This window comes from Vibrio paucivorans (assembly GCF_054053395.1).
Map to the genome: position 1 here is coordinate 574,181 of NZ_CM133230.1, position 115,343 is coordinate 689,523.

96 protein-coding genes, 4 tRNA genes, 3 rRNA genes, 1 pseudogene and 1 other annotated feature (2 of these 105 running past the window's edge) are annotated in these 115,343 nt (G+C 45.0%); of the genes and pseudogenes, 74 read left to right on the forward strand and 30 right to left on the reverse strand.

Annotated features, from left to right (window positions below; genetic code table 11):
* A protein-coding gene (locus tag ACXABW_RS02780) for a putative bifunctional diguanylate cyclase/phosphodiesterase (protein ID WP_252030772.1) crosses the window boundary here: on the reverse strand, positions 1 to 549 show its beginning. Its footprint begins 1,512 nt before the window's first position; 549 of the gene's 2,061 nt are visible here — the first part of the coding sequence; the start codon lies at positions 547 to 549; its stop codon lies beyond the left edge, outside the window.
* Positions 550 to 770: 221 nt separating this feature from the next.
* Between ACXABW_RS02780 and prfC the strand changes: the two genes are divergently transcribed.
* Positions 771 to 2,357, forward strand: coding sequence for a peptide chain release factor 3 (gene prfC, locus ACXABW_RS02785; protein WP_457523893.1), 1,587 nt, complete (start codon positions 771 to 773; stop codon positions 2,355 to 2,357).
* Positions 2,358 to 2,422: 65 nt separating this feature from the next.
* On the opposite strand, the gene ACXABW_RS02790 is transcribed toward prfC, so the two are convergent.
* The 3 genes from ACXABW_RS02790 to ACXABW_RS02800 all read right to left on the reverse strand — a co-directional run bounded on the left by ACXABW_RS02790 (position 2,423) and on the right by ACXABW_RS02800 (position 6,220).
* Positions 2,423 to 3,952 (reverse strand): methyl-accepting chemotaxis protein, encoded by a 1,530-nt coding sequence (locus tag ACXABW_RS02790; protein WP_457523895.1) that lies wholly within the window; start codon positions 3,950 to 3,952, stop codon positions 2,423 to 2,425.
* Between the two features lie 220 nt (positions 3,953 to 4,172).
* Positions 4,173 to 5,411 carry an ATP-dependent RNA helicase SrmB gene (gene srmB / locus ACXABW_RS02795; protein WP_457523897.1) on the reverse strand — a complete coding sequence of 413 codons (1,239 nt, stop codon included), beginning with the start codon at positions 5,409 to 5,411 and terminating at the stop codon, positions 4,173 to 4,175.
* A gap of 89 nt (positions 5,412 to 5,500) precedes the next feature.
* Complete coding sequence (locus ACXABW_RS02800; RefSeq protein ID WP_265688060.1) at positions 5,501 to 6,220, reverse strand: tRNA1(Val) (adenine(37)-N6)-methyltransferase; 720 nt, start codon at positions 6,218 to 6,220, stop codon at positions 5,501 to 5,503.
* Positions 6,221 to 6,525: 305 nt separating this feature from the next.
* On the opposite strand from ACXABW_RS02800, the gene brnQ reads away from it, so the two are divergent.
* The 6 genes from brnQ to ACXABW_RS02830 all read left to right on the forward strand — a co-directional run bounded on the left by brnQ (position 6,526) and on the right by ACXABW_RS02830 (position 12,996).
* Positions 6,526 to 7,839, forward strand: a complete 1,314-nt coding sequence (brnQ, locus tag ACXABW_RS02805) for a branched-chain amino acid transport system II carrier protein (protein WP_457523899.1) — start codon at positions 6,526 to 6,528, stop codon at positions 7,837 to 7,839.
* Positions 7,840 to 7,988: 149 nt separating this feature from the next.
* A protein-coding gene (gene prfB / locus ACXABW_RS02810) for a peptide chain release factor 2 (protein ID WP_457523901.1) occupies positions 7,989 to 9,087 on the forward strand; the annotation gives its coding sequence in 2 pieces (ribosomal slippage) (positions 7,989 to 8,063 and positions 8,065 to 9,087; 1,098 coding nt in all).
* Positions 9,088 to 9,138: 51 nt separating this feature from the next.
* On the forward strand, positions 9,139 to 10,656 hold the full coding sequence (gene lysS, locus ACXABW_RS02815; protein ID WP_252029589.1) for a lysine--tRNA ligase: 1,518 nt from the start codon (positions 9,139 to 9,141) through the stop codon (positions 10,654 to 10,656).
* Between the two features lie 261 nt (positions 10,657 to 10,917).
* Positions 10,918 to 12,252 carry a cyclic-di-GMP-binding transcriptional regulator VpsR gene (gene vpsR / locus ACXABW_RS02820; RefSeq protein ID WP_457523903.1) on the forward strand — a complete coding sequence of 445 codons (1,335 nt, stop codon included), beginning with the start codon at positions 10,918 to 10,920 and terminating at the stop codon, positions 12,250 to 12,252.
* A 264-nt stretch (positions 12,253 to 12,516) separates the two neighbouring features.
* A complete protein-coding gene (locus ACXABW_RS02825) occupies positions 12,517 to 12,639 on the forward strand; it encodes a hypothetical protein (protein ID WP_457523905.1) in 123 nt (40 codons plus the stop codon).
* A gap of 105 nt (positions 12,640 to 12,744) precedes the next feature.
* On the forward strand, positions 12,745 to 12,996 hold the full coding sequence (locus tag ACXABW_RS02830; RefSeq protein ID WP_252029594.1) for a DUF1127 domain-containing protein: 252 nt from the start codon (positions 12,745 to 12,747) through the stop codon (positions 12,994 to 12,996).
* 44 nt (positions 12,997 to 13,040) lie between these two features.
* Here ACXABW_RS02830 and ACXABW_RS02835 read toward each other — a convergent pair whose 3' ends face one another.
* Complete coding sequence (locus ACXABW_RS02835) at positions 13,041 to 14,075, reverse strand: NADP(H)-dependent aldo-keto reductase (protein ID WP_457523907.1); 1,035 nt, start codon at positions 14,073 to 14,075, stop codon at positions 13,041 to 13,043.
* A 115-nt stretch (positions 14,076 to 14,190) separates the two neighbouring features.
* On the opposite strand from ACXABW_RS02835, the gene ACXABW_RS02840 reads away from it, so the two are divergent.
* A complete protein-coding gene (locus ACXABW_RS02840; RefSeq protein ID WP_252029596.1) occupies positions 14,191 to 14,502 on the forward strand; it encodes a DUF6482 family protein in 312 nt (103 codons plus the stop codon).
* Here the strand turns inward: ACXABW_RS02840 and mutH are convergent.
* On the reverse strand, positions 14,499 to 15,164 hold the full coding sequence (gene mutH, locus ACXABW_RS02845; RefSeq protein WP_457523909.1) for a DNA mismatch repair endonuclease MutH: 666 nt from the start codon (positions 15,162 to 15,164) through the stop codon (positions 14,499 to 14,501). The two genes, ACXABW_RS02840 and mutH, sit on opposite strands and share 4 nt — an antisense overlap.
* Before the next feature lie 670 nt (positions 15,165 to 15,834).
* Between mutH and rppH the strand changes: the two genes are divergently transcribed.
* The 5 genes from rppH (at position 15,835) to ACXABW_RS02870 (ending at position 21,147) form a co-directional block, all read left to right on the forward strand.
* Complete coding sequence (rppH, locus tag ACXABW_RS02850) at positions 15,835 to 16,359, forward strand: RNA pyrophosphohydrolase (RefSeq protein ID WP_457523911.1); 525 nt, start codon at positions 15,835 to 15,837, stop codon at positions 16,357 to 16,359.
* A gap of 2 nt (positions 16,360 to 16,361) precedes the next feature.
* The gene (gene ptsP / locus ACXABW_RS02855) at positions 16,362 to 18,608 is read left to right on the forward strand and encodes a phosphoenolpyruvate--protein phosphotransferase (RefSeq protein WP_252029600.1); all 2,247 of its coding nucleotides are present in this window, start codon (positions 16,362 to 16,364) and stop codon (positions 18,606 to 18,608) included.
* 74 nt (positions 18,609 to 18,682) lie between these two features.
* Positions 18,683 to 19,420: a sulfite exporter TauE/SafE family protein gene (locus ACXABW_RS02860; RefSeq protein WP_457524935.1), complete on the forward strand. Its 738-nt coding sequence runs from the start codon at positions 18,683 to 18,685 to the stop codon at positions 19,418 to 19,420.
* A gap of 44 nt (positions 19,421 to 19,464) precedes the next feature.
* Positions 19,465 to 20,286, forward strand: a complete 822-nt coding sequence (gene lgt / locus ACXABW_RS02865) for a prolipoprotein diacylglyceryl transferase (protein WP_252029604.1) — start codon at positions 19,465 to 19,467, stop codon at positions 20,284 to 20,286.
* A gap of 9 nt (positions 20,287 to 20,295) precedes the next feature.
* Positions 20,296 to 21,147, forward strand: a complete 852-nt coding sequence (locus tag ACXABW_RS02870) for a thymidylate synthase (RefSeq protein WP_457523913.1) — start codon at positions 20,296 to 20,298, stop codon at positions 21,145 to 21,147.
* A gap of 451 nt (positions 21,148 to 21,598) precedes the next feature.
* Here ACXABW_RS02870 and ACXABW_RS02875 read toward each other — a convergent pair whose 3' ends face one another.
* A complete protein-coding gene (locus tag ACXABW_RS02875) occupies positions 21,599 to 22,744 on the reverse strand; it encodes a Na/Pi symporter (protein ID WP_457523915.1) in 1,146 nt (381 codons plus the stop codon).
* 409 nt (positions 22,745 to 23,153) lie between these two features.
* Here ACXABW_RS02875 and nhaR point away from each other — a divergent pair, with 409 nt between their 5' ends.
* Complete coding sequence (nhaR, locus tag ACXABW_RS02880; RefSeq protein ID WP_457523917.1) at positions 23,154 to 24,044, forward strand: transcriptional activator NhaR; 891 nt, start codon at positions 23,154 to 23,156, stop codon at positions 24,042 to 24,044.
* A gap of 128 nt (positions 24,045 to 24,172) precedes the next feature.
* Positions 24,173 to 24,481: an ArsR/SmtB family transcription factor gene (locus ACXABW_RS02885; RefSeq protein WP_252029609.1), complete on the forward strand. Its 309-nt coding sequence runs from the start codon at positions 24,173 to 24,175 to the stop codon at positions 24,479 to 24,481.
* A gap of 86 nt (positions 24,482 to 24,567) precedes the next feature.
* Here the strand turns inward: ACXABW_RS02885 and rpsT are convergent, their stop codons facing one another.
* On the reverse strand, positions 24,568 to 24,828 hold the full coding sequence (gene rpsT, locus ACXABW_RS02890; protein WP_047045621.1) for a 30S ribosomal protein S20: 261 nt from the start codon (positions 24,826 to 24,828) through the stop codon (positions 24,568 to 24,570).
* Between the two features lie 260 nt (positions 24,829 to 25,088).
* On the opposite strand from rpsT, the gene murJ reads away from it, so the two are divergent.
* The 6 genes from murJ (at position 25,089) to ispH (ending at position 32,947) form a co-directional block, all read left to right on the forward strand.
* A complete protein-coding gene (gene murJ, locus ACXABW_RS02895) occupies positions 25,089 to 26,651 on the forward strand; it encodes a murein biosynthesis integral membrane protein MurJ (RefSeq protein ID WP_286036661.1) in 1,563 nt (520 codons plus the stop codon).
* A 71-nt stretch (positions 26,652 to 26,722) separates the two neighbouring features.
* Entirely contained in the window at positions 26,723 to 27,667 is a 945-nt protein-coding gene (gene ribF, locus ACXABW_RS02900; RefSeq protein WP_457523920.1) for a bifunctional riboflavin kinase/FAD synthetase, read from the forward strand.
* A gap of 55 nt (positions 27,668 to 27,722) precedes the next feature.
* Entirely contained in the window at positions 27,723 to 30,551 is a 2,829-nt protein-coding gene (ileS, locus tag ACXABW_RS02905) for an isoleucine--tRNA ligase (protein WP_457523921.1), read from the forward strand.
* Positions 30,552 to 30,652: 101 nt separating this feature from the next.
* Complete coding sequence (gene lspA, locus ACXABW_RS02910) at positions 30,653 to 31,156, forward strand: signal peptidase II (protein WP_252029615.1); 504 nt, start codon at positions 30,653 to 30,655, stop codon at positions 31,154 to 31,156.
* Positions 31,157 to 31,529: 373 nt separating this feature from the next.
* Positions 31,530 to 31,961 carry an FKBP-type peptidyl-prolyl cis-trans isomerase gene (fkpB, locus tag ACXABW_RS02915; RefSeq protein ID WP_457523923.1) on the forward strand — a complete coding sequence of 144 codons (432 nt, stop codon included), beginning with the start codon at positions 31,530 to 31,532 and terminating at the stop codon, positions 31,959 to 31,961.
* Between the two features lie 23 nt (positions 31,962 to 31,984).
* Positions 31,985 to 32,947, forward strand: a complete 963-nt coding sequence (ispH, locus tag ACXABW_RS02920) for a 4-hydroxy-3-methylbut-2-enyl diphosphate reductase (RefSeq protein ID WP_457523924.1) — start codon at positions 31,985 to 31,987, stop codon at positions 32,945 to 32,947.
* Between the two features lie 184 nt (positions 32,948 to 33,131).
* Here ispH and ACXABW_RS02925 read toward each other — a convergent pair whose 3' ends face one another.
* Positions 33,132 to 34,616 (reverse strand): carbon starvation CstA family protein, encoded by a 1,485-nt coding sequence (locus tag ACXABW_RS02925; protein ID WP_457523926.1) that lies wholly within the window; start codon positions 34,614 to 34,616, stop codon positions 33,132 to 33,134.
* 574 nt (positions 34,617 to 35,190) lie between these two features.
* Between ACXABW_RS02925 and ACXABW_RS02930 the strand changes: the two genes are divergently transcribed.
* Positions 35,191 to 35,535 carry a DUF2799 domain-containing protein gene (locus ACXABW_RS02930; protein ID WP_265688411.1) on the forward strand — a complete coding sequence of 115 codons (345 nt, stop codon included), beginning with the start codon at positions 35,191 to 35,193 and terminating at the stop codon, positions 35,533 to 35,535.
* Positions 35,536 to 35,601: 66 nt separating this feature from the next.
* Here ACXABW_RS02930 and murQ read toward each other — a convergent pair whose 3' ends face one another.
* Together murQ and ACXABW_RS02940 are read right to left on the reverse strand one after the other, a co-directional pair.
* Positions 35,602 to 36,531: an N-acetylmuramic acid 6-phosphate etherase gene (murQ, locus tag ACXABW_RS02935; RefSeq protein ID WP_457523927.1), complete on the reverse strand. Its 930-nt coding sequence runs from the start codon at positions 36,529 to 36,531 to the stop codon at positions 35,602 to 35,604.
* Positions 36,532 to 36,586: 55 nt separating this feature from the next.
* Positions 36,587 to 37,732, reverse strand: a complete 1,146-nt coding sequence (locus ACXABW_RS02940) for an anhydro-N-acetylmuramic acid kinase (RefSeq protein WP_457524937.1) — start codon at positions 37,730 to 37,732, stop codon at positions 36,587 to 36,589.
* A gap of 97 nt (positions 37,733 to 37,829) precedes the next feature.
* On the opposite strand from ACXABW_RS02940, the gene nagZ reads away from it, so the two are divergent.
* Positions 37,830 to 38,819: a beta-N-acetylhexosaminidase gene (nagZ, locus tag ACXABW_RS02945; RefSeq protein ID WP_457523929.1), complete on the forward strand. Its 990-nt coding sequence runs from the start codon at positions 37,830 to 37,832 to the stop codon at positions 38,817 to 38,819.
* Positions 38,820 to 38,866: 47 nt separating this feature from the next.
* Here the strand turns inward: nagZ and btsR are convergent, their stop codons facing one another.
* Both btsR and ACXABW_RS02955 read right to left on the reverse strand, forming a co-directional pair.
* Positions 38,867 to 39,586, reverse strand: coding sequence for a two-component system response regulator BtsR (gene btsR, locus ACXABW_RS02950; RefSeq protein WP_252029627.1), 720 nt, complete (start codon positions 39,584 to 39,586; stop codon positions 38,867 to 38,869).
* Positions 39,587 to 39,595: 9 nt separating this feature from the next.
* On the reverse strand, positions 39,596 to 41,281 hold the full coding sequence (locus ACXABW_RS02955) for a sensor histidine kinase (RefSeq protein ID WP_252029629.1): 1,686 nt from the start codon (positions 41,279 to 41,281) through the stop codon (positions 39,596 to 39,598).
* Positions 41,282 to 41,546: 265 nt separating this feature from the next.
* Here ACXABW_RS02955 and ACXABW_RS02960 point away from each other — a divergent pair, with 265 nt between their 5' ends.
* Both ACXABW_RS02960 and tyrA read left to right on the forward strand, forming a co-directional pair.
* Entirely contained in the window at positions 41,547 to 42,620 is a 1,074-nt protein-coding gene (locus tag ACXABW_RS02960) for a 3-deoxy-7-phosphoheptulonate synthase (protein ID WP_252029630.1), read from the forward strand.
* A 13-nt stretch (positions 42,621 to 42,633) separates the two neighbouring features.
* Positions 42,634 to 43,761: a bifunctional chorismate mutase/prephenate dehydrogenase gene (tyrA, locus tag ACXABW_RS02965; protein WP_457523930.1), complete on the forward strand. Its 1,128-nt coding sequence runs from the start codon at positions 42,634 to 42,636 to the stop codon at positions 43,759 to 43,761.
* Positions 43,762 to 43,826: 65 nt separating this feature from the next.
* On the opposite strand, the gene ACXABW_RS02970 is transcribed toward tyrA, so the two are convergent.
* From ACXABW_RS02970 to ettA, 3 genes are all read right to left on the reverse strand, one after another.
* A complete protein-coding gene (locus ACXABW_RS02970) occupies positions 43,827 to 44,843 on the reverse strand; it encodes a M23 family metallopeptidase (RefSeq protein ID WP_457523931.1) in 1,017 nt (338 codons plus the stop codon).
* A 10-nt stretch (positions 44,844 to 44,853) separates the two neighbouring features.
* Positions 44,854 to 45,228: a PilZ domain-containing protein gene (locus tag ACXABW_RS02975; protein ID WP_252030775.1), complete on the reverse strand. Its 375-nt coding sequence runs from the start codon at positions 45,226 to 45,228 to the stop codon at positions 44,854 to 44,856.
* A gap of 200 nt (positions 45,229 to 45,428) precedes the next feature.
* Positions 45,429 to 47,096, reverse strand: coding sequence for an energy-dependent translational throttle protein EttA (gene ettA, locus ACXABW_RS02980; protein WP_457523932.1), 1,668 nt, complete (start codon positions 47,094 to 47,096; stop codon positions 45,429 to 45,431).
* A gap of 260 nt (positions 47,097 to 47,356) precedes the next feature.
* On the opposite strand from ettA, the gene sltY reads away from it, so the two are divergent.
* Positions 47,357 to 49,306, forward strand: a complete 1,950-nt coding sequence (gene sltY / locus ACXABW_RS02985) for a murein transglycosylase (protein ID WP_457523934.1) — start codon at positions 47,357 to 47,359, stop codon at positions 49,304 to 49,306.
* 58 nt (positions 49,307 to 49,364) lie between these two features.
* Complete coding sequence (gene trpR, locus ACXABW_RS02990) at positions 49,365 to 49,664, forward strand: trp operon repressor (protein WP_252029639.1); 300 nt, start codon at positions 49,365 to 49,367, stop codon at positions 49,662 to 49,664.
* Between the two features lie 383 nt (positions 49,665 to 50,047).
* On the opposite strand, the gene yjjX is transcribed toward trpR, so the two are convergent.
* The 7 genes and pseudogenes from yjjX to ACXABW_RS03025 all read right to left on the reverse strand — a co-directional run bounded on the left by yjjX (position 50,048) and on the right by ACXABW_RS03025 (position 58,463).
* Positions 50,048 to 50,578 (reverse strand): inosine/xanthosine triphosphatase, encoded by a 531-nt coding sequence (gene yjjX / locus ACXABW_RS02995; RefSeq protein ID WP_265688419.1) that lies wholly within the window; start codon positions 50,576 to 50,578, stop codon positions 50,048 to 50,050.
* Entirely contained in the window at positions 50,544 to 52,904 is a 2,361-nt protein-coding gene (locus tag ACXABW_RS03000) for an EAL domain-containing protein (protein ID WP_457523936.1), read from the reverse strand. The genes yjjX and ACXABW_RS03000 overlap by 35 nt, the downstream gene beginning before the upstream one ends.
* On the reverse strand, positions 52,888 to 53,934 hold the full coding sequence (locus ACXABW_RS03005; RefSeq protein ID WP_457523938.1) for a polyamine ABC transporter substrate-binding protein: 1,047 nt from the start codon (positions 53,932 to 53,934) through the stop codon (positions 52,888 to 52,890). The genes ACXABW_RS03000 and ACXABW_RS03005 overlap by 17 nt, the downstream gene beginning before the upstream one ends.
* Positions 53,935 to 54,090: 156 nt before the next feature.
* Positions 54,091 to 55,269 (reverse strand): prephenate dehydratase, encoded by a 1,179-nt coding sequence (gene pheA, locus ACXABW_RS03010; RefSeq protein ID WP_252029644.1) that lies wholly within the window; start codon positions 55,267 to 55,269, stop codon positions 54,091 to 54,093.
* Between the two features lie 12 nt (positions 55,270 to 55,281).
* Positions 55,282 to 55,404: a sequence feature (Phe leader region), on the reverse strand.
* 104 nt (positions 55,405 to 55,508) lie between these two features.
* Positions 55,509 to 55,835, reverse strand: a complete 327-nt coding sequence (gene hpf, locus ACXABW_RS03015; RefSeq protein ID WP_252029645.1) for a ribosome hibernation-promoting factor, HPF/YfiA family — start codon at positions 55,833 to 55,835, stop codon at positions 55,509 to 55,511.
* 435 nt (positions 55,836 to 56,270) lie between these two features.
* Positions 56,271 to 57,596: pseudogene (locus ACXABW_RS03020) on the reverse strand (transporter substrate-binding domain-containing protein); the annotation flags it as partial.
* 141 nt (positions 57,597 to 57,737) lie between these two features.
* Complete coding sequence (locus ACXABW_RS03025; RefSeq protein ID WP_252029646.1) at positions 57,738 to 58,463, reverse strand: outer membrane protein assembly factor BamD; 726 nt, start codon at positions 58,461 to 58,463, stop codon at positions 57,738 to 57,740.
* A 130-nt stretch (positions 58,464 to 58,593) separates the two neighbouring features.
* On the opposite strand from ACXABW_RS03025, the gene rluD reads away from it, so the two are divergent.
* The 10 genes from rluD to ACXABW_RS03075 all read left to right on the forward strand — a co-directional run bounded on the left by rluD (position 58,594) and on the right by ACXABW_RS03075 (position 68,928).
* On the forward strand, positions 58,594 to 59,568 hold the full coding sequence (rluD, locus tag ACXABW_RS03030) for a 23S rRNA pseudouridine(1911/1915/1917) synthase RluD (protein WP_252029647.1): 975 nt from the start codon (positions 58,594 to 58,596) through the stop codon (positions 59,566 to 59,568).
* Complete coding sequence (gene pgeF, locus ACXABW_RS03035; protein ID WP_457523941.1) at positions 59,568 to 60,305, forward strand: peptidoglycan editing factor PgeF; 738 nt, start codon at positions 59,568 to 59,570, stop codon at positions 60,303 to 60,305. The genes rluD and pgeF overlap by 1 nt, the downstream gene beginning before the upstream one ends.
* A 121-nt stretch (positions 60,306 to 60,426) precedes the next feature.
* Positions 60,427 to 63,000 carry an ATP-dependent chaperone ClpB gene (gene clpB / locus ACXABW_RS03040; RefSeq protein WP_457523943.1) on the forward strand — a complete coding sequence of 858 codons (2,574 nt, stop codon included), beginning with the start codon at positions 60,427 to 60,429 and terminating at the stop codon, positions 62,998 to 63,000.
* Positions 63,001 to 63,485: 485 nt separating this feature from the next.
* Positions 63,486 to 65,038 (forward strand): 16S ribosomal RNA (locus ACXABW_RS03045).
* Between the two features lie 68 nt (positions 65,039 to 65,106).
* A tRNA-Ile gene (locus ACXABW_RS03050) sits at positions 65,107 to 65,183 on the forward strand.
* 43 nt (positions 65,184 to 65,226) lie between these two features.
* Positions 65,227 to 65,302: transfer RNA gene (locus ACXABW_RS03055), tRNA-Ala, on the forward strand.
* A gap of 299 nt (positions 65,303 to 65,601) precedes the next feature.
* A 23S ribosomal RNA gene (locus ACXABW_RS03060) occupies positions 65,602 to 68,491 on the forward strand.
* A gap of 90 nt (positions 68,492 to 68,581) precedes the next feature.
* Positions 68,582 to 68,697: ribosomal RNA gene (gene rrf, locus ACXABW_RS03065) — 5S ribosomal RNA — on the forward strand.
* Together the 16S, 23S and 5S rRNA genes with 4 tRNA genes alongside form the textbook arrangement of a ribosomal RNA operon.
* Before the next feature lie 41 nt (positions 68,698 to 68,738).
* A tRNA-Asp gene (locus ACXABW_RS03070) sits at positions 68,739 to 68,815 on the forward strand.
* A 36-nt stretch (positions 68,816 to 68,851) separates the two neighbouring features.
* A tRNA-Trp gene (locus ACXABW_RS03075) sits at positions 68,852 to 68,928 on the forward strand.
* A gap of 673 nt (positions 68,929 to 69,601) precedes the next feature.
* On the opposite strand, the gene suhB is transcribed toward ACXABW_RS03075, so the two are convergent.
* Positions 69,602 to 70,405: an inositol-1-monophosphatase gene (gene suhB, locus ACXABW_RS03080; protein WP_252029650.1), complete on the reverse strand. Its 804-nt coding sequence runs from the start codon at positions 70,403 to 70,405 to the stop codon at positions 69,602 to 69,604.
* A gap of 177 nt (positions 70,406 to 70,582) precedes the next feature.
* On the opposite strand from suhB, the gene trmJ reads away from it, so the two are divergent.
* The 20 genes from trmJ to ACXABW_RS03180 all read left to right on the forward strand — a co-directional run bounded on the left by trmJ (position 70,583) and on the right by ACXABW_RS03180 (position 89,073).
* Positions 70,583 to 71,314, forward strand: a complete 732-nt coding sequence (gene trmJ, locus ACXABW_RS03085; RefSeq protein WP_457523944.1) for a tRNA (cytosine(32)/uridine(32)-2'-O)-methyltransferase TrmJ — start codon at positions 70,583 to 70,585, stop codon at positions 71,312 to 71,314.
* Positions 71,315 to 71,427: 113 nt separating this feature from the next.
* Complete coding sequence (iscR, locus tag ACXABW_RS03090) at positions 71,428 to 71,931, forward strand: Fe-S cluster assembly transcriptional regulator IscR (protein ID WP_252029652.1); 504 nt, start codon at positions 71,428 to 71,430, stop codon at positions 71,929 to 71,931.
* Positions 71,932 to 71,960: 29 nt separating this feature from the next.
* On the forward strand, positions 71,961 to 73,175 hold the full coding sequence (locus ACXABW_RS03095; protein ID WP_265688256.1) for an IscS subfamily cysteine desulfurase: 1,215 nt from the start codon (positions 71,961 to 71,963) through the stop codon (positions 73,173 to 73,175).
* A gap of 55 nt (positions 73,176 to 73,230) precedes the next feature.
* Complete coding sequence (gene iscU, locus ACXABW_RS03100) at positions 73,231 to 73,614, forward strand: Fe-S cluster assembly scaffold IscU (RefSeq protein ID WP_252029654.1); 384 nt, start codon at positions 73,231 to 73,233, stop codon at positions 73,612 to 73,614.
* A 69-nt stretch (positions 73,615 to 73,683) separates the two neighbouring features.
* Complete coding sequence (gene iscA / locus ACXABW_RS03105; protein ID WP_252029655.1) at positions 73,684 to 74,007, forward strand: iron-sulfur cluster assembly protein IscA; 324 nt, start codon at positions 73,684 to 73,686, stop codon at positions 74,005 to 74,007.
* A 64-nt stretch (positions 74,008 to 74,071) separates the two neighbouring features.
* The gene (hscB, locus tag ACXABW_RS03110) at positions 74,072 to 74,587 is read left to right on the forward strand and encodes a co-chaperone HscB (protein ID WP_457523947.1); all 516 of its coding nucleotides are present in this window, start codon (positions 74,072 to 74,074) and stop codon (positions 74,585 to 74,587) included.
* A 22-nt stretch (positions 74,588 to 74,609) separates the two neighbouring features.
* Positions 74,610 to 76,463, forward strand: coding sequence for a Fe-S protein assembly chaperone HscA (gene hscA / locus ACXABW_RS03115; RefSeq protein ID WP_457523949.1), 1,854 nt, complete (start codon positions 74,610 to 74,612; stop codon positions 76,461 to 76,463).
* Positions 76,464 to 76,474: 11 nt separating this feature from the next.
* Positions 76,475 to 76,813: an ISC system 2Fe-2S type ferredoxin gene (gene fdx / locus ACXABW_RS03120; protein WP_004747803.1), complete on the forward strand. Its 339-nt coding sequence runs from the start codon at positions 76,475 to 76,477 to the stop codon at positions 76,811 to 76,813.
* Positions 76,814 to 76,849: 36 nt separating this feature from the next.
* Positions 76,850 to 77,044: a Fe-S cluster assembly protein IscX gene (gene iscX / locus ACXABW_RS03125; RefSeq protein ID WP_265688253.1), complete on the forward strand. Its 195-nt coding sequence runs from the start codon at positions 76,850 to 76,852 to the stop codon at positions 77,042 to 77,044.
* A gap of 165 nt (positions 77,045 to 77,209) precedes the next feature.
* Entirely contained in the window at positions 77,210 to 78,505 is a 1,296-nt protein-coding gene (gene pepB / locus ACXABW_RS03130) for an aminopeptidase PepB (protein ID WP_252029659.1), read from the forward strand.
* 62 nt (positions 78,506 to 78,567) lie between these two features.
* The gene (gene ndk, locus ACXABW_RS03135) at positions 78,568 to 78,993 is read left to right on the forward strand and encodes a nucleoside-diphosphate kinase (protein ID WP_265688252.1); all 426 of its coding nucleotides are present in this window, start codon (positions 78,568 to 78,570) and stop codon (positions 78,991 to 78,993) included.
* A gap of 219 nt (positions 78,994 to 79,212) precedes the next feature.
* Positions 79,213 to 80,334: a bifunctional tRNA (adenosine(37)-C2)-methyltransferase TrmG/ribosomal RNA large subunit methyltransferase RlmN gene (locus ACXABW_RS03140; RefSeq protein ID WP_252029661.1), complete on the forward strand. Its 1,122-nt coding sequence runs from the start codon at positions 79,213 to 79,215 to the stop codon at positions 80,332 to 80,334.
* Between the two features lie 353 nt (positions 80,335 to 80,687).
* The gene (gene rodZ, locus ACXABW_RS03145) at positions 80,688 to 81,665 is read left to right on the forward strand and encodes a cytoskeleton protein RodZ (protein ID WP_252029662.1); all 978 of its coding nucleotides are present in this window, start codon (positions 80,688 to 80,690) and stop codon (positions 81,663 to 81,665) included.
* Between the two features lie 9 nt (positions 81,666 to 81,674).
* Complete coding sequence (gene ispG / locus ACXABW_RS03150) at positions 81,675 to 82,799, forward strand: flavodoxin-dependent (E)-4-hydroxy-3-methylbut-2-enyl-diphosphate synthase (RefSeq protein WP_252029663.1); 1,125 nt, start codon at positions 81,675 to 81,677, stop codon at positions 82,797 to 82,799.
* Positions 82,800 to 82,824: 25 nt separating this feature from the next.
* Complete coding sequence (gene hisS / locus ACXABW_RS03155; protein ID WP_252029664.1) at positions 82,825 to 84,093, forward strand: histidine--tRNA ligase; 1,269 nt, start codon at positions 82,825 to 82,827, stop codon at positions 84,091 to 84,093.
* A gap of 48 nt (positions 84,094 to 84,141) precedes the next feature.
* Positions 84,142 to 84,756, forward strand: a complete 615-nt coding sequence (locus ACXABW_RS03160) for a YfgM family protein (protein WP_265688249.1) — start codon at positions 84,142 to 84,144, stop codon at positions 84,754 to 84,756.
* 15 nt (positions 84,757 to 84,771) lie between these two features.
* A complete protein-coding gene (gene bamB, locus ACXABW_RS03165) occupies positions 84,772 to 85,932 on the forward strand; it encodes an outer membrane protein assembly factor BamB (RefSeq protein WP_457523953.1) in 1,161 nt (386 codons plus the stop codon).
* Positions 85,933 to 86,100: 168 nt separating this feature from the next.
* Positions 86,101 to 87,588 (forward strand): ribosome biogenesis GTPase Der, encoded by a 1,488-nt coding sequence (gene der / locus ACXABW_RS03170; protein WP_252029667.1) that lies wholly within the window; start codon positions 86,101 to 86,103, stop codon positions 87,586 to 87,588.
* A gap of 62 nt (positions 87,589 to 87,650) precedes the next feature.
* Positions 87,651 to 88,520, forward strand: a complete 870-nt coding sequence (locus ACXABW_RS03175) for an alanyl-tRNA editing protein (protein WP_457523955.1) — start codon at positions 87,651 to 87,653, stop codon at positions 88,518 to 88,520.
* 319 nt (positions 88,521 to 88,839) lie between these two features.
* Entirely contained in the window at positions 88,840 to 89,073 is a 234-nt protein-coding gene (locus ACXABW_RS03180) for a zinc ribbon domain-containing protein (RefSeq protein WP_457523957.1), read from the forward strand.
* Positions 89,074 to 89,099: 26 nt separating this feature from the next.
* On the opposite strand, the gene xseA is transcribed toward ACXABW_RS03180, so the two are convergent.
* Complete coding sequence (xseA, locus tag ACXABW_RS03185) at positions 89,100 to 90,431, reverse strand: exodeoxyribonuclease VII large subunit (RefSeq protein ID WP_457523959.1); 1,332 nt, start codon at positions 90,429 to 90,431, stop codon at positions 89,100 to 89,102.
* Between the two features lie 233 nt (positions 90,432 to 90,664).
* On the opposite strand from xseA, the gene guaB reads away from it, so the two are divergent.
* The 4 genes from guaB (at position 90,665) to ACXABW_RS03205 (ending at position 96,874) form a co-directional block, all read left to right on the forward strand.
* Positions 90,665 to 92,128, forward strand: a complete 1,464-nt coding sequence (gene guaB, locus ACXABW_RS03190; protein ID WP_252029671.1) for an IMP dehydrogenase — start codon at positions 90,665 to 90,667, stop codon at positions 92,126 to 92,128.
* A 209-nt stretch (positions 92,129 to 92,337) separates the two neighbouring features.
* The gene (gene guaA, locus ACXABW_RS03195; protein WP_457523960.1) at positions 92,338 to 93,891 is read left to right on the forward strand and encodes a glutamine-hydrolyzing GMP synthase; all 1,554 of its coding nucleotides are present in this window, start codon (positions 92,338 to 92,340) and stop codon (positions 93,889 to 93,891) included.
* 310 nt (positions 93,892 to 94,201) lie between these two features.
* Complete coding sequence (locus ACXABW_RS03200; RefSeq protein ID WP_457523961.1) at positions 94,202 to 95,890, forward strand: chitinase; 1,689 nt, start codon at positions 94,202 to 94,204, stop codon at positions 95,888 to 95,890.
* A gap of 384 nt (positions 95,891 to 96,274) precedes the next feature.
* Positions 96,275 to 96,874, forward strand: coding sequence for an acetate uptake transporter (locus tag ACXABW_RS03205; RefSeq protein WP_252029674.1), 600 nt, complete (start codon positions 96,275 to 96,277; stop codon positions 96,872 to 96,874).
* A gap of 139 nt (positions 96,875 to 97,013) precedes the next feature.
* Here the strand turns inward: ACXABW_RS03205 and ACXABW_RS03210 are convergent, their stop codons facing one another.
* The gene (locus ACXABW_RS03210) at positions 97,014 to 98,561 is read right to left on the reverse strand and encodes an alanine/glycine:cation symporter family protein (protein WP_265688426.1); all 1,548 of its coding nucleotides are present in this window, start codon (positions 98,559 to 98,561) and stop codon (positions 97,014 to 97,016) included.
* Between the two features lie 313 nt (positions 98,562 to 98,874).
* Positions 98,875 to 100,146, reverse strand: coding sequence for a D-amino acid dehydrogenase (locus ACXABW_RS03215; protein ID WP_457523962.1), 1,272 nt, complete (start codon positions 100,144 to 100,146; stop codon positions 98,875 to 98,877).
* 109 nt (positions 100,147 to 100,255) lie between these two features.
* Between ACXABW_RS03215 and ACXABW_RS03220 the strand changes: the two genes are divergently transcribed.
* The 9 genes from ACXABW_RS03220 (at position 100,256) to ACXABW_RS03260 (ending at position 108,387) form a co-directional block, all read left to right on the forward strand.
* The gene (locus ACXABW_RS03220; protein WP_252029677.1) at positions 100,256 to 101,170 is read left to right on the forward strand and encodes a LysR substrate-binding domain-containing protein; all 915 of its coding nucleotides are present in this window, start codon (positions 100,256 to 100,258) and stop codon (positions 101,168 to 101,170) included.
* A gap of 114 nt (positions 101,171 to 101,284) precedes the next feature.
* Positions 101,285 to 102,262, forward strand: coding sequence for an ion channel (locus ACXABW_RS03225; protein ID WP_252029678.1), 978 nt, complete (start codon positions 101,285 to 101,287; stop codon positions 102,260 to 102,262).
* A 233-nt stretch (positions 102,263 to 102,495) separates the two neighbouring features.
* Positions 102,496 to 103,080: a DedA family protein gene (locus tag ACXABW_RS03230; RefSeq protein ID WP_265688430.1), complete on the forward strand. Its 585-nt coding sequence runs from the start codon at positions 102,496 to 102,498 to the stop codon at positions 103,078 to 103,080.
* Positions 103,077 to 104,189, forward strand: coding sequence for a D-alanine--D-alanine ligase (locus tag ACXABW_RS03235; protein ID WP_457523964.1), 1,113 nt, complete (start codon positions 103,077 to 103,079; stop codon positions 104,187 to 104,189). The genes ACXABW_RS03230 and ACXABW_RS03235 overlap by 4 nt, the downstream gene beginning before the upstream one ends.
* A 145-nt stretch (positions 104,190 to 104,334) precedes the next feature.
* On the forward strand, positions 104,335 to 104,838 hold the full coding sequence (locus ACXABW_RS03240; protein ID WP_457524939.1) for a hypothetical protein: 504 nt from the start codon (positions 104,335 to 104,337) through the stop codon (positions 104,836 to 104,838).
* Between the two features lies 1 nt (position 104,839).
* On the forward strand, positions 104,840 to 105,649 hold the full coding sequence (locus tag ACXABW_RS03245) for an NRDE family protein (protein ID WP_457523966.1): 810 nt from the start codon (positions 104,840 to 104,842) through the stop codon (positions 105,647 to 105,649).
* Positions 105,650 to 105,705: 56 nt separating this feature from the next.
* Positions 105,706 to 106,158 carry a YHS domain-containing (seleno)protein gene (locus ACXABW_RS03250; RefSeq protein WP_457524941.1) on the forward strand — a complete coding sequence of 151 codons (453 nt, stop codon included), beginning with the start codon at positions 105,706 to 105,708 and terminating at the stop codon, positions 106,156 to 106,158.
* A 10-nt stretch (positions 106,159 to 106,168) separates the two neighbouring features.
* Positions 106,169 to 106,621 carry a hypothetical protein gene (locus ACXABW_RS03255; RefSeq protein ID WP_252029683.1) on the forward strand — a complete coding sequence of 151 codons (453 nt, stop codon included), beginning with the start codon at positions 106,169 to 106,171 and terminating at the stop codon, positions 106,619 to 106,621.
* A 2-nt stretch (positions 106,622 to 106,623) separates the two neighbouring features.
* Complete coding sequence (locus ACXABW_RS03260) at positions 106,624 to 108,387, forward strand: lysophospholipid acyltransferase family protein (RefSeq protein WP_457523967.1); 1,764 nt, start codon at positions 106,624 to 106,626, stop codon at positions 108,385 to 108,387.
* Positions 108,388 to 108,464: 77 nt separating this feature from the next.
* On the opposite strand, the gene ACXABW_RS03265 is transcribed toward ACXABW_RS03260, so the two are convergent.
* Positions 108,465 to 109,004 carry a nuclease-related domain-containing protein gene (locus ACXABW_RS03265; protein WP_457523969.1) on the reverse strand — a complete coding sequence of 180 codons (540 nt, stop codon included), beginning with the start codon at positions 109,002 to 109,004 and terminating at the stop codon, positions 108,465 to 108,467.
* A gap of 94 nt (positions 109,005 to 109,098) precedes the next feature.
* Positions 109,099 to 110,376, reverse strand: coding sequence for a hemolysin family protein (locus ACXABW_RS03270; RefSeq protein WP_457523970.1), 1,278 nt, complete (start codon positions 110,374 to 110,376; stop codon positions 109,099 to 109,101).
* Between the two features lie 291 nt (positions 110,377 to 110,667).
* Here ACXABW_RS03270 and ACXABW_RS03275 point away from each other — a divergent pair, with 291 nt between their 5' ends.
* Positions 110,668 to 111,897, forward strand: a complete 1,230-nt coding sequence (locus tag ACXABW_RS03275) for a MalY/PatB family protein (protein ID WP_457523971.1) — start codon at positions 110,668 to 110,670, stop codon at positions 111,895 to 111,897.
* Positions 111,898 to 111,952: 55 nt separating this feature from the next.
* Here the strand turns inward: ACXABW_RS03275 and ACXABW_RS03280 are convergent, their stop codons facing one another.
* On the reverse strand, positions 111,953 to 112,711 hold the full coding sequence (locus ACXABW_RS03280) for a 1-acylglycerol-3-phosphate O-acyltransferase (protein ID WP_457523972.1): 759 nt from the start codon (positions 112,709 to 112,711) through the stop codon (positions 111,953 to 111,955).
* A 154-nt stretch (positions 112,712 to 112,865) separates the two neighbouring features.
* On the opposite strand from ACXABW_RS03280, the gene ACXABW_RS03285 reads away from it, so the two are divergent.
* The 3 genes from ACXABW_RS03285 to ACXABW_RS03295 form a co-directional block, all read left to right on the forward strand.
* Positions 112,866 to 113,576, forward strand: coding sequence for a DUF429 domain-containing protein (locus tag ACXABW_RS03285; RefSeq protein WP_457523974.1), 711 nt, complete (start codon positions 112,866 to 112,868; stop codon positions 113,574 to 113,576).
* 182 nt (positions 113,577 to 113,758) lie between these two features.
* Complete coding sequence (locus ACXABW_RS03290) at positions 113,759 to 114,478, forward strand: M15 family metallopeptidase (protein ID WP_457524942.1); 720 nt, start codon at positions 113,759 to 113,761, stop codon at positions 114,476 to 114,478.
* 153 nt (positions 114,479 to 114,631) lie between these two features.
* On the forward strand, positions 114,632 to 115,343 hold the 5' portion of the coding sequence (locus ACXABW_RS03295) for a succinylglutamate desuccinylase/aspartoacylase family protein (RefSeq protein WP_457523976.1). The gene runs 287 nt beyond the window's last position; 712 of the gene's 999 nt are visible here — the first part of the coding sequence; the start codon lies at positions 114,632 to 114,634; its stop codon lies beyond the right edge, outside the window.

Consider the following 115,343-nt stretch of genomic DNA (forward strand, 5'->3'; position numbering starts at 1 on the left):
GTAGTAGAAGAAAGCCAATAAGATGGTGGTCAGCAGGATGTTACGGAACAGGTCGAACAGAATAACGCGAGTCGTTTTGGTCAGAAAATCTTGTGCGATGTTATTACCATTAACCGAGAAGCTGAGCAGGCCGACGACGACATTGGAGTTGGGTTGGTGAAGCTCTGCTTGATACACAGGCGCAGACGGTGTGAGGTAATTAGACAATACTTGAATGAAAGAGCCCTTAGAATCGATCACTCGTTCTTGTTGAGTCAGAGTGTCGCCAAAGTCATCAATGATCTCGACCTTATAAATGGCGGTGTCCATCATTAAGCTAGACGCCACTTGTTCAGCTAATAGGTGATTAAGGTGGTAAGCCGCTTGGCTCGCGTTCGAGTAGTTTTGTAATAACTTGAATTGGTAGTGCTCTTCAATGCGATCTTGTTCTTGATGGAGGTCTAGCAGAATATGGTAAAAACTAAAGCAGAGACCCAGTATCACGGATACTAGGAATACTGTTTTAGCTTGTCTAAATGCGAGAGAGTTTATCTTTTTCGGTCTTTGCATAGTCAGTTTTAGTTCCATCTACTCTCTTAGTTATAGTCCATATTTATTGATATTTTAATTACAAAGCGTTTTATCCTGCCTTTATACCGGATAGCGCTGCTGGCTCAGTTGCTCAAAAGGCAAATATAGGGGAGAATACCGCGCAAAATTGAATCGAATCGCCAGTCGTGACAAATCGTTTTTGTCGACACCTTAACTGGCAACAAGAGAAGACCATTTCCATGTCAAATACATTTACTGGTGAAGTTTCTAAACGTAGAACCTTCGCAATCATTTCGCACCCGGATGCGGGTAAAACCACCATTACTGAAAAAGTATTGTTATTCGGACGCGCTATTCAATCTGCGGGTACCGTAAAAGGTCGTGGTTCTAGCCAGCACGCTAAATCTGACTGGATGGAAATGGAAAAAGAACGTGGTATCTCGGTTACAACCTCGGTGATGCAGTTCCCGTTCAATGATTGCTTGGTGAACCTGTTGGATACTCCGGGACACGAAGACTTCTCGGAAGATACCTACCGTACACTTACCGCTGTTGACTCATGCCTTATGGTAATCGATGCGGCAAAAGGTGTCGAAGACCGTACGCGTAAATTGATGGAAGTAACACGTTTACGTGACACTCCGATTGTAACGTTCATGAACAAACTTGACCGTGATATCCGTGATCCGATGGAATTGATGGATGAAGTGGAAAGTGAGCTAAACATTGCTTGTGCTCCAGTATCATGGCCGATTGGTTGTGGTAAAGAGTTTAAAGGTGTTTACCACATTCACCGTGATGAAACGATTCTCTACACAACAGGTCAAGGCCACACGATTCAAGAAGAGCAAATCATCAAAGGTCTAGATAACCCTGAGCTAGACGCAGCAGTTGGTGAAGAACTGGCTGAGCAGTTACGCGAAGAGCTAGAACTGGTTCTTGGTGCTTCACATGAATTCGACCAAGAGCTATTCCTACAAGGTGAACTGACGCCGGTATTCTTCGGTACTGCACTAGGTAACTTTGGTGTTGACCACATGCTTGATGGCTTAACAGACTGGGCTCCTGCACCTCAACCACGTAAAGCGAATGAGCGTGAAGTTGAAGCGACAGAAGAAAAGTTCTCTGGCTTCGTGTTTAAGATCCAAGCCAACATGGACCCTAAACACCGTGACCGTATCGCTTTTATGCGTATTGTATCGGGAACCTACAAACAAGGTATGAAGATGAACCATGTTCGTCTTGGTAAGCAGATCAATATCTCTGATGCCGTAACCTTTATGGCGGGTGATCGCTCTCGTGCTGAAAACGCTTATGCCGGTGACATTATCGGTTTGCATAACCACGGTACAATCCAGATCGGTGACACCTTTACTCAAGGTGAGTCGCTGAAGTTCGCTGGTATTCCAAACTTTGCACCTGAACTATTCCGTCGTATTCGCCTGCGTGATCCTCTTAAACAGAAGCAGCTTCTGAAAGGTCTGGTTCAGTTATCTGAAGAAGGTGCGGTTCAGGTGTTCCGCCCTCTACAAAACAACGATCTGATCGTTGGTGCGGTTGGTGTGCTTCAGTTTGATGTGGTCGTCGCTCGCCTTAAATCCGAGTACAACGTAGAAGCTATCTATGAAAGCGTAAACGTTGCAACTGCTCGTTGGGTAGAATGCGATGATGAGAAGAAACTAGAAGAGTTTAAGCGTAAGAACCAAGCCAATTTAGCGTTGGATGGTGGTGATAACTTATCTTACGTTGCGCCAACAATGGTAAACTTGAACCTAGCGCAAGAGCGTTTCCCTGACGTTCAGTTCCGAGCGACTCGCGAACACTAATATTTTGAATAAATAGCCCCACCCTAATGATTATTGGGGTGGGGCTTTTTTATGTCCAGTGTTTACTACACGGTTCGATTACCAAAAGAATAGGAAATCCCATTCAAGTTCTCTGCTGATTTCAGCAAACTGTCTGCTAGCTGAGAGACAGTTTCAACTTGAGTGAGATTGGCATTGGATACATCGCTGATCCTTTGGATATTAGCGCTGATTTCTCGCGACACAATACTTTGTTCTTCAGCTGCGGTGGAGTTTTGAATTGCAATATCTGAGATTTCAGTCAGAGCACTCGCCATGAAGCGCACTTTTTGTTCCGACACTTGAGTATCTTCCACACAGTTTTGGCTGACTTTTTCGTTCTCATTCATCCGTGTTTCAAGCTTCCTCAACGTGTTTTGTATACTCACAATCGAGTTTTGAATATGCTCGGTGGCTTGGCCTGTTCGGGTACTAAGCGTTCTGACTTCATCGGCGACAACAGCAAACCCTCGGCCATATTCTCCAGCACGCGCTGCTTCAATTGCGGCATTAAGTGCCAGCAAATTGGTTTGCTCTGATATTGCTTGGATCTCTGTCATGATGCTATTCACTTGCTCAGCTTCAGCGACTAGCTCCGAAGCAATATTGGCGGATTGCTTTACTTCACTGGCCATGCTGTCGACTTGATTACGAGTAACCTCGATGGATTCAATCGCCTGAGTGCATTCCTCACTGGCTTGATTGACTTTATCTGAAGTGAGGACGCTATTTGCAGCGATGTCGCTGATCGTGTTGGTCATTTCTTCAATGGCGACAGAAACAGCAGATATCTCTGCAAACTCATGGTCAATGTTACGTTTTGCTTCACTCGATGCCTCACTCAGTTCATTGGCATTGTTACTGATTGTTTTACTGCTATCGATCAGGCGCCCAAGGATAGTTCTGACTCTTCCTTGCTCAATTTTTAAGTGAAACTCAGAGCTTCTATCCGACTCTTGGCAAAAAATTAGACGTGATAAACTGTCATATTGAAGCGCTAAACCGGATTCCCATTTGCGATGCTGGAACAACTGTTGGTAAAAAAGGGTGCACATCGCAATCGGTGGCAAGAGTGTAAAAAAGGGCGATAAAGTAAAAGCGAGGTAAGTGCTTGCTATGCTAGCTGCACCAACAGCCAATAACTTATGAGGGAAAAAGCGATTGATCGTAGTATCACATTTATTAGTATCAACAAGTTTCTTATAAGCGTGAATCGCTCTGTGCTTGTAAGAGTCGTTGAGCCTTACCCGCACAGATTGGTAGCCTATGACTTGTTGCCCTTGGTAAATAGGGCATACAAAAGCATCAACCCAGTAGTATCGCCCATCTTTAGTGATGTTTTTCACCGCACCACGCCAAACCTGCCCCTGCTTTAAGTGACGCCACATATCGGCAAACGCGAGTTTGGGCATCTCTGGGTGGCGGACAATATTGTGGTGTTGATTAACCAGTTCTTCGAGGCTATAACCGGCTACCTCACAAAACGCTTGGTTGGCATAAGTGATGCGGCCATCTTTATCAGTGGTGGATATGAGTTCAGCCCCATGAGATGCTGTGTAATATGAATGGATATTCATGTGCTACATCACGTTATTGATGTTCACGGTTGTCACGGGCTGTGCTGGTTATGGGCTTTCTGAACAGAACTAAAAATTGATAAAAGAGTTTATTTAATAAACTCAATTGGATAGAAAGGCTGTTACGGCGATGGATGGGGAAGCTGCGTTGAGCTATTTAGATGGATTCTAGATGCAAAAAGGGCTGGCGCGAAACGCCAGCCCTTTCCATTTTTAGCTGTTACTTTTTCTTCTTCGCTGTTTTCTTTTTACCTTTAACAGCTGTTTTTTTCTTATCGTCTTTCTTCTTGTTCTTTTTCTTAAACACGGGTTTCTTGTGTTTAGGACGAAGCTCTTTGATAAAGCGTTCTTTGATGTCTTCTTTAGTATAACGAGCAACACGATCTAGCATAGGTTGATCGTGCGCTTCTACGAGAGATAGGGCGTTACCTTTTTTACCAGCGCGAGCTGTACGGCCAATACGGTGCAGGTAAACATCAGCCGTGCGTGGCATATCAAAGTTAATCACGTGGCTAACATCAGGTAAGTCGATACCACGAGCAGCGACATCCGTTGCCAGTAAGACGTTGACACTACCATCACGGAATCGTGCAATCGCGTTGTTACGGCGGTCTTGCGGCATTTCGCCTTGAATCCATGCACAAGGGATTTGAGCTTTTTCAAGCTCTACGCGCAAATCGGCCAAACGCTCACGCGTCTTGAGGAAGATGATAGAGCGCTCTGCTTGCTCCGTGATGATGACTTTCAATAGAGCTAACTTGTGCTCCATGTCGTCTGCACGGTGATACCACTGTGTGATTTTTTTACGCTCGCGGCGTGAAGGTTCAGCATCAATTTCAGCCGGCTCTTTTAAAAGATCAGCAGTGAAACCTTCAACGCCACGACCTTCTAATGTTGCAGAGAATAGTAGAGTTTGCTTACGCCAACGACACTCAGCCGATAAACGGTCAACCGTTGGGCCAAAGCCCATGTCTAGCATGCGATCCGCTTCATCTAAGATCAGCCATTCAATTGCGCGGCAATCAAATCGTTCTGCTTCGATGTATTCCATTAAACGGCCAGGTGTTGCAACCACGATATCTTGGGTTGTCGCCAGGATATCTGCGTGCTCTTGGTACTGAACACCACCGGTAATGGTGAAAATATTAAGCTTAGTGTTTTTTGCTAGTGCACGTGCTTGGTCTGCTATCTGCATTGCTAATTCACGCGTTGGAGTTAGGATCAACACGCGAGCAGGGCCTGCTTTCTTACGTGGAAAGTCTTGCAAATATTGCAGGGCAGGGATAACAAACGCAGCGGTTTTGCCTGTCCCTGTCGGTGCAGAAGCAAGAATGTCTTTCCCGTCCAGTGCTTGTGGGATTGCTTCTGCTTGGATTTGGGTTGGGCGATCAAAGCCCATCTCTTCTATGGCTTCAAGAAGATTTTGGTCAAGTTCAAGGTCAGCAAAAGTTCTGATCACAGTGGTTCTCCACAAGCCTGTAGGCATTTAAGGGCAAAATTAAGGTCGCACATTATAGAGCGTTCGGTGATAAGGATCACATGTTATTTCTACATCTTTAAATAAAAGTCTTTGGTAAGAGAAATAAACTCGTCGCTATAACCTTGCGGGGTATGAATCGTTAGCTCGCTTACGTTGCATTCGATGGGGTGTAAGCTCAGCTCAAATAGTAATCGATGTGCGGCTTTTTTTATAGATGGCTTTACTATGCATTTTCGGCTGATGTACCAGCCTGATTGTTCGGCGAACTGAAGCATTTGCTCTCCCTCAAAGGTGGGTAAAATAAAGCTCGCTCGGCCGTTAGGCTGCAGTAATGTTTGGCAACGCTTGAGTAAATCATGGTGGTTCAATGTATCTGTATGTCTGGCGGTGGCTCGAGCCTTACTCTCTGCTTGCTCGCCGCTATTAAAGTACGGGGGGTTACAGATAATGTGTGAGAAAGTACGCTCAAATCTATGACTAAGTACGTCTGTATGCAGCACTTCGATATTGTGTCGCCACGGTGATTGCTCGGCATTCTGCTTTGCGGCTTGGTAGGCATTTTGTTCTATATCTACGGCAACAACCGACAGCCTTGGATTACGCTGCAAACACATCAGGGATAGCAATCCCGTTCCTGTGCCTATATCAAGTAACGTTTCAGCACCATCAATTCCACTCCAAGCGCCGAGCAGGACGCCATCGGTACTGACTGGCATTCCAGATTGCCCGCCATGAACTGAAAATTGTTTAAATTTGAAGTCTTTAGTCGTGTTTTTCGATTCTTTCATGATTATTTGTTAATCAACTTATTTATAGTGCCTGTCACTAATTTTTACGTGGTTTTTAGATTAATGTTCTAATTTGTTTATGAGATGTATCCATTTTGTTTGGTTATAAATTCTGGCCTTTATATAAATACCAGTGCTATTCACTGCTTTATATTCCTCATCCTGAATTTATATGGTGTTTTTTCCTTAATGGTTGCGAATTGTTAATGATTTCGTCATCATCCGCTCGAGTTTACATGCTAATTGCACAAATTTTGCAAACTAGCGCACACAACATTTTTAAAAAATTATTATAAGGGTTAGCTGTGAAGCAGACTTTAAAATTAACAGACATTATCGCAGTAGGCTTTATGCTATTTGCGTTTTTCTTAGGGGCGGGCAACATTATTTTCCCACCTCTAGCAGGGCAGCTGGCTGGTGAAAGCCTGATTCCAGCGATGACAGGTTTCTTGTTAACAGCAGTAGGTCTTCCTCTTATTACTATTGTTGCTATTGCTGTAGCAGGTGGTTCATGGGAACACTTAACTAAAGATCTGCCTAAGCGTGCAGCGATGATCATGGCCGTATTGATCTTCATTATCATAGGCCCTGCGTTTGCTGCGCCTCGTACCGGGTTGGTTGCTTACGAAATGGCAGTTAAGCCATTTTTCGTTGATGCGGCGCAATCCCATTTAACGATTTTCTCAATTGCATTCTTTGCTATCGCGATGTTCTTTGCTTGGTCACAAGGTAAGTTGATTGATGTGATCGGTAAAGTTCTGACCCCAGTTCTATTTGTAGGTCTAATTGTATTGGCCTTGGCCGTTTTTGTTGATCCACAAGGGGAAGTGTTAGCAGCGCACGGTGAATACTTAACACACCCATTGCAAAAAGGTTTCCTAGAAGGTTACAACACCATGGATACCTTTGGTTCATTGATGTTTGGTGTATTGATTGTGGATGCATTGCGTAAAAAAGGCATCACTGAACAAAGTGCTACGTCGAAGTATCTCATTGCTGCTGGCTGTATTGCGGCGGCAGGCCTGACTTTTGTTTACGTATCTCTTTTCTACTTGGGCGCAACGAGTGCATCTGTTGCTGCTGGTGCTGACAATGGTGGTGTTGTACTGAGCTTGTACGTGCAGTCACTGTTTGGCCCATATGGTCAAATTGTGTTGTCGGTGATTGTGTTGCTTGCGTGTTTGACGACTGCAATTGGCCTGATCTCAGCGTGTTCTGATTACTTCTGTTCATTGACTCCGCTTTCTTACAAGCAATGGGTTGTGATCAACGGTATTGCGTGTGCGACGGTTGCTAATGTTGGCCTATCTCAGTTAATTGCATTATCGGTTCCTGTGCTGTTTGCTCTGTACCCAGTTGCGATTGCATTGGTTGCACTGACCTTTATTCGCTCTAAATTACCGAACCCTCAGGCAGCGTACCGAGTGGTGATTTTAGTTGCACTAATGTTTGCGTTAATTGATGCGGCTAAAGTCGCGGGTATCGATGTATCTGCTTTCAACATGTTGCCCCTATTTGAAGTTGGAATGGGGTGGTTATTACCAACGGCAGCAGCGATGATTTGTATGTGCTTTATAGGCAGCCGTCAAAATGAAGAGCTAACTGAAGAAACGGTTTAACTTTTCTCGTTTATCGCAGATGACAAAAAGGCTGGTGGAAACACCAGCCTTTTTTCATTTCCCGATTTGAGCCTATTTTTTTCTGTATCTTCGTCACAATTTTGAGTAGAATTCTGCGGTTAAATTCTATTCATAAATGTTGAGCAAACATGTTTGAAATCAATCCTATTAAAAACCGTCTGCAGGATGTGTCTGAGCGCACAAATATCCTGAGGGGGTATCTTTGACTATGACGCTAAGAAAGAGCGTCTAGAAGAAGTCAACGCAGAACTAGAACAGCCAGATGTATGGAATGAACCTGAACGTGCACAAGCACTGGGTAAAGAACGTGCATCTCTGGAAGCGGTAGTAGAAACCATCGACTTACTTGACCAAGGTGTTGAAGATGTAGATGGCTTACTAGAGCTGGCTGTAGAAGAAGAAGACCAAGAGACTTTTGATGAAATTGAACCAGAACTCGCTGAGCTAGAAGCAAAGCTTGAGAAGCTGGAATTCCGTCGTATGTTCTCGGGTGATCACGATGCTTCAGATTGCTATATCGACCTACAATCAGGTTCTGGTGGTACAGAAGCACAAGATTGGACTTCAATGATGCTGCGCATGTACTTGCGTTGGGCTGAAGCGAAAGGCTTTAAGACCGAAGTAATTGAAGTATCTGAGGGTGAGGTGGCTGGCTTGAAGGGCGCAACAGTGCGTATCTCTGGCGAGTATGCTTACGGTTGGCTACGCACGGAAACGGGTGTACACCGCTTAGTTCGTAAGTCTCCATTTGACTCAAGCGGTCGTCGTCATACTTCGTTTGCATCTGCGTTTATCTACCCAGAGATTGATGACAACATTGATATCGACATTAACCCGTCCGACCTGCGTATTGACGTATACCGTGCATCTGGTGCAGGTGGTCAGCACGTAAACACCACGGAATCGGCGGTTCGTATTACTCACGTTCCAACCAACACAGTGGTTCAATGTCAGAATGACCGTTCTCAGCATAAGAACAAAGACCAAGCGATGAAGCAGCTTCGTGCAAAACTGTTTGAATTAGAGATTCAAAAACAGAATGCAGAGAAGCAAGCCAATGAAGATGCGAAATCTGACATCGGTTGGGGTAGCCAAATCCGCTCTTACGTACTTGATGACTCGCGCATTAAAGACCTACGTACTGGCGTAGAAAACCGCAATACTCAAGCGGTTCTTGATGGCGACCTAGACAAATTTATCGAAGCTAGCCTGAAATCAGGTCTGTAAGCTTTTCACCGAAAAAACACTCGTTACTAACGAAAACAGGATACATCGAAAATGACTGATGCTGTTCAAAACGAAAACGCACAAGAAGAGAATAAGCTAATTGCTGAGCGCCGCGCTAAACTGGATCATATCCGTAAGAGCTGCAAAGCAAACGGCCACCCAAATGACTTCCGTCGTGAGCACCTAGCAGGCGACCTTCAAGCGGAATTCGGTGAAAAGACGAAGGAAGAGCTAGAAGAGCTAAACCACGTTGTTGCAATCGCTGGCCGTGTAATGGCTAAGCGTGGTCCATTCCTAGCTATTCAAGAAACATCTGGCCGTATCCAAGCATATGCAGCGAAAGATGTTCAAAAAGAGCTGAAAGAGAAATACCAAGGCCTAGATATCGGTGACATCATCGGTGTTAAAGGTGCACTTCACAAGTCAGGTAAAGGTGACCTTTACGTGAACATGGAGTCTTACGAGCTGCTAACTAAAGCACTTCGTCCGCTTCCAGAGAAGTTCCACGGTCTGACTGACCAAGAGATGCGTTACCGTCAGCGTTACGTTGACCTAATCGTGAACCAAGATTCACGTGAAGCGTTCATCATCCGTTCTAAGCTTGTATCGGCAATCCGTAACTTCATGAGCTCAAAAGGCTATCTAGAAGTGGAAACGCCAATGATGCACGTGATTCCAGGTGGTGCAACGGCTCGTCCATTCATTACTCACCACAATGCACTAGACATCGACATGTACCTACGTGTTGCACCTGAGCTTTACCTTAAGCGTCTAGTAGTGGGTGGTTTTGACCGTGTATTCGAGATCAACCGTAACTTCCGTAACGAAGGCCTATCGCCACGTCACAACCCAGAATTCACAATGATGGAATTCTACCAAGCGTACTCTGACTACAAAGATCTAATGGATCTAACAGAAGAGATGCTAAGTACAGTAGCAATGGATGTTCTTGGTTCAACATCTATGCCTTATGGTGATGAGACTGTAGAGTTTGGTGGTAAGTACGCGCGTCTAAGCATGTTCGATGCTATCAAGCAGTACAACCCTGATCACGCTGAAATTCAAGCTCTAACAGAAGCAGATCTACAAGATCGTGAGAAGATGGTAGCAATCGCGAAGTCTGTACACGTTGAAGTTGAGTCTTTCTGGACATGTGGTCAGCTTCTTGAAGAGATCTTTGGTGAAACAGCTGAGCCTCAGCTAATTCAACCAACTTTCATCACTGGTTACCCAGCAGACATCTCTCCTCTAGCTCGCCGTAGCGATGACAACCCGTTCTTCACAGACCGTTTTGAGTTCTTTATCGGTGGTCGTGAAGTTGCAAACGGCTTCTCAGAGCTTAACGATGCACAAGACCAAGACGAGCGTTTCAAAGCGCAAGTTAATGCTAAAGATGCAGGCGATGATGAAGCAATGTACTACGATGCAGACTACATCACAGCACTTGAGCACGGCTTACCGCCAACAGCAGGTCAAGGTATCGGTATCGACCGCCTAGCAATGCTGTTTACTAACACGCACACAATCCGTGACGTGATTCTGTTCCCGGCAATGCGTCCTCAACAGTAATCTTCAGTCATTGAATTTAAGGAAGCCACCTATATTTAGGTGGCTTTTTTATTTGAACGTACGCAAAACTGAATACTTCGATTTATTACATTTACGTTGTGAATCCTGATCGACTTATTGACTAGAAATATTAGTAATGGCTAACTAGTCTTAAATTTGAGACAGATTATCTGTCCAAGTCTCGATAATGTAACGCTCAGCGGTATGTGCGAAACATTGCACTGCATATAGATAAGATTTGTCAGTATAAGGAACATATAAATGGGCACTCAATTCCGTATGGATTCTGTCCCTGGTTCACTAGTCGTTGTGGGTGGGACGTACGAACCTTGGCTTTCAGTATTAGAGCAGGTTGGCTGGCGTTGTACCCAATGTGCCGATTTACGTAAAGCAGATGCTCTATTTACTGAAACAGGACCCTGCATTGGTATCGTTGATCTCAGCCATGATGAGTTTAGCTTGAACGGTATCGCCAATTTAGTCAGCAATCACAAGCAAGTGCGCTGGCTTGCTTTTATTCGAGAATCTCAACTGAGCTCGGATACTATTTGCCAGTTCATCGTTAACTTTTGTATTGATTTTTTCACTGCGCCAATACCCGATGCCCAGCTGCTGAGCACGATTGGTCACCAACTCGGCATGCTTAAGCTCGAAAAGAAAGTATGGCCTAACTATGGTGAAAATAACGACATGGGGCTCATTGGTGACTCTATTCCAATGAAACGCCTACGTGACCAAATCAAACGCATCGGGCCTACAGACGTGAGTATTCTTATCTATGGTGAAAGTGGTACTGGCAAAGAAACGGTGGCACGAGCGGTGCACAAAACCTCAGCTCGCGCTCAGAAAGAGTTTATTTCGGTAAATTGCCGAGCGATGTCTGAGCGAAGAATTGAGTGTGACTTGTTTGGGGTTGATCGAGAAGACGATACGCAAGTATCGATGCTCGAAAGAGCTGATGGTGGCACTATCTTGCTTAACGACATTCTCACTTTACCAAAATCGCAGCAGCTCAATTTATTGCGCTTCTTGCAAGAAGGCACGGTTGATACAGTGGATGGACGCAAGGAAGTGGATGTCAGAATCCTTGCGGCCAACTCATCAGATATTGAAAAAGCATTAATTGATGGTGACTTCAACGAGGAGCTATACCACTACATCAACGTGCTACGCATTAACGTGCCAAGTATTAAGGAACGGGCTGGAGATATCTCTGTATTGGCGCGTCACTTCTTGCAGGAATACTCAAAAGAGTTTAATGCGCAAGCACGTAGCTTTACTGAAGAAGCTATCCGTGAACTCACTCGTTACCACTGGCCAGGCAATGTTCGCGAGTTGATGAATCAAATTAAGCGTATTGTACTGATGTCAGACAATGTGATGATTGAAGAACATCAGCTCGATTTGCCTAAACGCAGTGATGGAAGACGCAGCCTTAAAAGTATTCGTGAGCGAAGCGAACGTGACGCCTTGTTGTTAGTATTAGAGTCTCATTCTGGGCAGGTATCGATGGCAGCCAAAGAATTGGGTGTATCACGTGCAACAATGTATCGTTTATTGAACAAGCATAACTTGATCAGCGAACATGCAATGTAACTATTTGAGTATATAGATAAAAAGGCTAAGCACTTAGGAGCTTAGCCTTTTTTGTTTTAATGCAATGTGTTGGTTATTCAATATAACCCAGATGAATATGTTATTTCATTGTGAGAGGTAAGGTTAATTCTAGGTGAAAAAATTGTTTTTTCTTTTTGCGCAAATTAGCGGTTGATTTATAACCTTGATTGCATAGAATTTAACCGTGAGCAACAGCTCCACATTTCAAAATTTACCGGATTAATTATTAGCTAGGAGGCACAAATGCAACATTTAAATGTTACCGCAACTGTTTGTGCTTCTATGGATTGGACCATGTCTGATATGGCCAAGTCTATTCGCGTCACCAGCTTTGGTACCGATCGTAAATCTAGCTCAAAACAATAGTTAATCCGTAACCTTTTAGGCTGCGGAAAATGGCAGCCTAACGGGAATCTATCTACTTCTTCTACCTGTCATTTTCCCCAGTCACATACAAACTGGAGAAATATCATGAGTCATTCTGTATACCTAAAATTAGCAACACTGCTAGTACGTGCTGATCTACGTCGTGAAGAGCGTGAATGGAAACGAAAATTGCGCCGTAGTGCTTACGCAATTCCTTGGGAAAACACCCATCTACTAAAAGACATCGGCTTAGAAAGTGATGGTCGTCCGATTGGAGTAAGTGAACCTGACGCAGTCAAAGCTGAGCGCCGTGTACGTCATCTTCGTCGAGTACTCAGTACGCGAATACTGACGTAGTAAAACGGGCTAGCGGCTGGAGCCGCTAGCCCGTAATCATATTGTTAAGGACAAGGGTTGGAGTAAGTGGTACTAACCTCTTGTAAGTCCTGCATTAGCTCATCTGTTAGCACCACATCTAAACTATCGATATTGGACTTGAGCTGCTCCATCGTCGTAGCACCAATAATATTTGAAGCCACAAAAGGTCTTTGGTTGACAAACGCAAGCGCCATTTGCGCGGGGTCGAGTCCATGCTTATTCGCTACATCTACATAAGCTTGAGTTGCTTTAATTCCTTGTGGAGTAAAGTAACGTGAGAAGCGTTCGAACAGTGAACAGCGAGCACCTTCTGGACGAGCTCCATCCAAGTATTTACCGCTCAAACAACCAAAGGCGAGAGGCGAGTATGCAAGTAACTGAACCCCTTCATAATGACTAATTTCTGATAAGCCGACTTCAAAACTTCGGTTCAACAGATTGTATGGGTTTTGGATAGAAACAATCCGTGGAAGCTCATGTTTTTCAGCTAGTTTCAGTAAGCTCATTACGCCCCAAGGTGTTTCATTGGAAACACCGATGTAACGAATCTTACCGGCGTTTACCAACTCGTTGAGCGCCTCGAGTGTTTCCACTAGTGGGACGTCACCTTGTTCATCTGGATAAGGGTAATTGAGTTGACCGAAGCAGTTGGTTTGACGTTGAGGCCAATGAAGCTGGTACAAGTCGATGTAATCGGTATTCAGTCGCGTCAAGCTATCATCGATTGCTTGATGAATATTACGTCTGTCTAAACTCATGTTATCTCGAATATAAGGCACGTTTCTTGGGCCCGCGACTTTAGTTGCGATAACGACTTTTTCGCGTTTGCCTGACTGTTTTAGCCAGTTTCCAATATAACTTTCTGTTGCACCTTGTGTGTCTTTTTTCGGCGGGACGGGGTACATCTCAGCAGTGTCTATGAAATTCACTCCGCGCTCTACAGCGTAGTCCAACTGATTAAATGCATCGCTTTGTGTATTTTGTTCCCCATAAGTCATGGTACCAAGGCAAATTTTACTGACTTCTAATGTGGAATGAGGCAACTTGTTGTATTGCATTGCACTTCCTTTTATTGGTTGTTTTCAAACCAATATGCCAGCAATAGTGGAATAGGCATAGTCCCCATTCGCAAAAGTTGAGTCTTTGACTAAACTTTTCTAGACGGAGGTGTTTATGCAAAAAAGACAATTAGATAAATGGATTCATGGGGTACATAAAGAAACTTATCAGCCACCGAAAGTTTTTGTGATTGGCTGTTCGGATCTTTCGCAGTATCTCATCGCAGTGGAATACAAGCATAAACTTGAACCGGTCAAGTTGAATGATGAACCGATGCACTTTGGCTCGTTAGAATTAGTCAAAGAGGAGCTCTTAAAGCTAGGAGTAGAAAAGGCGTATCTACGCCTCCATAATGCTTATGATGAGTGTGGCAGCGAAGCGTACCAACCCTATTGTGACATCGAAATGTCATTGGTAACCCACTAAACGAAATGCGATTGTAGGATATTAGCCGTAAATTGCGTTCTTAAGTAGAAGCCACGTGGTAGGGTTTTGATCAACTTACCGCTGGCTCCATAGGCGTCGGTTAATGCTCTGCTGTTTGCCGCTTTAGGGCGCAGTTGCAGCACTTCACCGTGCCTCGCAGTGATCTTTTCTACTTGGCCAAGAACAATCATTTCCATTAATTCTTCCCAGTCCTGTTTTAACTGCTTTTCTTCTTGTTCTGAAGGAGACCAAATTAAGGGTGAACCAACACGTCTATCAGCTAAAGGAATTTCACGTTCCCCTTCCACTGGTACCCACAATACACGCGACAACTTGTTACGTACGTGGCTTTGTTCCCACGTTAAACCATGAACGCCAACGAGTGGGGCAACACAAACAAAGGTTGTTTCTAGCGGTTTGCCGGTGTAACTAATTGGAATACTTTTTAACTCAATGCCAAGTTGTTCGAAGTCTTGCTGAGGCTTGCTGCCCGCAACAGCACCTAAGTGCCATTCGAGTAATTGTCCAACCCAGCCTTTGTCTCTAGTGAGATCTTTAGGCACATCCATTTCGGCTTCTTCAGCCAAATCTAGAAAGCTCACCCCAGCAATTGCTCTCGCGCGTTCGAACAATTCTGATTCTGACTGAGGTTCTGGTTTCATCGGGTCTGTGGCTCTTAGTAAAAAAGTAATTCTAACAAAATGTGAGGAGGTAGCGGTATACCCAATCGTTTTAATTGCTTACATGAGGAGACGGAGGCGCTGATTTGAGATGCTGACTTTATGATCGTTTTGAGTAAAAGATCATCATGCAATCACTTATCCACAGCTTGATCAGAAGTGATGTCTTGTTTAGTTTCTACTGGGTAAAAAAACAGGGGTTTATCGGCGTTAAACTGCTTGAAAATTCTGGTTGTTATCAAATTTGAAACTAAGAGTGTGGATAAAAACCGCTTTGGATGATCTTTGACCGATCTGTGTTTTGGATGTTTTTATTGACGCTCTATGCGGGGTGGGAAAAATTAAATTTAACTAACTTTATGTTTTTAATGGTTAAAATTACTATTTCCTTTCATGTTTGTAGATCGGATTTGTATCAACCTAGGATCTTTGATCTGTTTTCTTCCAATTCTTCACACAGTTATTCACAGAAAAGGTGAATAAATGTGGTCAATGTCTCATTGTGGTGTTGATAAGTGTTAGCTTGGATAAAACTTATCCTTGCGGGCTGTTGTTACCAATAAATCACGTGCTAATCACACTAGTAAGTTTGCTCCTATTGGGGATATGTGGAAAAATCACTGTAATTAAAGATTTTATTTGAGGTTGGCCAGTGATAGATGGCGATGGTTACCGCTTAAATGTGGGAATTGTAATCTGTAACAACCATGGTCAGGTCTTCTGGGCTAAACGATACGGACAACACTCTTGGCAATTTCCTCAAGGGGGAATTGATGAAGGAGAATCTGCCGAGCAAGCGATGTATCGGGAGCTGTATGAAGAGGTTGGTCTTACTAAAAAAGACGTAAAGATCGTAGCAACAAGTCGTCATTGGTTAAGGTACAAATTACCCAAACGATTAGTACGCTGGGATTCAAAACCCGTCTGTATCGGGCAAAAACAGAAATGGTTTCTACTGAAGCTCGATTGTGATGAATCACGAATTAATATGCAGTTAGGTAGTACCCCTGAGTTTGATGGTTGGCGCTGGGTAAGTTATTGGTACCCAGTTAGACAGGTCGTGTCCTTCAAGCGCGATGTTTATCGTCGTGCGATGAAAGAATTTGCGACGATGGCAATGCCGTTTAGAGAACGAAAAATCAAGGGCAAACGCAAACACAAACACCGAAGAGGGTAGACATGCTTTCTCAACTAAGGGAAATAGTTGAACAAGTTTCCAAAGTAGATGACGTATACCAAGCGTTAGAAGTTTTGGTTAAGCATACATGTAGTGCAATGCATACAGAGTGTTGCACTATCTACCTTGCCAATGAAGAAATGCACCGTTTGGAGTTGATGGCGACACAGGGCCTCAAGTTCAAAGGGGACAAAATACACATTCGCTTTAGCGAGGGCTTGGTTGGTTTAGTCAAACGCAGCGCCGAGCCGATCAATGTTGCTGAAGCATCAAAGCATCCTAACTTTAAACTCTTTCCTGAACTTGGTGAGCAGGTTTACCAAAGCTTCTTAGGGACTCCCATCATTCATCGTAAGCAAGTCTTAGGTGTTTTAGTTGTTCAGCAAAAAACGCCACGCTTGTTTGATGAAATGGAAGAGTCATTTTTGGTGACATTAGCGGCACAGTTGGCCGTTATTATTGCTCACGCGCAAACTCAAGGGCATTGGAAGTTATCCAAGAAACAACAAGCGATCAAAGGTATCCCTGCGTCTTCAGGCGTCGCAATTGGTGAATTGTGGTGGGATGACACACAGCCTCAACTGTCTGATGTTTACCCTGCATCTGCTCTTAATGTCGATCAGGAGCAAGAATGGTTGTTGCTTGCGATTGAGGAAGCGTTGAGTGACTTCCGCCGTATGCGTAAGAAGCTTGATCGAGAGATAAACAAAGATGCCTTGGCGATTTTTGACCTCTTTACGCACTTGCTTAACGATCCGATGTTGCGAAAAGATCTTAAAGAGCAAATTCAAAAAGGGGACCGAGCGGATTGGGCGTTGCGACAGGTTGTTGAAACCTATGCGAGCCGATTTGCCAAAATGTCGGACGTCTATTTGCGTGAACGAGCCCATGACATCAAAGAACTCGGTCAGCGACTGCTTTACTTTCTCCACAATACTGAGAACGAACAACAGCAATTAGACAAGCCAGTAATTTTAGTGGTTCGTGAGTTAACGGCATCAATATTAGCTTCGATGCCAAAAGACAAGTTGCTCGCAGTTATTGCACTTGAAGGTGCTGCAAACTCGCATGCAGCGATTTTGTCGAGGGCGTTAGGTATTCCCGCCGTAATGGGGCTCAGTCTGAACCTCAAGGATATCAACGGTAAGCAGGGCATCGTTGATGGTTACAGCGGTAAAGTATTGGTTTCTCCGACCAAGCAAATATTGAAAGAGTATCGTGCGCTGGTCAATGAAGAGCGTGAGCTTGCTTCTATGGTTAGCGAGGGCGCTGATAGGCCAGCAATGACCAAGGATAATCACCGTGTAGAGGTGATGCTCAATGCGGGGTTAAGTGCCGATACCAACATTGCCATTAACCAAGGGGTTGATGGAGTAGGGTTGTACCGAACTGAAATATCATTCCTGCTACAGCACAGGTTCCCTTCAGAAGAAGAGCAAGTTCAACAGTATCAAAGCGTACTCAAGTCTTACCCAAACAAGCGAGTGGTAATGCGTACTCTTGATGTAGGAGGGGATAAAGCTCTGCCTTACTTGCCTATTGAAGAAGACAATCCATTCCTGGGCTGGCGTGGTATCCGTTTTACCTTGGATCATCCTGATATTTTCTTGATGCAGATCCGTGCGATGATGAAAGCAAGCGCGGAACAGCAAAACTTGAGTATCTTGTTGCCAATGATTGCCAGTACTCAGGAATTGGATGATGCGTTATCACTGATAAACCAAGCATACAATGAAGTGTCTCTGCTTGATGAACGCATTAAAATGCCAGAAGTCGGTATTATGGTTGAAGTACCTTCCATGCTGTACTTATTGCCATTGATTGCTGATAAAATTGATTTCGTTTCAGTTGGTAGTAACGACCTTACTCAGTACTTACTTGCTGTGGATCGTAACAATGCTCGAGTAGCGGATGTGTACGAATCCATGCACCCTGCTGTCATAATGGCGTTAAAGCAGATCCATGATACCTGTCAAACCCTCAATCTCCCTGTCTGCGTATGTGGTGAGCTAGCGGGTGATCCTATTGGTAGCTTGCTGCTTGTAGGACTGGGTTATCGAAGCTTAAGTATGAACACGTCTAATGTTGCTAAAGTGAAGTACCTCCTGCGTCACTCTAGCAGTGAAGAACTCGAGATGTTTGCTAACAAAGCTCTGATACAACCATATGGACAAAATATTTATACTATGATGCTGAAACATTTCGAGCAGAAAGGTTTTGCAGGCTTTGTTCGTGCTGGTAAGAAGTAATTAACCGATAGGGAAAAGATGTGGATATTGAGCTGCTGTTGTTATTGCTTGCTCTAGGCTCCGTAGTGGGTGTGATGGCAGGCTTATTAGGCATTGGTGGCGGTCTTATCGTCGTACCTGCATTGCTTTATTTATTACCAAAATCAGGCATCAGTGTAGATATCACAATGCAATTGGCTTTGGCGACATCTTTAGCAACAATTATTGTGACCTCAGGTTCTTCTGCCATTAATCACCTCAAGCTGGGCAATGTCGACATGTTTGTTGTGAAGTGGCTAATGCCTGGCGTCGTCGTAGGTGGATTTGCTGGAACCTATGTTGCCGAGTGGATTCCTTCTCAATATCTCCCTAAAGTGTTTGGTGTGATTGTATTGTGCCTTGCGCTGCAAATGCTTTTGTCTATTAAGTCCCAAGCTCAGAAAGCGATGCCGAGTAATGTGGTGACGTCTCTGTACGGCACTGGAATCGGTGTTATCTCCAGCCTAGCTGGCATTGGTGGTGGTTCACTGTCGGTGCCATTTTTGAGCAAACATGGCGTCGAGATGAGAAAAGCGGTCGGGTCTTCTTCCGTGTGTGGATTTTTCATCGCGATTTCAGGAATGACGGGGTTTATTCTACATGGCTCTAAGGTGGCTGAATTACCTCAATACAGCGTTGGTTATGTTTACTTGCCTGCACTGGCGGCGATTGCTGCCACCTCCATGTTAACGACTCGCGTTGGTGCAAAACTGGCGACTAGCTTGCCGACCAAAGCGCTGAAAAAAATATTTGCTGTATTTTTGATGTTTGTTGCAGGAACTATGTTGCTGTAATGTCATCTCACTCATAGATTTCAATTCAAAAAGAGAACCCTTTTATGTCTCAGGGATTTATCGAATTTCCTAATATTGATCCTGTTTTATTTTCTATCGGCCCACTGTCTGTTCGCTGGTACGGGCTTATGTATCTGGTCGGTTTTGCATTCGCGTTGTGGTTGGCTAACCGCCGAGCTGATAAACCAAACAGTGGCTGGACACGTGAGCAAGTCTCCGATTTGTTGTTTGCCGGTTTCTTAGGTGTCGTTATTGGTGGCCGTGTTGGTTATGTGTTGTTCTACAACTTTGATCTATTCCTAGATGACCCTCTGTACTTGTTCAAAGTGTGGACTGGTGGCATGTCTTTCCACGGTGGTTTGCTTGGTGTGATTACCGCTATGTTCTGGTATGCAAAGAAAAATGGTCGTACTTTCTTTGGTGTTGCCGACTTTATTGCGCCACTCGTGCCGTTCGGTTTAGGCATGGGCCGTTTAGGTAACTTCATGAACAGCGAGCTTTGGGGGCGTGTAACTGATGTTCCGTGGGCAATCGTGTTCCCAAATGGCGGCCCGCTTCCTCGTCATCCATCTCAACTGTATGAAATGGCGCTTGAAGGTATTGTGCTGTTCTTTATCTTGAACTGGTTTATCAAAAAGCCACGCCCTCTTGGTTCTGTATCAGGGTTATTCCTTGCTGGATATGGTACATTCCGCTTCTTAGTAGAATATGTACGTGAACCAGATGCGCATTTAGGCTTGTTCGGCGGGTTTATTTCGATGGGGCAAATCTTGTCATTGCCAATGGTTATTATTGGTGTGCTGATGATGGTTTGGGCATACAAGCGCGGTCACTACAAAGACGAATTACCACAACAAACGAAGTAAGGAATTGGTGTGAAACAGTATTTAGAGCTCTGTCAGCGTATTGTTGATGAAGGTACTTGGATTGAAAATGAACGTACTGGGAAGCGATGCTTAACCGTTATCAATGCTGATCTCACTTACGATGTTGCTAACAATCAATTCCCACTGGTAACAACCAGAAAAAGCTTTTGGAAGGCGGCAGTTGCAGAGCTTCTTGGATACATTCGCGGCTACGATAACGCTGAAGATTTTCGCAAACTAGGTACCAAAACTTGGGATGCGAACTCTAACTTGAACGAAGCATGGCTGAATAACCCTTACCGTAAGGGCGAAGACGATATGGGCCGTGTATATGGTGTACAAGGTCGCGCTTGGGCTAAACCGGATGGTGGTCATATTGATCAGCTGCGCAAGATTGTAGATGACTTGACGCGTGGTGTTGATGACCGTGGTGAAATCCTAAACTTTTACAATCCAGGTGAGTTCCACATGGGGTGCCTACGCCCGTGTATGTACAGCCATCATTTCTCTTTACTTGGTGATACGCTTCACTTGAACAGCACTCAGCGCTCTTGTGATGTGCCTCTTGGCCTCAATTTTAATATGGTTCAAGTATATGTGTTCCTAGCGATTATGGCGCAGATAACAGGTAAGAAGCCGGGAATGGCTTACCACAAAATAGTTAATGCACATATTTACGAAGACCAGCTTGAGCTCATGCGTGATGTTCAGTTGAAGCGTGAGCCACTAAAAGCGCCGACTTTCCATATTAACCCTGAGATTAAGTCTCTTGAAGATTTAGAAACATGGGTGACACTGGATGACTTCTGGGTAGAAGGGTACGAGTGTCATGAAGCGATAAAATATCCGTTCTCAGTCTAGATTGGAACAATGTTGACTAAGCCGCCTAACATGGGCGGCTTTTTTGTAGCCATACTCAATTAACTTCAAGGTAATAGGCTCTGCGAGAATCACTTGGTTTACAGGCACAGCAACCATCGGAAAGCCTACTGGGATTACGTGAGAGTCGCTAATAAAGCATGTAGGCCAAGCAAACTCACTCTGAATTCCGCTCATTGAAGTTGTTTGGGTATGTAGGACATTCGCGACCACCTAGCTCATTGAGCTTAACAAGGTTTAAACAGGACAGACTTTTACTGAATTGCGCTGCGATGTGGCTTACCGATAGGTGAGAAGCTGGGCTGTATCTTCTCATTAGAGGAAAATTAGGGAGCGAACCTAGCAGTGACTAGAGCATTACTGCTGAGTTGTTACAGGCACAAAAAAGCCCCTAACCTAGGTTAGGGGCTTTGTAAGCGATGGTGTCTTTTTATTACGCAGTCAGCGCTAGGATGGAACCTGGCAGTACAACGAATACTGCTAAAAGGTAACCGGCTACAACTACTTTGTTCTTCACGGCCATGTCTGAAATCAAGTCTGCACCTTTCACTGGTAGTTCACGTAGGAACGGAATACCGTAGATGAATACTGTCGCCATGATGTTGAACACTAGGTGTACTAGAGCAATCTGTAGTGCGAATACTGCGAACTCACCTGATACAGCAGTTGCTGCTAGTAGAGCCGTGATACAGGTACCGATGTTAGCGCCTAGAGTGAATGGGTATACATCACGTACCTTCAGAACGCCAGAGCCAACAAGTGGAACCATTAAGCTAGTCGTCGTTGAAGAAGACTGAACGAGCACAGTTACTACTGAGCCTGAGAAGATACCGTGGATTGGGCCACGGCCAATTGCATTCTTCAGGATTTCACGAGCACGGCCAACCATTAGGCTCTTCATTAGCTTACCCATCACAGTGATTGCGATGAATACTGTAGCGATACCTAGAGCGATAAGCATAACACCGCCCATCGTGCTGCCAAAGCTTGCTAGTGGATCTTGAATAGCACTAACCACTGGCTTAGTAATTGGCTTGATAAAGTTCAAACCTTTGATGCTCATATCACCAGTTGCTAGGAATGGAGAAACTAACCAGTGAGAGATCTTATCTAGAATGCCAAACATCATTTCTAGTGGCAGGAAGATTGCTACCGCCAGTAGGTTAAAGAAGTCGTGAATTGTGGCACTTGCGAATGCACGTTTAAACTCTTCTTTACAACGAACGTGACCCAATGAAACTAGCGTGTTAGTTACGGTTGTACCAATGTTGGCACCCATTACCATAGGGATCGCTGTTTCTACTGGAAGACCGCCGGCTACTAAGCCCACGATAATAGAAGTTACTGTACTAGAAGACTGAATCAGAGCAGTGGCTGTTAAGCCGATCATTAGGCCTGCTACAGGGTGTGAAGCAAATTCAAACAATACTTTTGCTTGATCACCAGTAGCCATTTTGAAGCCGCTGCCTACCATCGATACCGCTAGAAGTAGCAGGTACAACATGAATGCCAAGTTAGCCCAGCGCAACCAGCGAGTAGTGCTCGATATCGGCGCCGCTGTAGTAGTAGCTTGGTTCATAATTATTTTCTCCGTGGACCGTTTATGTCTTGTTTATGGTCTGTTGTTGAAACTGAGGCTGATACTAGAACGGAAATATTTCAGTAATATTACAGTTGTGTGTAATAGAATTTTTTTTATCTAGACATGCCAATATATTGTGTTTTTTTTAATTTACACCTAGTTTAATTTGTTGTTTTTAAATGATTTTTCTGGGTGTTCTTGCATTTGCTTTGAGTGTGATAAAAGTCGAAAAAAATACAGAAAAATGAACGCTAAGATGTGAAATATTACACTTGGTTGTCATAAATGAAATTCACTTATCGGTAAAACCTTCAATAAGGGTGTTTTAAGTAGGTTTTGTCGAGTTATTGTTGTCATGCGCTGGTTTTGATATAACCTAGGGCTCTTATCATAGGGAGCGCCTCGTATGTCACATTTAAACTATAACCATCTGTATTATTTTTGGATGGTGTGCAAACAGGGGTCTGTAACAAAGGCAGCCGATGCGCTGTTTCTGACGCCGCAAACGGTGACTGGCCAGATCAAAGCGCTTGAAGACAGAATGGATGGCAAGCTCACTAAGCGTAATGGGCGTAGTGTTGAACCAACAGAACTGGGTCAATTGGTCTTTAAATATGCCGATCGTATGTTTGGACTCGGTTATGAGATGCTCGATATCGTGAACTATAGCCAGCGTTCCAATATTTTGTTTGAGGTCGGGGTTGCGGATGCGTTGTCGAAACGATTAGTGAGCAAGATTCTTATGACCACGGTGCCCGAAGATGACAGCATTCACTTACGTTGTTTTGAATCTACCCACGAAATGCTACTAGAGCAGTTATCACAGCATAAGTTAGATATGATCTTATCGGATTGCCCTGTAGACTCCAGTCAGAGCCCTGGCCTATATAGCAAGAAGCTGGGTGAAAGTAGTATGAGTTTCTTCTGCTCAGGTAACATCGATAACATTCAATTCCCCGCCGTACTAGAACAAAGAAAGCTACTTATTCCTGGCAGCCGAACTGCGATGGGGCGGAAGGTCCTCCAGTGGCTAGATACACAAGGCATTCAACCTAATATTCTAGGCGAGTTTGATGATGTGGCATTGATGAAAGCTTTTGCGCGTTATCATCATGATGCAGTATTTCTTGCTCCTACCTTGTATGTGGAAGAGGTAGGGGATGATTTCCCGCTTCAGTTAGTTGGGAACATTGAAGGTCTGAAAGAAGAGTTCTATGTCATTTTTGCTGAGAGAATGATCCAACATCCAGCAGTGAAAAACGTTTGTGACGCAGATTTTACCAATTTGTTTAAGTGATGACTTTTATTACTGATGGTAAATAGATTACTATCAGCGATGATATTGTTACAGTTTATAAAATACCCTTGAATGCTTGAAGTGTGATAAATCACTTCGATGTGTTGCTGTTCCAAGAGGACCTGCCAATGAACCTACAAGAAATGGAAAAAAACTCGGCAAAAGCAGTCGTGCTTTTGAAAGCGATGGCCAATGAACGTCGTTTGCAAATTTTGTGTTTGTTACACAATCAAGAGCTATCAGTAGGGGAACTCTGTGGCAAATTAGAGTTGAGCCAGTCTGCACTCTCTCAGCATTTAGCATGGCTACGTCGCGATGGTTTGGTGAATACCCGTAAAGAAGCTCAAACGGTTTTTTATACATTGAGCAGCGATGAAGTGAAGGCGATGATTGAACTACTTCATAGCATCTACTGTGAAGATCTTGAACAGGCGTAGAGCCAATGTTGTTTTACGAATGAATACAACAGATATAAAAAAACCGGCAAAAGCCGGTTTTTTTGTTCTCTTGAATCAAGTCTCTATTATAGAGCTTTGATTGCAGCAGAGAAACGAGACTTATGACGAGCTGCTTTATTCTTGTGAATAAGGCCTTTAGTCGCCATGCGGTCTAGTAGTGGTGTAACTGCAGCGAATGCAGCAGTTGCAGCTTCTTTGTCGCCAGCTTCGATAGCAGCGATAGTTTTCTTCATGTAAGTGCGCATCATAGAACGACGGCTAGCATTGTGCTGACGACGTTTCTCAGCTTGGATAGCGCGCTTCTTAGCAGATTTACTGTTTGCCAAGGGTCTAACTCCCAAAAACTTAGTTCGGTGACAATTTAAGGGCGAGGAATATCCCTCATTTGCGCCTCATTGTCAAATGATTTGTGCAAAAACCCATCGAGGCCAAAACTAATTTTGGTATGAAAAGGTTATCGCGGTTAAGATGGCGGGGATTCTAACAGTATTTTTATACCATTGCTAATACTTATCTGCGGTTCCCCTGACATTCCTTGCTTGTCATTGAAGATAATGAAGTTTTGGACATACCAATTGAGGTTCATGTGAGTAAACGTCTCCTAAAGTCGGGCATGATAGTCAGTGCCATGACTTTGATTTCGCGCGTTCTAGGCTTAGTTCGTGATGTTGTCGTCGCCAACTTAATGGGGGCTGGCGCAAGCGCGGATGTCTTCTTTTTTGCTAATAAGATTCCTAACTTCTTACGTCGCTTATTTGCTGAGGGCGCTTTTTCTCAAGCTTTTGTTCCAGTCCTGACGGAGTATCACGCATCTGGCGATATGAATAAAACTCGAGAACTCATTGCGCGCGCTTCGGGAACATTAGGCGTCATTGTTTCTATAGTTACTGTGCTTGGGGTATTAGGGTCTGGCGTAGTGACGGCTTTGTTCGGCTTTGGCTGGTTTCTCGATTGGCTAAAGGGCGGACCATCAGCTGAGAAATTTGAGCTGGCGAGCTTTATGCTCAAAATTACTTTTCCTTATTTATGGTTTATCACCTTTGTCGCATTGTCTGGTGCGATTCTTAATACCATGGGTAAATTTGCAGTTTCCTCTTTTACCCCGGTATTTCTCAATGTGATGATCATTGGGTCAGCTTGGTATATAGCACCAAACCTAGCTCAACCAGAGGTCGGCTTGGCGATTGGTGTCTTTCTTGGTGGCTTGGTTCAGTTCCTATTTCAAATCCCTTTCCTAATTAAAGCAGGTGTGATGGTTAAGCCCAAGTGGGGATGGCGCGACCCTGGAGTCGTGAAAATCCGTACTTTGATGATCCCCGCTCTGTTTGGTGTTTCGGTAAGTCAGATCAACCTGTTATTCGATACGTTTATTGCGAGTTTCCTTCAAACCGGTTCGATAAGTTGGTTGTACTATTCCGACCGTTTATTGGAGTTCCCTTTGGGGCTATTCGGAATTGCGATTGCAACAGTCATATTACCAGCTTTGTCTCGAAAGCATGTTGATGCACAAGGTGAGGGGTTTGCTCATACCATGGATTGGGGGGTAAGAATGGTGACTCTATTGGGTATCCCTGCAATGTTAGGACTTATGGTATTGGCAAAGCCTATGCTGATGGTGTTATTTATGCGTGGTGAGTTTTCTCCGAATGATGTGCATCAAGCATCGCTCTCTTTACTTGCTTACGCGTCAGGTTTACTTAACTTTATGTTAATCAAGGTGTTGGCGCCTGGCTATTACAGCCGACAAGATACTAAAACCCCAGTAAAGTACGGCATCATAGCAATGGCAACCAATATGGTGTTTAACGCCATTTTTGCTTGGTTCTATGGATACGTGGGGCTAGCGATAGCAACGGCATTATCGGCGTTTGTAAATATGGCGCTTCTATATAGAGGGCTACATATCCAAGGTGTATACAAACTTACTAAAACAACGGTGCTATTTGTAAGCAAGTTAATTGTTGCGGGTGGTGCCATGGTAGCGGCTATTTTATGGCAGCTTGAAGATATGTCTGTTTGGTTAACTTGGGGACTTTCTGAACGGATTGGAATGCTAACTTTACTGATTGCTTTAGGAGCGGCTGTTTACCTAGCAATAATATTTACACTGGGTGTTCGTCTAAAAGACCTAAAAGCAGCGACAGAGTAAGGTTGATTAGTATATAATCCGTCGGTTTCACGTATTAGTATCCGAGAAAGATAGGTTTTTAGTATATTCCAATGGAATTGATCCGCGGCATTCACAATATTAAGCCACAACATCAAGGTTGTGTGCTCACCATAGGAAACTTTGATGGCGTCCATCTTGGGCATCAGCAAGTCCTTAAGCAAGTGTCTGAGCAAGCAAGTGTTTTGAACTTGCCTTCTGTTGTGATGACGTTCGAGCCTCAGCCATTAGAGCTGTTTGCGAAAGAGAAAGCGCCAGCTCGATTGACTCGGTTGAGAGACAAGTTTGTTCAATTAGGAAAACTAAACCTTGATCGGTTGTTATGCGTAAACTTTAACGCCTATTTTGCAAACTTATCTGCCGAGGAGTTCATTAGTGACTTGTTGGTGGCTAAGTTGGGTGTTAAGTTTTTAGTCGTTGGTGACGACTTCTGCTTTGGCAAAGGCCGCACTGGTGATTTCTCTATGCTGAAAGAAGCAGGAGAGAAGTACGGATTTGAAGTAGTGAGTACGCAAAGCTTTTGCTTTGAGCAAGCAAGAGTGAGCAGTACCGCTATTCGCCGCTCTCTAGCCAGTGATGATTTAGCTAATACTAAGACTATGCTGGGTAGAAACTACAGCATCAGTGGCCGTGTTTCCCATGGTCGTAAGCTAGGCAGGACCATTGGTTTCCCAACGGCGAATATTCCGCTGAAGCGTTGCGTTTCGCCAGTGTCCGGCGTATATGTTGTTCAAGCATTAGGCTTGGGAGATGAGCCTGTCGGTGGTGTTGCTAATATTGGTCAGAGACCAACAGTAAACGGTGTTCGCCAACAACTCGAAGTGCACTTATTTGACTTTCAAGCCAATTTGTACGGCAAACAGTTAGAAGTGGTACTTTTACATAAGCTCCGAGATGAGCAAAAGTTTGAGTCATTTGATTTACTCAAGCAACAAATAGAATTGGATGCTGAGGCAGCAAGGGTGTGGCTGCAGCAGCGTAAAGTCCAAGCGGTTTAGTTCGCTGCTTGGCATAATGTCTAACTGTCACCCAACACAACGGAATTAAGAATCGATGAGTGAGTATAAAGATACCCTGAACCTTCCTGAAACAGGGTTTCCGATGCGTGGCAATCTGGCAAATCGTGAGCCAGAAATGCTTAAGCGTTGGTATAAAGAAGACCTTTACGGCGCAATCCGTGAAGCGAAGAAAGGCAAAAAATCTTTCGTTCTACATGATGGCCCTCCATATGCGAATGGTGACATTCACATTGGTCACGCACTAAACAAGATTCTTAAAGACATTATTATTAAATCCAAAACACTTTCTGGTTTTGATGCACCGTACATTCCTGGTTGGGACTGTCACGGTCTACCTATTGAACTAATGGTAGAAAAGAAGAAAGGCAAACCAGGCCAAAAAATCTCTGCGGCTGAGTTCCGTGAAGAGTGTCGTAAGTACGCGGCTGGTCAAGTTGAAGGTCAAAAAGAGAGCTTCAAACGTCTAGGTATCATGGGTGAGTGGGACAAGCCTTACCGCACTATGGACTTTGCTACAGAAGCAAACATCATCCGCGCACTTGGTAAGATTGCAGACAACGGCCACCTACTGAAAGGTTTCAAACCTGTTCACTGGTGTACTGATTGTGGCAGCGCGCTTGCTGAAGCGGAAGTAGAGTACAAAGACAAAGTATCTCCTTCTATTGATGTTCGTTTTAAAACAGCAGACGAAGCTGCACTTCTGTCTAAGTTTGATCTAAACGAAGGCCATGAAGGTGAAGGCGACATTTCTATCGTTATCTGGACGACAACACCATGGACACTGCCTGCAAACCGCGCAGTATGTCTACGTGATGATCTAGAGTACGTACTTATCCAAGTAGAAGGCGAAACGAAAGAACGTATCATCGTTGCGTCTGAACTAGCGAAAGATGTCATGGATCGCGCGGGTATCGAGCACTTCCATAACCTTGGTTTTGCTAAAGGTGCCGACCTTGAGCTTTCTCAATTCCAACACCCATTCTACGACTTTACCGTTCCTGCGATCCTTGGCGATCACGTAACAACGGAATCTGGTACTGGTGTTGTTCACACAGCACCTGGCCACGGTCAAGAAGACTTTGCTGTTGGTAATAAGTACAACCTAGAAGTTGCGAACCCAGTAGGTTCTAACGGTGTTTACCTACCTGACACTGAGCTATTTGCCGGTCAGCACGTATTTAAAGCAAATGATGCCGTAGTAGAAACGCTAAAAGAGAAAGGCGCGCTACTACACCACCATGCTTATGAGCACAGCTACCCACATTGTTGGAGACACAAAACGCCAATCATCTTCCGTGCTACACCACAGTGGTTCGTTTCTATGGACCAAGCTGGCCTACGTGCAAAAGCACTAGAGTCAATTAAAGGTGTTGAGTGGATGCCTGAATGGGGTCAAAGCCGCATTGAAGGTATGATTGAAGGTCGCCCTGAGTGGTGTATCTCTCGTCAACGTACTTGGGGTGTGCCAATTGCTCTGTTTGTTCACAAAGAAACTGCCGAGCTTCACCCGAATACGATTGAACTGGTTGAGCAAGTTGCAAAACTAGTAGAAGAAAAAGGCATTCAAGCTTGGTGGGATCTAGAAATCTCTGATCTACTAGGTGAAGAAGCAGATAAGTACGAAAAAGTACTAGATACGCTAGACGTATGGTTTGATTCAGGTGTGACTCACTACTCTGTAGTTGATGCTCGTGAAGAATACAACGGTGCAAGCGCTGACCTATATCTTGAAGGTTCAGACCAACACCGTGGCTGGTTCCAGTCTTCTCTAATTTCATCAATTGCGATGAAAGATGAAGCGCCATACAAGCAAGTACTAACACACGGTTTTGTGGTTGATGGTCACGGCCGTAAAATGTCTAAATCTATCGGTAACGTTGTTGCTCCAAAAGATGTAACGAATAAGCTGGGTGCAGATATTCTACGTCTATGGGTTGCATCTACTGACTACACGGGTGAAGTTGCGGTTTCTGATGAAATCCTAAAACGCTCTGCTGATGCGTACCGTCGTATCCGTAACACGGCGCGTTTTTTCCTAGCGAACCTAAGTGGCTTTAACCCAGCAACAGATATTGTTCCTGCAGAAGAGATGGTTGCTTTAGACCGTTGGGCTGTTGGTCGTGCACTGGCTGCGCAAGAAGAGATTGTTAAAGCTTACGAAGAGTACAACACGCACGGTGTGACTCAGCGTCTAATGCAGTTCTGTTCAATCGAAATGGGTTCATTCTACCTAGATGTAATCAAAGACCGTCAATACACTGCGAAGTTGGGTGGCCACGCTCAACGTAGCTGTCAGACTGCGCTTTACTACATCGTAGAAGCTCTAGTTCGTTGGATGGCACCAATCATGTCGTTCACTGCAGATGAAATCTGGAACGAAATGCCAGGCGAGCGTGAGAAGTTTGTCTTCACCGGTGAGTGGTTCGAAGGTCTATTCGGTCTAGCGGAAGGTGAAGAGCTAAACAACGAGTTCTGGACTGAAATCCAAGCGGTTCGTGGTGGCGTAAACAAACTTCTAGAAGACGCTCGTAAAGAGAAAACCATCGGTGGCTCACTACAAGCGGAAGTGACGCTATACGCTGAAGATGCACTAGCAGCGAAAATTAACAAGCTAGAAGATGAACTGCGTTTCGTTCTTCTAACGTCGGCAGCAACAGTGAAGCCTCTAAGCGAGAAATCTGATGCAGCACAAGCAACTGATGTTGAAGGTCTGTTTGTTGAAGTGAAAGCAACTGAAGCCGAGAAGTGTGACCGTTGTTGGCACCACACACCAGACGTAGGCACGATTTCTGGTCACGAGAAAATCTGTGGTCGCTGTGTATCTAACGTAGATGGTGAAGGCGAAGTTCGTAAATTTGCGTAATTGGCAAAATAGCAACTGAACTTTTTAGCAATTCTATAGCCCCAGTATCTACTGGGGTTATTTTTATCAGCCATTTTTAGGGCTCATTTTTAGGGGATAAGATGTCAAATATTCCATTAAAACAATCAGGTGTACGTTGGCTCTGGCTTGCACTAGTTATCTTCATAGCGGATATCGGTATTAAATTATTCGTGATGGATAACATGGGTTACGGTTGGGCGAATCGCATTGAAGTTCTACCGTTCTTTAATTTTCTTTATGTTCATAACTATGGAGCTGCATTCAGTTTTTTGAGTGATCAGGCTGGCTGGCAACGTTGGTTGTTTACTGGTATCGCGTTTGCTGTGACTGGTATGTTGACTTACTGGATGAGCAAGCTTCCGGCGCAAGAGAAGTGGAATAATATTGCTTACGCCATGATCATTGGTGGTGCAGTTGGTAATGTGTTTGATCGTGTAGTTCACGGTTATGTGGTTGATTACTTAGATTTTTACTGGGGAACCTATCACTGGCCTGCGTTTAACTTAGCTGATATGGCGATAGTCACGGGGGCAGCAATGATCATTCTAGATAGCTTCCGCTCTAAACAAGAAAGCCAAGCCTAAACGATTTAAAGCAAATAACCTTAAGCGCTGTCTGTTGATTCAGGCGGCGCTTTCTAATATAAGAACACAGCAACATTAATAAATACTAGGGTCTGTTGAACTTTCGAGCTGATTTTTGCAGCACTTTGTGGGAGATTTATACAAGGCAGAGGCTTTGATGTGTAGCTAGCCTACATGAGAAGCCGATAACGCAGTAGAAATGAACCACAAAGGCTGCCCGAAGGGTTCGGTTAAAATTGTTTTATGCTTCGTTGAAGACTATTTGCTTAGAATGACTAGGCTACATAGTCTTCGCCTCGCCTAAAACGATTTTATCTCGAACAAAATTTAATCACGAAAGATCAACAGACCCTAATAACAAGGAAGCGGTAACGTGACGACAATAGCCCAAGACTCTGCAGTAACGCTGCATTTCACCATCAAACTTAAAGATGGTTCCGTTGCTGATAGTACTCATAATATGGGTAAGCCAGCGAAATTAGTCATTGGAGACGGTAGCTTGAGTGAGAACTTCGAACAATGCTTATTAGGCTTAAGTTCGGGTGACAACAAGGCCATTGAGCTAAAAGCGGAAGACGCATTTGGTATGCCAAACCCAGACAATGTTCACCACATGGACAGAGCTAAGTTTGTCGGTGATGCTGAAGTGGAAGTTGGCACCATCATGGCTTTTTCTGGTCGAGATGGAATGGAAATCCCAGGTATTATTACTGAAATCGCGGGTGACTCAGTGACGGTAGACTTCAATCATCCTTTAGCAGGGCAAGATGTGACTTTTGAAGTTGAGATTTTGTCAGTAGAATAGCGAACCCATAAAGAACATAAACCATGAGCAATGCAATGAAGATCCTTTTAGCCAACCCACGTGGCTTCTGTGCAGGTGTTGATCGCGCCATCAGTATCGTAGAGCGCGCGTTAGAAATGTATCAACCACCAATCTATGTCAGACATGAAGTGGTTCATAACCGTTTTGTTGTCGAAGGGCTAAAACAGCGTGGTGCGATTTTTGTTGAAGAGTTAAGTGAAGTTCCTGATGACAATATCGTGATTTTCTCTGCTCATGGTGTTTCGCAAGCGGTTCGTAAAGAAGCGAAAGAGCGAGAACTTACAGTATTTGACGCTACTTGCCCATTGGTAACCAAAGTCCATATGGAAGTGGCACGAGCAAGCCGTAAGCACATGGAAGTAGTCCTGATCGGTCACGCAGGCCACCCTGAAGTCGAAGGTACTATGGGGCAATATGCGAGTGAGCAAGGCGGGATGTACTTGGTGGAAACGCCTGCAGATGTTGAGTTGCTGAAGGCCAAAGTAAAAGATCCTTCACACTTACATTATGTTAGCCAAACGACGCTTTCAGTGGATGAAACTGCGGATGTGATTGATGAACTGCGCCGAGTTTTCCCTGATATCCAAGGCCCTCGTAAAGATGACATTTGCTACGCGACACAGAATCGCCAAGATGCGGTACGTGAGTTAGCCAGTGACGTGGATGTAGTTGTGGTAGTTGGGTCCAAAAACTCTTCTAACTCCACTCGCTTGAAAGAGCTGGCAGAAAAACTAGGTACGCCTAGTTATCTGACGGACTGCCCAGAAGACATCAAGCCGGAATGGTTTGAAGGCAAAGTAAATGTGGGTGTGACAGCTGGCGCATCTGCACCGGAAGAATTAGTCGATCAGATACTGGGCCGCATTCAAGAGCTTGGTGCAACTTCTGTTGAAAACGTTGTTGGCCGAGAGGAAAACATGTTCTTCGAAGTACCTAAAGAGTTGCAGGTTAAGCAAGTCGACTAACGATATCAATTCGCGCAAAAGCCCACTAATTGGTGGGCTTTTTGACATCACCGAAAAATACACGGTGCAGAGTATGCGTTAGGTGCGAAACGCTCGGTTATGTTTGTCTGCTCTTCGTTTTATATGAAATAAAAAAGCCAGTCTATTCAGACTGGCTTTTTATTAGCAAGCAAAGATGTATTGATTAAGCAGTTTCAGTCACTGCTTTTGGTTGCTCTTCATCATCAAGGTCTAGTTCGCCTTTTCCTTTAGAGTGCTTAATTACCAGAGCAGTTACGCCTAAAGTGAAGATGATGCCAGCAATAGTTGAAATGTTCATCGGCAGACCGAAGCCTAGAGTACTGTTGTTTAGGATAAAGGTGACAACAACAGTAGTCATAAACATTGCTGGAACGGTAGTAATCCAGTGTAGCTTGTCGTGACGTAGTAGGTACGCAGACGCTGTCCATAACATCATCACTGCTGTTGTTTGGTTAGCGAAGCCGAAGTAGCGCCAGATAACACCGAAGTCTACTTGAGTTAGGATGCCACCAATAACAAACAGTGGGATTGCCATCATTAAGCGGTTACGCAGTGTTTTCTGTTCCATGTTGAAGTATTCAGCAAGGATTAGACGGCTAGAGCGGAATGCTGTATCACCAGAAGTGATTGGTAGAATAACCACACCTAGGAAAGCAATGATGCCACCAAATACACCTAGAAGACCAAATGATGAGCTGTATACGACATTACCTGGACCGCCGTTAGATACTGCTTCTTGTAGTAGTTCAATTGAGCCGAAGAAAGACAGTGCAATAGCACACCAGATAAGAGCGATAACGCCTTCACCAATCATTGCTCCGTAGAATACAAAGCGGCCATTCTTCTCGTTTTCCATACAACGCGCCATCAGAGGTGACTGAGTCGCATGGAAACCAGAGATAGCACCACAAGCGATTGTGATGAATAGCGCAGGCCATAGCGGCAGGTCGTTCGGGTTCATATTAGTGAACATGTCGCTCATTTGGTAGTTACCCATCACTGAGTGCTCGCTAGAGAATGCTACAGCAGTGATTAGGCCAACCGACATAAAGATAAGCAGTGCGCCGAATAGTGGGTAGAAGCGACCAATGATCTTATCAACCGGAACGATAGTCGCGATGATGTAGTAACCAAAGATGATAGCAACCATAGTACCCATTGTTACTGTCATATCAGTTTGGTCGTTGATAAGGTTAGTGATCATGCCAGCTGGCGCACTTACGAATACCACACCTACAAGTAGCAATAGGACAATGGCAAAAATGTTCATAAAGTGTTTAGCGCCTTTGCCTAAGTAACGTCCTGTAATGGTCGGTACAGATGCACCACCGTTGCGAACAGATAACATGCCTGAGAAGTAGTCGTGAACTGCACCTGCGAAAATACAACCGATAACGATCCACAGCATTGCTGCAGGGCCGTATAGAGCACCCATGATTGGACCGAAGATTGGACCAACACCTGCGATGTTGAGTAGTTGTACTAGGTAGACTTTTTTAGTCGACATTGGAACGTAATCAACACCATCCGCTTTGGTATGCGCTGGTGTTTGACGTTTTTCGTTGATGCCAAATACTTTTTCGACAAAAGCGCCGTAAATAAAGTATCCGCCAATTAAGGCCGCGACACAGGTGAGGAACCACATCATAGCAATTATCCTTTGGGTAAATTCTTATAAGCTCAGGGTGAATACTATTTAAACGACTGGCGAGAAACACCCGCTTTTGTGTTGAGTGGTCGTATTGGCGTTTTAGTGGTTTTTATCAATAGTGAGTGGTTTGAGGAATTACTGAGTGGTGTGATTAGAGTTTAAGTGGTGTTGTTGATGGGTAACTGGTGTTTATCGATGATAAACGGTCCAACCCTAAAATTTAGCTTATCGGTTCGCGATCATAGCTAGGGTCTGTTGATCTTTCGAGCTGATTTTTGCAGCACTTTGTGGGAAATTGATACAAGGCAGAGGCTTTGATGTGTAGCTAGCCTACATGAGAAGCCGATAACGCAGTAGAAATGAACCACAAAGGCTGCCCGAAGGGTTCGGCTAAAATCGTTTTATGCTTCGTTGAAGACTATTTGCTTAGAATGACTAGGCTACACAGTCTTCGCCTCGCCTAAAACGATTTTATCTCGAACAAATATTAACCGCGAAAGATCAACAGACCCTAATGACATGATGTACTATTGATATCAAGGAAATAGGCCTTCGAATAAAAAGGAAAAGCATGAAAAACATAATAATGGCATCGGTATTGATGATGTTGGCTGGTTGCGTATCCACTTCTCAGGAAGACTTAGCGCAAGAAGGAGATTGGCGCCAAATTGGTTATCAAGATGGTATTAGAGGCCATACTGAGCGCTCTTTTTCTCAGCTTTCTAAGTTGGGTAGTGTGGTGATGGCGGAATACGATGAAGGTTACTTAGAGGGTGTGGCTGAATATTGTAATCCAAACCATGCCTACATGATTGGTCTATCTGGACAGCCATACGAGGGCGTGTGTGAAGGGATGGAAGACGCGCAGCAGTTCCGAATGGAATGGCAGCGTGGTTGGAACGAATACAGCAACTAAGTGAAAAAGAGCACTCAGTGATGGTCAATGAGTGCTCTCCTGGTGGATGTTTAGATAAGTGACAATTTAGTCGTCAGAATGGTGCTCTTCCACGGCCTTACGTAAGAAACCCTGCTGATGATTCAATTGCTGGCGAGCGGTGTCGATATCCAGATCGGTCAAGATCATTAAGATCGCCAGTTTTACATCGTAGTTGGTAGCATCCAAAGTCTCTGCTGCTAGGGATTTCTCACAATCTGTTGCTTGCATAACTATTCGAGTCGCTCGGGCAACCAGCTTTTCGTTGGTCGCTTTTACGTCGACCATCAAATTTTGATAGCTCTTGCCTAATCGAATCATGCTTGCGGTTGTCAGCATATTGAGCACCAGCTTTTGCGCCGTACCAGATTTTAATCGAGTTGAACCGGTCAAAGCTTCAGGGCCAACCACCGGGCTGATAGCGATGTGAGCGATATCGGCGATAGGTGAGTCTGGGTTACAAGACAGCGCGACAGTTTGTGCACCAATTTTTTTTGCGTACTCTAGAGCACCGATCACGTAAGGCGTTCGCCCACTTGCAGCAATACCGACCACGACATCTTTACTGCTAAAGTGAATCTTCTCTAAATCTTCGATTCCAAGGGCCTTGGAATCTTCAGCGCCTTCTTTTGCTTTTAAAATGGCTTCAGGTCCACCGGCAATGAGTCCAAGCACCATTTTGTCGGAAACACCAAAGGTTGGCGGGCACTCAGAGGCATCAAGCACACCGAGGCGCCCACTAGTACCAGCTCCCATATAAACCAAACGGCCACCATGTCTAAATGCAGCGGTAATGATGTCTACGGCCTTGGCGATATTGGGGATTTCCTTTTCGACCGCGAGTGGGACGAGTTTATCTTGCTGGTTGATACGTTTAACGATTTCAACAGCAGGTAACAGATCGATGTCCATGGTTTCAGGGTTTCGCCCCTCTGAAACCAAGTGAGAAAGCGCTGCGATAAGAGCATCGTTGGTCATAATGAACCTTATTTAACGGGTTAAAACTTCTCGACAAAATGAGCTGGTGATCAAGCTAACTATCGGCTAAATACAATACGCCGAGTGACGCCAGTTGCTTAGCACCAGTCACCTCTGGCAGATTGCTTGGTAAGTTATGAATACGTTGATGAGCGAGCCAAGCAAAGGCCATTGCCTCCATATTGTCACTGTCGATACCTTGATTGGTAGTGGAGTCTACGCGCCATCTAGGCAACAGTGCGTTCAGTCTTTCTATGAGTAGCGGGTTATGAACTCCGCCGCCACAAATAAAGAGTTCAGGTTTAGCGCCTACACTATAACGTTCGACGTCGTTAGCAATGGTCAAAGCAGTGAACTCACATAGCGTACGCTGAACATTTTCGGCTGTGGCATTAACATCATGGCTTAGTTCGGGAGTATCGCTCAAAGAAGTCAGAATATTTTCAAGCCATGGCAAATTGAATAGCTCTCTTCCTGTACTTTTAGGTGGTTGTTGAGAGAGGTAATCTTCTTGAAGCAAGCGTTCGAGTAGCGGTGTTATTAATTGGCCTTGCTTGGCAAAGGTGGCGTCAGCATCGTATTTCCGGCCAGTGTGTTTTTGGCACCAAGCATCCATCAACATATTACCTGGACCTGTGTCGTAGCCAATGACTTTTTGGTTTGGCCTAAGTACAGAAATATTGGCGATACCACCAATGTTGAGTACCACAACACTAGAGTGCTGTGACTGGAATAACGACTGATGGAATGCAGGAACCAACGGCGCTCCTTGGCCACCAAGAGCCATGTCTTTACGCCTGAAATCCGCGATGGTGGTGATACCGGTACGCGTCGCGATAATGTTGGCATCCCCGAGTTGCATGGTAAATGGTGATGGGCCATTCGGCTGGTGGTAAACAGTTTGGCCGTGGTTGCCAATAGCGGTAATTTGCTGCGCTTGATAGCCAGACTTTTTGAGTAGCTCTAAAATAGCATCGGCGTAAAGGTGGCCAAGGTCATGATCGAGTTGCCCTACCGCAACGAGGTTTGTGTCCTGTCCAAGGCAGACATTTAATACCCGTTGTTTCAGTGTTTCTGGAATAGTGAAGTCATTTGAAGCCAACAAGGTGACTTTGCCGTCGCTGATTTCGGTTAATACCGTGTCGATTCCATCCAAACTGGTGCCAGACATCACACCAATATACAGTTCTCGCGATTCCATCTGTAATCTCATTCATATTCCACTTGAAAACCATTGTAATGCAATTTTAAAGCGAATAATCTCGGTAACTTAGCGAATTATGAGTGTAGGAGAAATCATGGGACCGTTATGGGTGGATGTTGAAGGTTATGAGTTAACCGCGGAAGACAGAGAAATACTAGAGCATCCGACGGTTGGTGGCTTGATCCTATTTGCTCGGAACTACCACGACAGTGAGCAGTTACTTGCGCTTAATAAAGAGGTTCGTAAAGCGGCCAAGCGTCCAATTTTGATTGGTGTGGATCAAGAAGGAGGGCGAGTTCAACGCTTTCGTGATGGCTTCTCGTTGATCCCTGCAGCCGAGCTGTACGCTAAACAAAACAACGGTGAGCAGCTCGCAAACCAGGGCGGGTGGCTAATGGCAGCAGAGTTAGTGGCGCACGATATTGATTTGAGCTTTGCGCCGGTACTGGACAAAGGACATCAGTGCAAGGCAATTGGAAACCGTTCATTTGGTGAAGATATTGGTACTATTGTCAGGCACAGTACTGCATTTATGCACGGCATGAAGTCGGTGGGTATGGCGACAACGGGTAAGCACTTCCCAGGCCATGGGGGAGTTATTGCCGACTCTCACTTAGAAACGCCTTACGATGAACGAGATGACATATTTGAAACGGATATGTCTGTGTTTAAAGCGCAAATCGAATCTGGTGTCTTAGATGCCATGATGCCGGCTCACGTTATTTTTCCACATTACGATCAGGAGCCAGCAAGTGGTTCTGAATATTGGTTGAAGCGTGTATTACGTCAACAGCTTGGTTTCGATGGCTTAGTTTTCTCGGATGACTTAACGATGGAAGGGGCGGCTATCATGGGCGGGCCAGCTGAGCGCTCTCATCAAGCATTAGTTGCAGGGTGTGATATGTTGCTTGTGTGCAACAAGCGCGATGCACAGGTCGAAGTGCTCGATAACCTGCCAGTATTAGAAGTACCGAAAGCGGATGCACTACTGAAAAAACAGTCTTTCTCTTTGGCTGATCTTAAATCTTCACAGCAATGGAAAGACGCCTCGAACGCGCTGCTTAGAATGCAAGAACAAGGTTAAGCACCTCCGAAATAACCAAGAGCCACTTATTACAGTGGCTCTTTTGATTAGTGGAATCCTAACATCTCTTTGAGTGTTTTAAGGTAGCGCCTGCTGACCGGAACGGGATGATCGCTGACCGTGACTATTTCTGCCAACCCATTCTCTAGCAGCTTAATTTCTTTTATCGCTTTGATGTTCACTAAGTACTGACGGTGGCAGCGCACCAACGGTGTTTTCTCTTCTAACACCTTTAATGTCAGTTGGCTGGTGGCTTTTTGGTCGTGAGTCAAAATGGTTACACCGCTTATGTCGGTATACGCGCATTCAACATCAGTTGACGGAATGATCATGATCCGGTTGTGACCGATACACGGAACCTGATCTAAAGTTTGAGGGGCGATAGGACTAACGTCGACGCTGCTTTCTTGTCCACTTTTGATAAGGCGCTTAATGGTTTTATTTAGGCGGTGCGTATCAACGGGCTTCAGCAAATAATCAAAGGCATTATCTTCAAAGGCTTGAATTGCATATTGATCGTAAGCCGTTACAAATACCACATTAGGCATCGTATCTGGGTCGAGCATACCCAGTAGTTCAATGCCGGTGATTTGTGGCATCTGGATATCAAGGAATACCACGTCAGGTTTAAGCTGGTTGATTTTCTTCAGCCCTTCGATGGCATTACTTGCAGTATCTATAACCGTGACTTTCCCTGTTTCTTCAAGTAGCTCTGAAAGTTCTTCTCGAGCAAATAATTCGTCATCAATAACCAGAGCTGAAAGCATGTAACTACCTTACTGTTGTCCATGTGATAGCGGCGGAATGATAAAGCTCATTCGTGTGTATTGGTTCTGTTCCACGTCAATTTTTAGCGCTGCGTCACGGCCAAATTTGTTGGTGAGACGCTTATCAACAATTTGCATCCCAAGCCCTGCATGATCGATCTGCGGGGTTTGGTAGTTGCCAGCATTGTCTTCTACTACAATGCGATGACCGCCTTGCAATGTAGGCTGGTTGTATATCCTTACTCGACCATTTTCGAGTAACTGGGAAGTGCCGTGCTTAATCGCATTCTCTACTAATGGCTGCAAAGTAAAGCTTGGCAGATTTCGTTCAAGAAGCGAGTCATCGATATTGATGTCGATGTCTAATCGGTCTGTGAAACGGGCTTTTTCGATGGTGAGGTAGGCGTTAACGTGCGCTAACTCTTCACGAAGTGTAACGGTTTCAATATCCTTTTTAAGGTTACTACGGAAAAAATGGGAGAGATGCTGGATCAGTTCTCTTGCCTTATCTGGGTCGCGACGAATCACTGCGCTGATGGTATTAAGCGCATTAAATAAGAAGTGTGGATTGACCTGAGCATGTAACAGCTTGATTTCAGCTTGCGACAGTAAGATTTGCTTCTGTTGATAGTCACCATAGAGGATTTGGCTAGACAGGAGTTGAGCAATCCCTTCCGCCATCGACATATTGATGGTCGAGAACAGTTTTCTTTTCGGCTCATACAGCTTAATCGTACCGATAACTCTATCCCCAGCCCTCAATGGAATGATCAGAGCAGAACCAAGTTTACAGTCGGATGAAATGGAGCACTGATACGGTGTTTCTTTGCCGTCGAGATAAATGATGTCGTTCTTATGAATGGCATCTAAGGTACTTTGAGAAGAAATGGGTGTGTCGGGTTTATGGTGATCGTCCCCAATTCCGACAAAGGCTAATATCTTATTGTCATCAGTGATAGACACTGCACCTACATTGGTTTCTTCATAGACAATTCGAGCAATTTTTTCTGCGTTTTGACTATTGAAGCCAGAGGCCAAGATGCCGACAGAACGCTCTGCAATGTTTAATGCTCGGCGTGAGAAGGTTGCTGAGTATTCTTCGAAGATAGTTTTTCTGTCTTGTAGAATACTCATAAACAAGGCCGCGCCCACAGAGTTGGCAATGATCATTGGAGCCGCAATGTCTGAGACAAGTGCGTACGCTTGATCAAATGGTTTAGCGACAATCAAAATGATGACCATTTGGGCGATTTCTGCCACGAGTGTTATCGAGAACACCACGCTTGGGTTGAAAAGCTGGCTGGTTTTACCGCGGCGTATTAAGTAGATATGAAGTAGACCACCGATTAGCCCCTCTGCGGTGGTCGAGATCGCACAAGCCAAGTCAGTAAAACCACCCAGTGAGTATCTGTGTAAGCCGCCAGTTAATCCCACCAGAGTGCCGATAACAGGGCCACCAAATAGGCCGCCCATCACGGCTCCAATTGCCCGTGTATTTGCAATGGCATCATTGATCTGCAAACCAAAATAGGTACCCATGATACAAAACAGCGAGAACATTACGTAAATACTGACTTTGTGACTCAGACGGTTGGAGATGCTTAATAGCGGCAGAAAAATAGGGGTCTTACTCAACATATATGCGAGTACAAGGTAAACACACATTTGTTGCAGCAGAGAGAGAACGAGATCCATAGTCGCTTCCGTATTTATCTCATGAAAGGCCGAAATTATATTGCCTAGATAAGGTAATTTTAGAGAAGAAAGTCATAATAAAACACGGCTGAGTTAAGGTTTTTTAAATTAGTGACTTGTTATAGTAAGTGTAAATTTATTTTTACATTAAATGTTTTTAAATATTTACACTTGCAAAATGTTCTGTGGCTGTTATTTTGTTGATCATTGGCTGGTGAGATGAGTTATTACTTACTGGTGTAAAGAATTAAATACAGGTGTCGTTATGCAAAAGAGTGAACTGAGTAATATTAATATTAGTGATGAACAGGTACTGATTACCCCAGAGGAGCTAAAGGCTAAGCTACCTTTGAGCGATAAAGCACGACGCTTTATTCAGGAATCACGTGAAACCATCGCTAATATCATCCATAAGAAAGATCATCGTCTATTGGTGGTTTGTGGCCCTTGTTCAATTCACGATATTGACGCAGCAAAAGATTACGCTAAGCGCTTGAAAGCTTTGTCTGCAGTACTTAATGATCAACTGTACATCGTGATGCGTGTGTACTTTGAAAAGCCTCGTACCACGGTAGGCTGGAAAGGCCTAATCAACGATCCACATTTGGATGGGACATTCGATATTGAGCACGGTCTTCATGTTGGCCGTCAGCTTCTGGTAGAGCTTGCTGAAATGGAGATCCCACTAGCGACTGAAGCGTTGGACCCAATTAGTCCACAATACTTAGCAGATACATTCAGCTGGGCAGCGATTGGTGCTCGTACCACTGAATCGCAAACTCACCGTGAGATGGCAAGTGGTTTGTCTATGCCGATCGGCTTTAAGAACGGAACTGACGGCAGTTTAGCAACGGCAATTAACGCGATGCAGGCTGCTTCTTCAAGCCACCGTTTCATGGGAATTAACCGAGAAGGGCAAGTCGCGCTTCTCACTACGCAAGGTAACCCAAATGGTCATGTCATTCTTCGTGGTGGTAAACAGACTAATTACGATTCTGTTTCGGTTACCGAGTGTGAGCAGGAAATGGCAAAATCTGACCTAGACGCTTCGTTAATGGTGGATTGTAGCCATGCGAACTCACGTAAAGACTACCGTCGTCAGCCGTTGGTGGCGGAAGATGTGATTCACCAAATTCGCGAAGGCAATAAATCGATTATTGGCTTGATGATTGAAAGCCACATTAATGAAGGTAATCAATCTTCAGACCTAGCGCTTTCAGACATGGAATACGGCGTTTCAATTACCGATGCGTGTATCAATTGGGATTCAACTGAGGCACTATTACGTCATGCACACGAAGAGCTAGTGCCGTTTTTAGAAAACCGCCTAAAAGGATAAGAAAGGAAAAAGCATGGCCGTTGAGTTGAACGAATTGCGCGATCAAATTGATGCAGTAGATAAACAGATCCTCAATTTACTGTCTGAGCGATTGTCTTTAGTTGAAAAAGTCGGAGAAGTGAAAAGTGAACACGGCTTACCGATTTATGCGCCAGATCGTGAAGCTGCCATGCTTGCTTCTCGTCGTGCTGAAGCAGAGCGTATCGGCGTTCCGCCTCAACTGATTGAAGATATTCTTCGTCGTACGATGCGTGAATCGTATGCCAGTGAAAAAGACTCAGGCTTTAAGTGCTTAAATCCAGAACTGCGCTCTGTTGTGGTCGTAGGTGGTAATGGCCAGTTAGGTGGCTTGTTTGGCCGAATGTTTACGCTTTCTGGCTATCAAGTAAAAGTACTGGGGAGCCAAGACTGGGACCGCGCTGATGAAATCCTAGAAGGTGCAGGTTTAGTGGTTGTCACTGTGCCTATTCACTTAACTCAAGGTGTGATTGAAAAGCTAGGTCAGTTGCCAGAAGACTGTATTCTATGTGACTTAACCTCAATTAAATCTAAACCGCTCAATGCCATGCTTGAAGCTCACTCTGGCCCAGTTGTTGGGTTGCACCCAATGTTCGGTCCAGACGTAGCAAGTTTAGCTAAGCAGGTGATTGTGTACTGTAATGGCCGCGGCGAAGAAAGCTATCAATGGCTGCTTGAGCAGTTCTCTATTTGGGGAGCGAGTTTGTGTGAAATCGATGCCGCTGAGCACGATCACGGTATGACTCTGATTCAGGCGCTTCGCCACTTTACTTCATTTGCATACGGCCTACACCTTAGTAAAGAGAACCCTAATATCGATAAGCTCCTTCAACTTAGCTCTCCAATTTACCGTCTGGAGCTGGCTATGGTAGGACGTCTGTTTGGGCAAGATCCAAACCTGTATGGCGATATTATTCTTTCTTCCCAAGAGAATATCGACATGATTAAGCGTTTCCACACTTGTTTTGGCGATGCTCTGCGTATTTTGGAGGGGCAGGACAAACAAGCGTTTGTTGAGAGCTTCAACCAAGTGAGTCATTGGTTCGGTGAGTACTCACAGCAGTTTATGAATGAGAGTCAAAACTTGCTTAAGCAGGCCAACGACGCCATTCATCGTGGCTAATCACAACGTGTATCTTGGCCAGAAAAACAAAAAAGAGCTGCAGTGTGCAGCTCTTTTTTTGTTGGCTAGTTTACAGTGGCCGTGGACACTTCTGCGCTAATTTCGTTACTTACGGTATCAATCGAGTGGTCAACATAAGGGTTATTGGTTAGGTTAACTTGTAGGCGCACTACATCATCGATGAGCTTAACCAACGGGGCCCATTTAACTTTATTTTCTTTCTCGAACAAGTAGTCAAAATTTTCTGGCGTCCAATCCATCGTGTACTGAGGGTTTAGAGAATGTCCTACAAAACGGACTTCATAGTGCAGGTGCGGGCCTGTCGAGTTACCTGAATTGCCGCAAGTTGCTATCACATCTCCCTTCGACACAAATTGTCCGCCACGTACTTTGAAGTTCGTTAAATGGGCGTAAGATGTCATAAAGCCAAATGAGTGACGTACAGTGAGGAAGTTGCCAAACCCTTTTGAGCTTGGACGTACGGTTTCTATCACGCCGTCTGCAGGGGCGATAACAGGTTGACCTGGCTTACATGTCAGATCGATACCAGTATGAGTATGGCGTCTGCCTGTTATTGGGTTAGTGCGTCTGCCATAGGAAGAAGAAATGCGTTGGTATTCAACCGGAGAAGCATTCGGGATCAAGCGAAACATCGTCGCTCGTACTGCGGAATCTATCGCGGCTGCATCAATCCTTTCTTCTAAGTTTGAGCCTTCGAGCAGTAATTCATCATTAGCTAACCCCAGTACTGACTCTACATCAAATACTCGTTTACCTAAGATTTGGATTTGATCGCGCTTTTGTTCAAGTTCTTGCGATAGAGAATGAATGGTGTCCACTTGTTCGTTGGATAGCGCTTCGATTTGCGTGCGTTCTTGCTCTGATTGTTCCAATTGCGCCATTGCATGGACGATTTGAGTTTGCAGTTGGGTTTGCTGCTTCAATTGCATTACCAAATAACCTGTTGTAGCGGAAACAGCAGTAATGCAGAGTAGTAAAGAAGATATGAGTGTTTTTTTTCCGACAAAGAAAAGCTGTTCCCCATTGTGAGTGGGAACAGAAATCGTGATTTTTTGCGACATATAAAGCTTGTTAGGTGTGTTCACCCAAATCTGATAAGTGCTCTAGCTCTCTGTGTAACAGGCTATCGTCACCTACATTAAGTTCTACCAACCGCCTCAAGTGTCCAATACTTTCAATATCAATATGATCAATGCTGGCATGAATCACATTGTTTTTGTTGCTAAGTAGTCGCGCGACTAATTGAATAACGACATCACTGTCGGGAAGCGAAAACTGAATATTTGCCGTTGTATCCGTATCAAGCACTTCACCATCGGAATCGACGCTGAGTAACAAGCCGTGCAGGGATAGGTCTTGAATGCTGGCATTAACCACCGTATTGCCCTGCTCAATTGAAGCCGGAGCTTGATAAATAATGCGCGAAAAGCGACGTCTTTCTACCATAGTCATATCTCATCTATTAGCTTGATTCAGTCTCCGCTCTGGTTAAGAGCGAATATTCATCATAGCAAAGCTAAAGTGACATCAACGTGTTGTAGCTCTGAATTCACTCTCATACTTGATGACAGTGAAGGCGCATTGTATAGACCGTAAACAACAAAGGCCGCTAATCTTAGCGGCCTTTGGATAATTTTCAAGCGATATTACTTAGTGATTCGCTTGTACTTGATACGGTGAGGCTCAGCCGCTTGTGCGCCTAGAGTCTGTTTTAGCCACTCACTGTATTCAGTATAGTTGCCTTCGTAGAAGTTCACCTGACCTTCATCACGGTAGTCTAGGATGTGTGTCGCGATACGGTCTAGGAACCAACGGTCGTGCGAGATAACCATTGCACAGCCAGGGAATTCAAGTAACGCCTCTTCTAAAGCACGTAGCGTTTCTACGTCAAGGTCGTTAGTTGGCTCATCGAGTAACAGTACGTTACCGCCAGCTTTAAGCAGCTTAGCAAGGTGCACACGGTTACGTTCACCACCAGATAGCTCGCCAATGATCTTCTGCTGATCTGAGCCTTTGAAGTTAAAGCGAGAACAGTAGGCACGCGCTGGGATTTCGAAATTGTTGATCTTGATGATGTCAGCGCCTTCAGAAATCTCTTGGTATACCGTTTTGGTGTCATCCATTGCATCACGGAACTGATCCACAGAAGCCAGTTTAACGGTTTCACCTAAATCAATCGTACCTGAGTCTGGCGGCTCTGTGCCGCTAAGCATTTTGAATAGCGTTGATTTACCAGCACCGTTGGCACCGATAATACCGACAATCGCACCTTTAGGCATGCTGAACGATAGGTCATCAATCAGAACGCGGCCATCAAATGACTTAGTAAGGTTGCTAACTTCAAGAACTTTATCACCTAGGCGTTCACCTGGCGGAATGAATAGTTCGTTGGTTTCGTTACGCTTCTGGCGATCACCGCTTTGTAATTCTTCAAAACGAGCCATACGTGCTTTCGATTTAGATTGACGACCTTTAGGGTTTTGACGAACCCACTCAAGCTCTTTTTCAATCGTCTTTTGACGAGCTGCTTCTTGCGATGCTTCTTGTTGTAGACGTGCATCTTTTTGCTCTAGCCAAGACGTGTAGTTACCTTCCCATGGAATACCTTCACCACGGTCAAGCTCTAGAATCCAGCCTGCAGCGTTGTCTAAGAAGTAGCGGTCGTGCGTGATTGCCACAACAGTACCGTTATAATCGACAAGGAAGCGTTCAAGCCAGCCCACCGATTCTGCGTCCAAGTGGTTGGTTGGTTCGTCGAGCAGCAGCATGTCTGGCTTTTCAAGTAGAAGACGACAAATCGCAACACGACGGCGCTCACCACCAGATAGGTGTTGAATCTTTGCGTCCCATTCTGGAAGACGTAGTGCGTCTGCAGCGCGCTCAAGAGCGTTTTCTAGGTTGTGACCATCTTTCGCTTGAATTAAGGCTTCAAGCTCACCTTGCTCTTTAGCCAGTGCGTCAAAGTCGGCACCTTCTTCAGCATAAGCAGCATACACTTCATCCAAGCGAGTTAATGCGCCGGCAACATCGGCAACCGCTTCTTCAACGATTTCACGTACAGTTTTTGATTCATCCAATACTGGTTCCTGTGGAAGGTAGCCAACATTTAAACCAGGTTGTGGACGCGCTTCACCATCAATATCAGTATCAATGCCAGCCATAATACGTAGCAGGGTAGATTTACCTGCACCATTAAGACCTAAAACACCAATTTTGGCACCAGGGAAAAAGCTTAGAGAGATGTCTTTTAGAATTTGACGCTTAGGTGGCACAACTTTGCTCACCCGCGACATGGTATATACGTATTCAGCCATTGCCGATCGTTCCTAATCATTAATTTACATAAGGCTGTTATTTTATACCAATCAGAGTCCTTTTGTTACTAGCTAATGGCCTTTTGTCGAACGATTAACCGTTTCTAGATATGGATGTGGTGTTTACAAAATAAGCATCAGAGTGCGTATGTCGCAGTTTTATGAATTTATTATTATTTACAACTAGGCACTTTACATTTATAGCTAGAATTAGCGTAATTAGGATTATCCATTCACCCATCTCAACAGGATGAGAGCCCATGGCGCAATTGAATTTATTTCCGTCGCATCGCATTCTTCGGTCAGTGGCTACATTAAGTACCCTGATCTGCGGCACCGCCTTCGCTAGCTCGGTTTCACACTTGCAAGAGCAGCGCGCAATTTACGATCAGGCGCAGAAACTTTTAGATAATAAACAGGTGGATGAGTATCGAAAACTCAGAGACAAGATCGCTGATTATCCTCTAACTCCGTATGTGGATTATCGGACTTTTCTGGTCGAAATTGATCAGCAAACGCCACAACAAGTAGATGCATTTATTGAATCCCACCAAAGCTTTCCTTTTTCAAACCGAATTCGCGCCCCTTATATCGATGCGCTCGCCAAGCGGGAAGATTGGAAGACTCTAGTTGAATTTCAGCAAACCCTACCAAAGGGGCAAACCTACCAGTGTCATTATTTTAATGCGCTATACCAAACTGGTGACAAAGAGGCTGCATTTACTGGCGCAGAAAAGCTGTGGTTAACAGGGAGCAGCATTGCTGATGCTTGTGACCCACTATTTTCAGCTTGGGATAAAGCGGGCCTGAAAAGCGATGAGTTGGTGTTAGAGAGAATGCTGCTAGCCTTTAAAGAGCGAAACGGTAGCTTGATGAATTATCTTCATAAGCAGTTGGATAGCTCTGAAGCTCAGAAAACCTCCAAGGCGATGAAGGCACTCTATAGCGGGCCTGAGTCTGTCGCTACATTTGCTAAAAAAGCACCTGTGACGGAGTTTAGCCGAGCTCAAACCACCGCTGCGATGAGAAAGTTAGCTCGTAAAGAAGCTGAACTGGCACAACAAGCGTTTGATAGCGTGGTGAAAAGCCAGAAATACCCGCAGAAAGAAAAGCAAGTGCTTGCGGACTATATTGCATTTCGCTTGATCAATACAAAATCCGATAAGCTTGCCAGCTGGCGTGATGGAGCGATAAAAACGACCGCGAATGAAGGGTTAAAAGAGCGTCGAATTCGCCTAGCGATACAGCAATCGGATTGGCAAGGTATCGTGAACTGGATTGAGCTATTACCTAAGTCTCAACAGCAATCACTTCGTTGGCAGTATTGGCTAGGACGTAGTGAGATAGCGCTAGGTGATACGGTGAAGGGAAAAACACGCTTGAACGAACTTGTTGGACAGCGCAATTTCTATAGCGTGGCGGCCGCTTCAGCGGTGCAGCAATCCATTAATTACCCAACCAGCTCTTTGGTGTTAGACAAGAAAGTGGTCGCACCGTATTCACAAGCATTGGTTCGTATTCAAGAATTGATTGATGTCGATAAAATTGCTGCGGCGAAAAGCGAGTGGCGTTGGCTGCTAAGTCATACTAATGTGAATGAAAAAGAGATGCTGGCTGCCTATGCGGCAGACCGAGGTTGGCACCATTTAACCGTTACAGCATCGATTTCCGCAAAACTTTGGGATAATACGCAACTACGCTTCCCAATTGCACACCAGTGGTGGTTTAACTTCTACGGTGAAAAACATGATATCGACCCAATCACTTTAATGTCGTTGGCGCGACAAGAAAGCGCTATGGATATTGAAGCTCGCTCTCCTGTAGGGGCTCGAGGAATCATGCAGATCATGCCTCGCACGGCGAAGTACACGGCTCAAAAGTACAAGCTCTCTTATAACGGTGTGGAAGATTTATATGAAGTGGGCAAAAACATTGAAATCGGCAGTCATTATTTGAATGGTTTGCTGGAGCAATACGACAACAATCGTATTTTTGCTTTGGCGGCATACAATGCTGGCCCTCATCGGGTGAAGCAATGGCGATCTCGCACAGATGAAAAATTGGACGCTTATGCGTTTATTGAAAGTATTCCCTTCAATGAAACGCGCGGCTATGTGCAAAATATTTTGATGTTTGAAACGTACTATCGCGATTTAATGGGTGTGGATGACGCATTTCTTAATGAGCATGAAATCAAAGAAAAATATTGATTCCATTGAAGTGTGAAAAAACTACAATAGATCCACGCATTGTTAAATGAGCAGTCTTATGTCGTTACAACCTGAATACCATGATTGGCAGCAACTGATGGATCTTGTTAAGGAAGCATCCGATAAAGGGCAGCATGAATTATTGCTGACTATGATGCTGACTCCGGACGAACGTGAAGCCTTAATCGCTCGTGCCAACATTGTCTGTGAATTATTGAAAGGGGAGTTATCTCAGCGACAAATTAGTCAGTTGTTAGGGGTGGGGGTTGCAACCATCACTCGAGGTTCGAATGAACTAAAAGCAAAATCTGATCAGGAAAAAGAAGAGATTGCTCAGCTGCTACTGCCAAGTAAATAACTCGCTTTCAAAGTTAGCTCAATCAAAAATGCCAGTACTGATGCTGGCATTTTTATTTTCAGCCCTAAACCACCTACTTCAGTAGGTGGTTATCATTCACTTCGGCTTTGCCTTTATTATCAATGCTGCTTAAGTCTGTTCTGTATTTATCAGAGGCTAACAGAAGTATAAAGATTATACTTCTTCAACAAACTCGATGACTTTGTTCAACTTCTACTTTTTAGCGACGCCATAAGCTCAGCAACGAATAAGTCAAGTAAGACTGTGATGCTAAATCTAGATTCAGGCCGAGGCCCCCTTTTAGGGGGCTCACACAAAGCCACCTTCTTTAGAAGGTGGTAATTTACTGGGTACTGTTCTTAACGGCAGTAAAGCTTCAATATTTACAGATTACTAGGGAAGTGTTCCGGGTTGGTGAATGGAATAAGGGCCAGAATCAAAGCTTGGTGGTAGACGCTGCTGCGAGTCAATTGATGTTTAGTAAGCAGCCCAATCGCGCCGCCTTTCTGTTTGATGTTATCAGTACCAAACACTTCGTCCATTACGTCACCCAGTTCATTTGCATGTTCCAGTTTGACTAGTACCTCTGGTGGTAACATCAAACTAGCCGAACGTGACTCGCCTCTGTGAGTTGCCGACTCGATGACCATCCAAGCAAATGTCACATTGTCTTCTATTCCCGCTTCTAAACCGACAAAAAAATCACCTTGGGTTGCTGCTTTAGCATTGCGAACACGGTTTAACGCACCTAAGTGCGTTTCTTGGTTGGTCATCGGTTGGTCTGCGACTTCACTCGCGACATTAATACCGACAAACTCAAACTCTTGACTGGTAAAAGCGCTGTTGAACGCACTCTCTACCGCTTTAATCTTGGCTGGATTAAGCGAAGCTATGACGACTTTCTTTGCTGACATCTTGTGTTCCTTGTCGCTCTATATTATGCAGTTGATATAGCTGGTGGACTTTTAGTGGTTCACCAAAATAGAAGCCTTGCATGTAATCACAGTTATATTCGGATAGCCAGTAATACATTTCTGCACTCTCAATCCCTTCCGCAGTCACTACCATTGACTGGGAATGACACAGTTCAACTAATGGCTTGATCACTTTTTGGTTGTTGGTTTTTATCAGTGTTTCTAGGAAGTATCGGTCGAGTTTAATTTTCTGAACCGGGTACTCTACCAATTGCGTGATTGATGTATAACCTGAGCCAAAGTCATCAATCGCTAACTTATATCCCTGCAGAGAAAGCTCGTGCAGTAGTGGGAAGCTTTGTGAATCAGAGGCAAAAGTCTCGGTGATCTCGAAATCGATTAAGTGCGGTTTTACGTTGGATAATACCGCTTGCTGCTGGATGTAATTTGCCAGCTGAAGCGAATCTAACTCTGCCGATGAGAGGTTAATTGAAAGTTGAATCGGCGAATTAAACTGGCTCTGAATCGAAGTGAAATCAGCAAAAGCAGTCTTGATGACCCATCGATCTATCTTACCGAATAAGCCTGTCTGTTCTGCAATAGGAATAAATTCACTCGGAGAAACGTCCCCAAGCTTCACTGAGTTCCAGCGCAGTAAGGCTTCAACACCTACAACAGTACATGCACTTTTATCAAAATAAGGTTGATAGAGCAGTTCGAACTCTTGATCAAAGTTACCATTACGCAGAGCTCGTTCGACTTGAGTTCGCCTCTGAATGACAAGATCAAGGTCTTTGGAGTAGTGAGCGATTTGGTTTTTTCCTGCACGCTTAGCCTGATACATAGCGGTATCGGCATTGGAGATCAGCTTATTGACCTTATGTCCGTCTTCAGGGAAGGTTGCTATACCCACACTCGCCGTAATAGGGAGGTTACCAAGCGGGCTAATACTGTTGTTCTGAATCGGGTCAAGCAGCTGTCTAGCGAATTGCTCAATCACGTGGTTTTCATTTTCATAGTGTTTTGACGAAACAAAAATCGCGAACTCATCGCCCGAGAGACGAGAGGCTAAGCATTTAATTTGATGATTTTCTTCAAATTCACTAGTCAGAGCTTGAACGTGGTTAGCAAAACTGATCAGTAGATGATCGCCTGCTTGATGGCCGTACTTATCATTGACGTACTTAAAGTTGTCTAAATCGATGTACAAGATCCAGGCTTGTTTAGTGGCAAAGGTATTGATCAAAGCTCTTTCTACGTATTGCTGGAACTGGTGACGATTGGCCAGTTGAGTTAGGTGGTCGTTTTCAGCCAGAGCTTTAGTTTTTTGATAAGTGGTATCTAGCTCGTTGTACATGTCATAGAAGCGTCGTGATAGATGCGCAATTTCGTCCTCAGAGTAGAGGATCTCAATATTCTTTCTTTGATTGTTCTCGACTTGTTTTAGCTGTTTATCGAGTTTAGATATTGGGCTTATCACATGTCGATAAAGCAAGAAGAGCAGGATTAACACGGTAAAGAGTGACGATAAACCAAAGGCGATTGCTAGGTTTTTACCAATCGCTTGTACTTTGGCTTGAATCAGAAATCGCGCTGGATCTAACGTAGCGTAGAAGCCAGATTGGAGCTCGACGGTTTGAGTGAGAGCCGTCTTTTTAGGTAATGGTTCTTCAGTGAAGAAAATCGTACTTTTGTTATCGAATTCGATTTTCTTGCGGAGTTGGTTGAACTGCTCTAGGGACACGCAAACAACCACAAAAAAGATATCGTTGCGGTTATAGCTAAGTGGTGAGCTGAGCGTGTTTTTATCTAACGCTTCATAGCGAACTAGTACCCCAGCGCCTTGTGAGTTCTGAGTATAGCCCGTGTGCGATGTTCGGCCTGTCGTGTTAAATATCTCCTTGGTGTAAGCCAAGATTTTTGGGTCGAGCTGAGCAAAGGGGTCACTGCTTGTATCGGCGTAATATTGTGGCTCTTTATTCCCATCCAAAATAGCGAGGCCGGTAAACTTTTGTTCTCCAGCTTGCAGAGTGGAAAGGGTGCTTTGTAGATTGGCAATCAATTCTAATGAGCGGTAGGAATTACCTTCGTTATAAATGTAGTGCCTAATGATATCGCTTTTGGTGAGAGTAAAAGCATAGCTGTTGAGAGACGTTACCGCTTGGCGAAAGTGCCCAGCAAGTTTTTCCATGCTGAGTTGCAGGTAGCTATCTTCTCGCTTAAGTAGCGCGTCTTTTTGACTGGCGTAAATAGTGTAACTGGACATCGCTGCACTGAGTGCGATTACTGGGGCGACGAGCAGTAAAATTCTAGTATTGAGCTTCATGACGTTTGAGAATGTTGTTGATGATTTTGGCTCGAGTACCTATGTTTTCTGCGGATAGCTCGCTATCCATCCAGGCTTGATCAAGCTGTAGTTGATTTGGAAACAATGAAGGATCATTGAGGTAACTGTTTGGCAAGTAAGCTTTGGCGCTCTTATTCGGCGTCGCCGCTTTAATATAGTTTGCATTGCTTGCTGCAATTTCAGGATCCATTAGATAGCTAAGTAACGCCTTAGCTAGGAGTTTATTTTTTGAATGGCTACTCACGGCAAGACAGTCTACCCAAATAAAGGGTTTTCCTTGTGGCAAAACGTATGCCCAGTCGTTATCGACATAGAAACGATTGAGGGAATATTGATCGCCACTATAAGCCAGTGCCATGTGCAATTTATCCGCTTCTCGATGACTGCGAATGTAACTCAGGACATACTCGTATGTCAGGACACCTTCATTAAACGTTTTCAGTTTGTCGTAAGCTAGGCGTAATGACGCTTCATTGCTAGTGAGTGGAGATAAACCAAGGCTGTTGAGAGCTGGAAGCAGGGTTTCGACGCTGTCATTAAGCATTCCAATATGCCCGTTTAATGCATCGTCAGGGCGCATGAAGTCAGCCCAAGTTTGTGGTGGGTTAGCGACTTGGCTTTTTCGGTATACTACGCCGACAGTTCCCCAAAAGTATGGAACAGCATGAGTTCCACAAGCCTCTAGCCAGATGTTGGCATTGTGGCCTCTGTTGGGGAGCTCAGTCAGGTTCTCAAGCACATCATCTCGCGCATACATCTGCGCCGAAACATTGTCTAGTACAACAACGTCAAAAGGCAGCCGAATACTATTTAGCATCAATAAGCTACGTTCGTCATCGTTGTCGAAGTGGGCAAGCTTTAGTGGCGTTTGTGTCTGTACTTCCCATCCACTGATTACTTCAGGTGCAATAGTGTCTTCCCACATGTAGAGGTTCAGCTCTGAAGCGTGGGAAAAAGTTGAGTGTACCAGTGAGCAAAATAGAAATGTTGTTGTCCGTAACAGCTTCATTTGCGAGGTTGCCTTTTCGCATCCATGTGTATCGAAGCAAGATAAAGGCTGTCAGAACAAAAAACTGACACTTCTTTATATGCAACCAAAGCATTAGTCTATGGTTTGTATAGAGGAGTGTCAGATTTTTTAGTCAAATGTTTGACTAAGGTAGGGTTATTGGATCTTTACCTGGGTCGGTTTGACATTTTCGCTCGGATAACATCCCAAAACTTTTAAGTGTTTGGTGATTTTAGTGAGCTCATGAATTGCCGATTGCATCTCTTGAGAGTCAAGGTGCGACTGTAAATCCACATAGAACATCTCTTCCCACGGATTACCCATAATAGGACGTGACTCCAGTTTGGTCATATTGATGCCGTAGCGCTGAAGTACCAGCAAGGTTTCAACCAGTGAGCCAGCCTCTTGTGACGTTGACATGATTACTGTTGTTTTAGCTGGAATCTGCTGCGAGACTTCCACTGGTTTTCTTGCGACCACGATAAAGCGAGTGTGGTTCTCTGTTTGGTTAGCGATGTTCCCTTGAATTGGTTGGAGTCCGTAAAGCTTGCCACTTGATGCGTTACCAATAGCAGCAATATCACTACGGTTAAGCTCTTTTACTTTTTGCATGGCGTCTGCAGTACTTGCACAAGACTCTAACTTCACCCCTTTCATACGGCTGAGAAATTCACTGCATTGCTGGTGTGGCTGAGGGTGAGAATACAAGGTGGTGATATCTTCGAGGCGAATATCGGTTGTTGCAACTAGGCAGTGCTCAATAGGTTGAGTAAGTTCGCCTACAATGTACAGCGTGGTGTGCTGTAGTAAGTCGTACACTTCGTTAATTGAACCCGAGCTCGTGTTTTCAATTGGTAGCACGCCGTAATCGGCATGGCCTGACTCAACGGTATTCGCCACTTCTTTAAAGTGCTCACAGTTTAGTTCTATAAGTTCAGTATTTTTACGGCTGAAGAACTCGCGACTTGCCAAGTGCGAGTAAGATCCTTTTGAACCTAGAAACGCCACACGCGCAAGCGGCTTGCGACTTTGCTGAGGATTAGCCAGATTTTGAAGGTATGACTGTTGCAGTAATACTGAATCTTCAATGATGGAATGGAACAGTTTAGTAATGTACTGGGCATCTAAATCGTATTTATCTTTGCCGTTGTTGATCAGTTTTACCAACAGCTGTTGCTCACGATCTGCATCTCGCACTGGCTTAGATGTTTCTACTTTGCTTTTTGCTACTTCTATGCTCATTTTACGGCGCTCGGAAAGCAAATAGAGCAGTTGGTCATCCAGTTCGTTTAGACGTAAACGAATTTCATCGAGCGAGTATTGTCTGTCAGTCATGAAAGTGTCCTTTATAAAAAAGCCTCCCTGTTGGGAGGCTTTCTGTTCGTTTTTGACTTGTTTCTTACAAACGACTCCGCCTCCAAAGGTTATTGGAGAAAAAAGAAGTCAAAAAAGAACAGGTGGTTATTCATAGTAATGAGTCAAGTATGTTTGCCTGTAAACACAATAGCAATCTGACATAGAGCGTCAAGCAAAAAAATAGCGCCTTTCGGCGCTATTTTTTTATTTCTCTCTTTCTATTCTTCTTCAAGCTCTAGCTCTGGTTTTTCAGAGCGTCGCGCCTCTGGTTTATGGCGCAGTTTGTTTAGCTGACGTTCTAGTTTCTGTTCTACCTCGTTAACGGCAGCGTATAAATCTTCGTGGGTAGCGGATGCGATGAGTTGTCCTTTAGGAACTGTGATTACCGCTTCAAATTTCTTTTGCTTGTTTGGCTCTTCACTAAAGCTTGCTTGGCAACCAATGATGTCTACTTGCCACTTTTCTAGTTTTTTAAATTTGCTCTCAATGTGATCACGGATTGCAGAGGTGATGTCGATATTTTTACCAGTGATGTTTACTTTCATAGATGTTTTCCTCTGTGTCATCCCTCATGGGTTAACTCCAGATTACTCATCCATGGCTAAAAGAATGTGATCTAGATCATTATTTTCGGCGGGGTTTTAGGCTTTAAAACTAAATGTGATCTTACGCAAAGAGTGTCATTTTTTTCGCTAGAAAAAGCTTGTTATTCCTAATGAAGTGATTAGATTGGGAAGGGTAACGTGCTAAAAATCTTCCGCTTTTTAGGGACCAAGTACAGCCCTAAAAAAGTGCCTGTATGTTTCCTACCCAACCTAAACTGTGAGCTTGCTCTCTCGCTAAGCGGCAATGAACCGCTATTCGAATCTAACTAACTTCAATCAATTACTCGGCAAAATAAACTTTGGGCTATTCACACTGGCATTACGCTTAGTTCTAATCTGTTCTAGTGAAGAAAGCTGTTTGTACACCACATACTAACGATTGATGTTAGCTACGTAAGTCACAGGTTCCCTGCCAATGTTACGCCTAGTGATTACCTCAACATTTTTAAACCAAACATTGGGGTCGTAACCGTGTTTTTTTGCTAGGCGGCGCATTTTCCTAATGTTCGCTGGGCCCGCATTGTACGCAGCCAGAGTAAAGTAGACTTGGTCATCGCTGCCTATATCATCATCAGAGAAATACCTGTCCTGAATAAAGCGCATGTACTTAACGCCGGCGTGGATATTGTTATCAACCTTATGGATGTTTGGAATATTGACGTTGGGATCTTTGGCTGTACTGGGAAGTACTTGCATAACACCCACGGCGCCTTTATGAGAAACTTTACTCTGGTCTAACCCAGACTCTTGAAAACCTTGGGCTGACATCATCAAAGGATCAAAGGCATATTCACCAGAGTAGTGTTCAAATATGGAATACAGAGACTCTAGTCGTGCAATTTTATTTGGGTTTAAAAGACGTTTTAGCCAGCGAGTGTCATCTATGTACTTACCGTAAATGACATTACCCAATAATGTCCCAGAGCGTGCTGAGCGTAAGTATTGATCGACGACTTTTTTTAGTTCAGGGCTTTGCTTTCTCATTGCCCAAGCGATTTGCCCATCACTACGTAGGGGCAAGTTGCTATGAACAACCAAGTTATCCATTACATTCATCCATAGTTCTGTTTTATGGCTATCAAGTACAGTTGCTTTGATGTGTCCGAGATTAACCATCTCAATCAGCTCGTAGTCTTGCAGCGTCTCCTCAATAAAGTTGATAACGATAGGTGGGAGATCGAGCTCATCAAGTTTAGCGTTGACGGCTTGTAAGCTTTCAAAGTAACTGGAACTGGCTCTGACCCAAACCTCTTTACCACTTAGATCTTCAATGCGCTCGATCGCTGGATAGGATTTTGATGTCACTAGAAATTCTTGGACATTCCTAATTACGGGCGCACTAAAGTCAACGAACTGCTGGCGACTTTCAGTAATGGTTAAGTTTGCAACTGCGAGATCACCATGTCCGCTTGCGATGGATGGGATTAAGTCGTCACGGTGAATAGGAATAACTTGTAGATTTAGGTAAGGGGAGCTTTTTTTAAGCTGCTTTTCGAAGTGATATAACAGTTCAGCGATGATGCCTTTAGGCCTTCCACCTTCTATATAGTAGAACCCTAAATCTGCAGAAACGAGAACCCTAATAACGCCTTTTTTCTTCAGTTCACTGAAATCACCATCATACGGGTCGTTACTTAATGGAGATAACTCTAAAGCGTGACTGGTTGGGCTTGCTGCTAGCATGAAAATCACGAGCAGCATTTGGTGAAATATCCTTTTCACAGCCGACTTCCTTAACCAAGTTTGTTAAATAAAGGTTAAGTCTAAACGGCGAGAACAGCAATATAAGAAAAATAAAAGCCGCCTATATTGTGGCGGCTTTTAGTGAACTAACTCTATGAGTTATTGAGGATTAAGCTCAATCATCTCTTCGGTTCGTGCAACGGCATCTTCTAATCCCAATTGCTTATACGCTTCAAGTTGGATCGTTAAAGATTTGCGAGCGGCTTCAGTATTTGGATACGTTTTTTGTAGCTCTTGAGAGCGATTAATCGCTGCAATCCAAGCTTCTCTGCGTAAGTAAAAATCTGCAGTTGCGAGGTCGTATTCTGCTAGACGGTTTTTAAGGGCGAACATACGCTTTTGTGAGTCTTCAGCATATGGGCTATTTGGGTAGCGCTGCAGCAGCTTCTTAAAATCAGCAAAAGCTTTTTTTACTGGTTCAGGATCTCGGTCACTACGATCTATATTGAATAGGTCGTGCATGAAGTTACGATCCTGTGCCATATGGGTAAGACCGCGCATGTACAAAACCCAGTCCATTTTTTCGTGGGTAGGGTTTAAACGGCTAAAGCGTTCAATGGTCGCTAAGCCAAGCGGTAAATCATCGTTTTTGTAGTAGGCGTAGATAAGGTCGAGTTGCACCTGCTCGGAGTACGCACCAAATGGGTAACGAGAATCCAGTGCTTCTAGCTGTTCGATTGCTGTCAGCCAGTTACCGCCTTGTAGAGATAATTGTGCCTCGGAATAAAGCTCAGAAGGCGGTACATCAGGGACAATTTCTTCACTGCTCGAGCAGCCAACTAACAGTGATAAAGCGAGTAAGCCTGATAAAGTTTGGTGTTTCATGTCAGGAGCTGATTCCTTGAATTTAAATATTTCTTAAGCTTCCGTTACTTTCTGGTCAGTAACAGATACAATGCAGCTTATTTTTCCACAGTAGTGAGCATTAGTCTCACAGTTTTTAAAAAAGTTCGATATGGCTCAGCAGATTGAATTAACAAACACAGTAAAAGACAGCCAACTTGGTCAACGTTTAGACCAAGCAATAGCTGAATTGTTCGCTGACTTTTCACGTTCTCGCCTAAAAGAATGGCTTTTAGAGGGGAAAGTGCAGGTTGATGGTGTCGTGGTTACTAAACCAAGAACCAAAGTCATGGGCGGTGAAGTAATTACAGTTCAGGCTGAACTGGAAGATGAAGAACGCTGGGAAGCTCAAGATATTCCATTGGATATCGTTTATGAAGACGAAGACCTATTGGTGATCAACAAGCCTCGCGATTTTGTTGTACACCCTGGTGCAGGAACCCCCGACGGTACAGTGCTTAATGCGCTATTGCATCACTACCCTGATATTGCGGAAGTGCCGCGAGCGGGTATCGTTCATCGTCTAGATAAAGACACAACAGGTTTGATGGTTGTTGCGAAAACAGTACCTGCTCAAACTCGTTTGGTGCGTGCGCTGCAAAAACGTAACATCACACGTGAATACGAAGCGATAGCGATCGGTACGATGACGGCAGGTGGTAAAGTTGAACAACCAATTGGTCGCCATTCCACTAAGCGCACCTTGATGGCGGTTGCACCTCTGGGTAAGCCCGCGGTAACCCACTACCGAGTAGCAGAGCATTTCCGTGAGCACACGCGTATTCGACTGCGTTTGGAAACCGGACGTACTCACCAAATTCGCGTTCATATGTCATATTTGCAACACCCTCTATTGGGTGATACCGCGTATGGTGGCAGAGCTCGAATCCCTAAAGGAGCCTCTGAAGAATTAACGCAGATGATTCGTAACTTTGATCGTCAAGCGTTGCATGCTGTCATGTTGAAGTTCGAACATCCGGTGACCGGGGAACCTTTGGAGTTCCATGCTCCGATTCCAGATGACATGGTTGCAATGACAGAAGCGCTTCGTGAAGACGCGAAACTAAACCATTCGGAAGAGTACTAATGAGCTTTATCGTCCCTAATTGGCCAGTACCTAATAAAGTAAAAGCGATTTCCTCGACTCGAGCTGGTGGCTTTTCTACTGGCGCTTATCAAGGATTAAACCTAGGTAAACATGTTGGGGACGAAGATTCTCTTGTCGAGAGTAACCGGGCAGCACTCTCGGAACTCGCCAACTTTCCAAGTGCCCCTGTTTGGCTAAACCAAACTCACTCTACTCGTGTGGTAAAAGTGAATCAGCCAACTCAGCAAGTACTCGATGCCGACGGCGTATTTAGCGACAACGCCAATATTGTCTGCTCGGCAATGACTGCAGATTGCCTGCCGGTACTGTTAACCAACACCCAAGGAACTCAAGTGGCTGCAGTTCATGCAGGATGGCGTGGGCTGGCGGGTGGTATTGTCGAAAATGCCGTAAAGATGTTTGATGGTGAGGTAATGGCTTGGCTTGGCCCAGCTATTGGTTCGACGGCATTTGAAGTCGGAGACGACGTGCTGCAAGCGTTCATCGACTTTGATGCAAACGCCATCAAAGGTTTTCATTCTCTTAAGAAAGAAGGCAAAGAAGGTAAGTGGCTGGCGAATATGGAGTTGATTGCGACTCAACGATTAAATCGTCTTGGTGTAACTGGTGTTTATGCCAGTGGTTTATGCACCTACCGACAGCCGCAAGACTTTTATTCTTACCGTCGCGATGGTGTGACAGGTAGACAAGCCTCGTTTATCTGGTTGGCTGACTAAATTCTATTTCTTAGCTTCAAGCTGTCCACTCTTCTTACTCTATCCCCTTGAAAATCATCGTCTGCGTATCCATCTTTCTAAGTAATAATAAATTATCTCAGTTGAGGTTAGGAAGGTTGATATGCGTCTTGATAGGTTCACTAGTAAATTTCAAATCGCTATCTCTGACGCCCAATCTTTGGCGTTAGGGCGTGATCATCAGTACATAGAGCCTGTACACCTGATGGTGGCGCTGTTAGATCAGACAGGCAGTCCGATTCGACCGCTACTCACCATGTTAGATATTGATGTAATGCATCTACGATCAAAGCTAAGTGAGTTGCTAGAGCGATTACCTAAGGTCAGTGGTATTGGCGGTGACGTCCAGTTATCCGGTGCAATGGGTACGTTGTTTAACTTGTGCGATAAGGTGGCTCAAAAGCGTCAGGATTCATATATCTCTTCAGAAGTTTTTCTTCTAGCAGCTTTGGAAGATAAAGGCCCTCTGGGCGCTTTATTAAAAGAGATAGGTTTAACCGAAAGCAAAGTGTCTGACGCGATTGAAAAGATTCGCGGCGGACAAAAGGTCAACGACCCTAATGCGGAAGAACTTAGGCAGGCGCTAGAAAAGTTCACCATCGATCTCACTGAGCGAGCTGAGCAGGGCAAACTTGACCCTGTTATAGGCCGCGACGATGAAATTCGCCGTACTATCCAAGTCTTGCAACGCCGAACCAAGAATAACCCTGTCATCATCGGGGAGCCTGGCGTAGGTAAAACGGCGATTGTAGAAGGATTAGCTCAACGCATTATTAATAACGAAGTACCCGAAGGGCTACGTAATCGCCGTGTGTTATCTCTTGATATGGGAGCTCTTGTGGCGGGTGCAAAATACCGAGGTGAATTCGAAGAGCGATTGAAATCGGTATTGAATGAACTTTCTAAAGAGGAAGGCAATGTCATCCTCTTTATTGACGAGTTGCATACGATGGTTGGTGCCGGTAAAGGCGAAGGTTCTATGGACGCCGGTAACATGCTTAAACCTGCACTTGCCCGTGGCGAACTTCATTGTGTTGGTGCTACGACGTTAGATGAATACCGCCAATATATTGAAAAAGATCCAGCTTTAGAGCGACGCTTCCAAAAAGTGCTGGTGGATGAACCGACAGTAGAAGACACCGTTGCGATATTGCGTGGTCTAAAAGAACGTTATGAGCTGCATCACCATGTGGAAATTACTGATCCAGCGATTGTGGCAGCTGCGAGTTTGTCGCACCGCTACGTATCTGACCGTCAACTGCCTGATAAGGCGATTGATTTAATAGATGAAGCGGCATCGAGTATTCGAATGCAGATTGACTCAAAACCAGAATCTCTCGACAAGTTAGAGCGCAAAATCATCCAGTTGAAAATTGAACAACAAGCGCTGACGAACGAACAAGATGACGCCAGTAGCAAACGTTTGAAGTCAATAGAGCTCGAGTTACAAGATAAAGAGCGTGAGTTTGCTGAGTTGGAAGAAGTTTGGAACGCGGAAAAGGCAGCACTGTCTGGTACGCAACATATAAAGGCTGAACTTGAGCAAGCGCGGATGGATATGGATTTTGCTCGCCGTGCAGGCGACTTGAATCGTATGTCAGAACTTCAGTACGGTCGTATCCCTGAGCTGGAGAAGCAACTAGATTTAGCTACTCAAGCTGAAATGCAAGAAATGACCTTGCTGCGTAATAAAGTGACAGACAATGAAATCGCGGAAGTACTGTCGAAGCAGACGGGGATTCCGGTGTCAAAAATGCTGGAAGCGGAGAAGGAAAAGCTGCTTCGTATGGAAGAAGTGTTGCACAAGCGTGTGATAGGCCAGTTGGAAGCGGTGGAAGTTGTGTCCAATGCTATTCGCCGTAGTCGAGCAGGGTTATCCGATCCAAATAAGCCTATCGGTTCGTTTTTATTCTTAGGCCCAACCGGTGTAGGTAAAACGGAGCTATGCAAAACATTGGCGAACTTTATGTTTGATAGTGAAGACGCCATGGTACGAATCGACATGTCCGAATTTATGGAGAAGCATTCGGTCGCTCGCTTAGTCGGTGCTCCTCCAGGGTATGTGGGGTATGAAGAAGGTGGTTACCTAACAGAGGCGGTTCGTCGTAAGCCATACTCAGTAATCCTATTGGATGAAGTGGAAAAAGCGCACCCAGATGTGTTCAATATCCTTCTACAAGTTCTGGATGATGGTCGGTTAACTGATGGTCAAGGGAGAACGGTCGATTTTCGTAATACCGTGGTGATCATGACATCAAACTTAGGCTCTTCTCGAATTCAGGAGAACTTCCAGAATCTAGATTACCAAGGCATCAAAAACGAAGTGATGGATGTTGTTGGTAAGCACTTTAGGCCTGAGTTTTTAAACCGGGTAGATGAAAGTGTCGTATTCCACCCACTTGGACAAGAGCATATTAAGTCTATTGCCAGCATCCAGTTGGACCGACTAGCGAAGCGAATGGACGCGAGTGGTTATGAATTAGAAGTGTCAGATAAAGCGCTAGATCTGATATCCAAAGTTGGTTTCGACCCAGTATATGGAGCTAGGCCTTTGAAGCGGGCTATACAGCAGAGTGTTGAAAACCCACTGGCGAAGGCCATACTGGCTGGCAAGGTCGATCCTGATAAAAAGGTACAATTGCTGGTTAACAATGATCGCATCATCGCGCATCAGTAATATTTGACGGGAAAGTGTGATTTGAAGAGCAAAATAATGATGTTTTGCTCTTTTTTTCTACGTATTGATTGAATGTTGGTCGAACGATGCAAAAAGGGAGTTTTTTGTTGAATTAGGGCTTGCACCCAAATCTAATCTCCCTATAATGCGCATCCACTGACACGGCAGACGCCACAAGGCTTCAGCAACGTCAGAGAGGTGAAAAGCTTCTGAGAAAATAAATTTGAAAAAGTGTTTGACTCTTCAAATTATCTCGCTAGAATGCACCTCCGCTTTGAGAGAAAAGTTTCTTGAAAAGCCAAGCTCTTTAACAATTTAAACCTATCAATCTGTGTGGGCACTCGTTGATGATAATCCAATTAGAAACTTCGGTTTCAAATTAGGTTTCAATGAAACGAAGTGGCCATTGAATCTTCGGATTCAGCACAGTCAATTCAAACATTACTTTATGTAATGTTCAGTATTCATTGAGCCGACAAAATCTTAAATTGAAGAGTTTGATCATGGCTCAGATTGAACGCTGGCGGCAGGCCTAACACATGCAAGTCGAGCGGAAACGAGTTAACTGAACCTTCGGGGAACGTTAACGGCGTCGAGCGGCGGACGGGTGAGTGATGCCTAGGAAGTTGCCCAGTAGAGGGGGATAACCATTGGAAACGATGGCTAATACCGCATAACCTCTTCGGAGCAAAGCAGGGGACCTTCGGGCCTTGCGCTATTGGATACGCCTAGGTGGGATTAGCTAGTTGGTGAGGTAATGGCTCACCAAGGCGACGATCCCTAGCTGGTCTGAGAGGATGATCAGCCACACTGGAACTGAGACACGGTCCAGACTCCTACGGGAGGCAGCAGTGGGGAATATTGCACAATGGGCGAAAGCCTGATGCAGCCATGCCGCGTGTGTGAAGAAGGCCTTCGGGTTGTAAAGCACTTTCAGCAGTGAGGAAGGCATTAAGATTAATACTCTTAGTGTTTGACGTTAGCTGCAGAAGAAGCACCGGCTAACTCCGTGCCAGCAGCCGCGGTAATACGGAGGGTGCGAGCGTTAATCGGAATTACTGGGCGTAAAGCGCATGCAGGTGGTGGATTAAGTCAGATGTGAAAGCCCGGGGCTCAACCTCGGAACTGCATTTGAAACTGGTTCACTAGAGTACTGTAGAGGGGGGTAGAATTTCAGGTGTAGCGGTGAAATGCGTAGAGATCTGAAGGAATACCGGTGGCGAAGGCGGCCCCCTGGACAGATACTGACACTCAGATGCGAAAGCGTGGGGAGCAAACAGGATTAGATACCCTGGTAGTCCACGCCGTAAACGATGTCTACTTGGAGGTTGTGGCCTTGAGCCGTGGCTTTCGGAGCTAACGCGTTAAGTAGACCGCCTGGGGAGTACGGTCGCAAGATTAAAACTCAAATGAATTGACGGGGGCCCGCACAAGCGGTGGAGCATGTGGTTTAATTCGATGCAACGCGAAGAACCTTACCTACTCTTGACATCCAGAGAACTTTCCAGAGATGGATTGGTGCCTTCGGGAACTCTGAGACAGGTGCTGCATGGCTGTCGTCAGCTCGTGTTGTGAAATGTTGGGTTAAGTCCCGCAACGAGCGCAACCCTTATCCTTGTTTGCCAGCGAGTAATGTCGGGAACTCCAGGGAGACTGCCGGTGATAAACCGGAGGAAGGTGGGGACGACGTCAAGTCATCATGGCCCTTACGAGTAGGGCTACACACGTGCTACAATGGCGCATACAGAGGGCGGCGAGCCAGCGATGGTCAGCGAATCCCAAAAAGTGCGTCGTAGTCCGGATTGGAGTCTGCAACTCGACTCCATGAAGTCGGAATCGCTAGTAATCGTAGATCAGAATGCTACGGTGAATACGTTCCCGGGCCTTGTACACACCGCCCGTCACACCATGGGAGTGGGCTGCAAAAGAAGTGGGTAGTTTAACCTTCGGGAGGACGCTCACCACTTTGTGGTTCATGACTGGGGTGAAGTCGTAACAAGGTAGCCCTAGGGGAACCTGGGGCTGGATCACCTCCTTATACGATGATTATTGCGATGAGTGTTCACACAGATTGATATGGTTTAAAAAAGTTTAAGAGACGATACTGGGTCTGTAGCTCAGGTGGTTAGAGCGTTCGCCTGATAAGCGAGAGGTCGGTGGTTCAAGTCCACTCAGACCCACCAATCTTCCTCCCAGGGGATTGGCTGGTAGTATCGACACCTTGATGGGGCTATAGCTCAGCTGGGAGAGCGCCTGCCTTGCACGCAGGAGGTCAGCAGTTCGATCCTGCTTAGCTCCACCATCTTTAAGCGCATTAGCGATAGTGCTTTTAAAAATGGTTCTTAAATGAATCTAGCTCTTTAACAATTTGGAAAGCTGACAGATAACAATTTGATTGATTGATTGTTATCTAAATAAAAGTTCTCAAATCCTATGTCTCTTAGAGATGTAGGTACCAACACACATTCAAGTGTTCTTGGGAATAACTTTCGAGTTATTCATATTTGAGTCCGGCAAAATCGAAATGTCTCTCGCTCATTCAAATAATGAGAGACAACACCTTGGTTGTTTGCCATACGTAAAGACCCCTTCGGGTTGTATGGTTAAGTGACTAAGCGTACACGGTGGATGCCTTGGCAGTCAGAGGCGATGAAGGACGTATTAACTTGCGATAAGCCCAGATTAGGTAGTAAAAACCATTTGAGTCTGGGATTTCCGAATGGGGAAACCCAACTGCATAAGCAGTTACTGTTAACTGAATACATAGGTTAACAGGGCGAACCCGGGGAACTGAAACATCTAAGTACCCGGAGGAGTAGAAATCAACCGAGATTCCGAAAGTAGCGGCGAGCGAAATTGGACTAGCCCTTAAGCTTTTAATGATGCAGGTGAAGAGTCTGGAAAGTCTCGCGATACAGGGTGATAGCCCCGTAACCGACACATCATAATCAGTGAAATCGAGTAGGGCGGGACACGTGATATCCTGTCTGAATATGGGGGGACCATCCTCCAAGGCTAAATACTACTGACTGACCGATAGTGAACCAGTACCGTGAGGGAAAGGCGAAAAGAACCCCTGTGAGGGGAGTGAAATAGAACCTGAAACCGTGTACGTACAAGCAGTAGGAGCACCTTCGTGGTGTGACTGCGTACCTTTTGTATAATGGGTCAGCGACTTATATTCAGTAGCAAGGTTAACCGATTAGGGGAGCCGTAGAGAAATCGAGTCTTAACTGGGCGTCGAGTTGCTGGATATAGACCCGAAACCAGGTGATCTAGCCATGGGCAGGTTGAAGGTTGAGTAACATCAACTGGAGGACCGAACCGACTAATGTTGAAAAATTAGCGGATGACTTGTGGCTAGGGGTGAAAGGCCAATCAAACCTGGAGATAGCTGGTTCTCCCCGAAATCTATTTAGGTAGAGCCTCGGACGAATACTACTGGGGGTAGAGCACTGTTAAGGCTAGGGGGTCATCCCGACTTACCAACCCTTTGCAAACTCCGAATACCAGTAAGTACTATCCGGGAGACACACGGCGGGTGCTAACGTCCGTCGTGGAGAGGGAAACAACCCAGACCGCCAGCTAAGGTCCCAAAGTATAGCTAAGTGGGAAACGATGTGGGAAGGCTTAGACAGCTAGGATGTTGGCTTAGAAGCAGCCATCATTTAAAGAAAGCGTAATAGCTCACTAGTCGAGTCGGCCTGCGCGGAAGATGTAACGGGGCTAAGCTATACACCGAAGCTGCGGCAATGCAATTTATTGTATTGGGTAGGGGAGCGTTCTGTAAGCCGTTGAAGGTGGATTGTAAAGTCTGCTGGAGGTATCAGAAGTGCGAATGCTGACATGAGTAACGATAAAGGGGGTGAAAAACCTCCTCGCCGGAAGACCAAGGGTTCCTGTCCAACGTTAATCGGGGCAGGGTAAGTCGACCCCTAAGGCGAGGCCGAAAGGCGTAGTCGATGGGAAACGGGTTAATATTCCCGTACTTCTTACAATTGCGATGGGGGGACGGAGAAGGCTAGGTGGGCCTGGCGACGGTTGTCCAGGTTCAAGTGCGTAGGCTTAAGAGTTAGGTAAATCCGGCTCTCTTTAAGGCTGAGACACGATGTCGAGCTACTACGGTAGTGAAGTCATTGATGCCATGCTTCCAGGAAAAGCCTCTAAGCTTCAGATTGTAAGGAATCGTACCCCAAACCGACACAGGTGGTCGGGTAGAGAATACCAAGGCGCTTGAGAGAACTCGGGTGAAGGAACTAGGCAAAATGGTACCGTAACTTCGGGAGAAGGTACGCTCTTGACGGTGAAGTCCCTTGCGGATGGAGCTATTGAGAGTCGCAGATACCAGGTGGCTGCAACTGTTTATTAAAAACACAGCACTGTGCAAAATCGTAAGATGACGTATACGGTGTGACGCCTGCCCGGTGCCGGAAGGTTAATTGATGGGGTTAGACTTCGGTCGAAGCTCTTGATCGAAGCCCCGGTAAACGGCGGCCGTAACTATAACGGTCCTAAGGTAGCGAAATTCCTTGTCGGGTAAGTTCCGACCTGCACGAATGGCGTAATGATGGCCACGCTGTCTCCACCCGAGACTCAGTGAAATTGAAATCGCTGTGAAGATGCAGTGTACCCGCGGCTAGACGGAAAGACCCCGTGAACCTTTACTACAGCTTGGCACTGAACATTGAGCCTACATGTGTAGGATAGGTGGGAGGCTTTGAAGACGGTACGCCAGTATCGTTGGAGCCATCCTTGAAATACCACCCTTGTATGTTTGATGTTCTAACTTAGCCCCATTATCTGGGGTGAGGACAGTGCCTGGTGGGTAGTTTGACTGGGGCGGTCTCCTCCCAAAGAGTAACGGAGGAGCACGAAGGTGGGCTAATCACGGTTGGACATCGTGAGGTTAGTGCAATGGCATAAGCCCGCTTGACTGCGAGAATGACAATTCGAGCAGGTGCGAAAGCAGGTCATAGTGATCCGGTGGTTCTGTATGGAAGGGCCATCGCTCAACGGATAAAAGGTACTCCGGGGATAACAGGCTGATACCGCCCAAGAGTTCATATCGACGGCGGTGTTTGGCACCTCGATGTCGGCTCATCACATCCTGGGGCTGAAGTCGGTCCCAAGGGTATGGCTGTTCGCCATTTAAAGTGGTACGCGAGCTGGGTTTAGAACGTCGTGAGACAGTTCGGTCCCTATCTGCCGTGGGCGTTGGAAGATTGAAGGGGGCTGCTCCTAGTACGAGAGGACCGGAGTGGACGAACCTCTGGTGTTCGGGTTGTGTCGCCAGACGCATTGCCCGGTAGCTAAGTTCGGAATCGATAACCGCTGAAAGCATCTAAGCGGGAAGCGAGCCCTGAGATGAGTCTTCCCTGGCGCTTTAAGCGTCCTAAAGGGTTGTTCGAGACTAGAACGTTGATAGGCAGGGTGTGTAAGCGTTGTGAGGCGTTGAGCTAACCTGTACTAATTGCCCGTGAGGCTTAACCATACAACACCCAAGGGGTTTTGATGGACTCAGATAAGAACATTGAATGTGTATAACTAGAACTTAAAATCAGTTTTCCGAATTAAGAATTTGCTTGGCGACCATAGCGTTGTGGACCCACCTGATCCCATGCCGAACTCAGAAGTGAAACGCAATAGCGCCGATGGTAGTGTGGGGCTTCCCCATGTGAGAGTAGGACATCGCCAGGCTTTAAATTTAGTACATCTGCTCTGGCGGATGATACCACTGCGGAGTGGTAGTTCAGTTGGTTAGAATACCGGCCTGTCACGCCGGGGGTCGCGGGTTCGAGTCCCGTCCACTCCGCCATTTATTTCAGAGTTTCAGCTCTTAAAAACTGAAGATAGGGGTGTAGCTCCAATTGGCAGAGCAGCGGATTCCAAATCCGCGTGTTGGGAGTTCGAATCTCTCCACCCCTGCCATATATCAAGCCTCAGCGGAAACGCTGGGGCTTTTTTACATCTGTTGCTTCTATGAAGTAATGTTGGGAGCTAGAGCGCGAGCACGGTCGAATCTTTCCACCGCACCATATACTAAGCCTCGGCAGAAATGCTGGTTTTTTGTATTTTTGGGTTTGAATCAGTAGAGAAGCGGATTCCCCTAATTCAAAATAGAGCGTGTTGGAAGTTAGAGCACCAGCCAGGTCTAATATCTTTACCCCGGACATATTTAAGGCTTTAGTCGAAAGGCTAGAGCCTTCTTGCTATCTAGCTGTCACTGTAATCGTCGCTAATGTATTAGAACACAGTAGGCTCAGTTAATGCCAATGGATGCTTTTGTGGGAGTTTGACTCTCAAGAGTGTTGGTCCATTCCCCCTTTCTACATTAAAGGCCTTAGGCTAACCTTCGAAAACAAAGCCACTTGGCTTTTTGGTGTTCATATGATTATCGAGATTACATATCTCTGATATACAAGACTGCTGCGTCAGCAGTTTGAATAGATCAACTTTGTCCTATTGAAGGTTTCAGTGGAGATATTTGGTCTTTGTATTTATTGCTTTTAGTCGTGCTGGTATAAGCGGCCAAGTTTCAAGAACAAAAAAGCCCTGCTCGAATGAGCAGGGCTTTCAATATTCACATATGTAAAGAGGCGAATTACTTTAGGATCGCTTCATTACCATTTTCACGGATGTGCTTAAGCATTGACTTAACGCCACGAGCACTTGAGCCGACAATGTTGCCAGACTTCATGTACTCAGTACCGCCAGAGAAGTCAGTTAGGATAGCGCCGGCTTCACGAGCGATAAGTTCACCTGCTGCCATATCCCAAGGCTTAAGGCCAAGCTCAAAGTAACCATCTACTCGGCCTGAAGCCAAGTAACATAGGTCTAGTGCAGCAGAACCTGTACGACGGAAATCAGCACATTCTGTAAATAGAGATGTCATGATCTTCATGAAAGATTCAGAGTGTTGCTTCTGTTTGAATGGGAAGCCAGTCGCAAGTACAGTACCTTGAAGATCTTTCAGTTGATTTACACGAATACGTGCATTGTTTAATTGAGCGCCAGCGCCACGTTGAGCAGTGAATAGCTCGTTCAGCATTGGATCGTAAACACAAGCTACTTCTGTTTTTCCTTTGATGCGTACAGCAATAGAAACAGAGAAATGTGGGAAGCCTTTAAGGAAGTTTGTTGTTCCATCCAGTGGGTCGATGATCCATTGTACGTCGTTATCTTTACCTTCGATAAGACCGTTTTCTTCCGCAACAATAGAATGCTCTGGGTAAGAGTTTTTGATTGTATCGATGATGATACTTTCAGCTTCTTTGTCAACATTAGTAACAAAGTCGTGTGTACCTTTCTGAGCCGATTCAATCTTATCAGAGTTTTCTAGCGATTTAGCAATGTGATTGCCTGCCTTGCGCGCAGCGCGAATGGCAATGTTAAGCATTGGATGCATACATATTTCCCAACGGATGTTAAAGAACGAAAAAAGCGGGCGCAGTATATCAGAGATTAACGAAAAGGGAAGTGGTTATTTTTTAGCCTTGCAATGCGGCATTTACAAACACAGGCACAAATTTACTGAGGTTTGTGTTAGTATCTTGCAGTTTTTTGATTCTCACTGGTTATGGTCATGCTCGATAAAGTTAAAGTTGTTTTAGTTGGAACTTCCCACTCAGGAAATATAGGTTCTGCAGCTCGAGCTATGAAGGTTATGGGATTAAGTAACCTTGTCTTAGTTGACCCTCAGTGTGAAGTCGATGGTCAAGCGCTAGCATTAGCTGCTGGTGCTAGTGACATCGCTGAAAATGCCGTTGTTGTTTCTACTCTAGATGAAGCAGTGAGTGACTGTGGCTTGGTCGTGGGCTCTAGTGCTCGCTCTCGCACTCTTGAGTGGCCAATGTTGGAGCCTAGAGAGTGTGGTGAAATGTTTGCTTCTGAGGGATTAAAACATCCGGTGGCAATCGTATTTGGTCGAGAAAGAACAGGTCTAACGAACGAAGAGCTGCAGAAGTGTCACTATCATGTGTGCATTCCTGCAAATCCTGAATATAGCTCACTCAACCTAGCTATGGCTGTGCAGACACTAAGTTACGAAATTAGAGTTGCACATCTTAATCGTGAACAAGCTCAGTACTCTGCCGAGCAAGTTGCAGAATACCCTCGTCATAAAGAGCTTGAAATGTTCTACGACCACCTTGAAAAAGTGATGATTGATACCCAATTCATTTCCAAGGAGCAACCTGGTCAGGTTCTGAATAAGCTGCGCCGTTTATTTAGCCGAGCTCGTCCTGAAGCACAAGAGATCAATATCTTACGTGGTGTTTTGACAGCAGTAGAGAAACAAAACAAAGGCGTAAAATAACCACTTTATGTCAATGGTTAAATACCTGACTAAATTAGTCAAATAAATACTTGACCAAATTAGTCAGGTATGAAAAACTTCTTACCACATAAACAATGTGGATATGGTGTGATATGAGACTTACATCTAAAGGAAGATATGCGGTGACAGCCATGTTAGATGTGGCTCTACATTCGCAACAAAACCCAGTACCTCTTGCTGATATTTCAGAGCGACAGGGTATTTCTCTCTCTTATTTAGAGCAGCTGTTTTCTAAGTTACGCAAAGCGGGCTTAGTCGCGAGTGTTCGCGGACCAGGTGGTGGTTACCGATTAGGAACAGATGCTCACGAAATTGCTATCGGTACAGTGATCGCGGCTGTTGACGAGTCCGTCGATGCGACAAAATGTAGCGGTAAAGGAAATTGCCAAGGTGGCACTCGTTGTTTAACTCACACCCTATGGCGCGATTTAAGCTCGCGTATTAGTGGCTTTCTAAACGGCATTACGCTGGGTGAGCTAATGAACGACAACGAAGTGTTAGAGATCTCTGATCGTCAGGATCTTGATTTGGCTGCAAGCCATGGTTTTGCACAAGATAATAAAGGTGCCGCAGTAATCGGTACTAACGCACGCTAATAGCGGCGATGTTTACATTGGAGTAGAAAATGAAACTGCCTATTTATTTCGACTATTCAGCTACATGCCCGGTTGATCCTCGTGTGGCTGAAAAAATGGTTCAGTACATGACGATGGATGGTACTTTTGGTAATCCAGCATCTCGTTCACACCGTTATGGCTGGCAGGCAGAAGAAGCAGTAGATACAGCTCGTGAACAAATCGCTGACCTATTGAATGCTGACCCACGTGAGATTGTGTTCACTTCTGGTGCAACAGAATCAGATAACCTAGCAATTAAAGGTGCTGCGCACTTCTACGGTAAAAAAGGTAAGCACGTCATTACCTGTAAGACTGAACACAAAGCAGTACTTGATCCATGCCGTCAGTTAGAGCGTGAAGGTTATGAGGTTACCTATCTTGAGCCAGAAGCAAACGGTATTATCGATCTCAAGAAGCTTGAAGCAGCAATGCGTGAAGACACTGTTCTAGTTTCTATTATGCACGTGAACAACGAGATTGGTGTAATTCAAGATATCACATCAATTGGTGAGCTATGCCGCTCACGTAAAATCATCTTCCACGTTGATGCTGCGCAATCAGCTGGTAAGTTGCCTATCGATGTACAAGAGATGAAAGTTGACCTTATCTCGCTGTCTGCACACAAAATTTACGGTCCTAAGGGCATCGGCGCATTGTATGTTCGCCGCAAACCTCGCATCCGCTTAGAAGCGCAAATGCACGGTGGTGGTCATGAGCGTGGTTTCCGCTCAGGTACACTTCCTACTCACCAAATTGTTGGTATGGGCGAAGCATTCCGTGTTGCTAAAGAAGACATGCAGAAAGACTTCGACCACGCGCTTGCTTTACGTAACCGTCTATTCGCTGGTGTAAAAGATCTTGAAGCGGTAACGGTAAATGGCGACTTTGAGCAGCGTGTACCTCATAACCTAAACATCAGTTTTGCTTTTGTAGAAGGTGAGTCTTTACTGATGTCTTTGAAAGACTTAGCGGTTTCATCAGGCAGTGCATGTACATCTGCAAGCCTAGAGCCTTCATACGTACTACGTGCTCTTGGTTTAGATGATGAGTTAGCACACAGCTCAGTTCGTTTCTCATTCGGTCGCTTCACGACAGAAGAAGAAGTGGATTACGCAATTGAACAAATCCGTGTAGCGGTAACCAAGCTGCGCGACATGTCTCCTCTATGGGATATGTATAAAGAAGGGGTTGATTTGAGCACAGTTGAGTGGGCACACCACTAATTCAGTTCATAGTACAAACCCTAAGGATAGAACTAGAGGATTCGAGGAAAATATCATGGCATATAGCGAAAAAGTAATTGATCACTACGAGAACCCACGTAACGTTGGCTCATTCGATAAAGAAGATCCTTCTGTAGGTAGCGGCATGGTTGGTGCTCCTGCGTGTGGTGACGTAATGAAACTGCAAATCAAGGTAACGCCAGAAGGCATTATCGAAGATGCAAAATTTAAAACTTACGGTTGTGGTAGTGCGATTGCATCTAGCTCACTTGTTACTGAGTGGGTAAAGGGTAAGAGCATCGACGACGCAGCAGCAATCAAAAACTCCGAGATTGCAGAAGAGCTTGAACTTCCGCCAGTGAAGGTACACTGCTCAATCCTTGCTGAAGATGCAATTAAAGCTGCAGTTGCGGATTACAAAAAGAAACACGACCAATAAAATAAAGACAATGGGAGTGCGTTGCGCTCCCTGTTTTACTTCATTACCTAAGAAACGTTAAGGTGCAGTATGGCCATTACTATGACAGAAACAGCGGCAAGCCGTGTGAAAACATTCCTAGACAATCGAGGCAAAGGTATCGGTTTGCGTTTAGGTGTTAAGACTACGGGCTGTTCGGGTATGGCTTATGTACTAGAGTTTGTAGACGATCTGAATGAAGAAGATCAAGTCTTTGAGCATATGGGCGTAAAGGTTATCATTGACCCTAAAAGCTTAGTGTACCTTGATGGTACTGAACTTGATTACGTTAAAGAAGGCTTAAATGAAGGCTTTGAGTTCAACAACCCTAACGCGAAGGGCGAATGTGGTTGTGGTGAGAGCTTTAACGTATAACGATTTGATAGTGTCTCTCTAGGTCTATCAGGCCTAGAGCCTGTAACCTAGGACAAAATTCTTCATGAACCACTTTGAGTTATTTGGGCTACCTATCCAGTTTGAATTGGACGGTAGCCTTCTTTCTTCTCAGTTTAGAGAGCTTCAAAAACGATTCCATCCAGACAACTTTGCTACGGCTTCTGAACGAGATCGTCTTATGGCCGTTCAAAAGGCGGCTCAAATTAATGATGCCTATCAGGTGTTAAAGCACCCAATATCTCGCGCAGAGTACCTTTTAGCAGAGAACGGCGTAGAAATCCGTGCTGAGCAACAGACGATGCAAGATCCTATGTTCTTGATGGAACAGATGGAATTGCGAGAAGAGCTAGAAGATATATCCTCAAGTAGCTCTCCTGAGGATGCTCTGTTCGACTTTGAGAGCAAGGTAACGAAGAATTACAAGCAACACCTTACTTCAGTGACAGAGCAATTGGGAACAGCACAGTGGGCAGAAGCTGCCGATACTGTTCGCAAACTCAAATTTATAGCCAAGTTAAAAAGTGAAATTGAACAAGTCGAAGAGCGTCTTCTCGGCTAGTTGAAATAATAAGGATTACGCAATGGCACTACTACAAATTGCTGAACCAGGACAAAGCAGTGCACCGCATGAACATAAATTGGCTGCGGGTATCGATTTAGGAACGACCAATTCATTAGTGGCTTCTGTTCGTTCAGGAGAAGCAAAAACTCTGCTTGATAGCCAAGGTCGCAGTATTCTCCCTTCGGTAGTCAACTACGCGAGCAAGGAATCTAAAATTGGCTACGATGCTCGAGAAAAAGCGCAATCTGAGCCTGAAAATACCATTATTTCTGTTAAACGTTTGATTGGCCGTTCACTTAACGATATTCAAAGCCGTTATCCTTCACTGCCATATCAGTTCAAGGAGAGTGATAACGGTTTACCCGTACTGGTTACGAATCAAGGTGATAAGAATCCGATTCAAGTTTCGGCTGAGATATTAAAGTCTCTTGGTCAACGGGCTGAAGAAACACTCGGCGGTGAGCTTGCTGGTGTAGTTATTACCGTACCTGCTTATTTTGACGATGCCCAGCGTGCTGGAACTAAAGATGCAGCGAACCTAGCTGGTTTACATGTCCTTCGTTTATTGAATGAGCCGACCGCTGCAGCTATTGCCTATGGCCTAGACTCCGGACAAGAAGGCATTATTGCTGTTTATGATCTTGGTGGCGGAACGTTTGATATATCGATTTTGCGTCTCTCAAAAGGCGTATTTGAAGTACTAGCAACTGGCGGTGACTCAGCGCTAGGTGGTGATGATTTTGATCATCTAGTGGCAGAGTATTTCCAGCAGCAAACTGGTATAGCAAGTCCTCTTTCTGCTGAGCAAAACCGTACTCTGTTGGATGCGGCTACAGCAGCGAAAATTGCGTTATCAACTGAAGGTAAAGCTAATGTTGACGTACTTGGGTGGCAAGGCGAGTTAACGCGTGAGAAGTTTGAAGAGATCATTCAACCGTTAGTGAAAAAAACATTGCTCTCATGCCGTCGTGCATTGAAAGATGCTGAAGTAGGTGCTGATGAAGTAATGGAAGTCGTAATGGTTGGAGGCTCAACTCGAACTCCACTTGTTCGCGAACTTGTTGGTGACTTCTTTGGTCGTACACCATTGACAAGCATTAACCCAGACGAAGTGGTAGCGATTGGTGCTGCGATTCAAGCTGATATCTTGGCAGGTAACAAACCTGATTCAGAGATGTTACTACTGGATGTTATCCCTCTTTCGCTCGGCATTGAAACGATGGGCGGCTTGGTTGAGAAAATCATCCCGAGAAACACGACTATCCCTGTTGCGCGTGCTCAGGAATTCACCACGTTTAAAGACGGCCAAACTGCGATGACGGTGCATACGGTGCAAGGAGAGCGTGAAATGGTTGATGACTGCCGTTCACTTGCTCGTTTTGCTCTAAAAGGCATCCCCCCAATGGCGGCTGGAGCTGCGCATATCCGCGTAACTTACCAAGTAGACGCTGATGGTCTGTTGTCTGTTACAGCAATGGAAAAGAGTACAGGTGTACAAGCTGAGATTCAGGTTAAACCATCGTATGGTTTAAGTGATGATGAAGTGGCTAATATGCTTAAAGATTCAATGACCTATGCGAAGGAAGATATGGATGCTCGTGCTTTGGCTGAGCAACGTGTCGAAGCCGATCGCGTCATTGAAGGACTGATTGCTGCAATGCAGGCTGATGGTGATGAGTTACTGTCAGATGAGGAGAAGCAGCAACTATTAAAAGCAATTGAAAGCCTCATTGCGCTGCGCAATGGTGATGACTCTCCTGCGATTGAACAGGGGATCAAAGATACAGATAAAGCGAGCCAAGAGTTTGCTTCACGCCGCATGGACAAATCTATTCGCGCGGCGCTTTCCGGTCAATCGGTTAACGATATTTAAGAGACAATAAAATGCCTAAGATTATAGTATTACCTCATGAAGATCTTTGCCCAGAAGGGGCTGTTTTAGAGGCGAATTCGGGCGACACTGTATTAGATGTTGCACTGAAAAACGGTATTGGTATTGAACATGCGTGTGAGAAGTCATGCGCTTGTACAACTTGTCATGTTGTTATTCGTGAAGGCTTCGATTCGTTAGAAGAGAGCGATGAGCTAGAAGACGATATGCTTGATAAAGCTTGGGGCTTAGAGCCTGAATCTCGTCTTGGCTGCCAAGCTAAAGTAGCGGACGAAGACTTAGTTGTTGAAATTCCGAAATACACGTTAAACCATGCGTCGGAAGACCACTAAACTTTATAACAGTGAAGTAAAGCAAGGAGTACGGCAATGAAATGGACGGATTCAAGAGATATCGCAATTGAACTGTGCGACCTATACCCAGATACAGATCCAAAGACAGTGCGTTTTACTGACTTGCATCAGTGGGTGATGGATCTAGAAGAGTTTGACGATGAACCAAATCGCTCTAACGAGAAAATCCTAGAGGCAATTATTCTGTGTTGGATGGACGAAGCAGATTAATTGATTTGTTGAAGAAACATCGCGCAGTTAACAATTTCTACTAAAAAAAGCGGGCCTAATGGCCCGTTTTTTTATCAATTTGACACTTTCGACCTACATAATGCTAACATCGAACCGTTATCTAAAACGATGGTAAACACTAATACCACCAGACAAGGAGACACCATGTCTACACAGATGTCAGTATTCATCAGCCAAGATTCTGCCCAGCCTCAGTGGGGAGAAAAAGCTATTTTATCTTTTTCAGAAAATGGAGCGACCATTCATCTTGGCGAAGGCCATGATCTTGGTGCGGTTCAACGTGCTGCGCGTAAACTGGATGCACAGGGTATTCAATCCGTATTTTTGAAAGGCGAAGGCTGGAATATTGAAAATATTTGGGCGTTTCAACAAGGTTACCGTGGTCCAAAGAAATTAAATACGCTTGAGTGGGAATCACTTGCCGACGCAGATCAAGCAGAAATCGAAGCTCGCATTAAAGCAACGGATTGGACTCGTGACATTATCAACAAGAGTGCTGAAGAAGTTGCACCCCGCCAGCTAGCAACCATGGCGGCCGAGTTCATTAAATCTGTTGCTCCTGAAGGCACTGTCACAGCTAAGATCGTAAAAGACAAGGATCTACTGACCGAAGGCTGGGAAGGGATTTACGCGGTAGGTCGCGGTTCTGAGCGCACATCGGCAATGTTACAACTCGACTTTAATCCAACAGGCGATGAAAATGCTCCTGTCTATGCGTGTCTTGTGGGTAAAGGCATTACGTTCGACTCTGGCGGCTACAGCATTAAGCAGTCTGGCTTTATGACGGCAATGAAAGCTGATATGGGTGGCTCAGGTACTATTACTGGTGGTTTAGGCCTTGCTATCATGCGTGGTCTAAACAAGCGCGTTAAGCTAATTCTTTGCTGTGCAGAGAACATGATTTCAGGTCGTGCATTGAAACTGGGTGATGTCATTACTTACAAAAACGGTAAGACGGTAGAAATCATGAATACCGACGCAGAAGGACGTTTGGTATTGGCGGATGGTCTAATTTATGCGAGCGAGCAAAAACCTGAGCTAATTATTGATTGCGCTACCTTAACGGGGGCTGCTAAAAATGCTCTAGGTAATGACTACCACGCGCTAATGAGTTTTGATGATGAGCTTTCGCATCAGGCGCTTAATGCTGCTCGTGAAGAGAAAGAAGGCTTATGGCCGCTTCCTCTCGCCGATTTCCACCGCGGAATGTTGCCTTCTAATTTTGCTGATCTGTCAAATATCAGTAGCGGTGACTATACACCGGGTGCAAGTACGGCTGCTGCATTCCTTTCTTACTTTGTTGAAGATTACAAGAAAGGTTGGCTGCACTTTGATTGCGCTGGTACTTACCGTAAGTCTGCAAGTGATAAATGGTCTGCAGGTGCAACGGGTATGGGCGTAAGAACACTTGCACGCATCCTCACTGAGCAAGCTAATTAATCAGATTTGGCAGCGAGTTCGCTGCCGTCATAACTACAATAATCGAAGTAAAAGGATACCTTATGGCTCTAGAAAGAACATTTTCGATCGTTAAGCCTGATGCAGTAGAAAGAAACTTGATTGGTGAAATTTATCACCGTATTGAGAAAGCGGGACTACAAATCATTGCCGCTAAAATGGTTCACCTAACGGAAGAGCAAGCGAGTGGTTTTTATGCTGAGCATGAAGGCAAGCCGTTTTTCCCAGCTCTTAAAGAGTTTATGACTTCTGGCCCAATTATGGTTCAGGTACTAGAAGGTGAAAATGCTATTGCTCGTTACCGTGAACTAATGGGTAAAACTAACCCAGAAGAAGCGGCGTGTGGCACTATCCGTGCTGATTATGCTGTGAGTATGCGTTACAACTCGGTACATGGTTCTGATAGCCCAGAGTCAGCGGCACGCGAAATTGAGTTCTTCTTCCCTGAATCTGAGATTTGCCCACGTTAATCCTCAGAATGATAGTGATAGCTGAGAGCCTTGGCGATATGCCAAGGCTTTTTCTTTTTAGTACAGAGATAAAAAGACGTACTTGCATTTCCCTGTACAAAAAATAACCTTTCTTATATTAATACCTTACTAAATTACTGTGTTTACAAGCCTTGTTGAAGGTGAACAAACGCTGTACAATTCGCGCCCTTAATTACTGTTCCGTCATTGAGAGGCTACATGACCACTGAAAAAATCAATCTACTCGATTTTGATCGCAAGGGATTACGCAAACTGTTCGCTGAAGAGTTAGGCGAGAAAGCATTCCGCGCCGATCAAGTTATGAAGTGGATCTACCATTTTGGTGTTGATGACTTCGAAAAAATGACCAACATTAATAAGAAGCTCCGAGAAAAGCTTCAACATCGTTGTGAAGTTCGTGCTCCTTACGTATCAGATGCACAGCACTCTTCGGACGGTACCATCAAATGGGCAATGCGAGTTGGCGACCAAGATGTTGAAACGGTTTATATCCCTGAGGATGACCGTGCAACGTTGTGTGTATCTTCGCAAGTTGGATGTGCGCTCGAGTGTAAGTTCTGCTCAACAGCGCAACAAGGCTTCAACCGCAACCTAAAAGTATCGGAAATTATAGGGCAAGTATGGCGTGCTGCACGTGAGATTGGCCTCGAGAAAGAAACTGGCCGACGCCCAATCACTAACGTCGTGATGATGGGGATGGGTGAGCCACTGCTTAACATGAAAAACCTGATCCCATCGCTTGAGTTGATGCTTGATGATCTTGGTTTTGGTTTGTCTAAACGCCGTGTCACAGTTTCTACGTCTGGTGTTGTATCTGGATTAGATCAAATGACTGGCAATATTGATGTGGCACTTGCTATTTCATTACATGCGCCAAACGATAAGTTACGTAGTGAAATCATGCCAATCAACGATCGTTGGGATATCCAAGATTTTCTTGCGTCAGTTCGTCGCTATATTGCATCATCGAATGCTAACCGTGGCAAAGTGACCGTTGAATACGTATTACTTGATCATGTGAATGACGACATGGACCATGCTCGTGAGTTGGCGGAGCTAATGAAAGATACTCCGTGTAAAATCAACTTAATTCCATTTAACCCGTATCCGGGTTCACCATATAAGAAGCCAAGTAACTCTCGAATCGACCGTTTCCAGAAAACATTGATGCAATACGAGCATACAGTGACGGTTCGTAAAACTCGTGGTGACGACATTGATGCTGCGTGTGGCCAGTTAGTTGGGGACGTGATTGACAGAACCAAGCGAACTCAGCAAAAACAGCTGTCGGGTGAAGCGATTCCCGTGAAAGCGGTTTAACTAGTATTTTTTATACAACAAAGCCAGAGCATGCTCTGGCTTTGTTGTATTTGTAAATTCTGAAACATTCTCAGCCTTTCTTTGTAAAAATTAGGAAAAACCTTGAACTGCTTGTGATTTCTACATAAAGGTAATGTTGTTTAACGACAAATATCTATTAGAATTGCAAATTAACCTGAATATCAATTTTGCATCAGGTTTTTGACATGGAATGAAGTGGAGAGCATTGAAATCTGCTTTGTTTAAATAGGGGAAACCCTGAATGAATTTTGTTTTTCCGCACAGTAACTACTAACAATAAAGAATGAAAGTTACAAAGTAGTGAAAAACTACGACAGAGAAGTACAACACTAATGAGTACTGAACAAGACGCAGTAACCGAACAAAAGACGGACACGGAACAACCAAAAATTGAAGCGGGTACGATACTTAAATCTCGTAGAGAAGAGTTAGGCCTTTCACAAAAACAAATTGCAGATCGCTTACGCTTACGTTTATCGATTATTCAGGGAATTGAAGAAAACAACTTTGAATCTGGACAGGTCGCTACATTTACTCGTGGTTATCTGCGTTCATACGCGAAAGCGGTAGGGCTGGAAGAGTCTGTCGTTTTATGCGCGCTTGATGATTGTGGAAGTGCACAGCATAAAGAACATGAGATGTTGAGCTTCTCCAAGAAAACCAAACGAGAGCGCCATGATAGCCGCATCATGGGGATTACTTGGGGTATCCTTGCTGTAATGATTGGTATTTCCTCTGTGTGGTGGTGGCAAAACCAACAAACTGACACTTTAGCCATCATTGATGATTTACCTGAAGAAGTCAGTGTCGTACAAGATGAATCTTCTGAGCCAGGCAGTTTTGCTACGATAACCTCTGCTGCGGAGCCATCGGACGACGTAGAAGTTGTTGAGGTAGTGCCTGAAGTCGCCGCTGAGCCTATAGTTACTGAGGTAGCCGAAGTAGCAGACACTTCCGAACTTGAGGTGGCAAATGAGGTAACGTCTGAAGCCATCGTAGAAGAATCACCTGTACCTGCTCAGCTACCTGAAGTTGAGCAAGTGGAAGAACCTGAATCTGTTGTCATTTCTACTGACAAATTATTAGCCATGTCTTTTAGTGCGGATTGTTGGATCCAAGTAAAAGATGCTAATGGAAAAACCTTATCTACAGGCATAAAGAAAGCAGGCCAAAACCTCGAGTTATCCGGTGAAGCGCCATTTAATGTCATTCTTGGTGCTCCAGAAAGTGTTTCGATGACATTTGCGAGTGAACCTGTCGACCTTTCTGGGTATACTTCAGGTAAAGTAGCAAGATTCACCTTACCTTAGAAAGTTAATATGCAACACGAGTCTCCTATCAAACGTCGCCCATCGACACGTATTTATGTGGGCGATGTGCCTATTGGTGACGGCGCCCCGATCGCGGTGCAGTCAATGACAAATACCCGCACGACAGATGTAGAAGCAACTGTTGCTCAAATTCGTGCGTTAGAAAATGTGGGTGCAGACATCGTTAGAGTCTCTGTACCTACCATGGATGCGGCTGAAGCGTTCAAGCAAATTAAACAGCAGGTATCCATTCCTCTAGTAGCGGATATCCATTTTGACTACCGTATCGCACTTAAAGTTGCTGAATATGGTGTTGATTGTCTGCGTATTAACCCTGGTAACATTGGTAAAGAAGATCGTATTCGCGCGGTTGTTGACTGTGCACGCGACAAAAACATTCCAATTCGTATTGGTGTAAATGGCGGTTCTTTAGAAAAAGACATCCAAATGAAGTATGGCGAACCGACGCCTGAAGCATTGGTAGAGTCAGCAATGCGCCATGTAGATATTCTAGATCGACTTAACTTCGATAAATTCAAAGTAAGCGTGAAAGCTTCTGATGTCTTCCTAGCGGTAGACTCATACCGCATTTTGGCAAACAAGATCGATCAGCCGCTACACTTGGGTATCACTGAAGCCGGTGGTGCACGAGCGGGCGCAGTTAAGTCTTCGGTTGGTTTAGGTATGTTACTTGCTGAAGGCATTGGTGATACGCTACGTATCTCCCTGGCTGCGGATCCTGTAGAAGAAATCAAAGTTGGTTTTGATATCCTAAAATCTCTTCGCATCCGTTCTCGTGGCATAAACTTTATTGCTTGCCCTAGTTGTTCTCGTCAGGAGTTCGATGTTATCGGCACAGTCAATGAACTAGAGCAGCGTCTAGAGGACATTATCACACCAATGGATGTTTCTATTATTGGTTGTGTTGTTAATGGCCCAGGTGAAGCAGAAGTATCCCATCTAGGTTTAGCGGGTAGTAACAAGAAAAGTGCTTTTTATGAGGACGGTAAACGTCAGAAAGAGCGTTTTGACAATGATGATCTTGTTGCTCAGCTTGAAGCTAAAATTCGCGCAAAAGCATCAGTGCTTGATGAAAGCAATCGCATTGATGTAAACCAAATCGAATCAAATTAATCTCAACGACATTACGGTAAGTACTGTGGCAAAAACAATCCAAGCAATCCGAGGCATGAACGACTGCCTCCCAACTCAATCTCCACTGTGGCAAAAAGTGGAAGGTGCGGTTAAAAACGTCATCAGTGCATACGGCTACAACGAAGTACGTATGCCAATCGTTGAGATGACTCATCTATTTAGCCGTGCAATCGGTGAAGTGACCGATGTGGTTGAAAAAGAAATGTACACATTTGAAGACCGTAATGGTGACAGCTTAACGCTGCGCCCTGAAGGTACAGCAGGCTGTGTACGTGCTGGCATCGAAAATGGTCTGCTTTATAACCAAGAGCAACGTTTGTGGTACATGGGGCCAATGTTCCGCCATGAGCGCCCACAAAAAGGTCGTTACCGTCAATTCCACCAATGTGGTGTAGAAGTGTTTGGATTAAATGGTCCAGACGTAGATGCTGAATTGATCATGATGACGGCTCGACTATGGCGTGATTTGGGTATCGACAAGCATGTACGTTTAGAGCTGAATTCTATTGGTTCACTTGAAGCGCGTGCAAACTACCGTACTGCACTGATTGCTCATCTTGAACAGCATATCGATGTACTCGATGAAGACAGCAAGCGTCGTATGCACACTAATCCGCTACGTGTATTGGACTCTAAAAACCCTGAAGTACAGGCAATCCTTGGTGATGCACCACGCTTATCTGATTACTTAGATGAAGAATCAAAACAACATTTTGCAGGTTTGTGTGAACTTCTAGACGCTGCTGGTATCGAATACACGGTAAATGAACGTTTAGTGCGTGGCCTTGATTATTACAATCGCACGGTATTTGAATGGATTACTGAAAGCTTAGGTGCTCAAGGTACGGTATGTGGCGGTGGTCGCTACGATGGTCTAGTTGAGCAACTTGGTGGTAAACCAACACCAGCTGTTGGTTTCGCGATGGGTCTAGAACGTTTAGTTCTCATGATGGAAACTCTAGAACTAACAGAAGTTCGTCGTAGCGTTGATGTTTACATGGTGACTGCGGGTGAAGGTACCATGATGGCTGGAATGAAACTGGCCGAGCAACTTCGTGAGCAGGTTCCTGGGCTACGTGTTATGAACCATTTCGGCGGTGGTAATTTCAAGAAGCAATTTAAGCGTGCTGATAAAGTCGGTGCCGCAGTTGCTCTAGTGCTTGGTGAAAATGAAGTCGCTGAATCTAACGTCGTTTTGAAAGATCTCATTGGCGGCGATCAAACTACGTACTCTCAAGCTGAAGTAGCTGAGCAGTTAGCAAAATTACTGTAAGTTTTGGTCATAGATACCGAAATTTAAGAAATATTAAGAGGACAGGAAGTGGAACTCTACGATTCTGAAGAACAACAAGTTGAAGCGATTAAAGACTGGTGGAAAGAGAACGGTAAAGCCGTGATCTTTGGTGCCGTTATTGGTCTCGGTGGCCTATTTGGCTGGCGCTATTACCAGGATTCAGTTCTGCAAGGTCAAGAAGCGGCATCAGAAGCTTACACTAGTGTAATTACGTCGCTACAAACTCAAGGCGCAGACGCAGAAGCGAGCATTCAAACATTCATTGATGCGAACAAAGGTTCTGAATACTCTGTACTTGCTGCTCTTCAGTTAGCAAAAGTACAGGTTGAAGCGAATAACCTTGATGAGGCGCTTGCTCAGTTAGAGTGGGCTAAAGCCAACTCTAAAGATGACGCGCTTAAAGCTGTGACGTCTTACCGTATCGCTCGTATCCAAGCAGAGCAGCAAAACTATGATGGTGCTATCGCAGAGCTAGAGCTGATCAAGGATCCTAGTTGGGCTGGTCGTATTGCTGAGTTACGTGGTGATATCTCTCTGCGTAAAGGTGATGAAGCCGCGGCTTATGCTGCTTACACTGAAGCTCAACAGGCGGAAGATGCGAGTCAAACTCTGCAAATGAAGCTGGACGATCTAGCCAAGTAATAAGGGCGCTTGTTAATGAAAAAACTGCTTAGCAAAGTGCTTTTATCCGCTGCAACTATCGGTGTTTTAGCTGGGTGTGCAGGTGAAGAAGACACCATCATCATGGCGCCTGTGCCACAAGTACAAAGTGAGTTTACGCCTTCACAGCAATGGTCGGCGTCAGTAGGCGATGGTGTTGGACACTTCTTCTCTAAGCTGACTCCTGAGTACGCTTATGGAAAAGTGTTTGCTGCGAGTCGATTAGGCTTGGTGAAAGCGCTGAATCCAGAAATGGGTAAAACTGAATGGGAAGTCGATTTAGAAGAAGAGACATCGGCTCGACTTTCTGGTGGTATCACAGCAGCTTACGGTAAAGTGTTTATTGGCAGTGAAAACGGCCAGCTAATTGCGTTAGATGCTGAAACAGGTGAACTTGAGTGGCGTGTTGATGTAGATGGCGAAGTGTTGGCTGCACCTGTCGCTGACAGCAACTTCATTATGGTGAACACTAGCCGTGGCATGTTAATCGCTTTAGATCAAACTAGCGGTGAGCAGAAGTGGACTATCAGCACCGAAGTTCCAAACCTAACGCTGCGTGGAGATAGCACTCCAGCAACGGTATCTGGTGGTGTCTTCTGGGGCACAGCTAATGGTCGACTAGCGGCTGCAATAGTGGAACGTGGTCAACTCATTTGGCAACAGCCTGTAGGCATGCCTCAGGGGGCGACTGAAATTGATCGCTTAGTCGATGTTGATGCGTCTCCCGTTATTTTAGGCACAACGCTTTACACTGTTGGTATAAACGGCCAATTGATTGGTTTAGACCTTCGTTCTGGTAAACCAATTTGGAAACGTACTTATTCTTCCGCGACAGATCTAGCCAGTGATGGCAGTCGTTTGTTTGTCGTAACCGATAAAGATCATATTGCTGCTGTTGATGCGCGTAGTGGTACCGAACTTTGGAGTAACGACCAACTTGAGCACCGCCTGCTAACTGCTCCTGTAATAATCAATGGCTATGTCGTTGTTGGTGATACGGAAGGTTACTTGTACTGGATAGATCGTTCGAGTGGTGAGTTTGTCGCACAGCAGCTTGTTGACGAAAGTGGCTTTGCCGTTGGTCCTGTTGCTTTACCTGATGGTTACGTAATTACAACGCGCAATGGCGATGTAAAGAAACTGACGATCAAGAAATAATTTCGTGATACAATTCACATTCGGCTCCTGGTTGGAAACAGCTAGGAGCCGTTTTATTGAGATAAACTAAAGTGAATGTGGTTATAGGTAACGCCTGGCTTGTTAACGCTTGGCAGGATGCAAGTCGTTACCTATAACTACATAAGAAAGAATATTGTAGAGGTTGTTATGGTACCTGTTGTTGCTCTTGTAGGGCGCCCAAATGTAGGTAAATCTACGCTGTTTAACCGATTAACACGTACGCGTGATGCTTTGGTTGCGGATTTTCCAGGGTTAACGCGTGACCGTAAATATGGCCAAGCTAAGCTTGGTGAACACGAATTCATTGTAATCGATACTGGTGGTATCGATGGCACTGAAGAAGGTGTTGAAACTAAAATGGCTGAACAGTCGCTAGCGGCGATTGATGAAGCTGATGTGGTGTTATTCATGGTGGATGGTCGTGCTGGCCTAACGCCTTCAGACATCGCAATTTCGAACCATCTTCGCAAGATTGAAAAGCCATCTATGTTGGTGGTAAACAAAGTCGACGGTATCGATGCTGATGCTGCATCTGCAGATTTCTGGCAACTTGGTGTGGAAAACATGTACCAAATTGCGGCAGCGCACGGCCGTGGTGTTGGAGCATTGATCGATCGCGCTCTTAACCCATTTGCAGAAAAAATGGCGGAAGAGGCAAAAGGCGAAATCGAAGATTTAACTGACTTTGTAGACGAAGAAGAAGAGAAGCTCGATTACACTGAAGAAGAAGCTGAACAAGAGTTCAACCGTCTTCAAGACCAGCCTATCAAACTCGCCATCATTGGCCGTCCAAATGTTGGTAAATCAACACTGACTAACCGTATTCTTGGTGAAGAACGTGTGGTTGTGTATGACATGCCAGGGACGACTCGTGACTCTATCTACATTCCGATGCAGCGTGACGACCGAGAGTACGTGTTGATTGATACTGCTGGTGTTCGTCGCCGTAAACGTATTAATGAAACTGTAGAGAAGTTCTCAGTTGTTAAAACGCTTAAAGCTGTTGAAGATGCGAACGTAGTCCTTCTTGTTATTGATGCTCGTGAAAATATCTCTGATCAAGACTTAAGCTTGCTTGGTTTTGCTCTTAACGCTGGCCGATCGATTGTTATTGCTGTCAACAAATGGGATGGTCTAGACACTGATGTGAAAGAGCACGTGAAGAAAGAGCTGGATCGCCGCCTAGGCTTCGTAGACTTTGCTCGAATCCACTTCATTTCAGCACTGCATGGTACTGGTGTTGGTCACTTGTTTGAATCAGTTCAGGAAGCTTATAAGTCGGCAACAACTCGTGTAGGTACATCGGTACTGACTCGCATTATGAAGATGGCCACTGACGATCATCAACCACCAATGGTTCGTGGTCGCCGTGTTAAGCTTAAATATGCTCATGCTGGTGGTTACAACCCACCAATCGTAGTCATTCACGGTAACTTGGTAAACGATCTACCTGACTCTTACAAACGTTACCTAATGAACTACTATCGCAAGTCTTTGGAGATCATGGGGACACCGATCCGCATTAACTTCCAAAGTAGTGATAACCCATTTGAAGGCAAAACGAACAAGATGACGCTATCCCAAGAGCGTAAGCGTAAACGCCTAATGAGTGCGATGAAAGATCGTAAAAAATAGTAAACTGGCCCAAGTATCTACTTGGGCTTTTTTATGCCCATAAATTACAGAGTACCAACGCTATGATCTCTCCAACCATTACTCAATTTTGCCATCAAGTTTGGCAACTTGATTCCACAGTGCAGCTTGTCGAAAAGCAAGGCAGTGTTAGCTATGTTGTGGCAGATAAAACCCCTTTTCACCCTGTTAGCCATATTTGGCCAGATCATCCTGCTGATACCGGGAGACTGGTCGTTGGCGAGCAGGATGTCGAAGTATTCGATAGTTTAGTCGGTGCGATTGAGCTATCAACGGATCAGCTGTATGTTGACAAAGCGATCCCCGTAAAACGTGATAGTGATGGCTGGGTGTTCGTTGTAGTTCACTGCGTTCACCAAGCTATCGACTTATCAGTTGGGCAATTGATAACCTTGTGTGTCGATAAAGAGCGCCAACTAGCATTGAGCCGAGGCCATAGCGCAGGACATTTGGCTTATCTTGCGCTTAATAAGGTGCTAGCCGATGGCTACTGGCGCAAGGATGCGGATAGAAAAGACCCTCATGGTCACTACGATTTTAATAGCTATGCTCAAGAAACAAGCTTCGTAACCGAAGATAAATGTGTCGATAGCTATCGCTTAGGTAAAACACTGCGCAAAAGAGGGCTCAACAGTGCAGAAATGCTGCAGGATCTAGCAAGTATTGAATCTCGAGTTAATGCACAATTATCTGATTGGTTATCGTTATCTTCTACTGTTGAGATGCATTGTGATGGTGAAGCATTAACGGATTCTCGTTACTGGCGATGTAACTTACAAGAAGGAGAAATTGCCGAGATTCCTTGTGGAGGAACGCATGTCACCTCATTAAATGAGTTCGCTCGTATTACTGTCTCTCTATGTCAGATTGATGGACAGAACATTGAAATGCACACCGATGTAATTCCGACATAGCCCTAAAGCGATCTTTTTATTAAAATCTGTTTATTCTGTTCCGTGTGTTTATTTGTGGTTTTTTATATTGTTTAAAATCCAAAAACAGCACATGTAACTTATGCTTTCGGTGTGTGGTGATATAAATATTCTTTTTAGGGTAGATCGCTGATCAAATAGAATAAAGCGGATGATCATATAAAGATCATGGTAGGAGAATAACACTCAGTATAACTCATACTAGTGAACTATCACGGGACAAAATCAAGGAAAGTGACAATGATCTTGTTAGATAATCCCCGTATAAGTAAAAGTTAAATGACATTATAAAGGTGATGCGATGACTGAGAATCAATGCCCGAAGTGTGATAGCGAGTTAGAGTGGGATGGCGCTTATCACTGCGGATCTTGTTCTACCCATTATAAAAAAATAGGATATTGTCCTGAATGTAGTGCAGAGCTAGAGAAGCTACAGGCGTGCGGCTCGGCAAGTTACTTTTGCAATACTTGCAATGAGTTAAAGTCGAAGTCGAGAGTAAGCTTTGTGCTTCAGCCCATTTTAGCTCGTGACTAAGCTAGGAAGTGAAAACCTAGACCTAATCAGTTAACAGTGGAGTGTACTTCACCATCAGCAAGGCGGGTGACCAGTGTGTCGCCCATTTTTACATCTGAAGCACGTGTTACCACTGTCCCATGCTTATCTTGAGTGATGGAATATCCACGTTTTAACGTTGCCAAAGGACTAACTGTGTCAAGCTTTTCCGCGGCTAAAGCCAATTGATGTCGTGTATTGAGCAGCTTTCTATCCATAGCATCCAACAACTTTTGTTCTAGCCTTTGTAGGCTAGATTTTTGTTCGCTGAGCTTTGTAACGGGAGAGTGGAGCTGTATTCGATATTGTTGTCGTTGTACGGCCTGTTTGCGCATGGTGATGAAGTTGTTCATGCTTCGATGCAAGCGTTGTTCTAACTCGTCGAGTTGTTGGCTCTGGCGCTGTAGCTGATGGTTAGGGTGTTGTTTCTCTAAACGGTGCAGCAATGTTGCGTTGTGTTGACGCTGTTGGCTTAGGTAATAGCGAAGTGCGCTAACAAGCTTTTGATGTTTGGTCGCCAATGCCTGATCTTTATGGCTATTATCACGACTAACTAACTCAGCAGCGGCAGAGGGAGTAGGGGCACGCATATCTGCTACAAAGTCAGCAATAGTAACATCCACTTCATGACCGACAGCACTGATAATAGGAATCTGGCTAGCTGCGATAGTTCGAGCCAAGATCTCGTTATTGAAACACCAAAGATCTTCCAATGAACCGCCCCCTCGACCAACAATCAAGACATCACACTCGTTACGACTATTTGCGCAGCCAATTGCTTGAGCGATTTGAATCGCTGCGTCGTCACCTTGTACCGTTGTTGGATACACCACAACAGGCAGCGAAAGGTCTCTGCGTTTTAACACATCAAGAATATCGAACAGCGCCGCACCGGTTTTAGAGGTAATGACCCCAACACGGGTTGGATGCTCAGGGAGAGGGTGCTTGTTGGTTTGAGCAAAGAGTCCTTCCCCTGCGAGTTTCATTTTCAGTTCATCAAACTGTTGCTGCAGGCGGCCATCACCTTCTGGCTGCATGCTTTCAATGATCAGCTGATAGTCCCCACGAGGTTCATATAAAGACAAGCGTGCTTTTACTAGAACTTGTTTACCATTTTGCGGCTTGAAGGTTACACGTCTATTGTTGCCCTTAAACATCGCACACTTAACTTGGGCGCGAGAATCTTTAAGGGTTAGGTACCAATGACCTGAGACAGGGGCTGAAAAGTTTGAGATTTCACCAATTAGCCACACAATTCCCATTTCATTTTCAAGGAGTAAGCGGACTTCTGCATTGAGACGGGAGACAGTGAAGATATTTTGATTGGTCAGAGAAGACACAGCTAATCTCATAGACGTGAGTATGGAAGTTAGCGGCAATATAATACATATCAAGGGGGTAATTGCAAATAAAAAATAGAAAAATGTGTAGCCAAGCGATTTCGTTAGCCGTATAATCCGTCCGCAATATCTAATCCAAATGCAATGAAGTTGCCTTAATTTTGTTGCCCTCATTATGCGAAACGATGAGATTGGGTTGTTCTTTTTACTCCTCTAATTGTGAGATATTGCAAATGCTAAGAATTGCCAAAGAAGCGCTGACATTCGATGACGTACTACTTGTGCCAGCACACTCCACCGTTCTCCCAAACACAGCTGATCTTCGCACTCAGTTGACGAAAAATATCACCTTAAATATCCCAATGATTTCTGCGTCGATGGATACTGTGACGGAAGCTCGTCTTGCTATCGCACTTGCGCAAGAAGGCGGTATTGGTTTTATTCATAAGAACATGTCTATTGAACAGCAAGCAGAGATGGTTCGTCAGGTTAAGATTTTTGAAGCTGGTGTTGTAACCAACCCTGTGACTGTGAATCCTGATGCAACTATTGCTGATGTTGTCGCTTTAACTGAAAAGCACGGCTTTGCTGGTTTCCCTGTTGTTACTGAAAGCAATGAATTGGTTGGTATCATTACTGGCCGTGACGTTCGCTTTGTTACTGACTTATCAAAAACAGTTGAATCGGTAATGACACCTAAAGATCGCTTGGCTTCGGTAAAAGAAGGAGCAACTCGTGAAGAAGTGCAAGAGAAAATGCACGAAGCACGCGTTGAGAAAGTACTGGTTGTGAACGATGAGTTCCAACTAACCGGTATGATCACTGCGAAAGATTTCCATAAAGCAGAACGTAAACCAAACGCATGTAAAGATGAGCGTGGTCGTCTACGTGTAGGTGCAGCTGTTGGTGCTGGTGCTGGTAACGAAGAGCGTGTAGCCGCTTTGGTTGAAGCTGGCGTAGACGTTCTACTTATCGACTCATCGCACGGCCACTCTGAAGGTGTACTTAACCGTATCCGCGAAACTCGCGCAGCATACCCTGATCTCGACATCATCGGTGGTAACGTAGCAACAGGCGCAGGTGCTAAAGCACTTATCGAAGCAGGCGTAAGTGCTGTTAAAGTGGGTATTGGCCCTGGTTCTATTTGTACTACTCGTATCGTAACGGGCGTAGGTGTTCCTCAAGTTACTGCAATTGCAGATGCTGCTGAGGTGGCAAATTCTTACGGTATTCCAGTTATTGCTGACGGCGGTATCCGCTTCTCAGGCGACATCTGTAAAGCTATCGTAGCGGGCGCATCAGTTGTGATGGTTGGCTCTATGTTTGCGGGAACAGAAGAAGCACCGGGTGAAGTAATTCTTTACAATGGCCGTTCATACAAAGCTTACCGTGGTATGGGTTCACTAGGCGCTATGTCACAAGGTTCTTCAGACCGTTACTTCCAGTCTGACAACGCTGCAGACAAGCTAGTACCAGAAGGTATTGAAGGTCGTATCGCATACAAAGGTCGCTTGAAAGAAATCGTACATCAGCAAATGGGTGGTCTACGTTCAAGCATGGGTCTAACAGGCTCAGCGACTATCGAAGCAATGCGTACTCAAGCAGAGTTTGTTCGTATCTCAGGTGCAGGTATGAAGGAGTCTCATGTACACGATGTTCAGATCACCAAGGAAGCACCAAACTACCGTTTAGGCTAATTTTACTTGTTATTTTGTCCGAGAACGGCGTCGAAGATGCTCACTTATACTTATTAAGCTGCGCGTCTTCTCCTTGTTCTCGACCAAAATCCCGACGTAAAACGGGAACAAGAAATCTTACGTAAACGTTTGCTTTTTTCCTTGAAGCATTGATAAGAGGCGAGTAAACTCGCCTCGTTTTCATAACCTAGCTTATAAGACTGCCCAAAATGACTAAAAACATTCATGACCAACGTATTCTGATCTTGGACTTCGGTTCTCAGTACACTCAACTTGTCGCTCGCCGCGTACGTGAAATCGGCGTTTACTGTGAACTATGGAGTTGGGATGTAGAAGAAGCGGATATTCGTGAATTCAATCCAGACGGAATTATCCTTTCTGGCGGCCCTGAAAGTGTAACCGAACAAAACTCGCCACGTGCACCTCAATATGTATTTGATTCTGGTGTTCCAGTTCTAGGTGTATGCTACGGCATGCAGACTATGGCGGAGCAACTTGGTGGTAAAGTAGCAGGCTCTAACGAGCGTGAATTTGGCTACGCACAAGTAAAAGTATCTGGCGAATCTGCACTATTTAAAGATCTTGAAGCGACTCAAGATGTATGGATGAGCCACGGCGACAAAGTAGTAGAAATTCCAGCTGACTTTGTAAAAGTGGGCGAGACAGAGACCTGTCCGTACGCTGCAATGGCAAACGAAGAGAAGAAATACTACGGCGTGCAATTCCACCCAGAAGTAACGCACACAAAACAAGGCCTGCAAATGCTAGAGAACTTTGTTCTTGGCGTATGTGGCTGTGAGCGTCTGTGGACTTCAGAGTCAATCATCGAAGATGCTGTTGCTCGTATTAAAGAGCAAGTAGGTGAAGACGAAGTTATCCTAGGTCTATCGGGTGGTGTTGATTCATCTGTTGTCGCGATGCTGGTTCACCGTGCGATTGGCGACAAGCTAACATGTGTATTCGTTGATAACGGTCTTCTTCGCTTAAACGAAGGTCAACAAGTAATGGATATGTTTGGCGACAAGTTCGGCCTAAACATCATCAAAGTTGACGCAGAAGATCGCTTCCTTGCGGCTCTTGAAGGTAAGTCTGACCCAGAAGAGAAGCGTAAGACAATCGGTCACGTATTCGTAGACGTGTTCGATGAAGAGTCGAAGAAGCTGAAAAACGCGAAATGGCTTGCTCAAGGTACGATTTACCCAGACGTAATCGAATCGGCTGCATCTAAGACGGGTAAAGCGCATGTAATCAAATCACACCATAATGTGGGTGGTCTTCCTGATGATATGGAAATGGGCCTTGTTGAGCCACTACGTGAGCTATTTAAAGATGAAGTGCGTAAGATTGGCCTAGAGCTTGGCCTGCCTTACAACATGCTTTACCGCCACCCATTCCCGGGTCCTGGTCTAGGTGTTCGTGTTCTTGGTGAAATCAAGAAAGAGTACTGTGATCTTCTACGCCGCGCAGACGCGATCTTCATTGAAGAGCTACACGCTGCGGACCTATACAACAAAGTATCTCAAGCGTTCACGGTATTCCTACCAGTACGCTCTGTAGGTGTAATGGGCGATGGCCGTAAGTACGACTGGGTTGTGTCTCTACGTGCTGTAGAAACGATTGACTTCATGACTGCGCATTGGGCACATCTACCATACGACTTCCTAGGTAAGGTTTCTAACCGCATTATCAACGAAGTTGATGGCATTTCACGCGTAGTTTACGACATTTCAGGTAAGCCACCTGCAACTATCGAGTGGGAATAATTCCCAACGGTATTGTTTTTGATTGATGAAGCCCTGAGGATTCCTCGGGGCTTTTTTATATCTATCGCTGTCACATATGGTGCTCAGTTGATGAAACCAAGTGCGCATTAAGTAATTGAAAATCTTATGTTTACTAACTTAGTGTTTTTTGTAGCACACCTAATACTCTTGATGTCACCATACGTTGGATGGTTTACATCGAGAGGAAATCACTCGCAAATCTCCCGTTCAACATCACATTTGTCTGCATAGGTCTCCATTAAGCCTCTATTCTTCTAAAGAATTTTTTAGTGAGACAGGGACTTCACTGATGATAAAACTAAAACCACTCACCTTACTTGTGGGCTGTTCAATAGCGGTAAATGCTATGGCAGCGATGAACATTCAACCTGACCCAGAAAACCCAACTGGTTATGTCATTTCTCGTGCTGATATCCAAGCGGCTGGCGATGCGCAAACCTCCGACCCTATGTATGCCATTTGGTCTAAAGCATTAGAAACTCGCCCTAATGCTGTGGTGGAAGCGATTGAGCCGGGAGCGGCTGCAAACCCAGAGAATGTTAAGCGCGTAGAGCGGGTTTTTCCTCAATCAGAGTGGGATTTCCTCACTCAAATGGCCACGCATGAATATACTTACACTCGCTTTCTACGTGCGATTGGTAAGTTTCCGGCATTTTGTGGTGAATACACAGATGGCCGTAATTCGGATGCGATCTGTGAAAAGTCGATCGTGACGGCATTTGCTCACTTTTCGCAAGAAACCGGTGGTCATATCGCCAAAGATAATATTTCGGATAACCCATTAGCACTGGAAGAGTGGCAGCAAGCGCTCGTTCATGTACGCGAAATGGGTTGGTCTGAGGGGCAAGAAGGTTATACAACAGGATGTGGTCAGGACTATTGGCAGAACCGCCGCTGGCCATGTGCTGCGGGGCAAGGCTACTTTGGCCGCGGTGCTAAACAGTTATCCTATCACTTTAACTATGGTGCATTTTCGGAAGTGATGTATGACGGCGATGCAACGGTATTGCTTAACAATCCCGGTTTGGTTGCGGATTCTTGGCTAAATCTGGCCTCTGCCATTTGGTTCTTCCTAACGCCACAGGCACCTAAGCCGGCGATGCTACATGTGATTGATCGTACTTGGACGCCATCTCTGCGTGAAATTGATGCAGGTATCGGATATGGCTTTGGCACCACAATTAATGTGATTAATGGTGGTATTGAATGTGGCGAACAAAACAAAGAGAAAGGACAGCCAGTCAATCGTATTCGTTACTGGGAAGGGCTATCGAGTCATTATCAGATTCCGCTAGAAGCCGACGAAAAGAACACTTGTTGGCAGCAAACACCTTACGGTAGCTTAAACCTTAATGGTGCAACGGATGTTCTTTACACTAACTGGGATGGCAACTGGAAATATTACCCAGATCGCCCAGAAGGTTACTCGTTTGAGTGTGAGCTGGTGGGCTTCCAAACTGCCTATTCTGCACTTGTTCCAGGTGACTACGAGAAATGTGTCACTAACTTTTATGGCTCACATGCAAGTTGGCCAGAGGTTCGAGTGGTAGAACAGCTTGATCCTGTCGACCCAGGTACTGACCCTGGCGGTAATGGATGGGATGTAAACAAAGTGTATAACACTGGCGATCAAGTGACTTATAACGGAGCAACATATCAAGCGAAATGGTGGACTCAGGGCGATGATCCTGCCAATGGTGGACCTTGGGAGTTAGTTGAAGGCACACCAACCGAGCCTGTACCTGAGCCAACCCCAGATCCAACACCAACGCCTGACCCAGAACCAACGCCAGATCCGACTCCAAACCCAACTCCGGATCCAAATACCTTTATTCAATGGGAAGCGGGAGTGACACAAGTGGGGAATGGCGACAAAGTGACGAATGCGGGTAAATGTTTTGTTGCGAAGAACTCCCCTGGGGTTTGGGACACACCGACTGCTAGCAACTGGTTCTGGGATGAAATTTCGTGTCAGTAGTTTGCGGAGTCGTCCGTAGCGAAAAACTTTAGACCGACGGTTTAGACTCTCCAACTAAGGTAGCAATATGCATTAAATAGAGCTTTAGGTTACCCATGTTCCTAAAGCTTTTTCTATTGTTCGATAGAGGGTTTAAGCCCTTAAAATCAATTATTTAACATTGGTGGTATTAATTGGCTTATGATGATCTAATTGCTGATGTGGTACTTTACTGAATTGTTTTTTCCTTAGTGTTATTCAACCTGACTTATCCCTTTCATATTCAATTTCCTAACTTATGGTGATTTTCGAAATCTTAGTTTTCGCAAGGTTCGCTATCATTTAACGTTATCTGTTTTAAAATCCGCGCGTAATTTTTATTAACTTTTTTGAAAGGTGCGCGAAATGTCTACTAAACTGGCAAACCCAGCCCCACTTGGCCTAATGGGTTTCGGTATGACAACCATCCTGCTCAACATCCATAATGCAGGTTTCTTCCCAATCGACTCAATGATTCTTGCGATGGGTATCTTTTACGGTGGTCTGAGCCAAGTTCTAGTTGGTATGATGTGTTTTAAGCGTGGTGATACTTTCGGTACAACCGCATTCACTTCATACGGCTTGTTTTGGTTGACATTGGTTGGGTTAATCGTGATGCCATACATGGGGCTGCCAGCAAGCCCTGCTCACTTTATGGGGTGGTATCTAGCTCTATGGGGTATTTTCACAGGTTTCATGTTCATTGGTTCACTGTGCTACCCACGAGCTAAGCAAGTTGTGTTCGGCTCGCTAACGGTTCTGTTCTTCCTATTGGCTGCCCGTGATTTTACTGGTAGCACTCTAATCGGTACGATTGCTGGCTTTGAAGGCATCTTCTGTGGTGCGAGCGCGATTTATTTTGCAATGGCCCAGGTGCTTAACAATGAATATGGTCGTACGATCTTGCCAATTGGTGAGAAGAAATCAGCATCAGTTGCACCTACTACTCAAGAGATTGCTGCTTAAGTCAGTGCAAAACCAGACATTCTGGTACGGGAACAAAAGAAAGGGGCTAACCATTGGTTAGCCCCTTTTTTAATGTCCGTTATTCGGACCACTGCTTTTTCTTATATTTCCTGCCAACAGGACAAGAACTGAATAAGACTTAGGTTGATGGCTGCTCTACTGCTTCTGTTGAGTCGCTATCTGCAGTTGGTGTTTTACCGGTTTTGCGCTTGTACTTCTCTTCCCAGTAATCAGCACCTTTAATGCCAAGTTTTACAGGGTTGAATGTGTACTCTGTCACGCCTTTCTTCTGTTGTTCTTCATAGTCGGCTAGCGCTTTAAGTGCTGGCTTCGACATGAAGAAAATTATCAGAATACCGACAATGTTTAGCCAAGCCATTAGGCCTACGCCCACATCACCCATCGCCCAAGCGAGATTCGCTGTCTTAACAGTACCGTAGAACACTGCGGCCATAAGTACCAACTTTAGGACGAACATTAAGCCGTTAACTTTGAAGGTACGACGAATATAAGCAATATTTGTCTCTGCAATGTAGTAGTAAGCAAGGATGGTAGTGAATGCAAAGAAGAACAATGCAACAGCAATAAACGGCTTACCAACACCAGGTAGCGCACTTTCGATCGCCATCTGTGTGAAGACTGGACCGTTAGCACTGATTTCAGCACTGATGTTCTGAACTAGGAACGCACCGTCTGCACCACCGTGTACGTTGTATGCACCCGTGATAAGGATCATAAACGCTGTTGCTGAACATACTAGCAGTGTATCGATATAGATTGAGAATGACTGAACCAGACCTTGTTGCGCTGGGTGATCAACGTTTGCTGCTGCAGCTGCGTGAGGACCAGTACCTTGACCTGCTTCGTTAGAGTAAACACCACGTTTAACACCCCAACCAATCGCAGCACCAACACCAGCCATAGGAGTGAATGCATCGCTAATGATCATAGAGAAGATGCGTGGAACTTCACCGATGTTAAGTAGGATGATAACGAACGCTGTGATGATGTACGCAAGCGCCATAAATGGAACGACGATTTGAGTGAAGTTCGCAATACGCTTAACACCACCAAAGATGATGAAACCAAGGATGATTGAAACAACCGTACCAGTGAAGATTTTAGCGAAGCTGAATGTACCGATTGCGGTTTCGATCATCGCACCCGGGCCAAACGCTGCTTCTACTGCGTTACCGATGCTGTTTGACTGAACACCAGGTAGTAGCACACCACATGCAAAAATAGTCGCAATTGCGAATATCCAAGCGTACCACTTCTGACCCATCGCTTTTTCAATGTAGTAAGCTGGACCACCGCGGAATTCGCCTTCGTCTTCTTCTTTATAGATTTGCGCTAGAGTGGATTCTGCGTATGCTGTTGCCGCGCCAAAGAACGCAACAACCCACATCCAGAATACTGCACCTGGGCCACCGAAACCGATAGCGGCAGCAACACCTGCAATGTTACCTGTACCTACACGGCCAGAAAGCGAAACGGCAAGTGCTTGGAAAGATGAGATACCTTTCGTTGAACTCTTGCCTGAAAGTAGTAAGCGCCACATTTCGAAAAAGTGACGAATTTGAACGAATCGAGTCATGATCGAATAGAACAAACCAGCACCAAGACACAAATAAATCAGTGCCGGACTCCAGATAATTCCATTCAGAAAATCAACTAATGACTGCATGAGCATTTTCCCTGTTTTGTAGATGTATTGTTTGTTTTCTAGGCGATACATTAACCTTTGTGTAACTCAATTGTTAATGGTTTTATCTATTAGAGCCTAGCGGTGTGATTAAGAGCACAAAACTCCGTCTGGTTGTTAATAATTAGTTCTCTATATTAGTTTTTACTTATTTCTACGATCTTATTTGAATTATTTGATAACTATTAAGGGACTTATACGGTTAACTTATCGGTGGTTGTAATTTATTAATCTCTGAATTAGTTACTCTCAGTAAATTTATATTCCGATTAATTTTTAAGCAGAAAAATCGCGCTCACTGATAGCGAGATAAATCTAGGCCATCGATAAGTGGCTGAGTAGCCATTGGGTAGGCTTTCGTTGATTGTGTAATGACTTGGCTTAGCAGCTGCGCTGAACCGCATGCCATGGTCCAGCCCAAAGTGCCGTGACCAGTATTCGTAAACAGGTTTTGGTAGCCTGTTTTGCCAATGATCGGGGTTCCGTCTGGGGTCATAGGCCTAAAGCCTGTCCAGTATTCTGCGTGCTCGAAGTTGGCACTGTGTGGGAAAAGATCTTTGGCGACCATTGAAATCGTGTTTTTGCGTTTTTCTGGAATTGTAGGGTCAAATCCTGCTAGCTCTGCTGTGCCAGCCACGCGGATGCGATCATCGAAACGCGTTAAAGCGACTTTGTAGGTCTCATCCATTACTGTCGAAGTTGGAGCTAACGTAGGGTCGATGATAGACGCAGTCAGTGAGTAACCTTTTACTGGGTAAACCGGAATAGCAATGCCTATTGAAGCAAGCAATGGAACAGAGTAGCTGCCCATTGCGACGACAAACGCATCGGCATGAAGGGTTTCTTTGTCCGTGATGACGGATGTAATTTTACCTGAGCTGCGGTCTAGGCCTTGAATGGTATGGTCAAACTTAAACTCGACACCTTGCTGTTGCGCTTTCTGAGTGAGTTGCTGACAAAACAATTGGCAATCGCCCGTTTCATCATCTGGCAAATACAGCCCACCTTTGAGTTTATCTATCACTGGCGCTAGACCTGGTTCTTGTTCGAGGCACTGTTGTGGATTGAGCAATTTGAAGCGGGTGTTGGCCTGTTGTAATAAGCGGATGTCTTTTTCGACTGCATCCAATTGCTTCTCAGAACGAAAGACTTGGAGCGTACCGCGTTGGCGACCTTGGTATTCTAACCCCAACTCTTGATTTAATTGCTGCAGACATTCACGGCTATGGTTAGCGACTTTTAACATACGAGACTTATTGACTTCGTAGCGGGTCAGTTGGCAATTGCTAAGCATCTGCATGGCCCAGTTGAGCATTGTGATGTCTACTTTAGGTTGAACTTTTAAAGGAGCATGCTGCTCGAACAGCCAACGGATCGCTTTTTGTGGGATACCTGGAGCAGCCCATGGTGAAGAGTATCCATAAGAGATTTGCCCGGCATTGGCGAAGCTGGTTTCCTGACCACTTTTCGCTTGTCTATCGATAACTACGACCTCATGGCCCGCTTTAGATAGATACCATGCGGTGGTTACACCAATCACGCCGCTGCCTAATACTGCAATTTTCATCTTCATGCTCACATTAATGACTTTTGCGTATCGTGCGGGTTTTACATTGTTTTAACAATCGAGAATAATTGTTTACTGCATATAGAATTTCTAAACGCTGGTGAGAGTCATGATCCGAAGTACCTTAGCAACAAGTTTGTCGACGTTTCGTGTGGCGTCTCAATATGCCAGTTTGACTGAGGCCGCGAAGAAAATGCACCTCACTACCGGAGCGGTAAGTCAGCAATTACTTCAGCTAGAGACGTTACTAGGCTTTAGTGTTTTTGAACGCCATTCCCGGGGGATCCGCTTAACGCCGCAAGGAGAAGTTCTCGCTAATGCAGTGAATCAGCACTTTGCGGATATTGAAGCGGTGATCCAATCCCTGCAGCAACCAAGTGGCCAGTCGAAAGAAGTCAAATTGAAACTCACACCGTCTTTAGCGTTTAAATGGTTGGTTCCGAAGCTAGAACAATTCCACCGCCATCACCCTGATATTCAGGTAGTGACTTTTGCAGAAACAGCCATCGTTGATGGAGATGAGAAAGACTATGATTTGGCCATTGATTATGGCTGCTTCCCATATCGCTCCGACAACGCGGAGCTGCTGTTTGAAGAGTCGTTACTGCCAGTTATGAGTGCCGCTTATTGGGAACAGTACAGTGGCATAGAAAGGCAAGATGACGTGGAGCTTAGCGAAGCTTTATGGAGTGACGCGACGTTGTTACATGATGCGATGCCTTGGCAAAATGCACCAAGAGATTATGAGTGGCAGTATTGGTTCGGAAAACATGGCTTAGCACTTGAGACTAATCGTGGTCACTTTTTTAATCGCACAGATATGGCCATGTCTGCCGCGGAGGCAGGAGTCGGTATCGCCTTGGCTCGTAGCCTATTGATAACCAATGAGTTAGAGAAAGGGAAGCTGGTTTCCCCGTTCCCTTCCATTCCAGCCAATGCTGGCTATTTCCTCCTCACGAGAACACAGAACGACAGCACTCGTTCGTTCACTGAGTGGCTCAAATTACAGTTTGATCTGGTGTGAGTTCCATTAATCAGGAAGCTAACCGTCTTGTTTATTTACAGTTAATGATTAATTTGTAATTAGTGTGGCAACTGATCAGTCACCACCTACAATTAGTTATTGAGGGCGGTGCATATGAAATCAGAAAAAGGCCGATGCAGCTATCAAAATCCCGATGGCTGGCGCTGCGATCAACCTTGTGGGGAGTCAGGGCTTTGTTATTGGCATGATCCCGCAGTAGATAAAAGCAACGATAACGTAAAACAACAGGTTGAAGAATGGGCCGCAGCGGGTAAACCTTTAGACGGATTTCAGTTGGCAAGAACAAACTTAGTGGACTTAAACCTAGTAAACCGAGGGAATAAAGTCGGCTACTCCTGTCGCAATGTAGATTTCTACCGTGCGGACTTGAGCGAAGCACATTTTTTTGGCTTAGATTTACGCGGTTCATCATTGATGAAGTGCAAGCTTGTGTGCGCAAATTTACACTGCGCACAGCTCAATGACTGCAACTTGCTTGGCGCAGATCTCGCGCGAGCGCGTCTTGAGAATATTCACTGGGGCAGGGCGCTAAAGCAAGAACGTGAAGCTAAACTTGCTGCAAAAGTTGGCGATAGACATAAGGCATCTTCACTGTATCAGGAAGCAGAAGAGGTGTGTCGTAACATCCGCAAGCAGTGCGAGAAGCAGGGCTTATTTGAGACTGCAGGCGAATTCTTTCAAAAGGAAATGCGTTTTAGACGCTATCAAATGCCACTGTTTAGCTTGCGCCGAATCGTGTCCAAAATCGTGGATGTGTTCTGTGGTTATGGCGAGTCACCCGCTCGAGTTGTGTTGTTCTCCATTTTTCTAATCTTGGCGTGCGCTATTGCGTATTTTCTACTTGATACGACTTCGTCCAACCCTGTGTATGCTGGCGTTGAAGGTTGGCAATTCTATGCGTTTGAATTTTTTAATGCGGTGTATTTCAGCGTCGTGACCTTTACCACCTTAGGCTATGGCGATATATCCCCAGTAGGAATCGCTCGCTTTATTGCGGCTTTTGAAGCTTTTCTTGGCAGCTTTACGATGGCGTTGTTTGTAGTGGTTTTTGTTAAAAAAATGACTCGCTAATAGACCGTTTTCCATTTCTTCGTCTTTGACTCAAGCAGGCTAAACAGCCTGCTTTTCTGCTTCTATTTATTCACAGAAGTTAGGCGCATTTGCGGTGCGATGACTACCCTTTGTATATCTCTTTTAAATTTAATTACTCAAAGGTATGTAATTTTTTTATCTAACGGCAGGTCTGTTAAATGAACTGAGGGCTAACGGCCATAGGCTGAGAATTCATTTAGAGAGGGAATGTGGTGTCTGGAGCAGAACTACAAGAATGGATAACACACGGTGGGCATTCACTTACGTGGCTGTTTGTTGGAGTGATCCTACTTTCCTATTTACTTGAAGATCTCGCTATTGTCACTGCCGCGGGATTAGCAGCCCAAGAAGTGATGCCTGCTAGTTGGGCGTTGTTGGCGATTTTTGTCGGCATCGCGACTGGTGATTTAGGCCTCTACTATTTGGGGAGAGGTGCTCGAACTATCAGAGTTCTTCGATATCGCTCTTTGACCAATAAATACTTCAAGCAGGTCAGAAGCTTACTGCATCGCAAGCCGTTCATTAACCTATTCATTATCCGTTTTATACCGGGGATGCGAACCGTTGGGTTTACCTTGAGTGGCTTCTTTTCTATCCCACTGTCACTTTTTTTACTTGCGGTGGTCAGTGCGACATCAATTTGGACTGCTGTTGTATTTGGTGCTGTCTACCAGTTGGGCAGTGTGGATTGGCTGCAAAGTCGAGGCTACCAATGGCTCACGATTCCAGTGGCATTCGGCGTACTGTTTGCTGCAAACCGTATTTTAAATAAATCACTCACTAGAGGAATTTCATGAAGTCTCACTTAGCTATCTCTGGTATTGAGCAGATAAAGTTTATTGAACAGGGAAAGATCAACGCAGGTATGCCTGAGCTGGAAGTTGATACTGAGCGTGCGGTGTCACCGTATGAGTTTTTGCCGAGTTGGTTTTTTTACACGCCTGTTGTCATGCAAAGCTTGTTTCAGGGCGTAAGGCACCGCGATTGGGGGCTACCGTTAATCGCTAATCCGAGTATTAAATTAAGCGGCATGGTCGGTGAATCTAAGCACGATATTCTTAGTTTGGCTGGGGAGCATGCCAAGCAGTGGATTTCTCCTTTCATTACTGTGACTCGAGATTTACGTAATGTTTCACAGCAGCTAGACAGTGCTCTGGAAGCTATGAGTCAGGCTCAGTTGAGTTTTCCTATAGTGGCTAAGCCCGATCTGGGTTGCCGAGGGGCGGGAGTGAAGCTGTTGCAGGATAAAGATCAGCTCGCGAGTTACATTGAATCTTTCCCTCGTGATGCGCGGTTTTTGTTGCAGGAGAAAGCGCCGTATCAGGCTGAAGCCGGCGTGTTTTATGTTCGCTATCCAGAAGATACACGTGGAAAAATCATTTCCATCACACTCAAGTACGCGCCTTCCGTTACCGGAGATGGAGTCAGTACCTTACAGCAGCTTATCGACAACTGTCCGAGAGCAGGGCAGCTATCTCACCTATATTTACCAAGACATGAAGACAAACTTCAGGAAGTACTTGAGTTGGGAGAAGAGTTCCAACTTGCCTTTGCAGGAAGTCACAGCCGAGGTTCTATTTTTCGCAATGGTAACCAGTACATTACCGAAGCGTTGAGCCAAAAGCTCGATGAGATCTTCGATGATCTTGATGGCTTTCATTATGGGCGTTTGGACATCAAGTTCGCCGATATTCACCAGTTTATGCAAGGTGAGGCATTCACGATTCTAGAAATCAATGGTGCGAGTAGTGAGGCTGCCCATATCTGGGACCGTAACACCCCGCTAAGCGAAATATTTTCGACTCTACTTGAACAGTACCGAATCTTGTTTGATATCGGTGCCAGACAAAAACGTCGTGGTCATAAAACACCGTCAATGGCGGCATTGTTGAACGCATGGCGTTAAGAAAAGCTACTGACACAACAGTATCCAGCAACGGATTAAAACCCAATATTGGGTTCGAATAACAAGAAAACAGGGACTTTATATGGTTGCTATTTCGACTTCAGAGCTCTCGAGTGAGCTTGAATTTCACTCTCAAGATTCAGTGATGGTATCGGTGCTTCATGGTGCGATTGAAACATTGCAGCAAGGGCGTGATTTCTTACTGACACTGACGGACGAGCAATACTGCTTTATTGCCAAACCGTTGCTAACCAGTTCGATTGGCCAGCATTTTCGTCATTGGCTAGATATTTTCCATGCGCTGTTTCAAAGCCGTGGGGTGATTGATTACAACTTGCGTCGACGTGGCCATGAGGTTGAATCGACCAAGCGCGTTGCACTGCAGGAAATTGATGAATTTATTGCCAAATTACAGCGCCAACCACTGGAAGAGTTGAATCAATCTGTAGTGGTGTTAAGTGAGGTTTCATTAAGCCAATCACATACATGTTCATTGGAGTCGACGTTCGGCCGTGAACTCACTTTTGCAGCTTTGCACGCTAATCATCACTTTGCGATGGCCAAAGTCGCGACCACCTTGCTTGATGTCAAAACGTGCGACGAGTTTGGTTTGGCTCCGGCTACAGCATCATTTATGAGGGAGCAATGATATGTGTTCCGTATCTTGGCTGGTGGACGAAGGTGGCTATCAAGTTTTCTTTAATCGTGATGAGCAAAAAAGCCGCGCACTAGCTTTGCCGCCGACTCAGTTGCAGGTGAGTGGAGTAGAAGTGCTTATGCCGGTCGACCCTGTTGGTAATGGCAGTTGGATCAGTATGAACGAATTCGGTTTATCACTGTGTCTATTGAATAACTACCAAGGTGTTATGCCTTGTCAGTCGTTGAAAACCGAGGCGAGCCACGAAGGCATCTTGTTAGATGGTTCGATTATGCAAGGCAGCCTAGTCAGCAGAGGGTTACTACTTAAGCATCTTTCAAGTTGTGTAAATAGCCAGCAAGTGAAAGAAGCGTTTGTAATGTTGAATTTAAATCAGTTTGCACCCTTTACTCTGCTGGTATTTGATTCACAGCTCAATAGCCAAAACCCTAGCGTACAGGCATTGGAGTGGGATGGTCGACACAGTTCAATCCATAACACCGACTGTCCACTGTTTTCCTCCAGTGTCGATTTAAATGCGGTGAGTGCGTATCGCTTACAGGTATATCAGTCATTGACCAAACAGGGAAAAAGTACGGAAAGCTTACTGGCTTTTCATACTCACCATCATGCCAGTCAGCCACACATGTCGACTTGTATGCACCGAGATGATGCTCAGACGGTGAGCTTTACACATCTCAGAGTCGAGGGAGGCATCCAGCGTATGGTTTATGTGCCGGGCTCACCGTGCGAGAACCTAAATAATCAAACTTTAGAACAACACATTTATCAGCTTAGAGCTGCGACATCTTTAGTGTCGTGAAAGACAAGCTGTGCCCAGAGAAAAGTGAGGGAACGATGAAACAGACTCTTAATTCAATCAAAGTGCTATTGGCGTTTATCGCTTTATTTACCAGTGCATTGTTTACCAGTTCAGTAAGCTATGCAGAGGATGAAATCTATACCGGGATTTTTAGTAATAAGGCGCTTGCTGGCTACGATACGGTTGCTTATTTCACTGAAAACAAACCTGTGAAAGGCAGTTCGAAGTTTCAAACCGAATACAAAGGAGCTGATTGGTATTTTTCTTCTCAGCAGAACTTAGACGCGTTTGTGGCGCAGCCAGAAAAATATGCGCCTCAATATGGGGGGTACTGTGCATGGGCTGTATCGGCTAAAAACGACTTTGCTCCGGGTGACCCTCATGAATGGTCACTGGTCGACGGTAAGCTATATCTAAATTACGACGACGACATCAAGCAACGTTGGGAACAAGATCGTACATACCATATCACTCAGGCCGACAAAAATTGGCCGAACCTGATCAACTAAAGAGGTCGATATGAAATTTACGCTCAGCAAGCATGGACCGTCAGCTTTTATCGCGTTTGTCTTTATTCAATCGCTGTTCTTTAAGTTTTCAGGTTCCTACGAAACAGATCATATCTTCGGTACGTTGGGTGAATGGTCTGGTCTGGATTGGTTCGGCTCTGCCGGTGGTTACGTCATTGGTGTGGCCGAGTTGATTGCTGCCATTTTATTGTTCACTCGTTTTCATGGCATTGGAGCGGTAATGAGCGCTGGAATTATGACTGGCGCGATCTTTTTTCACCTCTTCACTCCGCTCGGTATTGTGATGCCGGAGTTTAATCAAGCCGGAGAAGTGGTTGGTGATGATGGTGGTTTGCTATTTGGTATGGCGTGTTTGGTTTGGCTGTCGGGGGGATACCTGACGGTGAAAGATATTAGTTCGCCAGCAGGCTCATTGCGCTTGTTAATGACGAGAGGAGTATAAGCATGGTTGAAAGTCCATTTCGTTTACCACGCCACACCCCGTTTGGTTTGGGTGAATCCGTTGTTGAGTGGGCGACAGGCCTTGCAAAACTCGACCACTATTATCAGCAAAGGCCATCGCATCAATCGAGCTTTGAGTTTATGCGCTACACCTTATCGGTGCTCAATATTAACTACCATGTAGCGCAGGGGAGTATCGATAACATCCCCCAAACCGGAGCGACTGTGATTGTTGCCAATCACCCTTTGGGCGCGATAGAAGGGGTGATTCTCGCCGACTTGGTGGGGGCGGTTCGGAAAGATGTGAAAGTATTGGCGAACCAATTGTTAAAGCGTCTTCCCGAAATTGACGAGTTGTTTATCGGCATTGATGTGTTCGATGGCAAGGAAGCGAGACGCACTAATGCCAATGCGGTGAGAGAAGCGCATCGTCATTTAGCCGACGGTGGATTGTTGATTGTATTTCCTGCAGGGGAAGTGTCGACCTATCAAACCGACAGTCAAACTCTCTCTGACATTGAGTGGAGTCAGTCGGTGGCGAAGTTTGTCAAACGTAGTGAAGCGGTGACTGTACCGATATTTATTAATGGTCAAAATAGTGCATTGTTTTATCAGGCCGGCCGAATTCATCCTTTGCTTCGCACGGCGATGTTAGGTCGGGAGCTACTCAATAAACGTGCTAGCGATATTGCTATTTCGGTAGGCTCTGCGATTCCATACTCTGAAATCAAAGGGTTTGAACAAGACAGGGATATTGTTCATTACCTTCGCTTGAATACTTACTTAATGAGTCCATCTGAGCAATTGGATACCAATGAGCTTTTAGATCATAGTAACCCTTCCTTGTTCGATACTCCGATTATATCTCCATTGCCCAAGCAAGAGTTAGCTAATGAAATCAATCAGCTAGAGTCTACATGCTTATTGTTAGAGCAAGGTGACTTTAGTGTGTACTGTGCTGCAACCCATGAGATTCCGGTCACGATGAGAGAAATTGGCCGCATCAGAGAAGAAAGCTTTCGTGAGGTTGGAGAGGGAAGTGGTCTAGCATGCGATGTTGATGAATACGATCTGCATTATTACCAATTGTTCGTTTGGCATAGCCAAGAGCATGAAATCGTAGGTTCATACCGTATGGGGCTGGTGGATCAACTTATCGAAAAGCATGGCCTAGATGGGCTGTATTCGCGAAGCTTGTTTCAGTATGACCAAGCGTTTATTGATACGTTGGAGCAAAGTATTGAATTGGGCCGATCCGTTGTCGCTAAGAAGTACCAACGTAACCTCAATTCGCTACTGATGCTTTGGAAAGGTATTGCTGCATTTGTGCAACGTCACCCGAAATACACTCATTTATTTGGCCCGGTAAGTATCAGTAACGACTACAGCCATTTGGCTCGTCAGTTGATGGCTGCGACTTTGTCGATTCATCATTACGACAAGGAAAAGGCCACCTTGGTGAAAGCCTCAACGCCATTACGCACATCTGGTAATGTCTTTTGGCAAACCAATTTATTGTCTTCACTGGCTAGTGTGGCTTTGCTGTCAAAAGTGTTAGCTCGAATGGAGCAAGGTAAAGGGTTACCTGTGTTACTACGTCAGTATCTCGGTATGAATGGTAAGTTGGTGTGTTTTAATGTCGACCCAGCATTTAACGATGCGCTAGATGGCCTAATAGTTGTGAACCTAAAATCGGTTCCGGTTAAAACTTTGGGTAAATATATGGGGCGCAAAGAAGCTCAGCAATATTTGGCATCGTTTGAGTGATTTGGACTGACTGATGGGAAAAGGCCAGCGATGTTTGCACATCTCTGGCCTATTTAATTTTAAGGAGTGAACGGTTATCAAGGCTGATCGATAAACGATAACTCAGCCCAATCTTCCACCATGATTTCGTCGTACTTGAACTGGTTGGAGAAGTGCTCGATCAGGGCGGCGAGATGCTCTCCAGAGTCACAGATAGCATTGGAAACAAGATCAGAGCTCACTTGAATAGCGGCGCCTTGTGGGTTGGCTTTTGTTGCAATCAGAATAGGTACGATAAATTTGTCGTGGCTGGCTTGGTGGTGCGCTTTTAGAGCATGAGCCAGCTGGCTTGTCGCTGCAATATCGGAGCAGGTATATGAACTGCCGCCGAGTTTCACCTCAATGACGAAGACAATCCCACGATAGAGTACAACTGCGTCGATTTGGCGCTCTAGTGATGGGTAAGGGAAATGCAACAACACATTGCCAGCTAAGTGTGGCAGTTCCGTTAACCAGCGTTGTAAGTGCTCAACTTTTTCGCTTCCCTCCTCTTGGATACCAAATGGTTGTAGAACCTCTGCCGTCGGTTGTTGGCAAAATTGTAGGAGCGGCATGTATGGAGCGGTGTGGGTGGTCATAAGCAAGCTATTCACTGGAAGTTAATCTTTGAAAGTGAGCGGTGTAGAACCGAATGCACAGCAAACTATCTCAAAGGTTTTTTGTTCGCAATGATCAAGCGCTTAACTTGCCGACTCGAACCTGCAAAATTCGATTATGGGTTACTGCAAGCACTTCAAATCGCCAGCCATTATAGTTGATGACTTCGCCTTGTCTTGGCACTTTACCGACTTTCCAAGTTAGAAAACCATTGAGTGTCTGGAAGCCTTCAATGGACTCTCCTTCCAATACCTCTTGATGCAGACGATGCTTTAGCTCATGGACAGGAATCAATGCATCCATAATCCAATTCCCATCGAGGTCCTTTTTCGCCCAGCTATATTGAGGAGCACAGCCAAGCTCACCGGCAATAGATTTCAATACATCGTGATAAGTGACCAGCCCTTGCACATCTCCATATTCGTCGACAATGAAAGCCATCTCCGAATTAGAACTTTGCATTTCATTTAGTAAGGTTAATCCTTTTATAGATTCGAGCATGTACCTCGGGCGATTACTGTACTCTGCGATGGTACGTACTGAAAGGTAGGGATGTTGGTCTAGCAGCACTTTTGACGAAATGGTACCTATCAAATTATCCAATCCGCCTCGGCACACAGGCCACACAGAATGTTGGGTGTGACAAAGTCGTTTTAGTGTCTTTTCGATTGGATGGGTGAGATCCAAATAGTCGATGTCGCTGCGCGGGGTCATGAGGGAGCTGGCCATACGATCATTCAAATGCAGCAGATTACGGATCATAGTCTGTTCTTGAGGTTCAATAGCGCCGGAAGCGGATCCTTCCGTCACGACCGCAACAATGTCTTCTTCCGTGATGATATCGCTATCTTGGTTCTGCTGGCGTAACAGGTTGAGTAAGGTATCGGTAGAAGCGCTGAGTAGCCAAACAAACGGTGCGAATAATTTGGCTAAGAGATGAATAGGGTAAGCTACAACGACAGCGATTCGTTCTGCGTTGTTTTGCGCACATCGCTTCGGAACCAATTCACCAACCACAATAGTAAAGTAGGTGATACTAATCACAACCAATGCCGTCGCCATTGGCTGAGCGATTTCAAGTGGGAGTCCGTGAGTAGATAAATACTGAGCAAGCGGCTGCGAAAAATTGGCTTCGCCGACAATACCGCTCAATATGCCAATGGCTGTGATGCCGATCTGAATGGTTGAAAGAAACTGAGTCGGGGATTGTTTCAGCCTTAATGCCGTCCGAGCTAGCGAGCTGTGTTCCGCTTGTTTCTTTAACCGACTGGACTTAGCGGCAACTAAGGCAATTTCAGACATGGCCAACACACCATTTAAGCTGATGAGCCCCACTAGCAATACAATGTCCATTGCGTACTCCACTCAAGTAATTGATTTATTGTCACTGTTTCAGCTTACTGACTGACTAGGTGGAAAAAAGTGAACCGCTAGTAAATTTGAATAAAGGAAGGATGAATTGTTTTAGTGGTGACGATAAAAGTGGTTGCTGTGTGAATACTTTATTGAGCCCAATAAATATTTTTCTTTGGTGTTCGTCTTTTTCAGGATCTCACCGTCTTAGCTAGTAAAAGATTGATTATTCCATATCGGAAAATCGATACCTTCATCTTGAACTTCAAAGAAAATACACACGAGGCCTTTATGTTCCAAGCATTGCCAATGACCGAAGACTCCAGCAACAAATTTATTAAACACGATAGCCAAATGCTCAACCAGATTTACGGTACGGATGATGTGGCGCCATATTGGGTAGCGGACATGAGTTTTCCTATTGCTAATCCAATAACCAAAGAGCTGTCGCGACTTGTTGAGCGAGAGATGTACTCCTACGAATTTGATTCGCAAAGTGTGTTTTCGGCGATTGCGCAATGGAACCAGTCACGACATGGCCTATCCATGGACACCGACAACTTTGTGCAAGTGCCTGGAGTGCTCAGTGCTATTGCGCTGCTGATCCGAGAGTTTTCTGCGGAAGGTGAAGGCGTGCTGATCCAAACGCCAGTTTATCACCAGTTTCGTCGATTGATTGAATCAGCGGGGAGAAAGGTGGTTAACAACTCACTTAAGCTACAAGATGGCCGATATGAGATGGATTTCGATGATTTTGAGTCCAAGTTGAAAAATGATGCAGTGAAAATAGTGTTGCTGTGTAACCCGCATAACCCAGTTGGGCGGGTTTGGACTCAGCAAGAGCTGAGAATCATGACGAAGATCGCTAAGCAATACAATGTGCTGGTGATCAGTGATGAAATTCATGCTGACATTGTTTTTAACGGGCATACCTTCAATAGTATTTTGCAGCAGGATTACCACAACACCATTTCGATTATTGGTTCGCCAGCAAAAAACTTTGGTCTTAATAGCATCTCCAATGGTTATATCTATACTGATAATCCTTCGTTACTCAAGCCAATCAAAACCGTTGTGAGCTCGATGGCGTTAGATCATGGCAATGCATTTACCACCTTTGCGACCATTGCCGCCTATAGGGAAGGCCTACCTTGGTTTAACGGATTTTTGGCTTACCTGCAGCAAAGTGTTGATTGGATTGAACAGTTTGTTGCTTTAGAAATTCCACAACTGAAGATGTTCAAACCAGAGGGGACAGGGCAAATTTGGTTTGACTTCTCCACTCTTAAGTTGAGTAGTGAACAGCTTAAGGCGCTATTGGTTGAGCAAGCAAAAGTGGGGCTGACCCCTGGCTCATGGTTTGGGGAAAGCGATAGTAATTTTTATCGCATGAATATTGCGTTACCACTAGAAGAGCTACAAGAATCGTTTGCTCGGCTGAAAAATGCAGTGGAGCGGTACGATGAAATAGCGACACAATGCAGCGGCAACGAATCAGCGTCTTCTGGTTGCTGTTGTTAGGCTAGCACAGAAAGGGCTGCCAAGAGAGCAGCCCCAAATAGTTTTACTTTCAACTCTATGAGCGTTGTGCTTTGTGCTCTTGTCCTGTTGCTAGTTCTAACTCGGCCACCTCTTTATCCAGTTGGGCAATTTTTTCTGCCATTAATGCATGGCAATGATCGGCAAGTTCACGAGCTTGGTTTAAGTTATAGCCAGAGACATCAATAGGTTCGAGCATTTCTGTAATCACAATGCCATTGTCTTTGCGGCTTAAGTTGATCTTGTTGTGAGTTGTGCTCACGCACATTGGAGTAATAGGTACTCCTGCTGCAATGGCCATGCGAAAAGCGCCAGTTTTAAAGGGCAATAATCCTCTTCCTTTGCTACGAGTTCCTTCTGGGTAAGCCCAAATAGAAAGGTTACGTTGGTGAATGGCTTCAACCACTTGCTGAAGCGTATCGCGGGCTTTGGACTTGTCCTGTCTATCGATAAGAATATTGCCCGTTATCCAGTAGAGTTGGCCAAAAAACGGCACCCACAATAGCTCTTTTTTACCTAAAGATACCGTTCTTGGACGCAGCATGCCTGGTGACGTGACAAAGTCATACACGCTTTGATGATTGGAAATGTAAACACTGTTTGCAGGAGTCGGTGCTTTGTCTAACCCCCGCTGAATTAGATCAACGCCAATTAACTTGTGCAGCTGATTAAACCAACGGCAGAAAAAATAGACGTGTTTTGGATCTCTGGGGCTAAATAAGCAATATACCAGTGCAAACAGAGTGATGACGACCATGAACACAGCTGCGAGTAGCAACCTTATAACTTTAAGCACAATGTTCTCCTTTCCAACAGCATCAAGGCTTAGGGATATTCTCTGTAGATTCATAGTATTAGAGTTTTAATTCTATTTAACTAAATTGCAAAAGAATTGGGAGGGAGGTAATATTCAGTTCGAGATTACGTTGAATGAAGTAGGTGAGATAAGAGTGAACGGTATAGGTATTGATGGATGTAAGGCGGGTTGGGTTGTCTGGTACGTCAAAGATGGTGTACCTAACTGCAAAATAGTTCCGCTTTTGAACGACGTATTGAATGTGTTGGAAAGTGGTACGGCTTTGATCGATATTCCGATTGGTTTTAGTGACCCCAAAACGCCGGATAGGCTATGTGACAAGGCGGCTCGGAAGTTCTTGTCACCCACACGTAGCGCTTCGGTTTTTCCTGTCCCTTGTCGTGAGGCTTGCTACGCTGAAACGTATGAACAAGCGTGTGAAATTAATTTTTCAGTATTGGGGAAAAAGATTTCAAAGCAGACTTGGTTTATTTTACCCAAAGTTCGAGAGGTGGAATCTGTACTTGCCTCAAACCCATCACTCACCTTAAGAGAGTCTCATCCGGAAGTGGTGTTTGCTGCGCTTAATGGCGCACCGTTAGAGTTTGGTAAGAAAACCAAAGAGGGACAAAGTGAGCGATTGGCTTTGATTCGGTTACTTGAGCCTAAATGGGGAGTTGTATTAGATAGCCAACTTCAACAGACACCATCAAAACTGGCCAATAAAGATGATGTTATTGATGCGTTTGTGCTCATGTTAGTCGCAGCTGAGGCTAGTGCTCTTTCTACTTTGCCATCATCGCTAGATACCGACCCGAGCGGTCGCGTGCGAGAGATTGTCTATTTGGATAAGTGCTTGAGATAATAGAAGATAGTATTCTAAACGAGTAGGCTAATTAGGCTGACTCGATATGGCACTCATTTACAGTTAGCTCAGACAACGTAAGGAAGTTTCACGTGAAAAAATGGTTACTAGGCTTAGCGGCTATTTCATTCAGTGCAGCCAGTTATTCTCAAGTCGCACCGGTCTCTGAATGGCAGTGTGGCATGATGAAAAAGCAAGGTGTGTTGAATGAGGGCGCTCCTGTTGGTTGTGAGCGATTATCGAAAGTCGACTTCACGTTTGTTGATTTTAAGGGGGAAACAAAACAAGGCAGTATGATCGTCTTGGATGTGGTTGCTCCGTCAGTTGAGCGTATTTTCTCTGAATTGCACCAACGTAAGTTTCCTTTGCACTCCGCTCGATTGATGCGTGAGTTTAAAGGAGATGATAATGCTTCCATGGATGCCAATAACAGCAGTGCTTTCAATGCGCGGCCAATTACGGGCGGTTCGAGTTGGTCGAAACATGCTTATGGCGTGGCCGTAGACATTAACCCAGTTCAAAACCCTTTCTTGGAGTTTGATGACAACGGGCAAATTACGGTTAAGCCTGCTCAGTCAGCGACGAGTTACGTTAACCGCACGCGCTTTAGAGCGAGAAATGAAATAGAGCGTCAGGGAATGGCAGAAGATGTCGTAGAGATCTTTGCTCATCATGGCTTTCTTATTTGGGGCGGTGACTGGAATACCCCAATTGATACTCAGCACTTTGAAGTCGGCTCTAGAAAGTTCGTTAGTCAACTATTAGCACTCCCTAAGCCAGAAGCTGAAGCGGCATTTGAAAGTTACATTAAGCGCTATCGCAGTTGTTTTACTCAACGACAAAGCCAAGGCGGTGAAAAGGCGAGAGCATATTGCGCGTTTCAGACTGTTCACAGCATTTAGCTAACAGAGACAAAAAGGGTCAATCCTTTCAAGTTAGCTCTTTCCAAACCAAGAGAGGAGGGTATTGCTGGCTACCCAATAGAATGCTTCATTAGTGCTAGTTGTATCAACATCAGTTACCATGGCAATAGCTGTATCAAGATGGAGAGTAAAATGACCAAGCCACTCAACGAATGTATTGTGCCCATGTACCCAACTATTCAAGCGTTAGACGTTAACGCGCTTGAAGCGGGCGAGCACAAATTTTGGTTTGCGGTGGCAACAGACGCGATTGGTCATCCACAAACACTACCCGTTAGAGTGTTTAAAGGAGCAAAGCCAGGAAAGCGTATTGTGATTACGGCTGGTGTACATGGCGATGAGCAAAATGGCATTTTAACGGCACAAAAGCTTGCAAGAGAGCTAGAAGGCAAAACAATTTCCGGCTGTGTTACTATCGTTCCGGCGGTTAACTTATCGGGTATTGCTCGCCACAGTCGTGATTTTCATTCTGCTGCTCCAGACAGTTCTTCTGCGAACCTCAACCGAATTTTTCCAGGTAACCCGAGTGGTGATGATGCCAGTCGCTACGCCTATAGCTTATGGGAGAATTTACTCAAGCCAAATGCTGATCTCGCAATTGATCTTCACTCTCAAACGAGTGGCAGTGCATACCCACTTTATGCGTTTGCCGATTACCGGCTTGATGATGCGATTCGGATGGCGAGGCTAATAAACCCTGATGTGATTCTTAACGACCCGGGCGACCCTGGGATTCTGGAAACGGTTTATAACCGTGCAGGCATTCCTTCCATCACTATTGAAGTGGGCGTTGGTCGTTACACCGATTTAGAGATGGTGGATAGAGCAACGCTGGGTGTTTTAA

What these genes read in the sequence shown, in the direction of transcription:
- prfC (WP_457523893.1), top strand. Translation starts at nt 771, where the DNA reads ATGTCAAATACATTTACTGGTGAAGTTTCTAAACGTAGAACCTTCGCA.
- ACXABW_RS02790 (WP_457523895.1), bottom strand. Translation starts at nt 3,952, where the DNA reads ATGAATATCCATTCATATTACACAGCATCTCATGGGGCTGAACTCATA.
- ACXABW_RS02800 (WP_265688060.1), bottom strand. Translation starts at nt 6,220, where the DNA reads ATGAAAGAATCGAAAAACACGACTAAAGACTTCAAATTTAAACAATTT.
- lysS (WP_252029589.1), top strand. Translation starts at nt 9,139, where the DNA reads ATGACTGATGCTGTTCAAAACGAAAACGCACAAGAAGAGAATAAGCTA.
- vpsR (WP_457523903.1), top strand. Translation starts at nt 10,918, where the DNA reads ATGGGCACTCAATTCCGTATGGATTCTGTCCCTGGTTCACTAGTCGTT.
- ACXABW_RS02825 (WP_457523905.1), top strand. Translation starts at nt 12,517, where the DNA reads ATGCAACATTTAAATGTTACCGCAACTGTTTGTGCTTCTATGGATTGG.
- ACXABW_RS02830 (WP_252029594.1), top strand. Translation starts at nt 12,745, where the DNA reads ATGAGTCATTCTGTATACCTAAAATTAGCAACACTGCTAGTACGTGCT.
- ACXABW_RS02835 (WP_457523907.1), bottom strand. Translation starts at nt 14,075, where the DNA reads ATGCAATACAACAAGTTGCCTCATTCCACATTAGAAGTCAGTAAAATT.
- ACXABW_RS02840 (WP_252029596.1), top strand. Translation starts at nt 14,191, where the DNA reads ATGCAAAAAAGACAATTAGATAAATGGATTCATGGGGTACATAAAGAA.
- mutH (WP_457523909.1), bottom strand. Translation starts at nt 15,164, where the DNA reads ATGAAACCAGAACCTCAGTCAGAATCAGAATTGTTCGAACGCGCGAGA.
- ptsP (WP_252029600.1), top strand. Translation starts at nt 16,362, where the DNA reads ATGCTTTCTCAACTAAGGGAAATAGTTGAACAAGTTTCCAAAGTAGAT.
- ACXABW_RS02860 (WP_457524935.1), top strand. Translation starts at nt 18,683, where the DNA reads ATGGCAGGCTTATTAGGCATTGGTGGCGGTCTTATCGTCGTACCTGCA.
- lgt (WP_252029604.1), top strand. Translation starts at nt 19,465, where the DNA reads ATGTCTCAGGGATTTATCGAATTTCCTAATATTGATCCTGTTTTATTT.
- ACXABW_RS02875 (WP_457523915.1), bottom strand. Translation starts at nt 22,744, where the DNA reads ATGAACCAAGCTACTACTACAGCGGCGCCGATATCGAGCACTACTCGC.
- nhaR (WP_457523917.1), top strand. Translation starts at nt 23,154, where the DNA reads ATGTCACATTTAAACTATAACCATCTGTATTATTTTTGGATGGTGTGC.
- ACXABW_RS02885 (WP_252029609.1), top strand. Translation starts at nt 24,173, where the DNA reads ATGAACCTACAAGAAATGGAAAAAAACTCGGCAAAAGCAGTCGTGCTT.
- ribF (WP_457523920.1), top strand. Translation starts at nt 26,723, where the DNA reads ATGGAATTGATCCGCGGCATTCACAATATTAAGCCACAACATCAAGGT.
- ileS (WP_457523921.1), top strand. Translation starts at nt 27,723, where the DNA reads ATGAGTGAGTATAAAGATACCCTGAACCTTCCTGAAACAGGGTTTCCG.
- lspA (WP_252029615.1), top strand. Translation starts at nt 30,653, where the DNA reads ATGTCAAATATTCCATTAAAACAATCAGGTGTACGTTGGCTCTGGCTT.
- ispH (WP_457523924.1), top strand. Translation starts at nt 31,985, where the DNA reads ATGAGCAATGCAATGAAGATCCTTTTAGCCAACCCACGTGGCTTCTGT.
- ACXABW_RS02925 (WP_457523926.1), bottom strand. Translation starts at nt 34,616, where the DNA reads ATGATGTGGTTCCTCACCTGTGTCGCGGCCTTAATTGGCGGATACTTT.
- ACXABW_RS02930 (WP_265688411.1), top strand. Translation starts at nt 35,191, where the DNA reads ATGAAAAACATAATAATGGCATCGGTATTGATGATGTTGGCTGGTTGC.
- murQ (WP_457523927.1), bottom strand. Translation starts at nt 36,531, where the DNA reads ATGACCAACGATGCTCTTATCGCAGCGCTTTCTCACTTGGTTTCAGAG.
- ACXABW_RS02940 (WP_457524937.1), bottom strand. Translation starts at nt 37,732, where the DNA reads ATGGAATCGCGAGAACTGTATATTGGTGTGATGTCTGGCACCAGTTTG.
- nagZ (WP_457523929.1), top strand. Translation starts at nt 37,830, where the DNA reads ATGGGACCGTTATGGGTGGATGTTGAAGGTTATGAGTTAACCGCGGAA.
- btsR (WP_252029627.1), bottom strand. Translation starts at nt 39,586, where the DNA reads ATGCTTTCAGCTCTGGTTATTGATGACGAATTATTTGCTCGAGAAGAA.
- ACXABW_RS02955 (WP_252029629.1), bottom strand. Translation starts at nt 41,281, where the DNA reads ATGGATCTCGTTCTCTCTCTGCTGCAACAAATGTGTGTTTACCTTGTA.
- ACXABW_RS02960 (WP_252029630.1), top strand. Translation starts at nt 41,547, where the DNA reads ATGCAAAAGAGTGAACTGAGTAATATTAATATTAGTGATGAACAGGTA.
- tyrA (WP_457523930.1), top strand. Translation starts at nt 42,634, where the DNA reads ATGGCCGTTGAGTTGAACGAATTGCGCGATCAAATTGATGCAGTAGAT.
- ACXABW_RS02970 (WP_457523931.1), bottom strand. Translation starts at nt 44,843, where the DNA reads ATGTCGCAAAAAATCACGATTTCTGTTCCCACTCACAATGGGGAACAG.
- ACXABW_RS02975 (WP_252030775.1), bottom strand. Translation starts at nt 45,228, where the DNA reads ATGGTAGAAAGACGTCGCTTTTCGCGCATTATTTATCAAGCTCCGGCT.
- ettA (WP_457523932.1), bottom strand. Translation starts at nt 47,096, where the DNA reads ATGGCTGAATACGTATATACCATGTCGCGGGTGAGCAAAGTTGTGCCA.
- sltY (WP_457523934.1), top strand. Translation starts at nt 47,357, where the DNA reads ATGGCGCAATTGAATTTATTTCCGTCGCATCGCATTCTTCGGTCAGTG.
- trpR (WP_252029639.1), top strand. Translation starts at nt 49,365, where the DNA reads ATGTCGTTACAACCTGAATACCATGATTGGCAGCAACTGATGGATCTT.
- yjjX (WP_265688419.1), bottom strand. Translation starts at nt 50,578, where the DNA reads ATGTCAGCAAAGAAAGTCGTCATAGCTTCGCTTAATCCAGCCAAGATT.
- ACXABW_RS03000 (WP_457523936.1), bottom strand. Translation starts at nt 52,904, where the DNA reads ATGAAGCTCAATACTAGAATTTTACTGCTCGTCGCCCCAGTAATCGCA.
- ACXABW_RS03005 (WP_457523938.1), bottom strand. Translation starts at nt 53,934, where the DNA reads ATGAAGCTGTTACGGACAACAACATTTCTATTTTGCTCACTGGTACAC.
- pheA (WP_252029644.1), bottom strand. Translation starts at nt 55,269, where the DNA reads ATGACTGACAGACAATACTCGCTCGATGAAATTCGTTTACGTCTAAAC.
- hpf (WP_252029645.1), bottom strand. Translation starts at nt 55,835, where the DNA reads ATGAAAGTAAACATCACTGGTAAAAATATCGACATCACCTCTGCAATC.
- ACXABW_RS03025 (WP_252029646.1), bottom strand. Translation starts at nt 58,463, where the DNA reads ATGAAACACCAAACTTTATCAGGCTTACTCGCTTTATCACTGTTAGTT.
- rluD (WP_252029647.1), top strand. Translation starts at nt 58,594, where the DNA reads ATGGCTCAGCAGATTGAATTAACAAACACAGTAAAAGACAGCCAACTT.
- pgeF (WP_457523941.1), top strand. Translation starts at nt 59,568, where the DNA reads ATGAGCTTTATCGTCCCTAATTGGCCAGTACCTAATAAAGTAAAAGCG.
- clpB (WP_457523943.1), top strand. Translation starts at nt 60,427, where the DNA reads ATGCGTCTTGATAGGTTCACTAGTAAATTTCAAATCGCTATCTCTGAC.
- suhB (WP_252029650.1), bottom strand. Translation starts at nt 70,405, where the DNA reads ATGCATCCAATGCTTAACATTGCCATTCGCGCTGCGCGCAAGGCAGGC.
- trmJ (WP_457523944.1), top strand. Translation starts at nt 70,583, where the DNA reads ATGCTCGATAAAGTTAAAGTTGTTTTAGTTGGAACTTCCCACTCAGGA.
- iscR (WP_252029652.1), top strand. Translation starts at nt 71,428, where the DNA reads ATGAGACTTACATCTAAAGGAAGATATGCGGTGACAGCCATGTTAGAT.
- ACXABW_RS03095 (WP_265688256.1), top strand. Translation starts at nt 71,961, where the DNA reads ATGAAACTGCCTATTTATTTCGACTATTCAGCTACATGCCCGGTTGAT.
- iscU (WP_252029654.1), top strand. Translation starts at nt 73,231, where the DNA reads ATGGCATATAGCGAAAAAGTAATTGATCACTACGAGAACCCACGTAAC.
- iscA (WP_252029655.1), top strand. Translation starts at nt 73,684, where the DNA reads ATGGCCATTACTATGACAGAAACAGCGGCAAGCCGTGTGAAAACATTC.
- hscB (WP_457523947.1), top strand. Translation starts at nt 74,072, where the DNA reads ATGAACCACTTTGAGTTATTTGGGCTACCTATCCAGTTTGAATTGGAC.
- hscA (WP_457523949.1), top strand. Translation starts at nt 74,610, where the DNA reads ATGGCACTACTACAAATTGCTGAACCAGGACAAAGCAGTGCACCGCAT.
- fdx (WP_004747803.1), top strand. Translation starts at nt 76,475, where the DNA reads ATGCCTAAGATTATAGTATTACCTCATGAAGATCTTTGCCCAGAAGGG.
- iscX (WP_265688253.1), top strand. Translation starts at nt 76,850, where the DNA reads ATGAAATGGACGGATTCAAGAGATATCGCAATTGAACTGTGCGACCTA.
- pepB (WP_252029659.1), top strand. Translation starts at nt 77,210, where the DNA reads ATGTCTACACAGATGTCAGTATTCATCAGCCAAGATTCTGCCCAGCCT.
- ndk (WP_265688252.1), top strand. Translation starts at nt 78,568, where the DNA reads ATGGCTCTAGAAAGAACATTTTCGATCGTTAAGCCTGATGCAGTAGAA.
- ACXABW_RS03140 (WP_252029661.1), top strand. Translation starts at nt 79,213, where the DNA reads ATGACCACTGAAAAAATCAATCTACTCGATTTTGATCGCAAGGGATTA.
- rodZ (WP_252029662.1), top strand. Translation starts at nt 80,688, where the DNA reads ATGAGTACTGAACAAGACGCAGTAACCGAACAAAAGACGGACACGGAA.
- ispG (WP_252029663.1), top strand. Translation starts at nt 81,675, where the DNA reads ATGCAACACGAGTCTCCTATCAAACGTCGCCCATCGACACGTATTTAT.
- bamB (WP_457523953.1), top strand. Translation starts at nt 84,772, where the DNA reads ATGAAAAAACTGCTTAGCAAAGTGCTTTTATCCGCTGCAACTATCGGT.
- der (WP_252029667.1), top strand. Translation starts at nt 86,101, where the DNA reads ATGGTACCTGTTGTTGCTCTTGTAGGGCGCCCAAATGTAGGTAAATCT.
- ACXABW_RS03175 (WP_457523955.1), top strand. Translation starts at nt 87,651, where the DNA reads ATGATCTCTCCAACCATTACTCAATTTTGCCATCAAGTTTGGCAACTT.
- ACXABW_RS03180 (WP_457523957.1), top strand. Translation starts at nt 88,840, where the DNA reads ATGACTGAGAATCAATGCCCGAAGTGTGATAGCGAGTTAGAGTGGGAT.
- guaB (WP_252029671.1), top strand. Translation starts at nt 90,665, where the DNA reads ATGCTAAGAATTGCCAAAGAAGCGCTGACATTCGATGACGTACTACTT.
- guaA (WP_457523960.1), top strand. Translation starts at nt 92,338, where the DNA reads ATGACTAAAAACATTCATGACCAACGTATTCTGATCTTGGACTTCGGT.
- ACXABW_RS03200 (WP_457523961.1), top strand. Translation starts at nt 94,202, where the DNA reads ATGATAAAACTAAAACCACTCACCTTACTTGTGGGCTGTTCAATAGCG.
- ACXABW_RS03205 (WP_252029674.1), top strand. Translation starts at nt 96,275, where the DNA reads ATGTCTACTAAACTGGCAAACCCAGCCCCACTTGGCCTAATGGGTTTC.
- ACXABW_RS03210 (WP_265688426.1), bottom strand. Translation starts at nt 98,561, where the DNA reads ATGCAGTCATTAGTTGATTTTCTGAATGGAATTATCTGGAGTCCGGCA.
- ACXABW_RS03215 (WP_457523962.1), bottom strand. Translation starts at nt 100,146, where the DNA reads ATGAAAATTGCAGTATTAGGCAGCGGCGTGATTGGTGTAACCACCGCA.
- ACXABW_RS03220 (WP_252029677.1), top strand. Translation starts at nt 100,256, where the DNA reads ATGATCCGAAGTACCTTAGCAACAAGTTTGTCGACGTTTCGTGTGGCG.
- ACXABW_RS03225 (WP_252029678.1), top strand. Translation starts at nt 101,285, where the DNA reads ATGAAATCAGAAAAAGGCCGATGCAGCTATCAAAATCCCGATGGCTGG.
- ACXABW_RS03235 (WP_457523964.1), top strand. Translation starts at nt 103,077, where the DNA reads ATGAAGTCTCACTTAGCTATCTCTGGTATTGAGCAGATAAAGTTTATT.
- ACXABW_RS03240 (WP_457524939.1), top strand. Translation starts at nt 104,335, where the DNA reads ATGGTATCGGTGCTTCATGGTGCGATTGAAACATTGCAGCAAGGGCGT.
- ACXABW_RS03245 (WP_457523966.1), top strand. Translation starts at nt 104,840, where the DNA reads ATGTGTTCCGTATCTTGGCTGGTGGACGAAGGTGGCTATCAAGTTTTC.
- ACXABW_RS03255 (WP_252029683.1), top strand. Translation starts at nt 106,169, where the DNA reads ATGAAATTTACGCTCAGCAAGCATGGACCGTCAGCTTTTATCGCGTTT.
- ACXABW_RS03260 (WP_457523967.1), top strand. Translation starts at nt 106,624, where the DNA reads ATGGTTGAAAGTCCATTTCGTTTACCACGCCACACCCCGTTTGGTTTG.
- ACXABW_RS03265 (WP_457523969.1), bottom strand. Translation starts at nt 109,004, where the DNA reads ATGACCACCCACACCGCTCCATACATGCCGCTCCTACAATTTTGCCAA.
- ACXABW_RS03270 (WP_457523970.1), bottom strand. Translation starts at nt 110,376, where the DNA reads ATGGACATTGTATTGCTAGTGGGGCTCATCAGCTTAAATGGTGTGTTG.
- ACXABW_RS03275 (WP_457523971.1), top strand. Translation starts at nt 110,668, where the DNA reads ATGTTCCAAGCATTGCCAATGACCGAAGACTCCAGCAACAAATTTATT.
- ACXABW_RS03290 (WP_457524942.1), top strand. Translation starts at nt 113,759, where the DNA reads ATGATGAAAAAGCAAGGTGTGTTGAATGAGGGCGCTCCTGTTGGTTGT.